Origin of the sequence: Brevundimonas guildfordensis, from assembly GCF_014836405.1 — a bacterium.
Classification (GTDB): domain Bacteria; phylum Pseudomonadota; class Alphaproteobacteria; order Caulobacterales; family Caulobacteraceae; genus Brevundimonas; species Brevundimonas guildfordensis.
In genome coordinates, this window is the sequence record NZ_JACSQU010000002.1 from 218,586 (window position 1) to 331,136 (window position 112,551).

105 protein-coding genes, 1 tRNA gene and 1 pseudogene (2 of these 107 running past the window's edge) are annotated in these 112,551 nt (G+C 68.1%); 52 read left to right on the plus strand and 55 right to left on the minus strand.

The genetic code is table 11. The annotated features are described in order from the left end of the window. Window positions 1-496 carry the final stretch of a multidrug effflux MFS transporter gene (locus H9656_RS09565; protein WP_225212425.1) on the plus strand. Its footprint begins 794 nt before the window's first position, so only the last 496 of its 1,290 coding nucleotides appear in the window; the start codon falls outside the window, past its left edge; its stop codon occupies window positions 494-496. A 51-nt stretch (window positions 497-547) separates the two neighbouring features. After that, window positions 548-2,512, plus strand: coding sequence for a M1 family metallopeptidase (locus H9656_RS09570; RefSeq protein ID WP_191744032.1), 1,965 nt, complete (start codon window positions 548-550; stop codon window positions 2,510-2,512). A 1-nt stretch (window position 2,513) separates the two neighbouring features. Here the strand turns inward: H9656_RS09570 and H9656_RS09575 are convergent, their stop codons facing one another. Continuing rightward, a complete protein-coding gene (locus tag H9656_RS09575) occupies window positions 2,514-2,945 on the minus strand; it encodes a DUF488 domain-containing protein (protein WP_191744033.1) in 432 nt (143 codons plus the stop codon). Window positions 2,946-3,019: 74 nt separating this feature from the next. Here H9656_RS09575 and H9656_RS09580 point away from each other — a divergent pair, with 74 nt between their 5' ends. Continuing rightward, on the plus strand, window positions 3,020-4,687 hold the full coding sequence (locus tag H9656_RS09580) for an amidohydrolase (protein WP_191744034.1): 1,668 nt from the start codon (window positions 3,020-3,022) through the stop codon (window positions 4,685-4,687). A gap of 140 nt (window positions 4,688-4,827) precedes the next feature. Further along, window positions 4,828-5,799 (plus strand): complex I NDUFA9 subunit family protein, encoded by a 972-nt coding sequence (locus tag H9656_RS09585; protein ID WP_191744035.1) that lies wholly within the window; start codon window positions 4,828-4,830, stop codon window positions 5,797-5,799. 131 nt (window positions 5,800-5,930) lie between these two features. On the opposite strand, the gene H9656_RS09590 is transcribed toward H9656_RS09585, so the two are convergent. Continuing rightward, window positions 5,931-6,737 carry an undecaprenyl-diphosphate phosphatase gene (locus tag H9656_RS09590; protein ID WP_191744036.1) on the minus strand — a complete coding sequence of 269 codons (807 nt, stop codon included), beginning with the start codon at window positions 6,735-6,737 and terminating at the stop codon, window positions 5,931-5,933. Window positions 6,738-6,866: 129 nt separating this feature from the next. Between H9656_RS09590 and H9656_RS09595 the strand changes: the two genes are divergently transcribed. The 3 genes from H9656_RS09595 (at window position 6,867) to queG (ending at window position 9,798) form a co-directional block, all read left to right on the plus strand. After that, window positions 6,867-7,907 carry a cation diffusion facilitator family transporter gene (locus H9656_RS09595; protein ID WP_191744037.1) on the plus strand — a complete coding sequence of 347 codons (1,041 nt, stop codon included), beginning with the start codon at window positions 6,867-6,869 and terminating at the stop codon, window positions 7,905-7,907. 63 nt (window positions 7,908-7,970) lie between these two features. Further along, on the plus strand, window positions 7,971-8,657 hold the full coding sequence (gene fzlA / locus H9656_RS09600; RefSeq protein WP_191744038.1) for an FtsZ-binding protein FzlA: 687 nt from the start codon (window positions 7,971-7,973) through the stop codon (window positions 8,655-8,657). Window positions 8,658-8,682: 25 nt separating this feature from the next. Then, window positions 8,683-9,798, plus strand: coding sequence for a tRNA epoxyqueuosine(34) reductase QueG (gene queG / locus H9656_RS09605; RefSeq protein ID WP_191744039.1), 1,116 nt, complete (start codon window positions 8,683-8,685; stop codon window positions 9,796-9,798). A gap of 3 nt (window positions 9,799-9,801) precedes the next feature. On the opposite strand, the gene H9656_RS09610 is transcribed toward queG, so the two are convergent. The 5 genes from H9656_RS09610 to H9656_RS09630 all read right to left on the minus strand — a co-directional run bounded on the left by H9656_RS09610 (window position 9,802) and on the right by H9656_RS09630 (window position 16,814). After that, window positions 9,802-10,782, minus strand: a complete 981-nt coding sequence (locus tag H9656_RS09610; RefSeq protein ID WP_191744040.1) for an esterase-like activity of phytase family protein — start codon at window positions 10,780-10,782, stop codon at window positions 9,802-9,804. After that, complete coding sequence (gene cobT / locus H9656_RS09615; protein WP_191744041.1) at window positions 10,779-12,662, minus strand: cobaltochelatase subunit CobT; 1,884 nt, start codon at window positions 12,660-12,662, stop codon at window positions 10,779-10,781. Before cobT ends, H9656_RS09610 begins: the two co-directional genes overlap by 4 nt. A gap of 47 nt (window positions 12,663-12,709) precedes the next feature. Next, window positions 12,710-13,459, minus strand: coding sequence for an NYN domain-containing protein (locus tag H9656_RS09620; RefSeq protein WP_191744042.1), 750 nt, complete (start codon window positions 13,457-13,459; stop codon window positions 12,710-12,712). Window positions 13,460-13,585: 126 nt separating this feature from the next. Next, window positions 13,586-16,441, minus strand: a complete 2,856-nt coding sequence (locus tag H9656_RS09625; RefSeq protein WP_191744043.1) for a M16 family metallopeptidase — start codon at window positions 16,439-16,441, stop codon at window positions 13,586-13,588. A gap of 112 nt (window positions 16,442-16,553) precedes the next feature. Continuing rightward, entirely contained in the window at window positions 16,554-16,814 is a 261-nt protein-coding gene (locus H9656_RS09630) for an Lrp/AsnC ligand binding domain-containing protein (RefSeq protein ID WP_191744044.1), read from the minus strand. A gap of 50 nt (window positions 16,815-16,864) precedes the next feature. Between H9656_RS09630 and H9656_RS09635 the strand changes: the two genes are divergently transcribed. Together H9656_RS09635 and H9656_RS09640 are read left to right on the plus strand one after the other, a co-directional pair. Next, window positions 16,865-17,704, plus strand: coding sequence for an alpha/beta hydrolase (locus tag H9656_RS09635; protein WP_191744045.1), 840 nt, complete (start codon window positions 16,865-16,867; stop codon window positions 17,702-17,704). 30 nt (window positions 17,705-17,734) lie between these two features. Next, window positions 17,735-18,409: a bifunctional 4-hydroxy-2-oxoglutarate aldolase/2-dehydro-3-deoxy-phosphogluconate aldolase gene (locus H9656_RS09640; protein WP_191744046.1), complete on the plus strand. Its 675-nt coding sequence runs from the start codon at window positions 17,735-17,737 to the stop codon at window positions 18,407-18,409. Window positions 18,410-18,606: 197 nt separating this feature from the next. Here H9656_RS09640 and ppa read toward each other — a convergent pair whose 3' ends face one another. After that, window positions 18,607-19,164, minus strand: coding sequence for an inorganic diphosphatase (gene ppa / locus H9656_RS09645; RefSeq protein WP_191744047.1), 558 nt, complete (start codon window positions 19,162-19,164; stop codon window positions 18,607-18,609). 126 nt (window positions 19,165-19,290) lie between these two features. Between ppa and H9656_RS09650 the strand changes: the two genes are divergently transcribed. Further along, on the plus strand, window positions 19,291-19,977 hold the full coding sequence (locus H9656_RS09650) for a DUF599 domain-containing protein (protein WP_191744048.1): 687 nt from the start codon (window positions 19,291-19,293) through the stop codon (window positions 19,975-19,977). 242 nt (window positions 19,978-20,219) lie between these two features. Here H9656_RS09650 and H9656_RS09655 read toward each other — a convergent pair whose 3' ends face one another. Next, window positions 20,220-21,041, minus strand: coding sequence for an N-formylglutamate amidohydrolase (locus tag H9656_RS09655; RefSeq protein ID WP_191744049.1), 822 nt, complete (start codon window positions 21,039-21,041; stop codon window positions 20,220-20,222). Between the two features lie 122 nt (window positions 21,042-21,163). Here H9656_RS09655 and cpdR point away from each other — a divergent pair, with 122 nt between their 5' ends. From cpdR to hmgA, 5 genes are all read left to right on the plus strand, one after another. Further along, window positions 21,164-21,520: a cell cycle two-component system response regulator CpdR gene (gene cpdR, locus H9656_RS09660; RefSeq protein WP_191744050.1), complete on the plus strand. Its 357-nt coding sequence runs from the start codon at window positions 21,164-21,166 to the stop codon at window positions 21,518-21,520. Between the two features lie 115 nt (window positions 21,521-21,635). Then, window positions 21,636-21,710 (plus strand) — tRNA-Val (locus tag H9656_RS09665). A gap of 245 nt (window positions 21,711-21,955) precedes the next feature. After that, window positions 21,956-23,485: a S10 family peptidase gene (locus H9656_RS09670; protein WP_191744051.1), complete on the plus strand. Its 1,530-nt coding sequence runs from the start codon at window positions 21,956-21,958 to the stop codon at window positions 23,483-23,485. Between the two features lie 151 nt (window positions 23,486-23,636). After that, on the plus strand, window positions 23,637-25,445 hold the full coding sequence (lepA, locus tag H9656_RS09675; protein ID WP_191744052.1) for a translation elongation factor 4: 1,809 nt from the start codon (window positions 23,637-23,639) through the stop codon (window positions 25,443-25,445). A gap of 136 nt (window positions 25,446-25,581) precedes the next feature. Then, window positions 25,582-26,877 (plus strand): homogentisate 1,2-dioxygenase, encoded by a 1,296-nt coding sequence (gene hmgA / locus H9656_RS09680; protein ID WP_191744053.1) that lies wholly within the window; start codon window positions 25,582-25,584, stop codon window positions 26,875-26,877. A gap of 84 nt (window positions 26,878-26,961) precedes the next feature. Here hmgA and H9656_RS09685 read toward each other — a convergent pair whose 3' ends face one another. The 13 genes from H9656_RS09685 to H9656_RS09745 form a co-directional block, all read right to left on the minus strand. Next, on the minus strand, window positions 26,962-27,231 hold the full coding sequence (locus tag H9656_RS09685) for a hypothetical protein (RefSeq protein WP_191744054.1): 270 nt from the start codon (window positions 27,229-27,231) through the stop codon (window positions 26,962-26,964). A gap of 72 nt (window positions 27,232-27,303) precedes the next feature. After that, window positions 27,304-28,272 carry a glucokinase gene (gene glk, locus H9656_RS09690; protein WP_225212426.1) on the minus strand — a complete coding sequence of 323 codons (969 nt, stop codon included), beginning with the start codon at window positions 28,270-28,272 and terminating at the stop codon, window positions 27,304-27,306. An 11-nt stretch (window positions 28,273-28,283) separates the two neighbouring features. Next, entirely contained in the window at window positions 28,284-30,173 is a 1,890-nt protein-coding gene (gene edd, locus H9656_RS09695) for a phosphogluconate dehydratase (RefSeq protein ID WP_191744056.1), read from the minus strand. Next, window positions 30,173-30,874 carry a 6-phosphogluconolactonase gene (gene pgl, locus H9656_RS09700; protein WP_191744057.1) on the minus strand — a complete coding sequence of 234 codons (702 nt, stop codon included), beginning with the start codon at window positions 30,872-30,874 and terminating at the stop codon, window positions 30,173-30,175. The genes edd and pgl overlap by 1 nt, the downstream gene beginning before the upstream one ends. Before the next feature lie 172 nt (window positions 30,875-31,046). Beyond that, window positions 31,047-32,501 (minus strand): glucose-6-phosphate dehydrogenase, encoded by a 1,455-nt coding sequence (gene zwf / locus H9656_RS09705; protein ID WP_191744058.1) that lies wholly within the window; start codon window positions 32,499-32,501, stop codon window positions 31,047-31,049. 40 nt (window positions 32,502-32,541) lie between these two features. Continuing rightward, complete coding sequence (hisIE, locus tag H9656_RS09710; protein WP_191744059.1) at window positions 32,542-33,168, minus strand: bifunctional phosphoribosyl-AMP cyclohydrolase/phosphoribosyl-ATP diphosphatase HisIE; 627 nt, start codon at window positions 33,166-33,168, stop codon at window positions 32,542-32,544. After that, window positions 33,165-33,932 (minus strand): imidazole glycerol phosphate synthase subunit HisF, encoded by a 768-nt coding sequence (gene hisF, locus H9656_RS09715; protein WP_191744060.1) that lies wholly within the window; start codon window positions 33,930-33,932, stop codon window positions 33,165-33,167. Before hisF ends, hisIE begins: the two co-directional genes overlap by 4 nt. 28 nt (window positions 33,933-33,960) lie before the next feature. Next, window positions 33,961-34,695, minus strand: a complete 735-nt coding sequence (gene hisA / locus H9656_RS09720; RefSeq protein WP_191744061.1) for a 1-(5-phosphoribosyl)-5-[(5-phosphoribosylamino)methylideneamino]imidazole-4-carboxamide isomerase — start codon at window positions 34,693-34,695, stop codon at window positions 33,961-33,963. Further along, a complete protein-coding gene (gene hisH, locus H9656_RS09725; RefSeq protein ID WP_191744062.1) occupies window positions 34,692-35,291 on the minus strand; it encodes an imidazole glycerol phosphate synthase subunit HisH in 600 nt (199 codons plus the stop codon). Before hisH ends, hisA begins: the two co-directional genes overlap by 4 nt. Beyond that, the gene (hisB, locus tag H9656_RS09730) at window positions 35,288-36,721 is read right to left on the minus strand and encodes an imidazoleglycerol-phosphate dehydratase HisB (protein ID WP_191744063.1); all 1,434 of its coding nucleotides are present in this window, start codon (window positions 36,719-36,721) and stop codon (window positions 35,288-35,290) included. The genes hisH and hisB overlap by 4 nt, the downstream gene beginning before the upstream one ends. Before the next feature lie 160 nt (window positions 36,722-36,881). Beyond that, window positions 36,882-38,189 carry a histidinol dehydrogenase gene (gene hisD, locus H9656_RS09735; protein ID WP_191744064.1) on the minus strand — a complete coding sequence of 436 codons (1,308 nt, stop codon included), beginning with the start codon at window positions 38,187-38,189 and terminating at the stop codon, window positions 36,882-36,884. Next, the gene (gene hisG / locus H9656_RS09740; RefSeq protein WP_191744065.1) at window positions 38,189-39,070 is read right to left on the minus strand and encodes an ATP phosphoribosyltransferase; all 882 of its coding nucleotides are present in this window, start codon (window positions 39,068-39,070) and stop codon (window positions 38,189-38,191) included. Before hisG ends, hisD begins: the two co-directional genes overlap by 1 nt. A gap of 9 nt (window positions 39,071-39,079) precedes the next feature. Then, complete coding sequence (locus H9656_RS09745) at window positions 39,080-39,376, minus strand: YerC/YecD family TrpR-related protein (protein ID WP_191744066.1); 297 nt, start codon at window positions 39,374-39,376, stop codon at window positions 39,080-39,082. Between the two features lie 96 nt (window positions 39,377-39,472). Between H9656_RS09745 and H9656_RS09750 the strand changes: the two genes are divergently transcribed. The 4 genes from H9656_RS09750 to H9656_RS09765 all read left to right on the plus strand — a co-directional run bounded on the left by H9656_RS09750 (window position 39,473) and on the right by H9656_RS09765 (window position 44,312). Continuing rightward, entirely contained in the window at window positions 39,473-39,826 is a 354-nt protein-coding gene (locus H9656_RS09750) for an endonuclease domain-containing protein (protein WP_318240627.1), read from the plus strand. Between the two features lie 100 nt (window positions 39,827-39,926). Beyond that, the gene (locus H9656_RS09755) at window positions 39,927-41,141 is read left to right on the plus strand and encodes an NAD(P)/FAD-dependent oxidoreductase (protein WP_191744068.1); all 1,215 of its coding nucleotides are present in this window, start codon (window positions 39,927-39,929) and stop codon (window positions 41,139-41,141) included. Window positions 41,142-41,254: 113 nt separating this feature from the next. Further along, window positions 41,255-43,540: a TonB-dependent receptor gene (locus tag H9656_RS09760; protein WP_191744069.1), complete on the plus strand. Its 2,286-nt coding sequence runs from the start codon at window positions 41,255-41,257 to the stop codon at window positions 43,538-43,540. Between the two features lie 82 nt (window positions 43,541-43,622). Next, entirely contained in the window at window positions 43,623-44,312 is a 690-nt protein-coding gene (locus H9656_RS09765) for a Fe2+-dependent dioxygenase (protein ID WP_191744070.1), read from the plus strand. Between the two features lie 13 nt (window positions 44,313-44,325). Here H9656_RS09765 and H9656_RS09770 read toward each other — a convergent pair whose 3' ends face one another. Then, window positions 44,326-45,927 carry an ATP-binding protein gene (locus H9656_RS09770; RefSeq protein ID WP_191744071.1) on the minus strand — a complete coding sequence of 534 codons (1,602 nt, stop codon included), beginning with the start codon at window positions 45,925-45,927 and terminating at the stop codon, window positions 44,326-44,328. A 118-nt stretch (window positions 45,928-46,045) separates the two neighbouring features. Then, complete coding sequence (locus tag H9656_RS09775; protein WP_191744072.1) at window positions 46,046-47,434, minus strand: UDP-N-acetylmuramate--L-alanine ligase; 1,389 nt, start codon at window positions 47,432-47,434, stop codon at window positions 46,046-46,048. A 76-nt stretch (window positions 47,435-47,510) separates the two neighbouring features. Between H9656_RS09775 and H9656_RS09780 the strand changes: the two genes are divergently transcribed. Beyond that, a complete protein-coding gene (locus H9656_RS09780) occupies window positions 47,511-48,350 on the plus strand; it encodes an LD-carboxypeptidase (RefSeq protein WP_191744073.1) in 840 nt (279 codons plus the stop codon). Between the two features lie 21 nt (window positions 48,351-48,371). Here the strand turns inward: H9656_RS09780 and H9656_RS09785 are convergent, their stop codons facing one another. Together H9656_RS09785 and H9656_RS09790 are read right to left on the minus strand one after the other, a co-directional pair. Then, window positions 48,372-48,863, minus strand: coding sequence for a retropepsin-like aspartic protease family protein (locus H9656_RS09785; RefSeq protein ID WP_191744074.1), 492 nt, complete (start codon window positions 48,861-48,863; stop codon window positions 48,372-48,374). Between the two features lie 88 nt (window positions 48,864-48,951). After that, on the minus strand, window positions 48,952-49,173 hold the full coding sequence (locus H9656_RS09790; protein ID WP_191744075.1) for a DUF1289 domain-containing protein: 222 nt from the start codon (window positions 49,171-49,173) through the stop codon (window positions 48,952-48,954). A gap of 166 nt (window positions 49,174-49,339) precedes the next feature. Here H9656_RS09790 and H9656_RS09795 point away from each other — a divergent pair, with 166 nt between their 5' ends. Both H9656_RS09795 and H9656_RS09800 read left to right on the plus strand, forming a co-directional pair. Beyond that, a complete protein-coding gene (locus H9656_RS09795; protein ID WP_167309526.1) occupies window positions 49,340-49,501 on the plus strand; it encodes a hypothetical protein in 162 nt (53 codons plus the stop codon). Between the two features lie 126 nt (window positions 49,502-49,627). After that, window positions 49,628-50,425, plus strand: coding sequence for a crotonase/enoyl-CoA hydratase family protein (locus H9656_RS09800; protein ID WP_191744076.1), 798 nt, complete (start codon window positions 49,628-49,630; stop codon window positions 50,423-50,425). A 111-nt stretch (window positions 50,426-50,536) separates the two neighbouring features. Here H9656_RS09800 and H9656_RS09805 read toward each other — a convergent pair whose 3' ends face one another. The 3 genes from H9656_RS09805 to H9656_RS09815 are packed head-to-tail and all read right to left on the minus strand — an operon-like array spanning window position 50,537 to window position 53,501. Next, window positions 50,537-51,553, minus strand: coding sequence for an HlyD family secretion protein (locus tag H9656_RS09805; RefSeq protein WP_191744077.1), 1,017 nt, complete (start codon window positions 51,551-51,553; stop codon window positions 50,537-50,539). A 23-nt stretch (window positions 51,554-51,576) separates the two neighbouring features. Then, the gene (locus H9656_RS09810) at window positions 51,577-52,332 is read right to left on the minus strand and encodes an ABC transporter ATP-binding protein (protein WP_191744078.1); all 756 of its coding nucleotides are present in this window, start codon (window positions 52,330-52,332) and stop codon (window positions 51,577-51,579) included. Next, window positions 52,329-53,501, minus strand: coding sequence for an ABC transporter permease (locus tag H9656_RS09815; protein WP_191744079.1), 1,173 nt, complete (start codon window positions 53,499-53,501; stop codon window positions 52,329-52,331). Before H9656_RS09815 ends, H9656_RS09810 begins: the two co-directional genes overlap by 4 nt. Before the next feature lie 185 nt (window positions 53,502-53,686). On the opposite strand from H9656_RS09815, the gene H9656_RS09820 reads away from it, so the two are divergent. From H9656_RS09820 to ilvA, 4 genes are all read left to right on the plus strand, one after another. Then, window positions 53,687-55,780 (plus strand): S46 family peptidase, encoded by a 2,094-nt coding sequence (locus tag H9656_RS09820; RefSeq protein WP_191744080.1) that lies wholly within the window; start codon window positions 53,687-53,689, stop codon window positions 55,778-55,780. A 261-nt stretch (window positions 55,781-56,041) separates the two neighbouring features. Beyond that, window positions 56,042-58,126 carry a S46 family peptidase gene (locus H9656_RS09825; RefSeq protein WP_191744081.1) on the plus strand — a complete coding sequence of 695 codons (2,085 nt, stop codon included), beginning with the start codon at window positions 56,042-56,044 and terminating at the stop codon, window positions 58,124-58,126. Then, window positions 58,123-58,650, plus strand: coding sequence for a GNAT family N-acetyltransferase (locus H9656_RS09830; protein ID WP_191744082.1), 528 nt, complete (start codon window positions 58,123-58,125; stop codon window positions 58,648-58,650). The genes H9656_RS09825 and H9656_RS09830 overlap by 4 nt, the downstream gene beginning before the upstream one ends. Before the next feature lie 98 nt (window positions 58,651-58,748). Continuing rightward, window positions 58,749-60,266, plus strand: a complete 1,518-nt coding sequence (gene ilvA / locus H9656_RS09835; protein ID WP_191744083.1) for a threonine ammonia-lyase, biosynthetic — start codon at window positions 58,749-58,751, stop codon at window positions 60,264-60,266. 3 nt (window positions 60,267-60,269) lie between these two features. On the opposite strand, the gene H9656_RS09840 is transcribed toward ilvA, so the two are convergent. The 5 genes from H9656_RS09840 to H9656_RS09860 form a co-directional block, all read right to left on the minus strand. After that, the gene (locus tag H9656_RS09840; protein WP_191744084.1) at window positions 60,270-60,671 is read right to left on the minus strand and encodes a host attachment family protein; all 402 of its coding nucleotides are present in this window, start codon (window positions 60,669-60,671) and stop codon (window positions 60,270-60,272) included. A 39-nt stretch (window positions 60,672-60,710) separates the two neighbouring features. Next, window positions 60,711-61,274, minus strand: a complete 564-nt coding sequence (locus tag H9656_RS09845; protein WP_191744085.1) for a methylated-DNA--[protein]-cysteine S-methyltransferase — start codon at window positions 61,272-61,274, stop codon at window positions 60,711-60,713. Continuing rightward, window positions 61,255-62,361 carry a bifunctional transcriptional activator/DNA repair enzyme AdaA gene (locus tag H9656_RS09850; RefSeq protein WP_191744086.1) on the minus strand — a complete coding sequence of 369 codons (1,107 nt, stop codon included), beginning with the start codon at window positions 62,359-62,361 and terminating at the stop codon, window positions 61,255-61,257. The genes H9656_RS09845 and H9656_RS09850 overlap by 20 nt, the downstream gene beginning before the upstream one ends. A 67-nt stretch (window positions 62,362-62,428) precedes the next feature. Then, a complete protein-coding gene (locus tag H9656_RS09855) occupies window positions 62,429-63,556 on the minus strand; it encodes a hypothetical protein (protein WP_191744087.1) in 1,128 nt (375 codons plus the stop codon). Between the two features lie 21 nt (window positions 63,557-63,577). Beyond that, entirely contained in the window at window positions 63,578-63,877 is a 300-nt protein-coding gene (locus tag H9656_RS09860) for a PadR family transcriptional regulator (protein WP_046652788.1), read from the minus strand. A 375-nt stretch (window positions 63,878-64,252) separates the two neighbouring features. Here H9656_RS09860 and H9656_RS09865 point away from each other — a divergent pair, with 375 nt between their 5' ends. The 4 genes and pseudogenes from H9656_RS09865 (at window position 64,253) to H9656_RS09880 (ending at window position 68,862) form a co-directional block, all read left to right on the plus strand. After that, window positions 64,253-64,642 (plus strand): hypothetical protein, encoded by a 390-nt coding sequence (locus H9656_RS09865; protein WP_191744088.1) that lies wholly within the window; start codon window positions 64,253-64,255, stop codon window positions 64,640-64,642. Between the two features lie 30 nt (window positions 64,643-64,672). Then, complete coding sequence (locus H9656_RS09870; RefSeq protein WP_191744089.1) at window positions 64,673-65,260, plus strand: serine hydrolase domain-containing protein; 588 nt, start codon at window positions 64,673-64,675, stop codon at window positions 65,258-65,260. A gap of 211 nt (window positions 65,261-65,471) precedes the next feature. After that, window positions 65,472-65,844: pseudogene (locus tag H9656_RS09875) on the plus strand (VOC family protein). A 384-nt stretch (window positions 65,845-66,228) separates the two neighbouring features. Then, on the plus strand, window positions 66,229-68,862 hold the full coding sequence (locus tag H9656_RS09880; protein WP_191744090.1) for a M14 family metallopeptidase: 2,634 nt from the start codon (window positions 66,229-66,231) through the stop codon (window positions 68,860-68,862). Between the two features lie 21 nt (window positions 68,863-68,883). Here the strand turns inward: H9656_RS09880 and uvrB are convergent, their stop codons facing one another. Further along, window positions 68,884-71,211 (minus strand): excinuclease ABC subunit UvrB, encoded by a 2,328-nt coding sequence (gene uvrB, locus H9656_RS09885; RefSeq protein WP_191744091.1) that lies wholly within the window; start codon window positions 71,209-71,211, stop codon window positions 68,884-68,886. Between the two features lie 129 nt (window positions 71,212-71,340). On the opposite strand from uvrB, the gene H9656_RS09890 reads away from it, so the two are divergent. Genes H9656_RS09890 through H9656_RS09905 form a run of 4 tightly spaced genes read left to right on the plus strand, consistent with a single transcriptional unit; the run spans window position 71,341 to window position 75,406 of the window. Next, window positions 71,341-72,477, plus strand: coding sequence for a 3-oxoacyl-[acyl-carrier-protein] synthase III C-terminal domain-containing protein (locus H9656_RS09890; protein WP_191744092.1), 1,137 nt, complete (start codon window positions 71,341-71,343; stop codon window positions 72,475-72,477). Continuing rightward, window positions 72,417-73,157: an iron-containing redox enzyme family protein gene (locus H9656_RS09895; RefSeq protein WP_191744093.1), complete on the plus strand. Its 741-nt coding sequence runs from the start codon at window positions 72,417-72,419 to the stop codon at window positions 73,155-73,157. Before H9656_RS09890 ends, H9656_RS09895 begins: the two co-directional genes overlap by 61 nt. Beyond that, window positions 73,154-74,083: a DUF6999 family protein gene (locus tag H9656_RS09900; RefSeq protein WP_191744094.1), complete on the plus strand. Its 930-nt coding sequence runs from the start codon at window positions 73,154-73,156 to the stop codon at window positions 74,081-74,083. The genes H9656_RS09895 and H9656_RS09900 overlap by 4 nt, the downstream gene beginning before the upstream one ends. A 60-nt stretch (window positions 74,084-74,143) precedes the next feature. Beyond that, window positions 74,144-75,406, plus strand: coding sequence for a dicarboxylate/amino acid:cation symporter (locus H9656_RS09905; protein ID WP_191744394.1), 1,263 nt, complete (start codon window positions 74,144-74,146; stop codon window positions 75,404-75,406). Between the two features lie 8 nt (window positions 75,407-75,414). On the opposite strand, the gene H9656_RS09910 is transcribed toward H9656_RS09905, so the two are convergent. Further along, a complete protein-coding gene (locus H9656_RS09910) occupies window positions 75,415-75,633 on the minus strand; it encodes a hypothetical protein (RefSeq protein ID WP_191744095.1) in 219 nt (72 codons plus the stop codon). A 197-nt stretch (window positions 75,634-75,830) separates the two neighbouring features. Between H9656_RS09910 and H9656_RS09915 the strand changes: the two genes are divergently transcribed. Then, window positions 75,831-76,157: a hypothetical protein gene (locus tag H9656_RS09915; RefSeq protein ID WP_191744096.1), complete on the plus strand. Its 327-nt coding sequence runs from the start codon at window positions 75,831-75,833 to the stop codon at window positions 76,155-76,157. 120 nt (window positions 76,158-76,277) lie between these two features. Here H9656_RS09915 and H9656_RS09920 read toward each other — a convergent pair whose 3' ends face one another. From H9656_RS09920 to H9656_RS09945, 6 genes are all read right to left on the minus strand, one after another. Next, window positions 76,278-76,568, minus strand: coding sequence for a GNAT family N-acetyltransferase (locus H9656_RS09920; RefSeq protein ID WP_191744097.1), 291 nt, complete (start codon window positions 76,566-76,568; stop codon window positions 76,278-76,280). A 27-nt stretch (window positions 76,569-76,595) separates the two neighbouring features. Then, a complete protein-coding gene (locus H9656_RS09925) occupies window positions 76,596-76,970 on the minus strand; it encodes a hypothetical protein (RefSeq protein WP_191744098.1) in 375 nt (124 codons plus the stop codon). 14 nt (window positions 76,971-76,984) lie between these two features. Then, the gene (locus H9656_RS09930) at window positions 76,985-77,359 is read right to left on the minus strand and encodes a serine/threonine protein kinase (RefSeq protein WP_191744099.1); all 375 of its coding nucleotides are present in this window, start codon (window positions 77,357-77,359) and stop codon (window positions 76,985-76,987) included. 57 nt (window positions 77,360-77,416) lie between these two features. Continuing rightward, window positions 77,417-77,806 carry a dihydroneopterin aldolase gene (gene folB, locus H9656_RS09935; RefSeq protein WP_191744100.1) on the minus strand — a complete coding sequence of 130 codons (390 nt, stop codon included), beginning with the start codon at window positions 77,804-77,806 and terminating at the stop codon, window positions 77,417-77,419. Next, window positions 77,803-78,339: a 6-pyruvoyl trahydropterin synthase family protein gene (locus tag H9656_RS09940; RefSeq protein ID WP_191744101.1), complete on the minus strand. Its 537-nt coding sequence runs from the start codon at window positions 78,337-78,339 to the stop codon at window positions 77,803-77,805. The genes folB and H9656_RS09940 overlap by 4 nt, the downstream gene beginning before the upstream one ends. 104 nt (window positions 78,340-78,443) lie before the next feature. Continuing rightward, entirely contained in the window at window positions 78,444-79,220 is a 777-nt protein-coding gene (locus H9656_RS09945; RefSeq protein ID WP_191744102.1) for an SDR family oxidoreductase, read from the minus strand. 154 nt (window positions 79,221-79,374) lie between these two features. Here H9656_RS09945 and H9656_RS09950 point away from each other — a divergent pair, with 154 nt between their 5' ends. From H9656_RS09950 to H9656_RS09995, 10 genes are all read left to right on the plus strand, one after another. After that, on the plus strand, window positions 79,375-79,848 hold the full coding sequence (locus H9656_RS09950; RefSeq protein WP_191744103.1) for an NUDIX domain-containing protein: 474 nt from the start codon (window positions 79,375-79,377) through the stop codon (window positions 79,846-79,848). Window positions 79,849-79,856: 8 nt separating this feature from the next. Further along, window positions 79,857-80,303, plus strand: a complete 447-nt coding sequence (locus H9656_RS09955; RefSeq protein WP_191744104.1) for a DMT family transporter — start codon at window positions 79,857-79,859, stop codon at window positions 80,301-80,303. A gap of 16 nt (window positions 80,304-80,319) precedes the next feature. Next, a complete protein-coding gene (gene uvrC / locus H9656_RS09960; protein ID WP_191744105.1) occupies window positions 80,320-82,218 on the plus strand; it encodes an excinuclease ABC subunit UvrC in 1,899 nt (632 codons plus the stop codon). A gap of 54 nt (window positions 82,219-82,272) precedes the next feature. Then, window positions 82,273-82,887, plus strand: a complete 615-nt coding sequence (locus H9656_RS09965) for a carbonic anhydrase (protein WP_191744106.1) — start codon at window positions 82,273-82,275, stop codon at window positions 82,885-82,887. A gap of 78 nt (window positions 82,888-82,965) precedes the next feature. Then, the gene (gene pgsA / locus H9656_RS09970) at window positions 82,966-83,592 is read left to right on the plus strand and encodes a CDP-diacylglycerol--glycerol-3-phosphate 3-phosphatidyltransferase (RefSeq protein WP_191744107.1); all 627 of its coding nucleotides are present in this window, start codon (window positions 82,966-82,968) and stop codon (window positions 83,590-83,592) included. Between the two features lie 167 nt (window positions 83,593-83,759). Then, entirely contained in the window at window positions 83,760-84,839 is a 1,080-nt protein-coding gene (gene nadA / locus H9656_RS09975) for a quinolinate synthase NadA (RefSeq protein ID WP_191744108.1), read from the plus strand. A gap of 58 nt (window positions 84,840-84,897) precedes the next feature. Next, a complete protein-coding gene (locus H9656_RS09980; protein WP_191744109.1) occupies window positions 84,898-85,776 on the plus strand; it encodes a metalloprotease in 879 nt (292 codons plus the stop codon). Window positions 85,777-85,779: 3 nt separating this feature from the next. Beyond that, window positions 85,780-87,348, plus strand: a complete 1,569-nt coding sequence (locus H9656_RS09985; protein ID WP_191744110.1) for an L-aspartate oxidase — start codon at window positions 85,780-85,782, stop codon at window positions 87,346-87,348. Beyond that, complete coding sequence (nadC, locus tag H9656_RS09990) at window positions 87,349-88,224, plus strand: carboxylating nicotinate-nucleotide diphosphorylase (RefSeq protein ID WP_191744111.1); 876 nt, start codon at window positions 87,349-87,351, stop codon at window positions 88,222-88,224. A gap of 89 nt (window positions 88,225-88,313) precedes the next feature. Next, window positions 88,314-88,526: a hypothetical protein gene (locus tag H9656_RS09995; RefSeq protein WP_191744112.1), complete on the plus strand. Its 213-nt coding sequence runs from the start codon at window positions 88,314-88,316 to the stop codon at window positions 88,524-88,526. A gap of 9 nt (window positions 88,527-88,535) precedes the next feature. On the opposite strand, the gene H9656_RS10000 is transcribed toward H9656_RS09995, so the two are convergent. Further along, the gene (locus tag H9656_RS10000; RefSeq protein WP_191744113.1) at window positions 88,536-89,585 is read right to left on the minus strand and encodes a cell wall hydrolase; all 1,050 of its coding nucleotides are present in this window, start codon (window positions 89,583-89,585) and stop codon (window positions 88,536-88,538) included. A gap of 457 nt (window positions 89,586-90,042) precedes the next feature. Between H9656_RS10000 and H9656_RS10005 the strand changes: the two genes are divergently transcribed. From H9656_RS10005 to H9656_RS10020, 4 genes are all read left to right on the plus strand, one after another. Beyond that, window positions 90,043-90,240, plus strand: a complete 198-nt coding sequence (locus tag H9656_RS10005; RefSeq protein ID WP_191744114.1) for a hypothetical protein — start codon at window positions 90,043-90,045, stop codon at window positions 90,238-90,240. 222 nt (window positions 90,241-90,462) lie between these two features. Continuing rightward, on the plus strand, window positions 90,463-90,825 hold the full coding sequence (locus H9656_RS10010; protein ID WP_191744115.1) for a DUF6481 family protein: 363 nt from the start codon (window positions 90,463-90,465) through the stop codon (window positions 90,823-90,825). Window positions 90,826-90,990: 165 nt separating this feature from the next. Beyond that, on the plus strand, window positions 90,991-91,467 hold the full coding sequence (locus H9656_RS10015) for a Dps family protein (RefSeq protein WP_191744116.1): 477 nt from the start codon (window positions 90,991-90,993) through the stop codon (window positions 91,465-91,467). A 125-nt stretch (window positions 91,468-91,592) separates the two neighbouring features. Next, on the plus strand, window positions 91,593-92,759 hold the full coding sequence (locus H9656_RS10020) for a cell wall hydrolase (RefSeq protein ID WP_191744117.1): 1,167 nt from the start codon (window positions 91,593-91,595) through the stop codon (window positions 92,757-92,759). A gap of 88 nt (window positions 92,760-92,847) precedes the next feature. On the opposite strand, the gene H9656_RS10025 is transcribed toward H9656_RS10020, so the two are convergent. The 12 genes from H9656_RS10025 to H9656_RS10080 form a co-directional block, all read right to left on the minus strand. Beyond that, window positions 92,848-93,714, minus strand: coding sequence for a PI-PLC domain-containing protein (locus H9656_RS10025; protein WP_191744118.1), 867 nt, complete (start codon window positions 93,712-93,714; stop codon window positions 92,848-92,850). Between the two features lie 56 nt (window positions 93,715-93,770). Beyond that, window positions 93,771-95,096 (minus strand): hypothetical protein, encoded by a 1,326-nt coding sequence (locus H9656_RS10030; RefSeq protein WP_191744119.1) that lies wholly within the window; start codon window positions 95,094-95,096, stop codon window positions 93,771-93,773. Between the two features lie 335 nt (window positions 95,097-95,431). Then, window positions 95,432-96,439: a thioredoxin-disulfide reductase gene (trxB, locus tag H9656_RS10035; RefSeq protein WP_191744120.1), complete on the minus strand. Its 1,008-nt coding sequence runs from the start codon at window positions 96,437-96,439 to the stop codon at window positions 95,432-95,434. Between the two features lie 76 nt (window positions 96,440-96,515). After that, window positions 96,516-96,857, minus strand: a complete 342-nt coding sequence (locus tag H9656_RS10040) for a hypothetical protein (RefSeq protein ID WP_191744121.1) — start codon at window positions 96,855-96,857, stop codon at window positions 96,516-96,518. A gap of 157 nt (window positions 96,858-97,014) precedes the next feature. Further along, a complete protein-coding gene (locus H9656_RS10045; RefSeq protein WP_318240628.1) occupies window positions 97,015-98,043 on the minus strand; it encodes a mitochondrial fission ELM1 family protein in 1,029 nt (342 codons plus the stop codon). Then, window positions 98,034-98,507: a transcription elongation factor GreA gene (greA, locus tag H9656_RS10050; RefSeq protein WP_003170051.1), complete on the minus strand. Its 474-nt coding sequence runs from the start codon at window positions 98,505-98,507 to the stop codon at window positions 98,034-98,036. The genes H9656_RS10045 and greA overlap by 10 nt, the downstream gene beginning before the upstream one ends. Window positions 98,508-98,682: 175 nt before the next feature. Continuing rightward, window positions 98,683-98,904 (minus strand): hypothetical protein, encoded by a 222-nt coding sequence (locus H9656_RS10055; protein ID WP_191744122.1) that lies wholly within the window; start codon window positions 98,902-98,904, stop codon window positions 98,683-98,685. Between the two features lie 315 nt (window positions 98,905-99,219). Continuing rightward, a complete protein-coding gene (locus H9656_RS10060; RefSeq protein WP_191744123.1) occupies window positions 99,220-100,536 on the minus strand; it encodes an amidohydrolase in 1,317 nt (438 codons plus the stop codon). Between the two features lie 374 nt (window positions 100,537-100,910). Further along, window positions 100,911-104,210 carry a carbamoyl-phosphate synthase large subunit gene (gene carB / locus H9656_RS10065; protein ID WP_191744124.1) on the minus strand — a complete coding sequence of 1,100 codons (3,300 nt, stop codon included), beginning with the start codon at window positions 104,208-104,210 and terminating at the stop codon, window positions 100,911-100,913. Window positions 104,211-104,220: 10 nt separating this feature from the next. After that, entirely contained in the window at window positions 104,221-104,541 is a 321-nt protein-coding gene (locus H9656_RS10070; protein WP_003166071.1) for a ribonuclease E inhibitor RraB, read from the minus strand. Window positions 104,542-104,715: 174 nt separating this feature from the next. Beyond that, window positions 104,716-108,036 (minus strand): TonB-dependent receptor domain-containing protein, encoded by a 3,321-nt coding sequence (locus H9656_RS10075; protein ID WP_191744125.1) that lies wholly within the window; start codon window positions 108,034-108,036, stop codon window positions 104,716-104,718. A gap of 223 nt (window positions 108,037-108,259) precedes the next feature. Then, the gene (locus tag H9656_RS10080) at window positions 108,260-108,958 is read right to left on the minus strand and encodes an HAD family hydrolase (protein WP_191744126.1); all 699 of its coding nucleotides are present in this window, start codon (window positions 108,956-108,958) and stop codon (window positions 108,260-108,262) included. Between the two features lie 120 nt (window positions 108,959-109,078). Here H9656_RS10080 and H9656_RS10085 point away from each other — a divergent pair, with 120 nt between their 5' ends. The 3 genes from H9656_RS10085 to H9656_RS10095 all read left to right on the plus strand — a co-directional run. Further along, window positions 109,079-110,386 carry an amino acid permease gene (locus H9656_RS10085; protein WP_191744127.1) on the plus strand — a complete coding sequence of 436 codons (1,308 nt, stop codon included), beginning with the start codon at window positions 109,079-109,081 and terminating at the stop codon, window positions 110,384-110,386. An 86-nt stretch (window positions 110,387-110,472) separates the two neighbouring features. Further along, window positions 110,473-111,633 (plus strand): glutamine-hydrolyzing carbamoyl-phosphate synthase small subunit, encoded by a 1,161-nt coding sequence (gene carA / locus H9656_RS10090; RefSeq protein ID WP_191744128.1) that lies wholly within the window; start codon window positions 110,473-110,475, stop codon window positions 111,631-111,633. Further along, window positions 111,634-112,551: the 5' portion of a hypothetical protein gene (locus H9656_RS10095; protein WP_191744129.1), read on the plus strand. It continues 51 nt past the right edge of the window; the window shows 918 of its 969 coding nt (coding positions 1-918); its start codon is at window positions 111,634-111,636; its stop codon lies off the right edge, out of view.

The following is a 112,551-nucleotide window of genomic DNA, read 5'->3' on the forward strand; positions in this document are numbered from 1 at the left end:
CAAGGCGCCGAACCTGTTCCCGATTGTCTTCGCCCTGGTGGCGGCGGGCATCGCCGTGGCCTCCATCATCAACGCGCGCCTGGTCGAGAAGCTGGGATCGCGCCTGATCGCCCACGCCGCCCTGTTGGGCTTCATCGGCTTTAGCGTCCTGCACGCCGTGATCGCCTGGCTGGGCTATGAAAGCCTGTGGATGTTCGCCGCCATGCAGGCGTGCAAGATGTTCTGCTTCGGCTTCATCGCCGGCAACTTCGGCGCCATGGCCATGGAGCCGATGGGCCACATCGCCGGCACGGCGTCCTCGGCCCAGGGCTTTATCTCCTCGATCGGCGGGGCCCTGCTGGGCTTCGCCATCGGCCAGCAGTTCGACGGCACCACCGTGCCGATGACCATCGGCTTCGCCCTGCTGGGCGTGGCCGCGCTAGTTCTGGTTCTGGCGGCCGAGCAGGGGCGGCTGTTCAAGGCCCGCCATCTGCCGCCGGTTGCAGCCGAGACTTGATCTTTCGGGCGCAAGGGAGCCTCTTCGGGCGCATCTGATACGGAGCGTTCGATGACTTTGAAGCTGGCCGGGCGGGTTTCCGCCCTCGCTATCGCCGCCGCCCTCGCCACGTCCCTGGGCGCCTGCGCCACGACCGGAGAGGCCGTGCCGATGACGCCTCTGGCTCCCGCCGCCTCCGCCCCCGCGAGCGATTACGTCAACGACGCCCACTCCTACGCCCGGCCGGCCGAGGCGCGGGTGACGCACGTCGATCTGGACCTGACCGCCGACTTCGCAGCCAAGACGTTGGCGGGCAAGGCGACGCTGGACGTCACCGGCCGTGCCGGCGCGACCGAGGTGGTGCTGGACGCCAAGATGCTGGACATCAAGGGCGTGACTGACGCCGCCGGCCGCCCGCTGGACTGGAGCCTGGGCGCCGAAGATCCGATCAAGGGCCAGCCGCTCAGCGTGCGCATCCCGGCTTTCCACGGCGACGAGACGCAGAAGATCGTCGTCGCCTATTCCACCCGTCCGGACGCCTCGGCCCTGCAATGGCTCAGCCCGCAGCAGACGGCGGGCGGCCAGAAGCCCTACCTGTTCAGTCAGGGACAGGCGATCCTCACCCGCACCTGGATCCCGACCCAGGACAGTCCGGGGATCCGGCAGTCCTACAGCGCCCGGATCACCGCCCCGGCCGACCTGACCGTGGTCATGTCCGCCGAGCAACTGACGCCGAACGGCGAGGCGGCCGGCGCCGGGACCAAGGCCTGGCGCTTCAAGCTGGACAACCCCATCCCGCCTTATCTGATCGCCGTCGCGGTCGGCGACCTGGCCTTCGCCCCGTTCGACGCCCGCACCGGCGTCTGGGCCGAGCCCAGCCAGCTTCAGGCCTCGGCGCACGAGCTTCAGCCGACCGCCCAGATGGTCGACGCGGCCGAGGCGCTTTACGGCCCCTATCGTTGGGGCCGCTATGACCTGTTGGTCCTGCCGCCCAGCTTCCCCTTCGGCGGGATGGAGAACCCGCGCCTGACCTTCGCCACGCCGACCATCATCGCCGGCGACCGCTCGCTGGTGTCGTTGGTGGCGCACGAACTGGCCCACTCCTGGTCGGGCAATCTGGTGACCAACGCCACCTGGGACGACTTCTGGCTGAACGAGGGCTTCACCTCCTATTTCGAGAACCGGATCATGGAGGCCGTCTACGGTCGCGACGCCGCCGTGCAGGAACAGGTCCTGGCCTGGGACGGGCTGCAGGATGAGCTGAAGACGCTGGCCCCCGCCGACACCCGCCTCCATCTCGAACTGGCCGGCCGCGATCCCGACGAGGGCATGAACACCATCGCCTATGACAAGGGCGCCGCCTTCCTGCGCACGATCGAGCAGATCGCCGGGCGCGAGCGGTTCGACGCCTGGCTGCGCGGTTATTTCGAGCGCAACGCCTGGCGGCCGATGACGTCGGAGCGGTTCCTTGAGGACATCCGCACGCATCTGATGAAGGGCGACGCCGGCCTGGAACAAAGGCTGCAGCTGAACGCCTGGGTCTATGATCCCGGCCTGCCGTCCAACGTCCAGGCGCCGGTGTCGCAGGCCTTCGCGCCGGTCGATGCGGCGGCTGAGGCCTTCTACGTCGCCAAGGGCCCGGCCTCGGCCGTGCCGTGGAAAGACTGGAACACCCAGCAGCGCCTGCGCTTCCTGTCGTGGCGGCCCGACGGCCTGGCGGCGGGCGCCGACTGGCTGACGCCAGCGCAGCTGGCCGATCTGGAACGCACGCTGAAGCTGGACAGCGAAGGCAACGCCGAGCTGACCTTCGCCTGGCTGCAGGCGGCCTTGGCCAACCGTTACGAGCCGGCGGTAGCTGTGGCCGACCGCTTCCTGACCAGCCAGGGGCGGCGCAAATTCGTCCTGCCGCTGTTCCAGACCCTGTGGGCCGAAGGCGACTGGGGCCGCCCCATCGCCACCCGCATCTACGCCAAGGCCCGCCCGCTGTATCACCCCGTGACCAGCAACTCGGTCGATCAGGTGGTGGGCCGCCCGTAAGCTAAAGGTTCACCACCTCGACGCCGTCTTCGCGGGCCAGCCGGTCGGCGAGGACGGCGCGGTGGCAGCCGCAGGCGTCGGCCTCGAAGCACAGCAGGGCGACGCGCTTTTCGCCCGCCGCATGCCGCAGTTGCTGGAAGGCCGCCTCGGCCGCTGGCTCCTGCATATGGGCGTTGAAGACGGCGTGCATGGTCGCGACGTCGCCTTTGCGCGCCGCGTCGCGCCCGGCCTTGGGCGTGCCCAGCGCCCGCAGCTGAAGATAGTCGACGCCTTCCGCCTTCAGGCTCTCGCCCAGCACCGTCTTGGAGAAGCCGGCGATGCGGGACGAGGCGACGGCGCGCACGTCGGCGACCAGTTCGACGCCCGCCGCCTTCAGCCGGCCGATGACGTCGGCCTGCGTGGCGCCTTCATAGCCGATGGTGAACAGCTTCATGCGCCGATCATGCGCCGGCGGCGGCTTGACGCCAAGCGCGGCTGCGGCTCCCTTGGCCGCGACTGGAGGCGCTGATGACCCGAACCCTGAAGACGACCCTGCCGCTGGCGGCGGCGCTGTTGCTGGCGGCCGCGCCGGCGGCCTTCGCCCAGAACCTGTTGATCCGGGGCGGGACTATCCATACCGGCGTCGAGGCCCAGCCGGCGGCTGAGGTCGTGGTCGTGCGCGACGGGCGCATCGCCTATGTCGGCGCGGCGGCGGGCGCCCCCTCGGCGGACGGGCTGGAACTGGTGGACCTGAAGGGGGCGACGCTGTTCCCCGGCTTCACCGACGGCCACGCCCACCTGGACGGAATCGGCTGGCGCGAGATGACGCTGAACCTGGAAGGCGCGGCCTCGGTCGCCGAGGCCATGTCGCGCCTGACGGCCTGGGCCGAGGCGCACCCCGAAGGCCTCATCGTCGGACGCGGCTGGATCGAGACTCATTGGCCCGAGAAGCGCTTCCTGACCGCCGCCGACCTCGACGCCGCCGCGCCGGGGCGGGTGGTGGTGCTGAGCCGGGCCGACGGCCATGCGCGGGCGGTCTCCAGCGCGGCCCTGGCGGCGGCGGGGATCGATGCGACGACGCCGACGCCCTCCGGCGGCGAGATCCTCAAGGATGCGAACGGACAGCCGACCGGCTTGCTGGTCGACGGCGCCATGGCTCTGCTCGAAGGCCTGGCCCCCGAGGCGGACCCGGCGGCGACGCGCGAGGCCTATCGCGCCGGGTTCGGCGTCTACGCCCGCTACGGCTGGACGGGCCTTCACTTCATGAGCGCGCCGTGGAAGGACGTGCCTCTGATGGAGCAGATGGCGCGCGAGGGCGAAGCGCCCTTGCGGGTCTACAACGCCATCGACATGGGCGACGCCCGCGCCCTGATGGCGGGCGGGCCGCGCGACGCGGGCGACGGGCGCGTCATCACCCGCGCGATCAAATTCTACGCCGACGGCGCCCTGGGCTCGCGCGGGGCCAAGCTGTTCGAGCCCTATGCCGACCGCCCGGAGACGTCCGGCCTGATGCTGGCTTCGCGCGAAGAGGTCATGCCGCTGTATCAGGAGGCGCTGCGGACCGGCATCCAGATCGCCACCCACGCCATCGGCGATCAGGGCAATCACGACGTCGCCGCCTGGTATGAGGAAGCCCTGCGCTCCACGCCAAAGTCCGAGTGGAAGCTGGCCGATCCGCGCTGGCGCATCGAGCACGCCCAGATCATCCGGCCGCGCGACTATCACTATTTCAACGACCTGCCGATCATCGCCTCCATGCAGCCCAGCCACGCGATCGGCGACCTGCATTTCGCCGCTGACCGTCTGGGCGACGCGCGGCTGGACGGGGCCTACGCCTGGCATACGCTGGTGGAACGCGGGGTGATCGTGGTCGGCGGCTCGGACGCCCCGGTCGAGCGCGGCGACCCGCTGATCGAGTTCTACGCCGCCGTGGCGCGCCGCGACCTGAACGGCTTCCAGGGACCGGACTGGCGCCCGGACGAGGCGGTGGACCGGGCGACGGCGCTGAAGATGTTCACCTTGTGGCCCGCCTACGCCAGCTTCCGCGAGAATGAGCTGGGCACGATCGAGGTCGGCAAGCGCGGCGACTTCACCGCCTTCGATATCGACCTGATGACCGTCCCCGCCGCCGACATTCCCAAGGGCCGGGCGGTGCTGACGGTCGTGGACGGGCGCATCGTCCACCGCGCGGACTGAAGGCTCCCCAAGAGGGGGAATGATCGCTGGGAATCCCGCCCTTCTCGTTGCGGGGCGGGGCCGCTTCGGTTAAGCCCCGCGCATAGGATTTTATCTCCGGCCGGGTATGCGGCCGGGGCTTGGCGTTTGGAGCGTCTGAGATGGCTGATTTCGCCCCCGGTCTGGTCACTGTATTCGGAGGCTCGGGCTTCATCGGAACCCAGGTCGTGCGCGCCCTGGCCCGTCGCGGCTGGCGCGTGCGCGTCGTGGCGCGCAACGCCAAGAGCGCGCCCGTGCTGCACATGGCCGGCGACGTCGGCCAGGTTCAGGTCGTGCGCTGCAACATCACCGACAAGGCCGCAGTAGCCGAGGCCGTGCGCGGCGCCGACGCTGTGATCAACCTGGTCGGCATCCTGTTCGAGACTGGCGGCCGCAAGTTCCAGACCCTGCACGTAGACGGCGCGACCAACGTCGCCGAGGCCGCCAGGGCCGCGGGCGTGAAGCGCCTGACCCACATCTCGGCCCTGGGCGCCGATGCGAACGGCAAGGCCGACTACGCCCGCACCAAGGGCGAGGCCGAGGCCGCCGTGCGCGCCGCCTTCCCCGGCGCGGTGATCGTGCGCCCGTCGATCGTGTTCGGCTCGGGCGACCAGTTCCTGAACCGCTTCGCCGCCATGGCGACGTGGTCGCCGGTCCTGCCGCTGATCGGCGGCGGCCAGACGAAGTTCCAGCCGGTCTATGTCGCCGACGCCGCCGAGGCGATCGCCCGCGCCACCGTCGTCTCTGACGCTGAGGGCGAGACCTATGAGCTGGGCGGTCCATCGGTCTGGACCTTCGAGGACATCCTGAAGTTCATCCTGCGCGAGACCAACCGCAAGAACCTCCTGCTGCCGTTGCCCTTCCCGGTGGCGCGCATGATCGGCTCGCTGGCCCAGATCCCGGCCATGATCGGCCTGGCCCCGGCGCTGACCAAGGATCAGATCGTGCTGCTTGAGAGCGACAACGTCGTGGCGCCGGGCGCCAAGGGCCTGGCCGATCTGGGCGTCGAGGCCTCGGGTCTGGAGGCCATCGCTCCGGCCTATCTGTGGCGCTATCGCGCCGGCGGCCAATACGCTGAAAGCCCGGCCGCCTGATTTTCCTCCCCATGCAATGGGGAGGTGGATCGGCGCTGCAAGCGACGAGACGGAGGGCGGCTTGGTTCCGCCGCCTCTTAGCCCCTCCACCACTTCGTGGTCCCCCTTCCCACTGCGTGGGGAGGAAATGCCTACAGCGCCCCCGTCGCCGCCAGGCCGATGATGCCGAGGACGCCGACCGCGATCCGCCACCAGGCGAACGGGCCGAAGCCGCGCTTGGACACGAAGTCGAGCAGGAAGCGCACGACGGCCAGGGCCGAGACGAAGGCGGCGATGAAGCCGATGGCGATCAGGCCGAAATCGCTGAAGTCCAGCACGTCGCGGTTCTTGAACAGATCGTAGAAGACCGCCGCCCCCATCGTTGGCAGGGCCAGGAAGAAGCTGAACTCGGCCGCCGACCGCTTGTCCGTCCCCAGCAGCAGCCCCCCCGCGATGGTGGCGCCCGAGCGCGACACGCCGGGGATCATGGCCAGACACTGGAACAGGCCGATCAGGAAATAGACCCGAAATGGATAGCGGTCCGCGTCCAGATAGGCCGGGATCTTGTTCAACCGGTCCAGCCACAGCAACAGCACCCCGCCGATGATCAGGGCCACGCAGATCACCAGCGGCGTCTCGAACAGCACGGTCTTGATGAAGCCATAGGCCAGAAAGCCGATCACCACGGCGGGGGCGAAGGCGACCAACAGGCCGATCAGGAAGCGTCGCGCTTCGGGGTCGAAAGGCCAGCGCGTCGCCAACGCCCACAGCCGCTTGAAATAGACGCTGATGATGGCCAGCAGGGCGCCCAGCTGGATGACGATCTCGAACGTCTTGCCGGTGCTCTCGAAGCCGAGGAAATGCCCCAGCAACAGCAGGTGGCCGGTGGACGACACCGGAATGAATTCGGTCAATCCCTCGACCAGACCCAGAAGGATCGCCATCAGCCAGTCCGCCATGAATTCTCCGTCTTTTCGCCAGGTCCGGGGGTCGGGTCGCGCCGCGCGGCGTCGCGTCCGCCTTCCTTAGCGTCCCGGACATCGCGCCGCCATTGGCGCGGGCGCGGTTTTAGGCGACAAGGGCGGGAAATGACCGTCTCTCCCCTCGACGCCGCCCACGAGACCACACGCCGGATCACCACCCTGTCGGTGGCGACGGCGGTCCTGCTGATCGTCATGAAGGCCTTCGCCCTGGGGGCGTCCGGCTCGGTCTCCATCCTGGCCAGCCTGGCGGATTCGACGCTGGATCTGATCGCGTCCCTGGCGACCTTCGTCGCCGTGCGCTGGGCAGCCCAGCCGCCGGACGATTCGCATCGCTACGGCCACGGCAAGGCCGAGGGTCTGGCCTCGCTGGTGCAGGCGGGGATGGTGCTGGCCTCCAGCGTCTTCATCGGCTGGGAGGCGGTGCAGCGCATCTTTGATCCGCGCCCGGTGACCTCGGGCGGATGGGCGATCGGCGTGGTCGTCCTGTCCATCGCCATCACCGCGGGCCTGGTGTGGATGCAGACGCAGGCGGTGAAGAAGACCGGCTCCCTGGCGGTGGCGGGCGACCGCGCCCACTACGCCGCCGACCTGGCCGCCAACGTCGTGGTGCTGATCGGCGTCGTCTCCGGCGCCCTGCTGCAGGCGCCCGGGTTGGACGCGGCGGCGGGCCTGGTGGTCGCAGTCTGGCTGGCCTGGGGGGCGGTGAACCTCTTGAAGGGCGCGGCCGATCACCTGCTGGACCGAGCCGCTTCGGACGAGGAGCGCGCCGCCATCGTCGCTGCGGTGACTAAGGACGCCCGTATCGCCAACGTCCACCAGCTGCGCACCCGCATGGCCGGACATGCGCTGATGGTGCAGATGCACGTCGACCTGGAACCCGATCTCAGCCTGAAGGCCGCGCACGACATCACCCTGGACGCCGAAAAGCGGGTGCTCGAGGCCTTTCCCCACGCCGACATTCTGATCCACGCCGACCCGCGAGGGGCCGCCGAGCCGCACGGCGGCGCCTTCGCCTCGCCGCGGCCTTCGGCACCGGACCAGCAAACGCCGCCATCGCCCTCGTCCGAAGCGCCCCCGTCTGAAGCGCGCCCATCCGAAGCGCCGTCGTCTGGCGCCCCCTCGGCCCGGGTCGGTCCCTGGTCCTGAGGCCTGCGACAAACGCGCGCGGTAAACGAAGGCTTAACGGGCGAGGGCGCATGAATGCGGACGATGTCCACGCCCGCCGTCCTGTATCATTTCGCCTTTCACCCGGCTTCGCGCACGGCGCGGCTGGCGCTGGGCGAGGCCAAGGTCGATTACGGCGAGGAGTTGGTCCGGCCGTGGGAGGACGACTGCCCCCTGTTCGAGCTGAACCCCTCGGGGATGCCGCCGGTGCTGAGCGTGACCGAGAAGGGCAAGGGCCTGACCCTGTGCGAGCAGGACGCCATCCTGGGCTGGCTGGAAGACCGCTCGAAGGGGGATTTCCTGCTGCCGTCCGACCCGGCCGAGCGCGCCGAGGCGCGCCGTCTCGCGACCTGGTTCAGCCGCCGTTTCACCGATGAGGTCGACGCCGTCCTGCTGCACGAGCGGATGGAGAAGCCGTTGCTGCGCATGGGGCCCCCCGACGCCCGGATGCTGCGCGAGGGGCGCGAATTTCTGAAGGGCCACCTGACGGTTCTGGAGCCGCTGGCGGCCAGCCGCGAATGGCTGGCGGGACGCCGGCTCAGCCAGGCCGACCTGATCGCGGCGGGCCATCTTTCGGTGCTCGACTATTTCGGCGAGATCGCGTGGGCGTCCTGGCCCTCGCTGAAGCTGTGGTATTCCAAGCTGAAGTCGCGCCCCTGTTTCCGCCCGCTGCTGGGCGACCGCTTCCCCGGCGTCCACCCCGCGCCCTGGTACGCCGACCTCGACTTCTGAGGGCCGGGAGGGCTAAAGCGCCCTCATGGCGGCCGATCCCCGCATCTTCATCCGACAGCGCGCCGCCGAACTGGGCTTCGGCGTGTGCCGCTTCGCCTCGGCCAGCGAGCCGTGGAGCGCGGGCGAACGTCTGGCCCACTTCGTCGACGCGGGCCGCCACGGCGACATGGGCTGGATGGAGACGACGCTGGAGCGCCGCGCCCATCCCACCGCCATGTGGGAGGGGGCCCGAACCGCCATCGTCCTGGGCATGAACTACGGCCCCGACGAAGACCCCCGACCTGAGCTGGAGGCGGCGTCGGCGGGCTACATCTCCGTCTACGCGCGCGGCGACGACTATCACGAGGTCATCAAGGGGCGGCTGAAGATCCTGGCCGGTCAGATCGCTGCGCGGCTCAAGCAGGAGGTCAAGGTCTTCGTCGACACCGCCCCCCTGATGGAGAAGCCGCTGGCCCAACGCGCGGGGCTGGGCTGGCAGGGCAAGCACACCAATCTGCTCAGCCGCACGCACGGCAACTGGCTGTTCCTGGGGACCATCCTGACCGCCGCCGAGATCGAGCCGGACGAGGCCGAGAGCGAGCACTGCGGCCGCTGCAGCGCCTGTCTGGACGCCTGTCCGACGAAGGCCTTTCCGGCGCCGTTCCAGATCGACGCCCGGCGCTGCCTCTCCTATCTGACCATAGAATATGCGGGCGCCTGGCCGCGCGAGTTCCGCCTCGCCACGGGCAACCGCATCTATGGCTGCGACGACTGCCTCGCCGCCTGCCCGTGGAACAAGTTCGCGCAGGAAGCCTCGGAGACGCGGCTGCAGGCGCGCGATGTGCTGAAGTCGCCGCCGCTGACGGATCTGCTGGCGCTGGACGATCCCGCCTTCCGCGCCCTGTTCACCAAGAGCCCGGTCAAGCGCATCGGCCGCGACCGCTTCCTCCGCAACGCCCTCTATGCGGCGGGCAATTCGAGCGACGCCGCCCTGGTCGCGCCGGTCGAGGCCTTGCTGGACGACCCTGCGCCCGTGGTGCGCGGCGCGGCGATCTGGGCGCTGTCGCAACTCGCGCCCGAGCGGTTCGCGATCGAGCGGGCGGCGCGTCTGGCGAGCGAACCGGACGATGACGTCAGAAGCGAATGGATCTCCGACGCTTGAGTTTCAGTCGACGTCGAAGGCCAGCAGCAGCGTCTTCTGCGCCGGGTTGGCGTTGTCGTCGGACAGGATGTAGAGGCGCACGCCCCCGCTCTCGGCCTGGCCCATCGCTTCGGCCGCGATTCCCTCGAAATTGTCGGTCAGCCCCGGCAGCTTCAGCTCGATCAGCGCCGGCCCCAGCGCGCCTTCCGCATCCATGCGGCGCACGCGGGCGCGCACGTCGAAGGGCGGACGCCATGAGCGTTCTACGGCGAACCAGCCGTCGCCGCGCGGATCGCGCTCAAGGGCCGTCAGGCGCCAGCTGTCGCCGGGCGCGCTCGGCCGGGTCACGACGCGGCAGCCTTGCGTCGAACAGTCCCACACGCCGCCGCCTTCGCCGCCGACGCGCCAGCCGCCGGGCGCGGCCGCCAACGCCTCCATGCCCTCGTTCAGGGGAAAGTCCGCCGTCGGGTGCGGCCGCGGCTGCGGCCGGGCGCGAAGGGCGTCCAGCCGGCCATAGCTCCAGATGCGGTGTTCGCGCTCGAAGCTGACCAGCACCTCGCCGTCCTCGGTCAGGGCCAGCCCTTCGGCGTCGCCCATGCGTTTCTCGGCGATCGGTTCGCCGTCGGTCAGAGTCAGTCGCCGCACCCGCAGGTCGTGCAATCCGACCAGCCGCCCCTCTGCGTCCAACTCCAGCCGCCCGCGAACCAGATCGCCGGCGTCGGACACGGCGACGAAGCCGCCGTCGCCCGTCAGCTTCAGGTCCGACAGGCCGTGCAGGCTGGAGACGGGCGCGGCGACCAATTGCACCCCGCCGGCATAGCGCACGCCCTTGGCCAGCCTGGCGCCGCCCGGCCAGCCCAGGCTCACCTGCCGCGTCGAACCGCCTGCGGGCGACCAGCCGTCGGCCGTCGCCTCCGGAGTCCAGGGATGAGAGGTCGCCGCCGCCCCGGCGCAGGCGGCCAGGGCGAGGGAGATCAGGGCGGCGACATAGAGGCGCCGGTTCACGCCGCGCGCTTGTGCGAGGGCCGTCCCGCCCTGGCGCTGACGGCCTTGGGCTCGGCCTCGAACAGTTCGGCCAGCTTTTCGGTCATCGCGCCCGCCAACTGCTCCACATCGACGATGGTCAGGGCGCGGCGGTACCAGCGGGTCACGTCGTGGCCGATGCCGATGGCCAGAAGTTCGACCGAGCTGCGCGTCTCGATCTTCTCGATCACCTGGCGCAGGTGCTTGTCCAGATAGAGGGCGGCGTTGGCCGACTGCGTCGAATCATCGACCGGCGAACCGTCCGAGATGACCATCATGATCCGCCGCGCCTCGGGCCGGGCCAGCAGGCGGTCGTGGGCCCATTCCAGCGCCTCGCCGTCGATGTTTTCCTTCAGCAGGCCCTCGCGCATCATCAGGCCCAGGTTCTTCTTGGACCGGCGCCAGGGCGCGTCGGCGCTCTTGTAGATGATGTGGCGCAGGTCGTTCAGGCGGCCGGGGTTGGCGGGCTTGCCCGCGCTGATCCAGGCCTCGCGGCTCTGGCCGCCCTTCCAGGCGCGAGTGGTGAAGCCCAGGATCTCGACCTTGACCCCGCACCGCTCCAGCGTCCGGGCCAGGATGTCGGCGCAGACCGCCGCCACCATGATCGGCCGCCCGCGCATCGAGCCCGAGTTGTCCAGCACCAGCGTCACCACCGTGTCGCGGAACGGGCTTTCGCTCTCCATCTTGAACGACAGGGGGCTGGTCGGGTCGGTGATCACGCGGGTCAGGCGCGCCGTGTCCAGCATCCCTTCCTCAAGGTCGAACATCCAGCTGCGGTTCTGCTGCGCCAGCAGGCGCCTTTGCAGCTTGTTGGCCAGCCGCGACACGACGCTGCCCAGGGTCGACAATTGAGCGTCCAGCAGGGCGCGCAGCCGGTCCAGCTCCATCGGATCGCACAGTTCGGCGGCGTCGATGACCTCGTCGAAGGCGGTGGTGAAGGCGTGATAGACCTCGACCGCCCGGCCGTCGTCCTGGGTCTGTTGATGGTTGGGGCGCTCGCCCTCGCTCAGTTCGGGGGCCTCTTCCTGTCCTTCGCCGTCCGGTTCGCCCGGCGTGCCGTCGGGGCGGGCCTGGCGATCGTCGTCGGCGGACTGATCGTCGGCTGAGCCGTCCAGCGACTCGCCGCCGTCGCCGCCGTCCTGTTCTTCCTGTTCGTCCGGTTCAGCCTCGTCCTGGTCAGGCTTTTCGGCGTCGTCCTCGCCCTCTTCCTCGGTCGAATCGCCGCCGTCGGCGTCGCCGGGGTCCAGCTCCAGCGCGCGCAGTAGGTCTTTCAGCCGCGCGCCGAAGGCCGCCTGATCGTCGCCGGACGCCGCCAGAGCGTCCAGTTCCGCGCCCGCCTTGGCCTCCAGCCCGGCGCGCACGCGGTCCAGCATCGTCTTGGCGCCGTCGGGGGAGGGCTCGCCCGTCATCCGCTCGCGCAGCAGAAGGGCGGCGGCCTCGGCCACTGGCACCTGCTCCGCCTCGGCGCGCAGGGCGCCCGACTTTTCCAGCCGGGTCAGCAGCGCCGACTCCAGATTGCGTCGCACGCCCTTCAGTTCGCGCGCGCCGACGGCCTCGACACGGGCCTGTTCGACGGCGTCGAACACCTCGGCGGCGTTGATGTCGGTCGGACGCAGTCGCGCATCCAGGCCTGCGTCGTGATTGGCCAGGCGCAGCGCCAGCCGGTCGGCCTGACCGCGCAGGGCCGCGCTTTCGGGGCCGCGCGGATCGCGCGGCGGGTGCGGCAGGGTCAGGACGCCGCCGGACAGCCTCGGTCCGTCCGAGCCGAAACGCACCTCCAGCTCGGCCTGTTCGGCCAAGGCTCGCGCCGCGTGCGACAGGGCGCGTTTAAAGGTCTCGACGGGGGTCTCTGCGGCGGCCATGCGCCACACATAGACCATGCCGCGCCGGGGGGAAGGGGCGAGACGCCCTACTTGGCCTTCACCCTGACGTTCATCGCTCCGTTCGGCCCGGCCTTGACCTCGAAACGGCCGGTGGCGCGGATCAGGTCCGACAGCTTCACATGGCCGTAGGTGCGCTGGTCGAAGTCGGGATAGGCGTTCCGCAGCCGACTGCCGATGCCGCCCATCGCCACCCAGCCGTCGCCGTCTTCGTCCATGTCGGCGATGGCCTTGGCGATCAGCCGCCCGGCTTCGGACGGCTTGCGGCGCGCGGGGGCGGGGGGTGTCGCTGCGGCCTCGTCATTGATCTCGGGCGACGGGGCCGTCAGGTTTTCGGTATAGATGAAACGGGTGCAGGCCTGACGGAAGCTCTCGGGCGTCTTCTGCTCGCCGAAGCCGTAGACCGGGACGCCCTGTTCGCGGATGCGCGCGGCCAGGCGGGTGAAGTCGCTGTCCGACGACACCAGGCAGAAACCGTCGAACCGCCCCGAATGCAGCAGATCCATCGCGTCGATGACCAGGGCGATGTCGCCCGAGTTCTTGCCCTTGGTGTTCTGGAAGTTCTGCTGCCACTGGATCGCCCAGCGCGGCAGGACGTCGATCCAGCCCTTCAGCGATGGGTTGGCCGCATCGCCGTAGATGCGCCGCGCCGAGGCCTCGCCCAGGGTGGCGATTTCGCTAAAAAGCGCCTCTGCGATCCGGGCCGAGGCGTTCTCGCCGTCGATCAGCACGGCCAGGCGCGGGGCGCGGGCGGAAGGGATCAGGGCGTCGGTCGGCATGCAGGCTCCAGCGAGGGACGGCGACGGCTGAAGGCTCGCCCTCCCGGCCCTTGGGGTCAACCACAAAGCAAAACGGCCGACGGGTCGCCCCGCCGGCCGTCTCGTTCAGGTCTGGATCGAAGCGGCTTACTGGGCCGGCTTGGGCGCCTCGGCGGCGCGCACCTCGACCGGCAGGCCCAGGGCGTCCAGCTGCGGCTTGACCACCGAGGCGTCGCCGACCACCACCCAGACGAAGCTGTCGGGCGTGATCGCGGCGCGGGCGGCGGCGTCCATCTGCTCGGCCGTCAGGGCGTTGATGCGGCCCGCCAGCGTCTCCTGATAGTCGTCCGGGCGGCCGTACAGGGCGTTCGAACGCAGGGCGTTCAGCACCTGGAACGACGTCTCATAGCTGCCCGACAGGCCGCGCGTGTCGCCCAGGACGGTGCGCTCGCGCTCGGCCGCCGTCACGCCGTCGGCGGCCAGGAAACGCTCGTACTGACCGATCAGGGCGGCGATCGACTCGCCGGTGCGGTTGGCCTGGACCGGGGCGTTGACGATGTAGGGCGAGCGGTTCTGCAGGGTGCTGACGTTGCCGCGCACCCCGTAGGACCAGCCCTTGGTCTCGCGCAGGTCGGCGTTGATCCGCGACAGGAAGTCGGCGCCCAGGACCGTATTGGCCGTGGTCAGGGTCAGCAGGTCGTCCGTGCCCGACACCGGCAGCACCTGGCCGCCATAGATCAGCGACTGCGGCGACTGCGGACGGTCGATCAGGACGATCCGGGCCGAGGTCTGCGGCAGGGCGGCGTCGAACGCCTTGGTCCCCTTGGCCGCCGACGGCGCGCGCCAGTCGCCAAAGGCGGCTTCAAGCTGAGGCTTCAGCTCGGCCAGCGGCAGGTCGGACACCACGAACAGTTTGGCGTTGTCCGGACGGATCCAGCGGGCGTGTTCGGCCATCAGGTCGTCGCGCGACAGGCTGCGGATCACCGCCTCGTCGCCCGTGCCGCTGAACGAACGGCCATAGGGGTGATTCTCGCCATAGATCAGCGGCGGCAGGGCGCGGCCGGCGAGGGCGGCCGGCTGCGTCTTCTCATTGGCCAGGCCCGCCAGGCGGGTGGCGCGCAGGCGCTCGATCTCGGCCGGGGCGAAGGCCGGGTTGCGCACCACGTCCGACAGCAGGGCCAGCGACGGCTGCAGGTTGGTGGTCACCGCCGACAGATTGGCCACCGTACGGTCCATCGAGGAGCCGACGGAGACGCTGGCGCCCAGACGCTCCTGCGCCTCGGCCAGGGCCTTGGAATCGCGCGTCGTCGTGCCTTCCTGCATGACGTTCAGCATCAGGGTGTGGGCGCCCAGACGGTCCGCGCGGTCGGCGGCGACGCCGGCGTCGAACTCCAGCGCCACGCGGGTCACCGGCACGGTGGTCGAGCGGGCGTAGACGATCTGGACGCCGTTCGACAGGGCGGCGCGCTCCACCGCCGGGAAGACGACGTTGGACACCTGGCCGATGGCGGGGGCGGCGTCGCGGGCGACGCGCTGGATCGGCTCGGCCGGGGTTGGGGTCGCGCCCGACGGGGCGGCGGCGGCCTCGACATAGGCCTCACGCTCGCCCGGCATGACGATCTGGCTGTAGACGGGGCGGCTCAGCCACTTGCGCATGGCCGCCTGGACCTGGGCGGGAGTCACCGCCGCATAGGCCGCCAGCTCCTTCTTGTAGAAGTCCGGATCGTTGGAATACAGCTGACCCTCGGCCAGGACCGAGGCCTTGCCGTTGGCCATTTCCAGCCCCTGGATGCGCTGCGAGGCGTAGCGCGTCACCACCCGGTCGATCTCGTCCTGGGTCGGGCCGTTGGCGATCAGGTCGGCCAGCACCTCGTCCATGCGCTTGGCCACGGCGTCGGCGTCGGCGCCCGGCTTGACCATGGCGGAATAGCTGAACATGCCGAGGCGCTGGAACGTCTGGTTATTGGCCGAGACGCCCGATGCCGTCTGCTCGTCGCGCACCAGGACGTTGTCCAGACGCGAGCTGGCCAGGCCTCCCAGCACCGAGGCGCCGACGCTCAGCGGCACGGAGTCCGGATCGCCCAGGCCCGGCACGGCCCAGGTGCGGCTGATGCGGGTCTGGGCCACGCGGTCGTGCAGCACCTGCTCGACCGGCGCCGCCAGGGTCGGCACGGGGGCCGCCGCCGGGGTGTTGACGGGGCCGCGCGCGATGGAGCCGAAGTATTTCTCGGTCAGCTCGCGAGCCTTGGCTTCATTGATGTCGCCGGACAGGACCAGCACGGCGTTGTTCGGGCCGTAGTTCTGGCGGAACCAGTCGCGCACCGTCTCCATGCTGGCGGAGTCCAGATCGTCCATTGAGCCGATGGTCGAGTGGCGATAGGGGTGACCCTCGGGGAACAGGGCTTCCAGCGTGGCGTAATAGGTCATGCCATAGGGCTGGTTGTCGCCCTGGCGCTTCTCGTTCTGGACGACGCCGCGCTGCAGATCCAGCACCTCCTGGCTGACCTGACCCAGCAGATAGCCCATGCGGTCGGATTCCAGATAAAGCGTGTACTCCAGCGCCGGGGTCGGCACCGTCTGGAAGTAGTTGGTGCGGTCGAACCAGGTCGTGCCGTTCAGGCCCGTGGCGCCCGCCGCGTTCATCGTCTGGATGTGGCTGGAGGGCGAGTTCTCCGACCCGCCGAACATCAGGTGCTCGAACAGGTGGGCGAAGCCGGTCGACCCCTTGGGTTCATCCTTGGATCCGACGTTGTACCAGACCGACACCGCCACGACGGGCGCCTTGCGGTCCTCGTGCACCAGCACGGTCAGGCCATTGTCCAGCTGGAAGCGCTGCCACGGAATGTCGACGCGGGCGATCAGCTCGGACACCGGGGCGCCGCGCAGGGGTTGGGCCTGGGTTGCTGTAATCGCGGAGGCGGCGGTCGCGACGGGCGCGGCCAGAACAGGCGTGCTCACGGCCAGAAGGGCGGCGAGGGCTACGGAAGAGGCGGCAAGGCGCATGGTGTTTGGTCCCCAACGGATCATGTCGGGGCGGACCTTAGCCGCGTAAACGCGTCCCGCAACGCGGCACATGGCTCCATGAACGATTGTTCATGTTCGGAGCGAGCGCGCCTCAGGCGCTCTTGCTGGGCAGGAAGGGCGAGAAGGTGATGACGGTGAAGGTGTCGCGGATGTGCGGACGCGTCTGCACCTGCTTGGTCACGAACGTCCCGATGTCGGCGTCCTTGGGCAGTTGGAACTTGGCCAGCAGATCGTGCTGGCCCGAGGTCGAATAGACCTCGCTCACATTCTCGACATTGTCGACCAGATCGGCCGCAACATCGTTGGCGTAGCCCAACTCGCATTTGATGAAGACGAAAATGGCGGTCATCATGGCCTTCAAGCCTCCCGTTCAAGCGGAGGTCTCTAGCGGATGGAGACGACATGGGTAAGGCTTTGTCGCCCGAGGCGACGCATAACGAACGGGCCGCGGCCTATGAGGCGGCCTATAACAACCGCGCCCGCGTGCCGGGCCACCCCGCCATTCTGGATCGCTGGCGCAAGGATTCGCTGCGGGTGATCGACGCCCGCCGCCCCGAAACCCTCGAATACGGCCCGTCCGAGCGCCAGAAGATGGAGTGGTTCGACGCCGGGCCCGGCGCCCCGGTCGCCGTCTTCATGCACGGCGGCTACTGGCAGGCGCTGGACCGGGGCTGGTTCGCCTGGGTGGCGCCCGCCCTGCTGGAGCATGGGATCAGCGTCGCCGTGCCGGGCTATGATCTGGCGCCGGGCGTCTCGGTCGGAAAGATCATCAGCCAGATGCGCAGCGCGACGGAGTTTGTTCGCGCCCGCAGCGGCAAGCGGCCGCTGGTGTTCGGCCATTCGGTCGGCGGCCATATGGCGGCGGGCATGCTGTCGGAGGGCCGGGCGCGGGCGGCGCTGGCGATCTCGGGCGTGTTCGATCTGGAGCCGCTGGTCCACACCTCGCTGAACGAGGCGCTGAAGCTGGACGCGCCGGTCGCGCGCGCCCTGTCGCCGATCCACTGGCCCGCGCCGAACGGGGCGACGCCAGGCGGCACGACGCTGGACTGCTGGGTCGGCGGAGCGGAGAGCAATGAGTTCGTCCGCCAGAGCCGAGAGATGGCCGCCGCCTGGGGCGGCAAGGGCGCCGACACCCATGTCGAGATCGTCGACGGCGCCGACCACTTCACCGTTCTGGATCCTCTGGCCGATCCGAACAGCCCGATGGTCAAGCGTCTGGTGGAACTGGCGACCGCCGAATAGGCTTCGGTCTCAGGGCCGTAAGGAGTTTTCATGCGTCACGACCGCCTCGCCGTGCTGACCGCCATCGAGACGCAAGGGGTGGTGCCCGTCTTCTACCACCCCGACGCCGAGGTCTGCGCCGAAGTCATCCGCGCCTGCGCGCGCGGCGGCGCGCGAGCGGTGGAGTTCACCAATCGCGGCGATTTCGCCTGGGAGACGTTCACCGCCTTGTCGAGGGAGTTCGCCCGCGCGGACCCTGACATCGTCCTGGGCGTCGGCTCGATCCTGGATGCGGCGACGGCGGCCCTCTATCTGGCGTCGGGCGCGCGGTTCGTGGTCAGCCCGTGTCTGGTTCCCGAGGTGGCCCAGGTCTGCAATCGCCGCATGATCGCCTATGCCCCCGGCTGCGGCTCGGTGCGCGACATCTCCGAGGCGCAAGGCCTGGGCTGCGAGATCGTCAAACTGTTCCCCGGCGCCGCGGTCGGCGGGGCGGACTTCGTCAAGGCGGTGCTGGGGCCGATGCCGTGGACCAAGATCATGCCGACAGGCGGGGTCGACCCGGACGAAGCCTCCATCCGGCACTGGTTCGGCGCGGGCATCGTCGCGGCGGGCATGGGGTCCAAGCTGATCACCAAGGCCGCCATCGAGGCCAAGGACTGGGCGGGGATAGAGGCCCAGGTGCGCCGGACGGTCGAGACGATCGCCGCGTTTCGAAAAAACGGCTGACCTTCTTTCCTCCCCATTCCATGGGGAGGGGGACCGCGGAGCGGTGGAGGGGCCAAGGACGGCGGAACCAAGCAGCCCCTCCGTCACGGCGCTTTGCGCCGCGCCACCTCCCCATCGCGAAGCGATAGGGAGGAGAAACAAAAAAGGCCCCGCCGGTTCGACCGGCGGGGCCTCTTCTAGTCAGACGCCTAAGCCGATCAGGCGGCGGCTTCGCTCTTGGCGGCCAGCTTGGCCTGGTGAGCGGCCATGCCGGCGGCGATCAGCTCGGCGGCTTCGCCCGCATCGCCCCAGCCGTTGACCTTGACCGACTTGCCCTTCTCCAGATCCTTGTAGCGGGTGAAGAAGTGCTCGATCTGCTCGATCAGGATGGCGGGCAGCTGACGGTAGCTGGAGACCTCGGTGTAATACGGGTTCAGCTTGTCGACCGGCACGGCCAGGATTTTTTCGTCGCCGCCGGCTTCATCGACCATCTTCAGCACGCCAATCGGGCGCGAACGGATGACGCAGCCCGGCACCACCGGCGTCGGATTCAGCACGATCACGTCGCAGGGGTCGCCGTCGTCCGACAGGGTGTGCGGCACGAAGCCGTAGTTGCCCGGATAGTACATGGCGGTGTGCAGGAAGCGGTCGACGAACAGGGCACCGGAGTCCTTGTCCATCTCATACTTCACCGGCAGGCCGCCCTGCGGGATTTCGATGATGACGTTGATGTCCCACGGCGCGTTGGGGCCGACCGGGATGGCGTCGATGTTCATGGTACGCTCTTATTGCAGGTGCGAACGGGGAGAATTGACGCGCGTGATAAGCTTTGCGCGCCTTAACGGCAAGCGTCGCGGCGATCACGCTTGCCTTGCGCGGGCCGACGTGGCGTCAATCCAGGCATGAGTCTGTTTGATTGGATCGCCCTGTTCGTCTTTGTCATGGCCTGGCTGGGCTATGGCCCGCTGATGCGCCTGGTGGCGCGGCGCAGCGGCTCGCTCAATCTGGACATGTTGTCGGTCCGCGACGCCTGGATGCGCGCCATGACTCACCGCGAGATGCGGCTGATCGACAGCCAGCTGCTGGGCCATTCGATCAACTCGGGATCCTTCTTCGCCTCGACCAACCTGCTGTTGATCGCCGCGGTGGCGGGCGTGCTGTTCGGGGGGGAGGCGGCCCAGCGCGGTTTCGCCGCCGTCGGCGCCGAGGCCGTCCCGCCGCGCCTGATGGAGGCCAAGCTGGCCCTCGTGCTGCTGTGCCTGGCGCGCGGCTTTCTCGACTTCATCTGGGCGCTGCGCCAGCTGAACTACACCGTCGCCCTGATCGGCGCCGCGCCGGAGGTCCACGAAGAGGCCGACCGCGTCGCCTATGGCAAGGCCGTGGGGCGGGTGCTGAATCCCGCGTTGGCCAACTTCAATCAGGGCGCGCGAGGCTATTATTTCGCCCTCGCCGCCGCCGCCTGGCTGTTCGGTCCCCTGTGGTTGCTGCTGGGCGCGGTGCTGGTGCTCGCCCTGTTGGCCTGGCGCCAACTGGCCTCTCCCGCCGCCTTCGCCATACGCCAGGCCCGGCGTCTTCTGGAGCAGGGCTAGCCATCTCGCAGGTGCGAGATAAGCGCCGCTCCCGACCCATCCGGCGCTCCGCGCTGACCGTGAAGTCCGTAACATCCCGTGATTGTATAAGGCCGAAACGGCCCTTGTTTTTTTGTGCGCTGCAAACTAACTTCTTTTTCGACGCTTTCGAGCGTCTTGCCCTTCCTGGGCGTTTCCTCCCTATAGACTTTCAAAGCCGCGCCGTTTGGCGCGGCTCTTTTTTTTGGTCCTGGGGCCTGCGGTCAGACGCGCCAGTCTGCGCACAGTCCGGCGATCACCCGCCGCAGCGCCGACCGGCAGCGGTTCCAGCCGGGGGAGGGGCCCCAGGCGGCCTCATCCCAGTACAGCCCCCGGCTCAGCTCCACCTGAATGGCCTCAAAGCCCTCGTCCGGCCGACCCCAGCGCTGGGTGGCATAGCCGCCGGCATAGGGCCGGTTCAGCCCCACCGTCAGCCCCTGCGCCTCGAACAGCCGCCGCAGCCGCCGCGTCAACGCCACGTCGCAACTGGTTCCGTGCCGATCGCCCAGCACCACGTCCACCGCGCCGCCGGTCGCCCTGGCGGGCATCGAGTGCCAGTCCACCAGCACCGCCCGCCCAGCGCGCGCCCGCGTCGCCTCCATCATCTGCGTTAAAGCCGCGTGATAGGGCGCATGGACCCGCGCCACCCGCGCCTCGGCCTCGCGCTTCGTCAGGGGCCGGTCGTACAGAGGCGTCCCGTCTCCCGCCAGCCGCGCCACCACGCCGTATCCGGCCTGAGCCTTGGCGCTTGCGGCGGTCTCGCCGGCGTCGATGATCAGGGCGGGGTCCCATTCGTCCGGCGCCCGGTTCAGGTCGACGTAGGCCCGGCCGAACCGTGCGGCGATCACGGCGGCGCCTTCCTCGGGCCCGCAGTCGATCAGCTGGTCCACCGCCGCGTCTTCGGCGCTGCGGACGGCGCGGACCGAGGCGGATGCCTCCATGTCCGCCGGATAGACGTCGCCCGAATGCGGCGAGGCGAACACCAGCGGCGTCGCGCGCCCGGCGGCGGCCGGCACGATCCAGAAGGGCGACTGAGGCGCGTCCATGCTTCGCCCATAGCCTGCTTCGCTCGCAAAGGCGCGCCCGGCGAGCCCGCGCCTCGTCTTCATCGCCGGTTTACCCGGCCCGCCTAGTCTGGCGGCTGAATTCCAACGGTTTAGACTCGATCATGGCGCGCATTCTTCTGGCCGAAGACGACAACTCCCTTCGCGGCTTCCTGACCCGCGCGCTTGAGCGCGCCGATCATGACGTCGTGGCCTGCGAGAACGGCGATGACGCCATCGACGCCCTGGACCAGGGACCGTACGACCTGCTGCTGACCGACATCGTCATGCCGGGCGCCGACGGCATCGAGGTCGCCCGCGTCGCCGCCGCCCGCCAGCCGGGCCTGCGCATCATGTTCATCACCGGCTTCGCCGCCGTCGCCCTCAGCGCCGCCCAGGCCTCGCCCCAGGCCAAGGTCCTGTCCAAACCCGTCCACCTGCGCGACCTGGTGAACGAGGTCGAGCGCATGATCGCGGCCTAAGCGAAAGAAAAGTCGAAGAAAGGCGTCGAACCCTCTTGCAGCCTGCGCAAACTGCGGGTTATAGACGCCGCCTTCCCGCCCACCGGCCCAACCGCCGAGGGGCCGCAGAACAGGCGGACGCGTAGCTCAGCGGGAGAGCACTACGTTGACATCGTAGGGGTCACAGGTTCAATCCCTGTCGCGTCCACCATTCTTTTCAAGCTCTTATCCGAGATGACGTGGCGCGAGGCCGGCTTGGCTTGCGGCTGACTTGGCCTCTGCCGCTTGAGGCGCGTTTTCTTCGGCAAACGCTCGTCATTCTGTCGATCTGTCCGGGATCGACGCGTTGTCCCTTGGTTTACATTCGGCGCAGTTTGCCACCCAATCCAGGCTTGGGCGACGCTACGGCGCGCCTGGCTCTCAAGGGGAGCCGTGGAGCTTATTGGGGGACTTATGATGAAGAAACTGCTTGTCGCCGCAGTGTCGGCGCTGGCTCTGGCCGGGCCGGTCATGGCTCAGGACGGGGCGTCCGCCGGGGCGCGTTCGGATGCGGCGCGTGAGCGCGGCGAGGCGGCCATTCCGCCGCCGGTCATGTCCGAGACCCGTCACACCGGCGTCTTCGGCGGTCAGCGCATCGCCTACCGCGCCCTCGCCGGCGAGACCTATCTGAAGGACAAGGACGGCAAGCCGCTAGCGGCCATGGTCTCCTACAGCTACATCAAGGAAGGTCCGACGGACCCGAACCGTCCCGTCACCTTCCTGTGGAACGGCGGTCCTGGCTCGGGCTCGCTGTGGCTGCACATGGGCGCCTTCGGGCCCAAGCGCGTGGTCGTGCCGTCGGACGCCAAGGATGACGGCGCCGCGCCGTTCCCGATCATCGACAACGTCGATTCCCTGCTGGACGTCACCGATATCGTCTTCATTGACCCGATCGGCACCGGCTTCAGCCGCGCCCTCGGCAAGACCGATCCGGCCGACTACTGGGGCGTGACCAAGGACGCCAAGTCGATCGCCGAGTTCATCCGTCTGTGGCTGAACCAGCATGGCCGCTGGAACGCGCCGAAATTCATCGGCGGCGAAAGCTACGGGACGACCCGCTCGGCGGCGGTGATCCATGAACTGGAGGGCAGCTACACCGACGTGTCGATCAACGGCATCCTGCTGATCTCCTCGATCCTGGACTTCAGCCTGGCCGCCGATGCGCAAGGCAATGAACTGGGTTTCGTCACCAACCTGCCGTCGATGGCCGCCACCGCCTGGTATCATGACAAGGTCGCGAACAAGCCCGCCACGGTGGAGGAGTTCGTCGCCGAGGCCCGCGCCTTCGCCATCGGCCCCTACGCCTCGGCCCTGCTGAAGGGCAACGATCTGACGGCGCAGGAGCGGGCGGCCATCCTGCCGCAACTGTCGCGCTTCACCGGCGTGTCGCAGACCTATCTGAGCAACGCCAACCTGCGCCTGTCGCCCAGCCGCTTCTACAAGGAGCTGCTGCGGGATCGGGGCCTGACCATCGGCCGCCTGGACACCCGCTACACCGGCGTCGACTACGATAACGCCGGCGATCGTCCGGACAACGACCCCAGCTTCTACGGCATCGACGGCGCCTATACCGCCGCCATGAACGCCTGGTCGCGCGAGGGTCTGAAATATTCGCCGGACGTGGTCTATTCCTCGATCGGCGGCACCCGCAACTGGGACTGGAATCTGCCGACCGCCGGGCGCGGCGGCGCCGAGTATCTGAACGTGGCGCCCTACATCGGCCGCGCCCTGCGCGAGAACAGCGGCCTGCGCGTCTGGGTGGGGCAGGGCTACTACGACTTCGCCACGCCCTTCTTCGGCGCCGAATACTCGCTGAACCGTCCGGGCTTCCCGACCGACGGCCGTATCGAGTGGCACTACTACCACTCGGGTCACATGATGTACGTGCGCGAGGACGACCTGAAGAAGCTGTCCGGCGACATCCGCGGCTTCATCCGCGCGCGGTAAATTCGCGCTGGCCAAGGCTGCAGACGCCGCCCGCTCCTGACGCAGGGGCGGGCGGCGTGTTTTTCGTGGCCGCCCCGAAAGCCTGATCTTCGCGCCCGTGCGCTTCAGCGTCGTGGCGCAAAGCCGCGCGCCGTGCTACGCGCGCCGGACCATGACGACGCCCCCTATCGAACGCATCCGCAACTTCTCGGTGGTCGCCCACATCGACCACGGCAAGTCGACCCTGTCCGACCGTCTGATTCAGTTCACGGGCGGCCTGACCGCGCGCGAAATGTCCGAGCAGGTTCTCGATAACATGGACATCGAGAAGGAGCGCGGCATCACCATCAAGGCGCAGACCGTGCGCCTGAACTACAAGGCCAAGGACGGGCTAGACTACGTCCTGAACCTGATGGACACGCCAGGGCACGTCGACTTCGCCTATGAGGTGTCGCGTTCGCTGGCCGCCTGTGAAGGCTCGATCCTGGTGGTGGACGCCTCTCAAGGGGTCGAGGCCCAGACCCTGGCCAACGTCTATCAGGCCATCGACAACAATCATGAGATCGTCCCGGTCCTGAACAAGATCGACCTCCCCGCCGCCGAGCCGGAGCGGGTCAAGGCCCAGATCGAGGACGTCATCGGTCTGGACGCCTCGGACGCCATCGAATGCTCGGCCAAGTCGGGTCTGGGCATCGAGGACGTGCTGGAAGGCATCGTCGCGCGCCTGCCGGCGCCCAAGGGCGACATCAACGCCCCGCTGAAGGCCATGCTGGTCGACGCCTGGTACGACCCCTACCTGGGCGTGGTGCTGCTGGTGCGGGTGTTCGACGGCGTGCTGAAGGCCGGGATGCGCGTCAAGATGATGCAGACCGGCTCGACCCATCTGGTCGACCGCGTCGGCGTCTTCCTGCCCAAGAACACCCCGGTCGAGCAGCTTGGCCCCGGCGAGGTCGGCTTCATCACCGCCCAGATCAAGGAAGTCGCCCACGCCGCCGTCGGCGACACCATCACCGACGAGAAGAAGCCCACGGCCGAACCGCTGAAGGGCTTTAAGGAAGTCCAGTCGGTGGTCTTCTGCGGCCTGTTCCCGGTCGACGCCGCCGACTTCGAGGACCTGCGCGCCGCCATCGGCAAGCTGCGCCTGAACGACGCCAGCTTCACCTATGAGATGGAGAGCTCGGCCGCCCTGGGCTTCGGCTTCCGCTGCGGCTTCCTGGGCCTGCTGCACCTGGAGATCATCCAGGAGCGCCTGAGTCGCGAGTTCAACCTGGATCTGATCGCGACGGCGCCTTCGGTCGTCTACAAGATCGGCCTGCGCGACGGGACCGAGATCGACCTGCACAACCCGGCCGACCTGCCGGACGTCATGCAGATCGAGACGATCAGCGAGCCGTGGATCAAGGCCACCATCCTGACCCCCGACGAATACCTCGGCGGGGTGATCAAGCTGTGCCAGGATCGGCGCGGCAGCCAGATCGAACTGTCCTACGTCGGGTCCCGCGCCCTGGTGGTCTATGAGTTGCCGCTGAACGAGGTGGTGTTCGACTTCTACGACCGGCTGAAGTCGATCTCGAAGGGCTACGCCTCGTTCGACTATGAGATCACCGACTACAAGGTCGGCGACCTGGTGAAGATGTCGATCCTGGTCAACGCCGAGCCGGTGGACGCCCTGTCGATGCTGGTCCACCGCGCCCGCGCCGAGACGCGCGGCCGCGGCATGGTCGAGAAGATGAAGGAGCTGATCCCTCCGCACATGTTCACCATCCCGATCCAGGCGGCCATCGGCGGCAAGATCATCGCCCGCGAGACGGTGCGCGCCCTGCGCAAGGACGTGACGAGCAAGTGCTACGGCGGCGACGCCACCCGTAAGAAGAAGCTGCTGGAGAAGCAGAAGGCGGGCAAGAAGCGCATGCGCCAGTTCGGCAAGGTCGAGATCCCGCAGGAAGCCTTCATCGCCGCGCTCAAGATGGACGAGGACTGACGGCCGAGCCCGCCCGTCTTCATCCCTGTTCGCACACGGATGATGCCGGGCCGGGTTTGATCCAAGGCAAAGTCATCCCCCTCGGGGTGACGCTGCGATGCGGATCGCTTACATCTCTCGCCAAGGGAGAAACGATATGACGCGATCCAACGCGCCCGCCTATCAGAGCGGCTTCGCCAACCACTTCGCCACCGAGGCGGTGGACGGCGCCCTGCCGGTCGGCCGCAACTCGCCGCAGCGCCCGGCGCTGGGCCTCTATGCCGAACAGCTGTCGGGCACCGCCTTCACCGCCCCGCGCGACCACAATCTGCGCAGCTGGCTGTATCGCCTGCGGCCCTCGGCCCAGCACGGGCCGTATCAGCCGTTCGCGCAGGGCCGGGTGCGGTCCGGCCCCTTCACCGAGACGCCGCCCAATCCCAACCGGATGCGCTGGGACCCGCTGCCCATGCCGGACCAGCCGACCGACTGGGTCGAGGGGCTGACCACCTACGGCGGCAACGGCGACGCCGATTCCGGGACGGGGGTTGGAATTCACCTCTATGTCGCCAACCGCTCGATGGTCGACCGCGTCTTCTATTCGGCCGACGGCGAGTTGCTGATCGTGCCGCAGCAGGGGACGCAGCGTTTCGTCACCGAGATGGGCGTGATCGAGGCGGCGCCGGGCCACATCGTCGTCATCCCGCGCGGCGTCCGCTTCCGCGTCGAGGTGGACGGTGAGGCGCGGGGCTATGTCTGCGAAAACTACGGCTCGCCCTTCCGCCTGCCGGACCTCGGCCCCATCGGCTCCAACGGCCTGGCCAATCCGCGCGATTTCGAGACGCCCGTCGCCTGGTTCGAGGACGTGGATCGTCCGACTGAGTGCGTGCAGAAATACGGCGGCCAGCTGTGGGCCACGACGTTCGACCACAGCCCGCTGGACGTGGTCGCCTGGCACGGCAATTACGCCCCCTGCCGCTATGACACGGCGCGGTTCAACACCATCGGCACGGTCAGCTTTGACCATCCGGATCCGTCGATCTTCACCGTCCTGACCTCGCCCAGCGACACGCCCGGCACGGCCAACTGCGACTTCGTCATCTTCCCGCCGCGCTGGATGGTGGCCGAGGACACCTTCCGTCCGCCGTGGTTCCACCGCAACGTCATGAGCGAGTTCATGGGGCTGATCTTCGGCGAATACGACGCCAAGGCCGGCGGCTTCGCGCCCGGCGGCGCCAGCCTGCACAATCGCATGAGCGGCCACGGTCCCGATCAGGCCAGTTGGGACGGGGCGACCAAGGCTGAGCTGAAGCCGCACAAGATCGAGAACACACTGGCCTTCATGTTCGAGACCCGGATGCCGATCCGCACCACCCAGTGGGCTGAACAGACTCCGCTGATGCAGCTCGATTACGACGACTGCTGGACCGGGTTTCAGAAAGGCGCGGCCGGTTGAGGCCTGGCGGTCCTGCCTGAACTTTAGGCGCGAAAAAGCCCCCATCGCCAGCGCGGTGGGGGCTTGATCATTCTGGACCGTCTTTTAGTGCGACGGGGCCGGCGGATTGGTGCTCGGCGAGGTGTTCGGCGTATTCTCGGTGGTCATGCCGCCGTCGGCGTTGCCCGCTTGTTGCTCGATGCGGTCGGCCTCGGCGTTCAGGGCGCGCTCTTCGGCTTCATTCGGCGTGGCGGCGGCCTGAGCTTCCAGGGCGTCGGCCTTCTGTTCCGCAGCCCGGTCGGCGGCGCTTTCGCCACAGGCGGCCAGGCCGGCGAAGGCGGCGATGGAGACGGCGGTCAGAACGAGTTTACGCATGGTGTTCCTCCAAAGGTTGAGGCCGGAGTAACGCCTCGTCCTCACATTCGGTTCACGCTCCTGTGATGTTTTTCATCGGGCCGGAGACAGGGCCACGCGCGCGGCCCCTAGCAAGGCGGCGTGTTCGTGCAGGATCACCTTCGTTGGGATGGCGGCCATATAGTCCTGGAACCGCCCCTTGCGCTCGAACCGGCGACGGAACGGGCTGGCCTGAATGAAGGGCAGGATGCGCGGGACAATGCCCCCGGCGATATAGACCCCGCCGCGCGCCCCAGTGGTCAGGGCGATGTCCCCCGCCACGGCGCCCAGCATGGCGCAGAAGCGGGCCAGGGTGGCGCCGCATGGGCTGTTCGGATCGTCCAGCGCCTCGGCCGTGATCTGGGCGGGGTCGTCGATATGGGTCTCGCGGCCGTCGATCTCGGCCAGGGCGCGATGCAGGTTCAGCAGACCGGGCCCGCAGATCAGCCGCTCGATCGACACCCGTTCATAGCGGCGACGCAGGATGCGCAGCACCTCGTCCTCGACCTCGTCGCCGGGGGCGAAACAGGCGTGCCCGCCTTCACTGGCCAGGGCGGTCTCGCGCCCCTGTGCGTCGCGCGCCAGGGCCGATACGCCAAAGCCCGTCCCGGGCCCAACCACGGCGAGGGTCGCGTGCGGATCGCCTTCGTCCGGCCCGCCCAGGGGCGCCAGCTGATCCGGCGGCACGACCGGCGCGCCCCAGGCCTGGGCCTCGAAATCGTTGATCAGCCGCACCGGATCGAGGCCCAGCGTCCGCAGCTCCTGCTCCGACACCCGCCAGGGCGAGTTGGTCATGTCGATGGCGCCGTGCGTGACCGGCCCCGCCACGGCGATCACCCCGCCGCTGGGCCGAACCGCGCACCCGTCCAGATAGGCGGCCACCCCCTCCAGAAAGGTCGGATAGGTCCGGGCGGGAAAGCTGTCGAAATGCTCCAGCAGCGTGCGGCCTTCGACGGTGCGGGCCAGGGCGAAGCGGGCGTTAGTGCCGCCGACGTCGCCGACCAGAAGCGGGGCCGAAGTCATGTTTTCCTGCGTCATGCGTCGACCGCGCGATCGACCAGGTTCGGATCGGGCGGGCCGTCGTCGTGGCCGTCGGCGCCGATGGGGGCGGTGAAACAGACGCTGGCGCCTTCCTCGGCCGTCGACACCGCCTGGCGGAAGGCGCCGAACAGCTCGCGTCCATAACCCCAGGACGAACCCTCGGCGTGAGCGCGTGAGCGCGTCGCCGCCGGACGCACCGCCAGGTCTCCGACGCCGACCGTAGTCAGCACCCCCGCCTCGGGGTCCAGCCGGATCAGGTCGCCGTCGCGCACATGGGCCAGCGGCCCGCCCGCCAGCGCCTCGGGGCTGACGTGGATGGCGGCGGGCGTCTTGCCGCTGGCGCCCGACATGCGGCCGTCGGTGACGAAGGCGACCTTGAAGCCCTTGTCCTGCAGCACGCCCAGCGCCGGAGACAGGCTGTGCAGTTCCGGCATCCCATTGGCGCGCGGCCCCTGAAAGCGCAGCACCACCACCACGTCGCGGTCCAGCTTGCCATCCTTGAACGCCTGCAGCGCGTCCTCCTGCGTCTCGAACACGGCGGCGGGGGCCTCGACGATGCGGTTCTCAGGCTTGACCGCCGAGATCTTGATCACCGCCCGGCCGAGGTCGCCCTGCACCAGCCGCAGCCCCCCCTCGCGGTCGAACGGGTCTGAAGCGGGGCGCAGGATGGTCAGGTCCAGACTTTCCTTCACCGTGTCACGCCAGACCAGTTCGCCGTCCTCCAGCCGGGGCTCCTTGAAATAGGCCTCCAGCCCCTGGCCCATGATGGTCGTCACATCGGGATGCAGGTTTCCCGCCTCGACCAGTTCGCGGGTGACGAAGGCGACCCCCCCCGCTGCCTGAAAGGCGTTCACATCGGCCGACCCGTTCGGATAGACCCGCGCCAGCAGAGGCGTGACCGAGGACAGTTGATCCATGTCGGTCCAGTCGATCAGCACCCCCGCCGCCCGCGCCATAGCCACCAGATGGATGGCGTGATTGGTCGATCCGCCGGTGGCCAGCAGGGCGACAATCATGTTGACGATGGTCTTTTCCGACACCACGTCGGCCATGCGACCTTTGCCTTCGCGCGCCAGTTCGATCGCCCGCTGGGCCGCCGCCGCCGTCAGGGCGTCGCGCAGGCCGGTGTCCGGGTGAACGAAGGCCGTCGAGGGCATATGCAGCCCTGCGATCTCCATCATCATCTGATTGGAGTTGGCCGTGCCGTAGAAGGTGCAGGTGCCGGGTGAATGATAAGAGGCGATCTCGCTCTTCAGCAGTTCAGCGCGGTCGATCAGCCCTTGGGCGTATTCCGCCCGGACGCGGGCCTTTTCGGCGTTGGGGATGCCGCTGGGCATCGGCCCGGCCGGGGCGAAGACGACGGGCAGATGGCCGAACGCCAGCGCCCCCATGAACAGCCCCGGCACGATCTTGTCGCACACCCCCAGCATCAGGGCGGCGTCGAAGGCGTCGTGGGTCAGCGCCACCCCCGTCGACATGGCGATGACGTCGCGACTGAACAGGCTCAGCTCCATGCCGGGGCGCCCCTGGGTGACGCCGTCGCACATGGCCGGGGTGCCGCCCGCCACCTGGGCCGTGGCGCCCGCCTCGCGCGCGGCCTGTCGGATGATCTCGGGGAAGCGCTCGAACGGATGATGCGCCGACAGCATGTCATTATAGGCGGTGACGACGCCGAGGTTCGGCTGGGCGCCGGTCATGGCCGTCAGCTTGTCGGCCACGGTCTGCCCAGCGAAGGCGTGCGCCCAGTTGGCGCAGGACAGCTTGGCCCGTCCCGGCCCTGAGGTGGAGGCCGCGTCCATGCGGCGCAGATAGTCGGCGCGGGTCTGTCGGCTGCGTGCGACGATGCGGGCGGTGACCTCGGCCACCACAGGATTGAGCGCCATCACTCGGCCTCCGTCCAGAGCACTTCAAGGGGAGCGTTCGCCGCGATCAGGGCGGCGATGGGGGTGACGGCCGGATCGCCCGCCGCCTCGCGCTCGAACACGGCGCGCTTCTTGGCCCCGGTCAGGGCCAGCACCACGCATCGAGCCCTGGCCAGCCAGGGCAGGTTGAGCGTCAGCCGCTCCTGCGGCGGCGCCGCGCCATCGCGCCCGGCCGGCACGCCATAGACGGCCGGCTTCAGTCCCGGCGTCAGCAGGGTGGTCAGCGTCGGACTGCCGGGGAACATCGAACAGATATGCCCGTCGTCGCCCATGCCCAGCAGGACGGCGTCCAGGGCTCTACCCTCGGCGGCCAGAGCCTGAGAGGCGAGGGCGGCCGCCCGATCCACCGTCACGGCGGGGCTATAGAGCGGGACGAACCGGGTGCCCGCGGCCGGGCCGGTCAGCAGGGCGCGCTTCAGCAGGGCTGCGTTCGACTCCGGCGACGTCTCCGGCACGTATCGCTCGTCCACCAGCGTCGCCGTGACGCTGGCCCAGTCGAGATCAGCCTGCGCCAACCGGGCATAGATGGGCGAGGGCGTCGATCCGCCCGATCCGGCGAACAGGGCGCGCCCGTCGGCGGCCAGCGCCTCCGCCAGCGCCGCGGCCAGCCGATCCGCGGCGGCCTCGGCCCATGCCTCGCGGGTGGGAAAGTTCTCGATCATGTCGACACGCTCCTTCTCCCCTCGGGGGAGAAGGTGGGCCGCAGCGCGGCTCGGATGAGGGGGAGGTTAACCCCACCCTCCGCCGTCTTGCGTGATGACACCGCCCCCTCATCCGTCCTGCTTCGCAGGCCACCTTCTCCCTCGAGGGGAGAAGGAAGAGCGTTGGCGTTTCTCATCTCGCGTTCCACTTCCTGCCCGTGCGCGACAGCAGCAGGTCCGCCGCCTCCGGCCCCCAGCTCCCCGCCGCATACTCCAGCGGCCGACACTCGCGGCACGACCAGGCGTCCGCCACCTCATCCACCCATTTCCACGCCTGCTCGGCCTCGTCGCGCCGCACGAACAGGGTGGAGTCGCCATGCAGGGCGTCCAGCAGCAGCCGCTCATAGGCGATGCGTCGGCGCGGAGCCGCGCCGTCCTTCCCGTCTTGCCCCCACGACAGGCTCATCTGGATCGGCTGAAGCTGCATCCGCTGCTCCAGCCCCGGCTTCTTGTTCATCACCGACAGGGAGATGTCCTCGTCCGGCTGAAGCTCGATCACCAGCCGGTTGTCATAGATGTCGCCCCGCTCGCCATGGCCGAAGATGGAGTGGGGCACCGGCTTGAACTGGATGACGATCTCGGTGCGCTTTTCGGCCAGCCGCTTGCCGGTCCGCATGAAGAAGGGCACGCCCGCCCAGCGCCAGTTGTCGATATCGGCGCGCAAGGCGACGAAGGTCTCGGTATCCGACGGCTGGCCGCGCTCGGCTTCATAGCTTTCGACCGCTCTGCTCTCGACTTCTCCGCTCGAATACTGGCCGCGCACGGTCACGCGCTCGGCGTCCTCGGCCATGATGGGGCGTAGCGAGCGCAGCACCTTCACCTTCTCATTGCGCACCGAGTCGGGGTCCAGGTCGCTGGGCGGCTCCATCGCCACCAGACACAAAAGCTGCAGCATATGGTTCTGCACCATGTCGCGCAGGGCGCCGTATTCGTCGTAATAGGGCCAGCGGTCGCCGACGCCGACCGTCTCTCCGACTGTGATCTGCACGTGGTCGATGGTCAGATTGTTCCACAGCGGCTCGAAGATGGCGTTGCCGAAGCGCAGGGCGATCAGGTTCTGCACCGTCTCCTTGCCCAGGTAGTGGTCGATGCGGAACACCTGCCGCTCGTCAAAGGCGTGGGCCACGGCGTCGTCGATTTCGCGGAAGCTCTCCAGATCGCGCCCGACCGGCTTTTCCAGCACGATGCGGTCGTCGGGCCCGGCCAGACCGGCCGTTTTCATCGCCGTAACGATGCGGCCGTACAGCGACGGCGACACCGCCAGAAAGGCCGTGACCGCGCCCTCGCCAGCGCGCGCCTTCAGCGGCTTCAGGCTGTCGGCGTCGGTAGCGTCTACCGCCATGTATTCCAGCCGCTCAGTCAATCGCCGCCAGCTGTCTTCGCCCCAGGCGTTGTCGGCCTCGGCGCGGGGCTGCACCGACTCGCGCACCTTCTCCAGATAGGCCTCGGTCGTCTCTTCGCTGCGGGCGGCGGCGATGATCTTCAGCCCGTCCGGCAGCAGGCCGTCGTGATCGAGGAAATACAGCGACGGCAGCAGCATCCGCTTGGCGAGGTCGCCCCCGCCTCCGAACAGTATCAGCGTCGCCATTCAGGTCTCCTTCGTCGAGGCCGACCCGCACAGCGGGGCGTCAGCCTTGATCTTCAGCCGGTTCCGCCCGCCGGGCCAGAACGTCCAGCACGTCCTGGAACACCATGTCACGCGCGTGCAGAAGCACCAGCAGGTGATAGATCAAATCCGCCGCCTCGCTGGCGAGTTCCGCATTATCTCCCGCCGCGCCGGCCAGAGCCGTCTCGACGCCCTCTTCGCCGACCTTCTGGGCAGCCCGTTTGGGACCTTGTGCGATCAGCCGCGCCGTCCAGCTGTCGTTGGGATCGGCCTGGGCGCGGACATGGATGGTGCGCTCCAGCCGTCCGATGCGGCCCAGCCCCGGCGCATCGTCCTCGCCGAAGCAGCTGATGCGGTTCAGGTGGCAGGCGTTGCCGACCGGGCGCACCTTCACCACCACGGCGTCGCCGTCGCAGTCGGGCGTCACCGAGACGACGTTGAGGAAATCGCCCGACGTCTCGCCCTTCCTCCACCGCCCGCCGCGCGAGCGCGAGAAGAAGGTCGCCTGGCCGCTGTCCAGCGTCTCGCGTAGCGCCGCCTCGTCCATATAGGCCAGCGTCAGCACCTGAAGCGTGTCGGCGTCCTGCACCACGGCCGGGATCAGACCATTTCCTTTGGCGAAGTCGATCTGGGTGATGTCGAGGGTCATATCCTTACCTCCACCCCGGCCTGATCGAGGTAACGCTTGAGATCGGGAATCGCGATCGCGCCCGAGTGAAACACGCTGGCCGCCAGCGCGCCCGAAACATCCGCCTCCACGAACACGTCCCTGAAATGCTCCACCGCGCCCGCCCCGCCGGACGCCACCAGCGGGATGGTCAATCGCCGCCTGGCCTCGGCCAGTTGAGCTACGTCATACCCTTTGCGCACCCCGTCCTGATCGATGCAGTTCAGCACGATCTCGCCCGCGCCCAGCCCTTGCGCCTCGACGATCCAGTCCATCGTCAGCCGCCCGGCGCCGCGCCGCGCATTCGGGTCGCCGGTGTATTGATGCACCCGCCATTCGCCGTCCTGAAAGGCGCTGTCGACGCCGACGACGACGCACTGGCGCCCCAGCCGCGCAGCCATCTCGCCGATCAGTTCGGGCCGCTCCAGCGCAGGGGAGTTGATCGACACCTTGTCCGCCCCGTGGTCGAGGCAGCGCGCCGCCTGCTCGACGGTGCGGATGCCGCCCGCCACGCAGAAGGGAATGTCCAGCAGCCGGGCGATGGCCTGCACCCAGCCGTAATCCAGCGTCCGCCCCTCGGGGCTGGCGGTGATGTCGTAGAAGACCAATTCGTCGGCGCCTTGATCGCGATAGCGCGCGGCCAGTTCGGCGGCGTCGCCCATGTCGACGTGGCCCTCGAACCGCACGCCCTTGACCACGCGGCCGTCCTTGACGTCGAGGCAGGGGATGATGCGCCGGGCGGTCATCGGACCGCCCCTATGCGGGAATGGGCGGTCATGCGGCGACCGCCTTCAAGGCTTCGGCCACGGTGAAGCGGCCTTCATAGATGGCCCGCCCGACAATGGCGCCGTCGCAGCCAATGGCCCGCGCGGCGGTCAGGTCGTCCAGCGTCGCCACCCCGCCCGAGGCCTGGATCTTCAGCTCGGGCCGCCGCGCCCGCGCTTCGCCCAGCAGTTCGAGGTTCGGCCCGGTCAGGGCGCCGTCGCGGCCCACATCGGTCATCAGCACATGGGTCAGCAGGTCGGACGGATAGCGGTCCAGCACGCTCCACAGATCGACCCCGGCCGACTGGGTCCAGCCCTTCAGCGCCGGGACCGGAACCCCATCCTCATATTTCACGTCCAGCGCCAGGGTGATGCGCTCGGACCCGAAACGATCCAGCCAGGCCAGCACCTCGTCCGACTTCGTCACGGCCAGGGAGCCGACCACGACGCGGCTGACGCCCGCCTCCAGCAGGCGTTCGACATCACCTTCAGACCGCACCCCGCCGCCCGACTGGATGTTTACGGCGACCGAGGCCGCCATCTCCCCGATCAAGCCGTGCTGCATGGCGCGCCCGGCCTCGGCGCCGTCCAGATCGACGACATGGACCCACTGCGCCCCTTCGGCGGCGAAGGCGGCCAGCCGCGCGGGCGGCGCGTCGTCATAGCGGGTCACCTGATCGAACCGCCCGTGCATCAGCCGCACGCAGACGCCGTCCTTCAGGTCGATGGCGGGATAGACGATCACGCGGGAAGCTCCAGGAAGTTCTTCAGAATACGCGCGCCGGCGGCAGCCGAACGTTCCGGGTGGAACTGGCAGCCCCAGCGGTTGGCGCTGTTGACCACGGCGGGCACGGGAACGCCGTAGTCGGCGGCCGCCAGCGTCGCCGGGCCGTCGGGACAGACGAAGCCGTGGACGAAATAGGCCCAGTCGCCGTCTTTCACGCCCTCCAACAGCGGGTCGTCGCGCCGGATCGTCAGGCGGCTCCAGCCCATGTGCGGCGAGGGGCGCGACGGCGCCGGTTCAATCGCCTCGACCCGGCCGGGGATCAGGTTCAGCAGCTCGGTCTCGCCGTCTTCCGCACTGGTCTCGAACAGCAGCTGCTGGCCCAGACAGACGCCCAGCAGGGGACGAGGAAAGGCGCGCAAGGCCTCGACCAGACCCAGCGCCTTCAGCCGCTGCATCGCATAGCCCGCCGCGCCGACGCCCGGCAGGATCACGCGCTCGGCCTCGGCCACATCGGTCGGGTCGTCGGTGATCCGCACCCGGGCGCCCAGCCGCTCCAGCGCGAACCGCACCGAGGCGACATTGCCCGCCCCGTAGCCGATCAGGGTGACGTTCACAGCACCCCCTTGGTGCTCGGCACCGCATCGCCCTCGACCCGGATCGCCTGCCGCAGGGCGCGCCCCAGGGCCTTGAACACGGCTTCGGTCTTGTGGTGGTCGTCGTCGCCGATGACGCGGACGTGCACCGCCGCGCCCAGATTCTCGGCCAGCGACCGCACCACGTGCGCCGTCAGATCGGTGCGGTAATCGCCCAGCATCGGCGTCGCGAATGTTCCCTCGAACACCGGATAGGGCCGTCCCGACAGGTCGATGGAGACGGACGCCTCCGCCTCGTCCATCGGCAGGACGAAGCCGTAGCGGCCGATGCCGCGCCGCTCGCCCAGCGCCTGTTTCAGCGCCTGACCTAGAGCAATGGCGCAGTCCTCGATGGTGTGATGCGGGTCGATGTGCAGGTCGCCCTCGCACGCCAGACGGATGGAGAAGCCGCCGTGCGCCGCCACCTGTTCGATCATGTGGTCGAAGAAGCCGACGCCGGTTTCGATCTTCACCGGCCCGGCGCTGTCCAGATCGACGGCGCAGACGATGCGCGTTTCCCTGGTGTCGCGGATGGCCTGTCCGGTGCGATGGCGGCGCGCGCCGGGGCTGGCGGCGCCCAGGGCGGCCAAGAGGCGATCGTTGGCCTCGGGCTTCAGCGACACGGGCAGGCGCACTCGTTCGCCCGCAAGATCGGCGCTCAATCCATAGCGGCGCAGAGCCTCCGCCGCGCCCGGCGGGTCGGACGGCTTGGCGATGATCACCGGCCCGGCACCGGCCTCCAGCGCCATGATCCGCGACAGGGCGTCAGTCACTCGGACGCGCTCGCGGCGCACGGCGCTGATGCGTTCGGCCGTCTCCATCATCCGCGACGGGTCCAGCGCCTGCATCGCCAGCCGCACCGAGACCTCGGGCAGGGCGTAGGGCTCCAGCACTGCCGCCAGCCGCGCCAGAGTCTGCGCCTGCGCGAGCGCCGCCCCGACCCGCGCCCCGGCCAGCCCATAGGCCAGCGACAGGCTGCGCAGGACGATCAGATTGGCGTGGTCCTTCACTACGGCGGCGGCGGACGGCGCCTCGGCGAACTCGGCCATGCCCTCATCGACGACCAGTAGGGCGGGAGCGACGCGCTCGGCCATCTCGGCCACGGCCTCGGGCGAGCCGAGGGCGCGGATGATCACGGCGGCGGTCTCGGCGTCTGAGGCCGGGCAGGCGTAGAGGGCGGCCAGTTGCTGATAGGGTTCGGCGTCCGGCGCCTGCACCTTCAGCCCGTCGCGCGCGGCCAGTCGCCAGACCAGCTCCAGCCCGTGCGTCAGCCCGCGCGTCGACAGCACCTGATCGGCGTCGACGCCGTAGAGGACGGCCATGCGGGTCGCCAGCGCGGCAGGCTCGGCCGGATAGCGCTCCAAACCATCGCCGCCTGGCACGAGCGGAGAATAGGGGGCGGGCAGGCTCATGAGCCTTCTCCCCGCGGGGGAGAAGGTGGCTCGCGTAGCGAGACGGATGAGGGGGCTGTGTCCGCGCATGAGAAGGAGGAGTGCGAAGCCGGCACACCCCTCATCCGAGCGCCTCCGGCGCCCACCTTCTCCCTCAAGGGGAGAAGGAAGAGATTCTGGGTCATCCCGCGCTCCTCAGATCGGCGGCGCGCGCGTGGGCCTCCAGCCCCTCCAGCCGCGCCAGGGCGGCGGCGACGGGGGCCAGGGCGGCGGCGCCCTGTTCGCTGACGGTCTGCACCGACATGGTGGTCATGAAGCTGGCGGTGGTGACCCCGCCCAGCGTCCGCGCCGCGCCGTCCGTCGGCAGGACATGGCTCGGTCCGGCGGCGTAGTCGCCCAGCGTCTCGGCCGCCCAGCGCCCGACGAAGACCGCGCCGGCGGCGCTGATCCGCTCGACCAAGCGCTCGGCTTCTTCCGTCTGGATCGACAGGTGCTCGGGACCGTAGAGGTTCGCCACCTCGCACGCTTCGGCCCTGTCGCGCACGCGGATGGCGCGGGCCTCGGCCAGAGACGCGCGGGCGATGTCGGCGCGGGGCAGGCTTTCGACCTGGCGCTCCACCTCGGCGATGATTTCGCTCAGCGCCGTGCCGCTGTCGGACACCAGGATCACCTGCGCGTCCGCGTCATGCTCGGCCTGGCTCAGCAGGTCGGCCGCGACGATCTCGAAATCGGCGTCGCGGTCGGCGATGACCAGCAGCTCCGACGGCCCCGCCGGCAGGTCCTGCGCCGGGCCGCCGGGCAGGGACGCGGCGTAGCGCTTGGCCTCGGCGACATAGGCGTTGCCGGGACCGAACAGCTTGTCGACCGGTTCGATCACGCCGTCTTCCAGTTCGGCGCCGAAGGTCAGGGCGGCGATGGCCTGCGCCCCGCCCAGCAGCCACAGCTCGTCCAGCCCCGCCTCGGCGGCGGCGGCGATCATGGCCGGGTGGACCGAGCCGTCCTTCGACGGCGGCGTCACGGCGACGCGCCGCCCGACCCCGGCCACGCCCGCCGGAATGGCCAGCATCAACAGCGACGAGAACAGCGGCGCCGTCCCGCCCGGAACATAGAGGCCCGCCGAGCCGATGGGCCGCCAGACCAGCTGGGACTTCACGCCGGGCGTCGTCTCGATGAAGGGCGTGTCCTCGGGCTTCGTCGCCTGATGAAAGACGCGCACATTGTCGGCGGCGACACGGAGCGCGCGGGCGGCGGCGGGCGGCAGGTCGCGGCGCGCCGTGGCGGCGGCCGCCTCGGTGATTTCTATGCGGCGCGGCGGGGCGCCGTCCAGACGGGTCGCACAGTCGCTCACGGCCTCGCCGCCGCGCGCCTGCACGTCGTCGAAGATCTCGCGCACCACGCTTGAGACGAAGCTCTCGGTGCGGCGCTGCGGGCGGGCCAGGGCGGCCTTGCGCCCGGCGGCGTCCAGTTGGTTCCAGTCGATACGCTTCATCACATCATCTTCTCGATGGGCAGGACCAGGATGGCCGACGCCCCTTCGGCCTTGAGCTTCTCCAGCGTCTCCCAGAAGACCGCCTCCTGACAGACGGCGTGGACGGCCACGGCGTCCTCGCGGCCCGACAGGGGCATGACCGTCGGCGACCCTGCGCCGGGCAGCAGGGCGGTGATCCGGTCCAGCGCCGCGCGCGGCGCGTTCAGCATCACGTATTTGGCGCCCTGCGAGGACACCACGCCGGCCATCCGCTCGACGATGGAGTCCAGCAGGTGCTGAAGCCCCGCCTCCGGCGCGCTCGGCGCCTTGATCAGCACCGCCTGACTGTCCAGCACGGTGTCGCGCGCGCTCAGGCCGTTGGCCTCCAGCGTCGCCCCGGTCGAGACGAGATCGCAGATGGCGGCGGCCAGCTTCAGACGCGGGGCCACCTCGACCGCCCCGCGCATGGTGACGATGTCGGCGGTCACGCCATTCTCGTCCAGAAACCGGCGCAGGATCTTGGGATAGGAGGTGGCGATCCTCAGCCCCTGCAACGACGACGGCCCGGCGTAGTCCAGCCCCGGCGGCGTGGCGATCTTCAGCGTGCAGCGGCCGAAGCCCAGCGGCATGACGACCTCGGCGTTCGGCCCGCCGTTCCTGACCTCTTCCAGCACGTTCTCGCCGACGATGCCCAGATCGCAGACCCCATCCGCCACGAAGGTCGGAATGTCGTCGTCCCGCACCCGCAGCAGATCGATCGGATAGTTCTCGATCCGATACAGCAGGTCGTTGTTGCCCTTCACCACGCGCAGGCCCGCATCGCGGACCAGGTCGAGGCTGCGTTCGGCCAGACGGCCGGATTTCTGGACGGCGATGCGAAGCCGCCCCTGAACCGTGCTCATGATGTCAACTCAGGCTTTCAGTCTGTCCAGCACCAGCCGATAGCCCTGGTGCGGCATGTCCTTCAGGGAGCGGGCGACGCGCACGACCGTGGTCGGGCTGGCCGGCGCCTCGGCGGCGATCTCGCGATAGGTCTTGTCCCCGACGTCCAGCATCCGCGCCACCTGCCACCGCTCGGCCATGGCGCGCAGCTCGGCCGGGGTGCACAGGTCGGCCAGAAAGGCGTCCGCCTCCTCCCGCGTTTTCAGCGAGAGCAGGGCGTCCAGCAGGGCGGTTTTGGCGGCGTCGGTGCTCATGGCGCGTTCCATTATGCTGTAACAATGGAACGGTCAAGGGCCGAGTTGACTTCACCACTTTTTCCTCCCCACCTGTGGGGAGGGGGACCACGCAGTGGTGGAGGGGCCGTGCCGCCGACCGTTGAAGCCTACCGACGCGCGTCCAGAATGCGTCGCGCCCTGACGCCGCCCGAAGCCCGCCTCTGGGCCCAGCTCAAAGGCGGCGGCCTCGAAGGCCTGAAGTTTCGCCGCCAACATCCGGTGGGCCCGTACATCCTCGACTTCTACTGTCATGCGGCCTGTTTGGCGGTTGAAGTTGATGGTGTCGCACATGACGAACCGGATCAAATTGCTCACGACGCGCGACGAACCGCATGGTTGAAGCTCCAAGGGACCGAAGTGCTGCGTGTCCGAGCCACTGATGTTCGGGATCATCTTGATGGCGTCCTGGCGGTGATTCTGCTTCACGCGACGGGGCGTTAGGGAGCCCCTCCACCACTTCGTGGTCCCCCTCCCCATTTCATGGGGAGGAAAAGCCTGACCGCCACTCGCCACTCGCTGCGCGCCGCTCTATCTGTCCCCTATGACCAAGGTTCTGATCATCGGCGCGGGACACGCGGGGGGCTCGGCGGCGGCGCTGCTGAGGCAGTATGGGTTCGAGGGCGAGATCGTCCTGGCGGGGCAGGAGACCGCGCCGCCCTATCAGCGCCCGCCGCTGTCGAAAGCCTGGCTGAAAGGCGAGGCGGGTTTGGAAGACCTGCTGCTGCGCCCGGAGAGCTTCTACGCCGAGCAGGACATCGCCTTGCGCACCGGGGTCACGGCGACCGCCATCGACGCGGGCGCCCGGACCGTGACCTTCGCCGACGGGACGATCGAGGCTTACGACGTGCTGATCCTGGCCACCGGCTCGACGGCGCGCAAGCTGGCCATCCCCGGCGCCGACCGGCCGGACCTGCTGGAGCTGCGCACCCTCGATGACGCCGAGCGGCTGAAGGCGGTTGTGGCTCCCGGCAAGCGGCTGGCGGTGGTCGGCGGCGGCTATGTCGGGCTGGAGGCGGCGGCGTCGGCCCGCGCCCTGGGCGCCGAGGCGGTGGTGATCGAGCGCATGGATCGAGTGCTGGCCCGCGTGGCGTCGCAGCCCTTGTCGGCCTTCTTTACCGACCTGCACAAAAAGCACGGCGTCGAGATTCTAACCGGCGCCGAGGTCGCGGGGTTCGAGGAGGCGGGCGTGCGTCTGGCGGACGGGACGCTGATCGCGGCGGACGCGGTGCTGGTCGGCGTCGGCGCCGTGGCTTGCGACGACCTGGCGCGCACGGCGGGGCTCGTCTGCGGCGACGGCGTGGTGGTCGACGCGGCGGCCCGCACCAGCAATCCGCACATCTACGCCATCGGCGATGTGACGCGCCGGCCGATCCCGGTCCACGGCGGCGTCATGCATCGGCTGGAGAGCGTGCCCAACGCCCTGGAGCAGGCCAAGCAGGCGGCCAGCGCCATCGTCGGCCGCGCGGCCCCGGCGCCGGAAGTGCCCTGGTTCTGGTCCGACCAGTACGACGTCAAGCTGCAGATCGCCGGCGTGCCCTTCGACGCCGACCGCCAGCTGGTGCGCGGCGATCCGGCCGGCGGCGCCTTCTCGGTCTTCCACCTCAGCGGCGAGCGCATCGTGGCGGTGGAGGCGGTCAACGCCCCGGCCGACTTCATGGGCGGACGGCTGCTGATCGGTAAGGCGACGCCGGTCGACGACGCCTTGCTGGCCGACCCGGCGGTGTCCATCAAGGCGGTGGTCAAGCCTCAGGTGTGACCTGCGTGTGACACTCGCGCCGCGATTGAGATTTAGTCGCAAGAGTCAGATTGTCGCACCCGGAAAAGGTGCTAATGCGAGCCGGTCTCAATCATAGATCGGTTCCTTCCCCCATGTCCGACGCCCGTCCCGACACCCGCTCCGCCGCTCTCAAGGCGCTTCTCTTCGCGTCCAGCGCCGCCGGCATGCTGTGCGCCGCCCCCGCGATGGCCGCAGTCGCCGATGAGACCGCGCCCTCGGACGGCGTGATTAGCCAGGACGCCACCAACCTGGGCACGGTGGACGTGCACGGCCATCGCGTGAAGCGCGAGCCGAAGGACCCGCAGTTCGTCGCCCCCCTGGTCGACACGCCGCGCACAGTGACGGTGATCCCGCAGCAGATCATCGAACAGACGGCCGCCACCTCGCTTCAAGATATTCTGCGCACCTCGCCGGGCATCACCTTCGGCGCGGGCGAGGGCGGCCAGCCCCTGGCCGACCGGCCGTTCATCCGGGGCCAGGCCTCGGGCAACAACATCTTCGTCGACGGCATCCGCGACACCGGCGGCCAGCAGCGCGAGGTCTTCAACCTGGAGCAGGTCGAGGTCATCAAGGGCGCCGATTCCGTCTACTCGGGCCGGGGCTCGGGCGGCGGCAGCATCAACCTGTCGTCCAAGGCGCCGCGCCTGACCAACTTCGTCCACGGCTCGGCCGGGGCGGGCACGGACGACTACCTGCGCGGCACGGCGGACGCCAACTGGCAGGTCGGCCCCACCGCCGCCATGCGCCTGAACGTCATGGCTTCGCAAGGCGACGTGCCGGGCCGCAACGGCGCCGATTTCGACAAATGGGGCGTCGGCGCCGCTATCGCTGCGGGTTTGGGCACGCCGACGACGCTGACGGCCAGCTACTACCACCTCGACAGCAACCAGCTGCCTGACTACGGCGTCCCGCTCTACACCAAGCTGGGCGGGGCGACTGCGCCGCGCCCGGACGCCTCGGGCGTGCTGGACGTGCCCTACGACAGCTTCTACGGCCTGAAGGCGCGCGACTATCTGAACAATACGGTCGACAGCCTGACGCTGGAGATCGAGCACCGCTTCAGCGACACCCTGGCCCTGCGCAACGTCACCCGCTATTCGCAGACGCTGAACGATTACGTCGTCACCAACCCCGGCGACGGGGGCGCAGCCCAGCTGATCGATGGCGTCTGGTGGATGAAGCGGGGCCTGAAGTCGCGCTGGAATCCGGCCGAGACCCTGGCCAACGTCACCGACCTGCACGGGTCCTTCCTGACCGGGTCGATCAAGCATGATTTCGACGTCGGCGTGGAGGTGTCGCGCGAGAAGAACCAGAACGCCTCCTACACGGTCACGACCCTGACCGGCACGGCCTGCCCGGCGCCGCTGACAGGGCTGGACTGCACCCAGGTCTATGCGCCCAATCCGAACGATCCGTGGACGGGCACGAAGACGCGCGGTCTGGTCAGCCGGACCGACACCGATTCCGTGGGGGTGTACGCGTTTGACGCCATACATCTGAGCGACAAGCTGATCCTGAACCTGGGTCTGCGCTGGGACGACTATTCGGTGGATGGCGTCAATGCCTCCGGCACGGTGGCGGCGCCGGTCTATGCCGCCACGCGCGGCGACTGGGACTTCGTCAACTATCAGCTCGGCCTGGTCTACAAGCCGACAACGAACAGCAGCGTGTACGCTTCCTGGTCGACCGCCTCGACGCCGCCGACCATCTCGGCCGGGGATCAGAACACGGGCGCGACCAACGGCAGCGGCAACTTCGTCGCCACCGTTCTCGACCCTGAGGAAACCGAGAGCTTCGAGATCGGCGCCAAGGCCAATCTGTTCGGCGACCGCCTGGCGCTCAGCGGCGCCCTGTTCCATCTGACCCGCAAGAACGTCGCCATTCTGGTGGCGCCGGACCGCTATGAGCAGGCGGGCGAGGCCAGGGTGCAGGGTCTGGAACTGGGCGTGTCGGGCAACGTCACCGACAGGTGGCAGGTGTTCGGCGGCTACACCTGGATGGACTCCGAGTTGGTGCGCGGCGCCTACAACAGCATCAACCTCGGCGATCCCCTCGCCAATACGCCCGAGCACAGCGCCAGCCTGTTCACCACCTATCGCGTCCTGCCGAAACTGAGCCTGGGCGGCGGCGTCTACTACGTGTCCAAATCCTGGGGCGGCAACCAGGGCGGGGCCGGCGGCGGGGCCAACCGCGTCTATGCGCCGGACTACACGCGCATCGACCTGTTCGCCTCCTACGCCATCAGCGACCGCGCTTCCCTTCAGCTGAACGTCCAGAACGCCGGGGATGAGGAATACATCATCCGCACCAACGGCGTGCACCACGCCGACGTCGCCCCGGCGCGTCAGGCGATCCTGACGCTGAACGTCCGCTACTAAGAGGCCGCGTTTCACGCCATCATGTCGGCCCCGCGCTTTCGCCAGCAGCGGGGCCGATGCGGTTCCATACGGTGAGAGAGCCATGCTGCTGCACATCCCCGACGTCTTCACCAAGGCCGAGGTGAAGGCCCTGCGCCAGACCCTGGACGCCGGTCCCTGGGCCGACGGCAACATGACCTCGGGCCATCAGTCGGCGACCGCCAAGCAGAACCTTCAGCTGCCTGAAGACAGCCCACAGGCGCGCGAGGTCTCGGCCCTGGTCGTTCAGGCGCTGAACGCCAATCCGATGTTCGTCTCGGCCGCCCTGCCGCACACGATCTTTCCGCCCCTGTTCAACCGATACGAAGGCGGCGGCGAATTCGGTCTGCACGTCGACAACGCCATCCGACAAAGATCAGGAGCGGGCGGCGACCACCGCATCCGCAGCGACCTGTCGGCCACCCTCTTCCTGTCCGAGCCCGAGGACTATGACGGCGGCGAGCTGATCATCGAGGAGATGTACGGCGCCCAGTCGATCAAGCTGCCGGCGGGCGACCTGGTCCTGTATCCGTCCAAGAGCCTGCACCGGGTGACGCCCGTCACGCGCGGCGCCCGCGTCTCCAGCTTCATGTGGCTGCAGAGCCTGATCCGCGACGACGCCGACCGCGAAAGCCTGTTCCGCCTCGATGTGGCGATCCAGCGCGTGAACCTGGACAAGGGGCCCAAGGATGCGGCGGTAATCGAACTGACCGGCGTCTATCACAACCTGTTGCGGCGCTGGTCCGAGGTGTGACGCCTCGGCGCGCTCAGGCGGCCTGCGCCGCCTCGCCGTTCGACAGCGCCAGCCGGATCGCGTTCAGCAGGGCGTCGGGCTGGATCGGCTTTTGCGCCACCCCGTCCATCCCCGCCGCCAGATAGGCGGCCTCGTCGCGCGGATCGGCGTTGGCCGTCAGGGCCAGGATCGGCAGGGCGGCGGCGGGGCCGGGCAGGGCGCGGATCGCCCGCGTCGCCGCCACCCCATCCATCACCGGCATCTTCACATCCATCAGGATCAGGTCGAACGGCGCGGCCGCCGCGCGCTCGACCGCCTGGCGCCCGTTCTCGGCGGTTTCGTGGGTGCAGCCGAACAGCTCCAGCACCTTGCCCGCGACGAAGCGGTTGGCGGCATGGTCGTCCACCACCAGCACATGCAGGGTCTCATGCAACGTCGGCGACGCCTGACGGTCCTCGGTGCGGCGGGCGTCGCGCTCCGCCAGCGGCAGATGCAGTTCGAAGCTGAAGCGCGCCCCGCCCTGAGGCGAACGCTCCACGGTCAGCGCGCCCTCCATCCGCTCCACGATCTGACGGCAGATGGCCAGGCCCAGCCCGGCGCCTGCGCCCTGTCGCCCCGCCTCGCCGGTGTTGAACGGCTCGAAGATGGCGCGCGCCGCCTCGTCGCTGACGCCCGGGCCGCTGTCGTCCACGGTCGCCGACAGCCGCACTCGCCCCTCGTCCAGCGCCGTCGCCAGCCGCACCGCGACGGATCCGGCCTCGGTGAACTTCAGGGCGTTGCCGATCACATTGTTCAGCAACTGCTTGAGCCGCATCTCGTCGCCGACGATCCAGCGGGCGGCGTCAAGATCCGCCTCGACCTGCAGCTCCAGCGCCTTCTCCTCGGCGCGCGGGCTCCACAGGGCCGACAGGTCTGCGGCCACCGACTGGAGGTCCAGCGGCGCGGGCTCCAGCGTCAGCATCCCCGCCTCGGCCCGCGACATGTCCAGTGCGTCGGTCAGCAGCCGCAGCAGGCTGGCGCCCGAATCCAGAATAGTGCGGACGTGAGGCCGCAGGTCGTCCTGCGTCAGCTGCCGCTCCATCAGGGCGGCCACCCCCAGAACTCCGTTCAGGGGCGTGCGGATCTCGTGGCTCATCACGGCCAGGAATTCGGACTTGGCCCGGCTGGAGGCGCGGGCCTCGGCCTCGGCCCGCACCAGGTTCTGGGCCAGGTCGGCCATGGCCTCGGCGCGGCGTTTGTGGATGGCCACCCCGGCCTGAAGCACGTGCAGGCCCGCCCCCACCCCGACATAGCGGCCGCGCGAGACGATGATGAAGCCTTTCAGCAGCGCGCCCAGCCCCGCCGCATCCATCGACTGGAACAGAACGTCGGCCGAGGCGTCGGCCTCCACCACCATCGGCGCCGGGTCCATCAGCGCCGAGACCGGCCGCCGGACATAGAGGGCGCGCCCGAACTCGGCCGCCAGCTTCAGAGTGAAGGCGTTGCGTTCGATCAGGCCGACAGGCCGCTCCTCGGCGTCGGCCACGGCGATGACCAGGGTCTCTGGCTCGGCCTCGAACCGGGCCAGGGCCTCTGCGCCCAACGCGTCGGGCGCCATCGGCGCCGAGGCGTCCACGAAATCTCCTATCCGGGCCATTTCCCAGCCTTCTCTTGCTTCTTGCCGGAGCAGGGTTAGGCGAGGCGGCTTAACAGCCGCTTTGCCGGAAATGAATGTTTTGCAAGGCTAATTTTACGGATGGTCCGAGGACGGACAGTCAGAGCCGCGCCAGCAGCTCCGCCGCGAAGGTCGACAGGCTGTCGTCGCGCGCGCCCATCACCACCACCCGGTCGCCGGGCTTGGCGATCTCGATGATGCGGTCGCCGCAGTCGGCGCGGGTGGCCAGGGCCTGCGCCTGACGTCCCGCCGCTCGCACGCCCGCTGCGATGTCCTCGCTGCCGACGCTGCGGTCGGTTGTGCCGCCGTAATACACCGGCTCTGGCATCAGCAGCACGTCGTCATGCCGCATCAGCCCGGCGAAGCCCTCGACGAATTCCTGCTTCATCAGCTTCAGCGGGCCGAAGCCGTGCGGCTGGAACAGGATCAGCAACCGCCCGTCAAAGGCGTGCAGGGTCTTCAGGGTCGCGGCGATCTTGTCCGGGTTGTGGGCGAAGTCATCGATGACGGTGACGCCGCCCTGTGTTCCCACCACCTCCAGCCGCCGCCGGATGCCGCTGAAGGTCTCCAGCGCCGCGACCGCCTGATCCATGTCGACGCCCAGCGCCCGAACCGCCCCCAGCGCTGCCAGCGCATTGGCGACATTGTGCGCGCCCGGCACGGGCAGCGTCGCCGCCCGCGCCGCCTCGCCGCGCACGCGCAGCTCGAAGGTCATGCCGGTCGGCAGTGGCGCCAGATCATGAGCCGACAGCTCGGCCTCTTCTTCGCCCAGCGCGAAGGTGATCGCCTTGCCAGGCGCCAGAGTCTGGGCCAGCGCCGCCGTCTCTGGATTGTCCAGGTTCAGCACCGCCGTCGTGGCCCGGCCGACGAAGCCGCCGAACAGTTCGCGCAGCTCCTCCATCGACTTGTGGTCCAGCGAGATGTTGGAGACCACGGCGACCGTCGGATCATAGCGGGCGATGGAGCCGTCGCTCTCGTCCACCTCGGCCACGAATAGATCGGGTCCGCCGACCAGGGCGCTGGCGAACGGCTGGTCGGGCGAGGCGAAGTTCTTCATCACCGCCCCGTTGACCACGGTCGGCGCGCGTCCCGCCTGATCGAGGATCCAGGCGACCATGCCGGTGATGGTCGACTTGCCGCTGGTGCCCGCCACGCCGATCGAGGTCGGGGCGGCGTTGAACAGTTCGCTGAGCAGCTGGGGCCGCGTCTTGATGACGGCGCCGACGCGCCTGGCCGCGCCGATGTCGGGCACGGTGTCCTCGACCGCGCCGGTGGCGACGACCACCTGATCGGCGCTGACCACGCCCGACCCGTCCTGCGGGTGAAGGGCGACGCCATGGGCCCGCAGCCAGTCGAACTTCTCGGGCGAGCGCCCCTGGTCGAGGGCGCGGTCGGAGCCGGAAATTCGGCCGCCCTGCGCCTGAACGATCATGGCCAGCGGCATCATGCCCGAGCCGCCGACGCCGCAGAAGAAGTAGTCTTTGTTCATCGGCTTGATTTCAATGCGGGAAACCGGGGAAGGTCCGGCCTGACTAGCACGCAAGACGCTCAAGGCCATCCTGTCCATGCAGACCAGACCGTTCCGAATCGGCGTCGTCAACGCCAGCTCCCGTCTCGAACCGGCGCGCGGCGAGGCGATCCGGGCCTGGGCGGCGGCGACCTGGCGGGGCGGGGAGGTCGAGCTGGTGCTGCACCCGGCCCTCTATGACGTGCACGGCCATTTCGGCGGCGACGACGCCACCCGCGCCCGGGCCCTGGTCGAGACGGCCAACGACCCCGACATCGACGCCGTCTGGTTCGCGCGCGGCGGTTACGGCGCCTGCCGCATCGCCGAGGCGGTGATCCCCGAGCTGACCGCCGACGCCTACGCCAAGCGCTACCTCGGCTATTCCGACGCCGGCAGCCTGCTGGCGGCGCTGTATCGGGCGGGCTTTCCCCACGTGGCGCACGGACCGATGGCCTCGGACGGGTCGCGCCATGACGCCACGGGGCTGCGCGCCGTGAACTGGATGAGGCATGGCGACCCGGCGTCGCTGGAGCCGTCCCTGCTGAGCGACCCGCGACCCGCCGTCGGCTTCAACCTGACCATCCTCAACGAACTGGTCGGCACGGCGATCGAGCCGGATCTGACCGGCCACGTCGTCATGCTGGAAGAGGTGTCCGAGGCGCTCTATCGCGTCGACCGGATGATGTTCCACCTGACCGGCCAGGCCTCGATCCGCCGCGTCGCCGGCATCCGCCTGGGCCGGGTGTCGGACGTGACGGCCAATGATCCGGAGTTCGGCCTGACGGCGGAAGAGATCGTGCGCCACTGGTGCGTGCGCTCCGGCATCCCCTATCTAGGCTCGGCCGATATCGGCCATGACCGGGACAATAAGGTCGTGCCGTTCGGCCCGCGCGGCTGAGGCCCAGGCCGCCTTTCAGGGTCAGCCTTTCAGGATCAACCCGTCGGGCCGCGCCTCGAAGGCCGACAAACGACCCAGGAAGCTCATCCCCAGCAGGGCTGCGGGCATGTCGCGATCGATCACCAGGGCCTCGACCGAGGTCAGCTCGACCCCCGCCACCGACACGGAGGTCAGCAGCACCCGCGCGGCCGGCGTCTGGCCCGAGGCGGTGTTCAGCGTCTGGTTGAAGTCGTGCGCCTTCAATCGCACGCCCAGCCGTTCGGCGTCGGCGCGGCTCAGCGTCACCGCGCTGGCGCCGGTATCGACCAGCATCCGCATCGGCCGTCCTTCGACCGTCGCCTCGGCCCAATAGTGGCCGTCGGCCGCGCGCGTCACCGACGGCGCCTCCTTCAGCGCGACGGCGGCGTAGGCCTCGGCCGGGCCGTCCCACCACATCAGGGCGCCGGCGCAGGCGCAGGCCGACGCCAGGGCGGCGGCGAAAACGACAGCGGAGCGCGGGTCAAAGCGGATCATGAAGGCGACTATGCCGCTGGGGTCTTCCCATGCGGTGAAGCGACGTGGCGAACGAAAGGTTGACGCCGGACCGTTGATCGCCACCGGCTCACTCGCCCAGCAGCCTGGGGTCGATCCGGCTCTTGCGGCCCGGCAGGTCGGCCATGACGGCGGCGCGGCCCTCGTCGGTCATCCGGCTCCAGGTCGCGATTTCCTGAAGGGTGCGCAGGCAGCCCAGGCACAGGCCCGACGCGCCGTCGACGGTGCAGACCATGACGCAGGGGCTGGCGATGGCGCGGGGCGGGGAGGAGGGGGCGGGCGTGTCGGGCATGGTTCGTGACGGTATCGCAACAACGAGTCCGGGAACGGACTATAATTTCTTGACTTTTCGCGCCAGGCGGCTATATTCATCCTCGACGCGAAACGACTGACAGGGTGAGAGTCCCAAAAAGCACGACGTGTCTTCTTTCATCGTTCAACGAAAGGAGACGCCAAAAATGAACGAAAACAAAGAGCGCAATCTCCAGCACGCCATGATGTCCTTCGCCCTGTTCGGCGGGATGCTGGTGAATACGAAGCAGATGAACGGCGCCGGCGACCGCGTGGTCAGCCACCCGTCCAACTTCGTGCCCATAACGATCAAACGGCCGCGCGCGTAGTCGCGAGACTGAATGATCCAGCCAGAAGCCCCGGTCAGAACGACCGGGGTTTTTCAATTCCGCCCTTGCCATCGCCGCGCGCCCTGGCCGAAACCGGCGGCTTCACCGGCAAGGAGGAAGCCCGCCATGAGTCTGATCGTCGAAGAGCGCAAAGGCGCGGTCATGGTCTGGACGCTGGACCGGCCCGACCGTCTCAACGCCCTGCCGGACCTGGAAGACGGCGAGGCCTTCGCCGCCGCCTGCGACGCCGTCAACGCCGACCCCTCGATCCGCTGCGTGGTGATGACCGGGGCCGGACGCGCCTTCTCGGCGGGCGGCGACCTGAAGGCGATGAAGGACCGCCGCGACCTGTTCGAGGGCTCCGGCGCCGCCATCCGCGAGCGCTATCGCCGCGTCGTCCACCGCATCGTGCGCGCCCTCTATGGGCTGGAGGTTCCGCTGATCAGCGCCGTTAACGGCCCGGCGATGGGGCTGGGCTGCGACATCGCCGGACTGGGCGACATCCGCATCGCCTCCGAGCGCGCCAGCTTCGGCGTGCCCTTCATGAAGTTGGGCATCATCCCCGGCGACGGCGGCTCGTGGCTGCTGCCGCGCAACATCGGCTACAATCGCGCCGCGGAGCTGCTGTTCACCGCCCGCTCGATCGACGCGGCGACGGCCGAGCAGTGGGGTCTGGTCAACCGCGTCGTCCCGCACGAAGCGCTGATGGACGAGGCGATGCAGACGGCGGACCAGATCGCCGCCCAGCCGCCCCAGGCCCTGCGCATGGCCAAGAGCCTGCTGCGTCAGGGCCGCGACATGAACTTCGACCAGATGCTGGAGCTGTCCGCCGCCATGCAGGCCCTGGCCCATCTGACCGACGACCACATCGAGGGCGTGAGCGCGGTGCTGGAAAAGCGGGCGGGGGATTTCACAGGGAACTAGGTTTCACAACCCGCTCACCCCGGCGGACGCCGGGATGAGCGGAAGAGTAGGCGCAAACCAAAAAAGGGGCCCCTCGCGAGGCCCCCTTTCCGTTTTCATCCCGATCCCGAGTTACGCCCGGGCGGGGGCCTTCATGGCGCGCGTGGCGGGCACGCCGGTCGTGGCGTTGTCGCGCTTGGCGCCCGCCGTCTCGCCCGGCTTCATGAACTTGACCAGGACGCGCTGGCCGATCAGCAGCGGCGCCTCGTCGACGGCGACCACCACCTCGACAACGCGCTCGTCGGTGCGTTGCGACGGATCGTCCGAGGCCAGTTTGCGGGCGCCGAAGACGGCGGCGCGGCGCAGCACCTTGCCGACATAGACCTTGGTCGGATCGCCTTCAGGGGTGATCTCGACGGCCTGGTCGACCGAGACGTTGGGGATGTCGGCCTCGACGATTTCGGCGCGGGCGATGCGCGGCGCGGCGGGCTCCAGGTCGAACATGTTCGACACGTTCAGGGTCGAGGCGCCGGCGCCGGGGTTGGCGTAGCGGCGCACGATGCGGCCGTCGGCCGGCGAGCGGATCACCGTCAGCTCGACGTTGTAGGCGGCCTGATCGCGGCGGGCGCGAGCCGTCTGCACAGCGGCCTGCTGCGAGCCGAGGCGGGCCTGGGCCTGGGCGATGGCGTCGCGGGCCTGGTCCATGCGCTGGGCGGCGACGAAGTTGGTGGCGACCAGCTTCGCCAGGCGGTCGTATTCGCGCTGGGCCGTAGCGATGTCGACGTTGATCAAGCGCAGCTGGCTTTCGGCCTGGGCTAGATCGGCGGCCGCCGTCTGCAGCGACAGGCGCGGCTCGTCGTCTTCCTGGCGGGCCAGGATCTGACCGGCCGTCACCAGGTCGCCTTCCTGCACCAGGACGTCGCGCACCACGCCGCCGCGGCGCGCCGCGATCTGGATGATGCCGCCTTCGATGTCGATCTTGCCGTTGGCGATGGCCGAGTAGGGGCTTTCGACCTTCTTCTCGGCGGCCTGCGCCAGTTCGGCCTTCTTGGCGGCGCCGGCCTTCTGCATCATGCCGAAGCCGACGATCAGCACGACCAGCAGCGCCAGGCCGATCCAGAGCCATTTGTTTTTCAGGAATGCGGGCATGGGGGTCCTCAAGGGGATCGGGGTCAGTGCGACGCCAGGATGGCTTCGGGATTGGGGGTGCGGCGCTGATCGTCGATGATCACGCCGTCTTCGATGTGGATCACGCGGTCGGCCCAGGCTTCCAGGCGCGGGTCGTGGGTCACGCAGATGACCGCCGCGCCGTGTTCGGTGGCCGCCCGGCGCAGCAGGCGGATCACCACCTGCCCGTTCTCGCCGTCCAGCGCCGAGGTCGGTTCATCGGCGAACAGGATCTGCGGGTCCTTGGCCAGGGCGCGGGCGATGGCGACGCGCTGCTTCTCGCCGCCGGACAGGGCCGCCGGGCGCTGGTGCAGGCGATGGCCCAGGCCGACCTCTTCCAGCGCCAGGGCGGCGCGCTTCTTGGCCTTCTCCGGCGACAGGCCCTGATACTTCAGCACCGTCGTCACCTGCTGCAGCGCGCTGAGCGCCGGGAACAGGTTGAAGCCCTGGAAGATGAAGCCGCAGTGATCCAGGCGGAACTTGTCGATCTTGCCGCCCGACAGCTTCCACAGGTCGTCCACGTCCAGGGCGTCGACGCGCCCTTCCTCGGGCCGCAGCAGGCCGGACAGGGCGGCGATCAGCGTCGACTTGCCCGAGCCCGACGGGCCCATGACCATGGTCAGGTCGCCGTGACGAGCGTCGAAATCCACGCCCTTCAGCACCTCGACATAGGACCGGCCGGACTTGAACCGCTTGACCAGTCCCTTGGCTTCCAGGGCGAACTCGCCGTGCCTGCCTTGAACTTTCGTATGTTTGTTCATCGCAGCAGGTCCGCAGGTTGGCTCTTCTTCAGGATGCCCATCGACAGGAAGCCCGACAGCATGGAGATGGCGATCAGGCCCCCGCCGACCACGATCAGCAGTATGGGCGGCAGGGAGATGATGACGGCGTTGGACAGGGCCAGCAGCGACAGCAGCCAGGTCAGCAGGATGGCCGCGCCGACCCCCACCATGCCGACCCAGAAGCTCAGCTCCATGACGATGCGGCGCAAGGATCCCATGCCGACGCCCAGGGCGCGCAGCGAGGCGAACTCCTTGATGTTGGCCATGATGGCGCCGCGCAGGGTCTGCCAGGTGATGGCCACGCCGATGATGATCCCCAGCACGACGCAGCCGCCGATGATGATGACCAGAATGCCTTCCTCGAACATGGCGCCGGCGTTGGCGTCGGCCAGCTGCTGACGGGTCCAGGCCTTCCACTGGCCGTTGCCCATGGCGTTCAGCTGGGCCACCACGTGCTCGGCGCGGGCCGGGTCCTTGATGCGGATCATGAGCGGGCCGACGCGCGGCCCCTCGAAGGCCTGGCCCAGCATCCGCAAGCTGTCGCGTGACATGACGATGGTCGGCTGCATCATGTTGGGATAGCCGCGCAGCACGCCCACCACGGTCACGGTCTGGCCGTTGAACAGGGCCTTGTCGCCCAGCTTGACGCCCAGCGGCGTCAGCGCCGTCTCGTCCACCGCCACGGTGAAGGGCTGGCGCAGGGCCTCGACCAGTTCGTCGGAATAGTCGCGCGGGATGGTGACCGAGCCGGGCGCGGTGTCGATGATGTTGACCAGGACGCTCTTCTGGCGCGGCGCGCCCTGCTTGGCGCGATCGGCGGCCGTGGCGGTCGGGTCGACGTTCTTGATGTTCTGGAAATTGCCGCCCGACATGTCGAGCGTCTTCACCTCGACCACCTCAGGATGGTTGTAGGCCAGCGGCACGAAGCGGCGCGGCATGCCCATCGGCCCGCTGAACAGGGCCTTGGCGCCGGGCTGCATGATGAAGATGTCAGCGCTGGAGCGCTCGATGGCGGCGGTGAAACCCTTGCCGATGCCGATGAAGACCCCGGTCATGGCCAGCACCAGCAGCCCCGACAGGGCGAGCGCCATGACGGCGGCCATATAGCGGCGCCACTCGAAGAGCAGCGTGGATAGCGCGAGCGACATGACGCGTATTCATTCCCCTGACTTGCACTGTTATCTGACGCTCTGGCAGCGCTTGGCCAAGTTAAATCGGGGTAAGGCTGGCTCGGCCGGATTTGTTACGGGGCTTGAGGGGGCGCCCCTCGCGGGTTTAGTGACGATTTCAACAGCAAGGCGTGGGCGTGGTGTCCCGCCTCTCGGAGACGCCCATGTCGCTTCGCCGCACCCTTTCCTTCACCGCCTCGCTGGCCGCCCTCGGCATGGCCGCCGTGGTGGTCAACGCTCCCGCCTCGGCCGCGCGCGCCGACGAGGGGATGTGGACCTTCGACACCTTCCCGATCCAGACGGTCAATCAGAAGTACGGCACGCGCATCGACCAGGCCTGGCTGGACCGCGTTCGCAACGCCGCCGTGCGCCTGCAGGGCTGCTCGGCCTCGTTCGTGTCGGGTGAAGGCCTGATCCTGACCAACCACCACTGCGTCATCTCCTGCGTCCAGGACCTGTCGACGGCCCAGAACGACTACGTCAAGAACGGCTGGATGCCCGCCACGCGCGAGGAAGAGAAGACCTGCCCCGGCCAGACGGCCGAGGTCCTGACCGACATCACCGACGTCACCGACCGCGTCCTGGGCGCCGGCTCGGGCCTGGAAGGCGCCGCCTTCGTCGCCGCCCGCTCGGCCGAGATCGACAAGATCCAGAAGGAAGCCTGCGGCGACGACCGCAAGCTGACGTGTCAGGTCATCAGCTTCTATCGCGGCGGCAAATACGCCCTGTACAAGTTCCGCAAGTATGAGGACGTGCGCCTGGCCTTCGCGCCGGAGTTCCAGGCGGCCTTCTTCGGCGGCGATCCGGACAACTTCAACTTCCCGCGCTACGCCCTCGATGCGGCCTTCCTGCGCGCCTATGAGGACGGCAAGCCGGTCGCCTCGCCCAACCACCTGAAGTGGAACCCCAACGCCCCGACCGACGGCGAGGCCACCTTCGTGGCGGGCAACCCCGGCTCGACCTCGCGCCTGCTGACCATGAGCCAGCTGGAGCGCCTGCGCGACCAGCAGATCCCCATCACCCTGATCCAGAGCGCCGAACTGCGCGGCCGTCTGGTCGAATATTCGACCCTGGGCGAGGAAGAGAAGCGGGTCGCGCTGGACCCCATCTTCGGTCTGGAGAACAGCTTCAAGGTCTACTACGGCCAGCAGGGCGCCCTGACGGACCCCGCCTTCATGGCCAAGAAGCGCCAGGAAGAGGCCGAGCTGCGCCAGCGCGTCGCCGCCGACCCGGCCGTGGCCGAGCGCATCGGCGACCCCTGGGCCGATCTGGAAAAGGTGCAGGCGACGGCCCGCGACCTGTATCTGCCCTATCGCCAGCTTGAGGCGAACGCCGGCGGCGGCTCGACCCTATATTCCTACGCCCGCGCCATCGTCCGCGCGTCGAAGGAGCGCGCCAAGCCGGTCGCCGAACGCCGCGCCGGCTACGCCGACAGCGACATCGCCGCCCTGGGCCGCCGCCTGGCCTCGGACGCCCCGATCCCGGTCGGCGTCGAGGAAATCCAGCTGTCGCACTGGATGCTGAAGACCCGCGAATACCTGACGGTCGACAGCGCCGATGTGAAGGCCATGCTGGGCGCTGAAAGCCCCGAAACCATCGCCGACCGTCTGGTGCAGAGCCGCCTGATCGACCCGGCCTTCCGCGCCGAGGCCCTGGCCATGACGCCGGAACAGCTGGCCGCCTCGGGCGATCCGATGATCGCCTTCGTCCTGGCCAATGACGACGCGGCCCAGGCCGTCCGCACCCAGTGGGACGCCGGGGTCAACGCCCCGACCGCCCGCGCCGCCGAAAAGGTCGCCCAGGCCCGCTTCGCCGTCTACGGTGACAACCTGTATCCGGACGCCACCTTCTCCTTGCGCCTGTCCTACGGCCAGGTGAAGGGCTGGACCTATCGCGGCGTCACCGTGCCGTCCTTCACCTACATGGGCGGCCTGTATGAGCGCGCGACCGGCGCCGAGCCGTTCAACGCGTCCGAGCGTTTCCTGGCCGCCAAGGACCGGATCAACAAGGACGTGGTCTACGACTTCGTCTCGACCAACGACATCATCGGCGGCAACTCCGGCTCGCCGGTGATCAACGCCAAGGGTGAAGTGATCGGCGCCGCCTTCGACGGCAACATCCACTCGCTGGGCGGCTCGTTCGGCTACGACGGCGAGCTGAACCGAACGGTGTCGGTCTCGACCGCCGCCGTCACCGAGGCCCTACGCAACGTCTACAACCAGCCGCGCCTGCTGCGCGAACTGGGCGTGCGTCGCTAAATAAAGGCGACTTTCTCCTCCCCACATCGTGGGGAGGGGGACCACGAAGTGGTGGAGGGTCCTGCGACAGCAGAACCAAGCAGCCCCTCCGTCTCGTCGGCTTCGCCGCCGATCCACCTCCCCATCGCCATGCGATAGGGAGGAAAAGTTACGCCCCCGTCTGACGCATCGGCCTGCTAGCTTTCTTCCCGCCGATTTCAGACTATTCAGACGAATTAGACTCTGTTTTTTCCTCGCCGGAGTCTGAATCAGGAGCTTCTCATGCGTCACATGCTGTTCGCCTCGGCCGCCGTCCTGGCCTTCGCCGCCGCCTCTTCGGCCAAGGCGGAGGAGGGCATGTGGACCTATGACAACTTCCCCATCGCCCGCGCCAATCAGACGCTGGGCACGAACATCGACCAGGCCTGGCTGGACCGCGTGCGCCTGTCGTCGGTGAAGTTCGGCGGCTGTTCGGCGGGGGTCATCTCGGCCGAGGGGCTGGTGATGACCAACAACCACTGCGTCTCGTCCTGCGTCGCCAATCTGTCGACGCCCCAGCTGCAGTACAATGAGACCGGCTTCACGCCCAAGAGCCGCGAGGAAGAGCTGCAATGCCCCGGCGCCTCGGCGGAAATCCTGACCGACATCACCGACGTCACCGAACGGGTCCAGAAGGCGGGCGCCGGTCTGGACGGCCAGGCCTACACCCAGGCGCGCGAGGCCGAGGCCGGCCGCATCGAGACCGAGGCCTGTGGCGATGACGCCAAGATCCGCTGTCAGGTCGTCAGCCTGTATCGCGGCGGCCAGTTCAAGCTCTACAAGTTCCGCAAATACTCCGACGTGCGCCTGGCCTGGGCGCCGGAAGACCGCGCTGCGACCTTCGGCGGCGATCTGGACAACTTCTCCTTCCCGCGCTTCGCCATCGATGCCGCCTTCATCCGTCTGTATGAAGACGGCAAGCCCGCCGCGACGCCGACCCACTTCACCTGGAACCCGAACAAGCCGACCGAGGGCGAGCCCGTCTTCGTCACCGGCAACCCCGGCTCGACCCAGCGTCTGCTGACGCAGGCCCAGCTGATGACCATCCGCGACGTGGTCCTGCCGCTGGACCAGCTGATCGCGTCGGAGCTGCGCGGCCGTCTGATCCGCTATTCGGAAGAGGGCGAGGATCAGGCCTTCATCGCCATGGACCCGCTGTCGGGCGTCGAGAACACCTATAAGCGCGGGCGCGGCCGGATGGCCGCCCTGATCGACCCGGCCTTCATGGACCAGCTGGCCGGTCAGGAAACCGTCTTCCGTCGCGGCGTGGCCGAGAATGAGGCCCTGTCGGCCGAGGTCGGCGATCCCTGGGCCGTTCTGGCTGGCGTCCAGCCGATCGCGCGCGAGCTCTATGCCCCGATGGCCCTGCTGGAAGGCGGCACCGGCATGGGCACGACCTCGGTGGCGGGCGGCTCGCCCCTGTTCAGCTGGGCGCGGGCCATCGTGCGCGGCGCTCAGGAACGCGCCAAGCCATCCGACCAGCGCCTGCCCGAGTTCGCCGACAGCCGCCTGCCGGGCGTGCAGTCCAGCCTCTTCGCCGCCCGCCCGACCTATCCGGAGCTGGAGCAGGTCCGTCTGGAATGGTGGCTGTCCAAGACGCGCGAATGGCTGACCGTCGACAGCCCCTACGTCCGCACCCTGCTGGGCAAGGAGAGCCCCGAAGGCCTGTCCGCCCGGCTGGTCGAAGGCACCAAGCTGGCCGATCCGGCCGTGCGCCGCGCCCTGTGGGAAGGCGGCCTGCCCGCCGTCCAGGCCTCGACCGATCCGCTGATCCAGTACGTCCTGGCTATCGACGCCGACGCCCGCGCCGTCCGCACCCAGTGGGACAACACGGTCAAGGCGCCGACCGACCGCGCCTCGGAACAACTGTCATCCGCCCGCTTCGCTGTCTTCGGCGACGCCGTCTACCCCGACGCTACCGGCACCCTGCGCCTGACCTACGGCCGGGTCGAAGGGACCGACGTGCCGGGCCAGCGCATTCCCGCCTTCACCACCTTCGCCGGCCTGTGGGACCGGGCGACCGGCGCCGAGCCGTTCAACGTCGCGCCCAAGCTGCTGGCCGCCAAGGACCGCATCGACCCCAACGCGGTGATGAACATGGCCGTCTCGTCCGACACCATCGGCGGCTCGTCGGGCTCGCCCGCCGTCAACGCCAAGGGCGAGATCATCGGCGCCAACTTCGACTCCACCGTCCTGACCCAGCGCAACGCCTATGGCTATGACCGCAACGTCAACCGCAGCGTCATCGTCACCACCCAGGCCGTGACCACGGCCCTGCGCGACGTCTACGGCATGGATCACCTGATCACGGAGTTGGGCGTCCAGTGAGCGACCCGGTCTTTCGACCTGCGGCGTCGGCCGATGTTCCGGCGCTGCGGGCCCTGATCGAAGGCGCCTATCGCGGCGACAGCGCCGAGGCTGGCTGGACCCATGAGGCCGACCTGCTGGAGGGCCAGCGCACCGACGAGGCGGAGCTGCGCGACATCCTGGCCGACGCCTCGCGGCTTCTGCTGCTGGCCGAGATCGACGGCGCCCTGATCGGCTGCGTTCAGGTCGCAGATCAGGGGCAGGGCCTGGCTTATCTGGGCCTGCTGACCGTCGATCCGGCGCGTCAGGCGGGCGGTCTGGGGCGTCTGTTGATCGACGCCGCCGAGGCCGAAGCCGCCGCCCGCTTCGCCGCCACGCGCATGGAGATGACCGTCATCCGCCAGCGCGCCGAGCTGATCGCCTGGTACGAACGGCGCGGCTATCGCCTGACCGGCGAAACCCGCCCCTTCCCGCTGGACGACCCCCGCTTCGGCCTGCCCCGCACGCGCGACCTGGCCTTCGTGGTTCTGGAGAAGACGCTTTAGAGCAGGAGAGGGGGCGCAATTTTCGTTCTCATAAGGATCGGTCTGGCCTAGACGAGGGCACGCTTCGTTCCTCCCGTCGCAGCCTGACCGAGATCATCGTGCAAGACACCGTCCGCCGCATCCTGACCGCTCGCGTCTATGACGTGGCCGAGGAGACCCCGCTCGATCCGCTGAAGCGGCTGTCGGCGCGGATCGGGCGGCCCGCCCTGTTGAAGCGCGAGGATCTGCAACCGGTCTTCTCGTTCAAGATCCGCGGGGCCTACAACCGGATCGCCGCCCTGAGCCAGGCGGAGTTGGCGCGCGGCGTGATCTGCGCCTCGGCGGGCAATCACGCGCAAGGGGTGGCGCTGGCGGCGGCCAGGCGCGGCGCGGCGGCCACCATCGTCATGCCGACCACCACGCCCGGCATCAAGGTGGCGGCGGTCCAGGGGCTGGGCGGCCAGGTCGTGCTGCATGGCGAGAGCTTTGACGACGCCTACGCCCACGCCCGCGAGTTGGAGAAGCAGACCGGCGCGACCGTCGTCCACCCGTTCGACGACCCCGACGTCATCGCGGGGCAGGGCACGGTGGGGCTGGAGATCCTGCGCCAGCACGCCGATCCGATCGACGCCGTCTTCATCCCCATCGGCGGCGGGGGGCTGGCGGCGGGGGTGGCGGCCATCGTCCGCTTCCTGCGGCCCGAGACGCGCCTCATCGGCGTCGAACCGGCCGAGGCCCCGACGATGAAAAGCGCCATCGAGGCCGGGCGCGTCGTCGATCTGGATCAGGTCGGCCTGTTCGCCGACGGGGTGGCCGTGCGCCGCGCGGGCGACGAGACCTTCCGCCTGTGCCGCGACCTGCTGGACGAGATCGTGCTGGTCGACACCGACGCCATCTGCGCCGCCGTGAAGGACATCTTCGACGACGTGCGCGCGGTGGCCGAGCCGTCAGGCGCCGTGGCGCTTGCCGGGCTCAAGGCCTGGGCCGCGCGCAATCCGGGATCGGGGGCGCTGGTGGCGATCAACTCGGGCGCCAACGTCAACTTCGACCGTCTGCGCCACGTCGCCGAACGGGCCGAGATCGGCGAGGGCGCGGAAGGGCTGTTCGCCGTCGCCATGCCGGACCGGCGCGAGGACTATCACCGTTTCCTGCAGAGCCTGGACGGCCGCTCGATCACGGAATTCAACTACCGCTGGTCCGGCGACGGCACCGCCCAGATCTTTGTCGGCGTGGCCCTGCGGAACGGCGCCGCCGAGCGCGAGAGCTTGCTCAAACGCCTGATGGCCGACGGCTATTCCGTCGTCGATATGAGCGACAATGAAACCGCCAAGCTCCATGTTCGCTACATGGTCGGAGGACGCACCATCGGCCTGCCGCATGAGCGTCTGCTGCGTTTCGAGTTCCCCGAGCGGCCGGGCGCCTTTCTGCGCTTCCTCAACAGCCTGCAGCCCGCCTGGGCCCTGACGCTGTTCCACTATCGCAACCACGGCGACGACGCGGGCCGGGTGCTGGCGGGCGTCAGCGTCCCGCCGGACCAGGCGGCGGCCCTCAGCGCCGCCTTGGACGACCTGGGCTATCCGTACGTCGACGAGACGGACAACCCGGCCTGCCGCCTGTTCCTGGATGGCTCCGCTTGATAGTCAGGCCCGGCTGATGGCTTCGGCGATCTCTTCGGCCGGACGGCCAGCCAGGGCCTTGGGGATCTCGCCGACCAGACGCTCTTCCAGCGTCTTGTGCCAATGCTTGCGCAGCTGGCCCAGGGTCTTGGGCGCGGCGACCACGGCCAGGGCCTCGAACTTGTTGGTCAGGGCCATGTGGTTCAGCGCCTCGGCTACACCCATGGCGAAGCCGTCCTCGGCCTGAGTGTCGTTGTCCGGGTTGGCGTCGCTGGAGCGGCGGCCCGGCGCGCCGGACAGGCGTTCGGGAATCTCGGGCGTCGCCATCGCCTTAAGCTGGATGTCGAGGTTGTGGCCGGTGTTGCGGAACAGGCTCAGCTTCTCGCCGTCAGCGACGGCGACCAGGGCCCCGTTGGGCAGGTTCATATCAGACTCCAGAAATGAGCGCCGAAAGGGAGGGCGCTGTCAGTCCAGCGCAAACGCCCCCTGTCCCGTTCCATCATCAGGGCCAACCTGCGACGCTTCGTGCGCCAGCAGCCAGCGTTTGCGCTCCAGCCCCCCCGCATAGCCGGTCAGGGTTCCGTTGGCTCCGACGACGCGGTGGCAGGGCACGATGACGCCGATCGGGTTGGCCCCGTTGGCCAGACCCACGGCCCGCACGGCGGCAGGCTTGCCGATGGCCTGCGCCAGCTGACCGTAGCTCCAGGTCCGCCCGGCGGGAATGGTCCGCAGCGCCGCCCAGACGGCGCGCTGGAAGTCCGTGCCGCCGGTCTTCACGGCGAGGCCGTCCAGCGCCGTCAGCTCGCCGCCGAAATAGGCGGCGATGGCGTTCCGCACCGCTTCCGGCGCCCGCCCCGGCGTCAGCTGAACCCTGCCGTAGTGGCGGGCCAGCAGCGTCATCATCCGCGCCTCATAGTCGGTGAAATCGAAGGCGCGCACCGCGCCGTCCGCGTCCGTCACCAGCAGCACCTCGCCCACGGGCGTCACGATGCGGTCGAGCGTAAAGGCTTCAGGCTGCGTCTTTTTCATCGTCGCTCTCCATGATCGTCATGCTGTCGATCCCCGCTTCGCGCAGGTGCAGCACGCCATAGGCCCGCCAGGGTCGCCATTGCTCGGCTCGCCCCGCCAGCCGTTCGTCTTCGAGCCGGTCGCTGGCCATGTCGGTCGATTCATCGCTCCAGACCCCCGGCAAGCGCAAACCGGGCCGCGCCTCGACCAGCGGCCCCAGCACAGGGTCAGCAGCCAGATCACGCCGGATCGCCTCGGGATCGGCCGAAAGATCGAACAGCCGCCGCACCCGCGCCAGCACGCCCGGCAAGGCCTTCAGATCGTCCAGCGCCGCCGTCACCGCCAGCCGGTCGCCCGCCTCGAACCGGGCCGATACCTCGCCCGTCGCGCCGTCGATCGCGGGCGTCAGGGCGCGGCGCCAGACCCCGCCCCCGACCGTCTCGCCGTTCGCGCTCAAGGCGGCCAGCAGGGCCTCGGCCTCATAGGGCGGGCGGTAAGGCAGGCTGAGCCTGACGCCCCCGTCCCACGGCCGCTCCGCCCGCGCCCGCAGCGCCGACGGCGGCCGCCCGTAGAGGGCCTGAAACGTCTCGTTGAATCGCCGCACGCTGCCGAAGCCGGACGCCATGGCCACCTCGGCCATCGGCAGGTCGGTCTGGTGGATCAGGGCCTTGGCCAGTAGGACACGGCGGGTCTGGGCCACGCTGACCGGGGCGGCGCCCAGATGCTGGCGAAACAGGCGGCGCAGGTGACGCTCGCCCACGCCCAGGCGGGCGGCCAGGGCCTCCACGTCGCCGTCGTCGAGCGCGCCCGCCTCGATCAGGCTCAGCGCCCGGCTGACGGTGTTGGAGGTGCCGCGCCAGGCGCCCATATCGGGCGCCGTCTCGGGTCGACAGCGCAGGCAGGCGCGGAAACCCGCCTCCTCGGCCGCCGCCGCGCTGGCGACGAAGCGCATGTTCTCGCGCCGGGGCGTGCGCGCCGGACAGACTGGGCGGCAATAGATGCCCGTCGTCTTCACGCAGGTGAAAAAGCGCCCGTCGAAGCGCGGGTCGCGCGTCAGGACCGCCCGGTAGCAGGCCTCCTGATCCAGACTGTCGCGAGTGATCTCCATGACGTCAGAATGCGCCCGCCACGCCGCTGTGTCTCGCGGTTTTCGGACATGGCGGCGCCCTGCCGCCTCAGCAGGCCTTCGCCGTCGCGATGCGCCACATATAGCCCACGATGTTGACCGCGAAGCTGATGGCCATGATGGCGAAGACCCAGGTCAGCACCGTGCCCAACGTCAAGGCCGTTCCGCCCAGATCGCGGCCCGCCTCGTTGATGGCCCGCAGCGCCTGCAGGCTGATCTGCGCCGCGCCGCCCTCCACGCGCGCCGTGGCGTCGCCCTGGGTCAGGGTGAACCACCAGCCGGCCTCGAACAGGCGCCACAGCACCCACAGGGCCGCGCCGGCCAGCGGAATCTTCAGGAACCATCCCAGCCGTCCTTCGCGGCCGCGGATCAGGGTGATGGCATCCACGGCCATGCCGCCGACGGCCAGGGCCAGGATGGGGCCGTAGAGGGCCGCCCACACAGGCGCTGGTTCCATGCCCACCGCGCCGCCTCTCAAGTGGACTGCGCCCAGTCCCGGAAAGCTGATCACGCCGATCCACCACATCACGAACACACCGGCGACGATCAGGGAAACCAGCGCCTCCACGCCGGGCTTGTCGTTGACGGCGACGCCCCAGACGCGCGCGCCCTTTGGCAGCCACTCAGCCTTCGCCTTCTCGGATCCTGCCAGAGACGCGCCCCACTTCGCCGGGTCGGCCAGGCCGAAGGCCGACAGGTCGCGCACCCGCCATTTCGTCAGCCAGGTCGGCTTGATGTTGAAGTGCTCCATGACCGCCCCGGCCAGAGTTAGCGCCCCCAGCAGAGTCAGCGCCCCGGAGAAGAAGCCGTGGAAGGCCTGGCCGATCGCCCGGCCGACATCAGCTGGCGCTCCCAGCACATGGATCAACAGCCCCAGCGCCTGCACCGCCGCGATGAGGGTCAGGCCCGCCTTGGCCCCGAACAGCCAATAGGGGAAAAGCTCAGGCCCGATCAGGCTGTCAGGTCCCTTGCGATAGCGGGCGGCGACGATCAGCGGATGGCCGATCTCATGCAGGATCGCCTCCTTCTCCTCGTCGGTCAGAGCCCGGCCCAGCTCTTCCTCGCGCGCCTCGACGCGGCTCAGGATCAGGTCGCGCAGCTCGGCGACGATGTCCTCGCGGTCATCGGTCGGCAGTTGCGCCGCCACAGCCTCCAGATAGCGTTCGATGATGTCCATCGCGCCCTCTCCCATCCCTCGTTAGAGAATTCGTTCCAGCGAGGCGTTGATGCCGCGCCATTCCTCAGTCAGGGCCGCCAGCATGGCCTCGCCCCCCGGCGACAGGACGTAGAACCGCTTCTTGCGTTTCTCCTCCTCGCGCCACTCGCTGGTCAGCAGCCCTTGCCCCTCCAACCGCCGCAGCAGGGGGTAGAGGGTGGATTCCTCCATCTCCAGCCCATCCGCCGCCAGCGCCTGACGCAGGGTGTAGCCGTACCGTTCGGTGCGCAGGCAGGCGAGCACCGCCAGGACCAGCGTCCCGCGCCGCAGCTCCAGCCGCATCGTCTCGAACAGGGCCTGATCCACCGCCGTGCCTCACTCGCTGTCACATAGTGTGTGATGTACAGTGTATGCGACATACTGTGCGGCGATGTCAAAGAGTTTTGTTATTCGGACCCGCGAGGCGCCCAGGTGAGAAGGCCCAAGGTGCGCCGAGGTCCGCTTTCGACCCATCGGGGAGGCTTCATAAGATTGGCTTTGGGGGCAGGGGCGCCCGGATTGGCTTCTGGGCTAGCCAACTTAAGGCGACGCGTGTTGCGTCCTGGGGCACGGTGCTGCATCTGATACGCAACCCTTTCGCGAGACCGCATTATTCGCTTCCCACAACACAGAACCCTGGCCGTCGCCTATGAGATCGCGGCGAGCGGGACAGCCTTGGTGGCCTATGTCATCGCCGCCCTGTGCGTGGGCTGGCTTGTTTCAATCCTGCTTCAGCCCATGGGTTACGTCTGGCTTCGCTTTGCAGCCGAGGCCGCGATTTCCACCGGCATCGGCATGATCGCCAGCTGGCGACTGACCAACGCCCTGTTCCCGAACCGATCAGGCAAATGGGTCGTCGCCGCGTTCGTCGCAGCGGTCGCGCTTGTCTCCCTGGCGGCCCCGGGGGGCTCGCCAGACTGGCTGCAAACGGGTCAGGCGCTGCTTCTGGTCGGTCTCGCCTTCGGTCTGTTCTGGCCGCGTCGGAGACTGGCGGACCGACCAGGCACGTCTGTTAGCTCGCAACGCCAGGAGCGGTCGATTCTGGGGCGTAAGAAACAAGACATCTAGACCGGCCGCGCAGATTGTTTGGCGCCATCGGTGATCGAGAAGGTCTCTGGCCAGCCCTATGCGCAGTTCATGAAGGCTACGATCTTCGACCGTCTGGGCATGGCGGATACGGCCGTCGACGACAATGGCGCGATCGCGCCGCGACGCGCTTCCGGCTACCGCCTCGCGGGGGGACAGCCAGGCGCCTTCCGTCACGCGGGCCACCTGGAGATGAGTGTGCCCTACGCCGCCGGCGCCATACGGTCGACGGTCGAGGATCTCGCGCGTTGGAACGTCGCGCTTCATGGCGGACGGCTGCTGTCGGCCGCGTCGCTGGCGCAAATGACCGGTCCCGGCCTGTTGCGTAACGGGGCGGAGACCCAGACGGCGGTCTACTGGCCGGGCGAGCCCGGCGTTCCGCCGGAAGGCCTGATTCCGGGGCCCTATGCCTTCGGGCTCGAACACTACTCGATCGATGGTCACCGTGTGGTGGGACACAATGGCTCTCTGCCCGGTTTCGACGCCGTGATGAACGTCTACCCTGACGACGACATAACCATCATCGTTCTGACCAACACGGGCGGCGCCGCCGGTCTATTGGAGTCACAGTTGTCGCGAATTGTGCTCGAGGACCGCTGACGGTTGAAACGCCTCGGCCGCCACCCACGCAGCGTTTTTGCCGGCTGCTCGGCGCCAGAACCGAACATTGGCGCCGGGCCTGAAGCTGGACGTTTAGCCGGTCGACCTGCAAAGGTCCGCAATCGATACATCTGCGGACATTGAAAAAAAGTCGCAGTAGCGGTGGCGGAGAGGGGAGAAAACCCCTTCAAGGCAAAGCTAAGGAAACGCAATGGCTGCGCTCGTTTACGCTACTGTCGGATCAAACCGGTTGGACGACGCCAAAGCGTTTTATGACGCCCTGCTCGGTTCGGCCGGGATCAAACCCGTTTTCGCATCCCTCTGGTGGGCGAGTGTACGGCGCGAACCGCACGCCTAATTTCGCCGTGCTCGGTCCGCACGATGGCCGGCCAGCGTCGGTTGGCAACGGTTCGATGTTCGCCTTCAGCTTTGATACGCGCCAAGAAGTCGATGCGTTCTACACAAAGGCTCGGGAGCTAGGCGGCTCCTGTGCAGGCGCTCCCGGCCTTCGGGGGCCGGGATTGTGGTTCAGTTACTTCCGTGACCTCGACGGGAATAAGCTCTGCGCCTTCTGCATGGGGTGATCGAAGGACCGCTTCCCGCCCTTCTCTGACATTCCGCAGGCCCGCTTTCGGTTAGAAAACCGGCCAGGCCGGGCGTCCGGCTGCGCTCGGATCGCCATCGCGGACGCAGGCTGCGCAGCGGCCCGCCACGGTATCGGCCAAGGCAGGCTCCGCGTCCGTCCAGGGCCACCGCTCGTGATCCAAATGGGGGAACATGCACCAAAGCTCGACGAAGTGGCCGGCGCCGCAGCCGCGCGGGATCGACCCTTCGGAAACGGGGAGGGCGGTCATGCTTACGGGCGCCGACCCCTAGGTCCCGGAGGCCGCGTGAAGCGGTTTTGGCGCCCCGCCTTCCCATCCGCCTGAAACGGCGCCTAAGCTCGCATTTCTCAGGGGGAAGTTCTCATGTCTCGTCGTCTCGCCGCGCGGCCTCTGTTCGCGCTCAGCCTGGCTCTGGCCGCCGCTGCAACGCCCGTTCTGGCGCAGCAGACTCCGCCGACCCAGGAGGCGGTTCTGGGCCATGCGTCGGGCGATCGCATCACCCGCTCGGCCGACGTGCGCCGCTATTTCGAGGCGCTGCGCGCCGCCAATCCCGACCGCGTGGTCATCGGCGACTACGCCCAGTCGTGGGAAGGCCGCCCGCTGTTCTGGGCCGCCGTCGGCTCGCCGCGCAACATCGCCCGTCTGGACGCGATCAAGGCCGCGACCAACGCCTTGGCCGACCCGCGCAAGACTTCGCCCGAGCAGGCCCGCGCCCTGATCAACGACACCCCGGCCATCGTCTGGATGGCCTATTCCGTCCACGGCAATGAGATCAGCCCCGCCGACGCCGCCCTGGCCGCCGCGCGCCGCCTGACCGACAGCCTCGACGCCGAGGCGCAAGGCTGGCTCGAGAACGTCGTGGTCGTCTTCGTCCCGACCCAGAACCCCGACGGGCGTGAGCGCTTCATCAACAGCTTCGAGGCGGGCCTGGGCGCCCAGCCCAACGGCGACCCCCTGTCGGCCGAGCGGGCCGAGCCGTGGCCGTCCGGCCGCTTCAACCACAATCTGTTCGACCTGAACCGCGACTGGTTCATCCAGTCCCAGCCGGAGACGCAAGGGCACTCGGCTCTCATCCGCGAATGGCGCCCGCAGGTGGTGGTCGATTCCCACGAGATGGGCACCGACTCCAGCTTCTTCTTCCCGCCCGAAGCCCAGCCGCTGAACCCCTGGATCTATCCGCCGATCCTGGACGCCCGCGAGCGCTTCGGCCGCAACACCGCCGGGCGCTTCGATCAGGCCGGGCTGGACTATTTCACGCGCGAGACCTTCGACGCCTTCTATCCCGGCTATGGCGACGGCTGGCCCGCCTATTTCGGCGCCGTCTCCATGACCTATGAGCAGGGCTCGTCGCGCGGTCTGCTGGCGCGCCGGTCGTCGGGCGAGATGCTGACCTACGCCGACACGGTCAAGGGCCACCTGACCGCCACCCTGTCGACCATCGAGACCGCCGCCCGCGACCGCGAGAAGCTGCTCAGCGACTTCTACGCCTTCCACCGCGACGGGATTTCGGGCGGACGCGGCGCCTATGTCCTGTCGCGCTCCGCCGCCGCTGACCCGGCCGCCGCCGACAAGCTGGCCGGACTGCTGGTCCGTTCGGGGCTGGAGGTCGGACGCGCCAACGCCGCCTTCTCCGCCTGCGGCCAGACCTATCAGGCGGGCGACTACGTCGTGAACCTGTCCCAGCCCCAGCGCCGCATGGCCGAGACCCTGCTGGCCAAGGACGTGCCGCTGGACCCCAAATTCCTCGCCGAGCAGGAAGCCCGCCGCGCGCGCGGTCTGGGCGATGAGATCTATGATCTGACCGGCTGGTCCCTGCCGCTGCTGTTCAACGTGCCGAGCCAGCGCTGCACCGGCGCTCCGTCGGTCCAGACGGCCGCCGTCGGCCCGGAACTGATCCGCCCGGCCGCCGTGGCCTCGGGCGACGCGACCTATGGCTACGCCATCCATCCGGGCACGGCGGGTATGCGCTTCCTGACCGCCGCCCTGACCGACAAGCTGCCGGTCCGCTCGGTCGAGGAGCCCTTCACCCTGGACGGCCGCGCCTATCCGGGCGGGACCTTCATCGTGCCCCGCGCCGGTTCGCCCGACGACCTGGACGAGCGTGTCCGCCGTCTGGCCGCAGGCAGCGGCGCCCAGGTGACGCCCCTGGCCACCTCCTGGGTCTCCAGCGGTCCCAGCGTCGGCTCGGACAAGGCCGCCGTCATCGCCGCCCCGCGCGTCGCCATGGCCTGGGACGACCCGACCGAGCCGGAGTCCGCCGGTTCCATCCGCCATGTGCTGGAGCGCGAATACGGCTGGCCCGTCACGGCGGTGCGCACCCGCCGCCTGGCGAACGCCGACCTGTCCCGCTACCAGGTGCTGATTCTGCCGTCGGGCGGGGACTATAAGCAGGCCCTAGGCGAGAGCGGCGTCGCCAACCTGCGCGCCTGGGTTCAGGCGGGCGGCGTCCTGATCGGCGTCGGCTCGGCCAGCCGCCTGCTGACGGACGCCGATTCCAAGCTGCTGGAGAGCCGCCGCGAGAGCGCCGTCTCCGGCGACGGCGACAAGGACAAGAAGGACGGTGGCAGCGAGATCGCCACCGACGCCGAATACCTGGCCCTGACCGGCCATCACGGCGGCGCGCCCGATCCGGTCGCGGGCGTCCTGGCCAGCGCCGTGGTCGACAACGAACACTGGCTGGGCGCGGGCGTCGCCCCGACCCTCAGCGTCATGGTGCGCGGCTCGGACATCTATGCGCCGCTGGCCCGCGACCAGGGAACCAACGTCGTGCGTCTGGCCGGCCCGGATCAGGTGCTGGCGTCCGGCCAGCTGTGGGCCGAGAACCGCCGCCAGCTGGCCTACAAGCCGGTCGCCATGGCCTCAGAGGTTGGTCGCGGCCAGGTGGTCGCCTTCACCCAGGACGTGACCATGCGCGCCTTTCTGGAAGGGCTGAAGCCGCTGTTCCTCAACGCCGTCTTCCGCGGTCCGGCCCACACCTCGGGGACCAAGGGGAACTGAAGCGGATGAAGGGGAGGGGCGTCAGCGCCCCTTCCTGAACGCCTCGGCCTTTTCGGCGGCCGCCTCCTTGCGCCAGCGTTTGGGGGCGGCTTTGTCGACCTCCTCGCCCGCGCCGGTCAGCGCCTCGTTGGCGAATTCGAGGTCGAGGAGCTTCATCTTCTTGATCTCGTCGCGCAGGCGGGCGGCTTCCTCGAACTCGAGGTTGGCGGCGGCCTCGCGCATGCGGCCTTCCAGATCCTTGAGGGCGGCCTGGAAGTTGGAGCCGACGAAGGGCTTGGCCTCCTCGGCGACGCCGGGGCGGGTCAGGCGGTCTAGGTCGCGGGACTCATAGGGACTGTCGAGAATCTCCTTGATGTCGCGCTTGACCGTCTCGGGCGTGATGCCGTGTTCGAGGTTGTAGGCCTGCTGCTTCTCGCGGCGACGGTCGGTCTCGGCGATGGCGCGCTCCATCGAGCCGGTCATGCGGTCGGCGTAGAGGATGACGCGGCCGTCGACGTTGCGCGCGGCGCGGCCGATGGTCTGGATCAGGGAGGTTTCGGAGCGCAGGAAGCCCTCCTTGTCCGCGTCGAGGATGGCGACCAGGCCGCACTCGGGGATGTCGAGGCCCTCGCGCAGCAGGTTGATGCCGATCAGGCAGTCGAACGACCCCAGCCGCAGGTCGCGCAGGATCTCGATCCGTTCCAGGGTGTCGACGTCGGAGTGCATGTAGCGGACGCGCACCCCCTGTTCGTGCATGTATTCGGTCAGGTCCTCGGCCATCTTCTTGGTCAGGGTGGTGACGAGGCTGCGGTAGCCGGCGCGGCTGGTCGCCTTCACCTCGTCGATGACGTCGTCGACCTGGTTGCGGGTGGCGCCGGAGACGGGGCGGATCTCGACCGGGGGGTCGATCAGGCCGGTGGGGCGGATGACCTGTTCGGTGAAGACGCCGCCGGTCTTGTCCAGCTCCCAGGCGCCGGGGGTGGCCGAGACGAAGACCGTCTGGGGCCGCATGGCGTCCCATTCCTCGAACTTCAGCGGGCGGTTGTCGATGGCCGACGGCAGGCGGAAGCCGTACTCGGCCAGGGTCGATTTGCGGCGGTAGTCGCCGCGATACATGGCGCCGATCTGGCCGACGGTGACGTGGCTCTCGTCCACGAACAGCAGGGCGTTGTCAGGGATGTATTCGAAGAAGGTGGGCGGCGGCTCGCCCGGCGCGCGGCCGGTCAGCCAGCGGCTGTAGTTCTCGATGCCGGCGCAGGAGCCGGTGGCCTCCATCATCTCCAGATCGAAGCGGGTGCGTTGTTCGAGGCGCTGAGCCTCCAGCAGCTTGCCGTTCTCGACCATCCAGTCGAGCGTCTCCTTCAGCTCGGCCTTGATGCCGGTGATCGCCTGGTTGAGCGTCGGGCGCGGGGTGACGTAGTGGCTGGCGGCGTAGACGGTGACTTCGTCCAGCGCATTGGTCTTCTTGCCGGTCAGGGGGTCGAACTCGTCGATGGCCTCGATCTCGTCGCCGAACAGGCTGATGCGCCAGGCGCGGTCCTCGAGGTGGACGGGGAAGATCTCCAGCGTGTCGCCGCGCTTGCGGAACATGCCGCGCTCGAAATGCAGGTCGTTGCGCTTGTACTGCAGGGCGATGAGGTCGGCGCGCAGCTTGGCCTCGTCGATCTGGTCGCCGACCTTCAGGCCGAAGGTCATGGCGGTGTAGGTCTCGACCGAGCCGATACCGTAGATGCAGCTGACCGAGGCGACGACGATCACGTCGTCCCGCTCCAGGATCGCGCGGGTGGCGGCGTGGCGCATCCGGTCGATCTGTTCGTTGATCGAGCTGTCTTTTTCTATGTAGGTGTCGGTGCGCGGGACGTAGGCCTCGGGCTGGTAGTAGTCGTAGTAGCTGACGAAATACTCGACCGCATTGTCGGGGAAGAAGGCCTTGAACTCGGAATAGAGCTGGGCCGCCAGCGTCTTGTTGTGGGCCAGGATCAGGGCCGGGCGCTGGGTCTGTTCGATCACCTTGGCCATGGTGAAGGTCTTGCCCGAGCCGGTGACGCCCAGCAGCACCTGCTCGCGGTCGCCCTCATCGGCCTGGGCGACGAGCTCGGCGATGGCGGCGGGCTGGTCGCCGGCCGGCTGGTATTTGGTCTCCAGCCGGAAGGGGATGCGCTTCTTGCCGGTCGGTCGCTCGGGGCGGTGGGGCACCCAGTCGGTCGGGGCGGCGGGCGCCTCTTCGGGCGTCAGGCGCGGACCGCTCACCGGCGCGAACATCGGCGCGCGGCCGTGATCGAAGGCGACGGGGGCCTCTTTCAGACCGGGATTAGGCGTGTGGACGGGCTTGGTCAGCTTCTGGGGCGGTGTCGCGGGAGAACGGGCCATGAACATCAAGGTAATGCGCGCGCCTGCGCGACGCTAGGGCGAGACGCGCCGCGATTTCGATAAACGCTGGCGTGTGAAACGACGATTTCCCACTTGTGCCGCACAGGGCCCGTCGCCAAGGTCCGCGCCATGAGTGAGCTTCGCGACGTCTTCATCACCGGGACCGGCGCCGTCCTGCCCGGCGAGCGGATCGGCAACGATCGGATGGAGGACTTCATCGGCCGGATCGGCGGGCGGCCGTCCGCCGTGGGACGCCGCGCGCTGCGCTGGAACGGGATCGAGGGGCGGCACTACGCCCTGGACGCCGATGGGGCGCCGCTGCACTCCAACGCCTCCATGTGCGCCGAAGCGGTGCGGGCGGCGCTGGACGAAGCGGGGCTGAGCCTAGGCGATTTGCAGCATCTGGGGGCGGCGGCGACGCAGGGCGACTACCTGGTGCCCGGCCACGCCAGCGCCGTTCAGGCCGAACTGGGCGCGGGGCCGCTGGAGGCGTTTAGCTATCAGTCCGTCTGCGCCAGCGCCCTGATGGCGGCCAAGGGGGCGTGGCTGAGCGTGCGCGCGGCCGAGGCGGACGTCGCCGCCGCCTGTGCAGGCGAGTTTTCCTCACGCTGGTTCCGGCCGCATTTCTATGAGGGCACGGCGCTGGTGGACGACAAGGGGCGAGCGCGGATCGAGGCGGACTTCTTGCGCTTCACCCTGTCGGACGGGGCGGGCGCCGTGGTGATGGAGCCGAAGCCGAAGCCCGAGGGGCTGAGCCTCAAGGTCGAGTGGATCGACATGACTTCCCTGGCGGGGCGTTTCGATCCCTGCATGTGGGCCGGGTCGACGCCGGAAGCGCGCGCCGACATGACCAGCGCCTGGAGTCACGCCGGGCCGGCGGCGGCCCATGCGGCGGGGGCGGTGGCGCTGTTGCAGGACTTCGACCTGCTGAAGATCGTCATTCGCGCCTGGATCGGCGTCTGGCTGGAGAAGGTGGACGCGGGACGGATCGTGCCGGATCAGGTCGATCACCTGCTCTGTCATTATTCGGCGCGGTCGCTGCGTCAGGAGATTGTCGGCCTGCTGGAAAGCACGGCCGCCATGATCCCGGAGGAGAAGTGGTTCACGACCCTGGCCGACAGCGGCAATGTCGGCTCGGCCTCGATCTGGATCATGCTGGACGCCTTCCTGAAATCGGGACGCGGAAAGCGCGGAGACAAGGTGCTGTGCATCGTGCCCGAGAGCGGGCGGGCGATGATCGGCTTCATGATGCTGGAGATTGTGTGATGGCGGAACGCGAAGCCGAGGCGGCGGTGGCCGAGACCCAACGGAAGCTGGCGGTGGTCTTCGCCGATTTCGAGCAGCGGCTGGAGGCGACGCCCCTGATCCGCAAGCTGACGCGCGGACGGTTCGAGCTCGCCGACTACCACGCCTTCCTGATCAACCTGCGCCAGCAGGTAAAGGACGGGGCGCTGTGGATGAGCCGAGCGGCGTCGAACATCGGCGAGGACCATCTGGAGCTGCGCTCGACCCTGATGCGCCATGCGGTGACGGAGCATCGGGACTTCCGCCTGCTGGAGGCCGACTTCACAGCCTCGGGCGGGGCGCTGGATGACATTCAGTCGGCGCCGAAGAATGTGGGCTCTGAGGCCCTGTCGGCGTGGATGTTCCATGAGGCGTCGAAGCCCGATCCGTTCGGCCTGCTGGGGGCCATGTTCATCATCGAGGGACTGGGCTCGATCAAGGCGCGGCCGTGGGGGCTGAAGGTGCAGGAGCGGCTGGCGCTGCCCGACGAGGCGGTGCGCTTCCTGCTGTATCACGGCGACAACGACGCCGAGCACATGAAGGAGTTCGAGGAGATGTTGGGCATGGTCCTGCCCGATCCCTTCATCGCCGAACGCATTGTCGTCACCGCCAAAGTCACGGCCCGCCTCTACGCCCTGCAGATCGAGGAGATCGCGGCGTGAGATACTACAAGCCGGGGGAGGATCCGTTCGACCCCGCGCGGTTCGATCCCAAGGATCCCGATCCGTGGATGGCGCTGTATCTGGACCACAGCCTGCCGATCGATGACGGGGCCAAGCGCGATCTGTTGCTGGGGGCGCGGTCGCGGTCGCGGCGCTGGCTGTTCCCGGTGGCGCGGCCGCTGGTGTTCCTGTTCTTCTGTCTGGTGAAGGTGCTGCGGGTCATTTCGCCGAAATACCCGAACCTGAACGGTCTGCTGCACAAAACCATCCACTGGGGACTGCGGACCTTCGCCACGCCCGAGGCCAACCGGGTGATCCTGCGGCACTTCCACGTCGGGTCCGAACTGACCGCCTTCGTGCGCGAGAACGCGGGCGTGGGCGACAAGGTGACCAAATGGCCGCTGACGCCGACGCGGCTGAAGGACATCGAGCCGGACCTGTTCCTTCAGCACGACCTGAACATCTTCAACTTTGTCATCGAGATGAACGCGGCCCTGCGCGCTGAGGGGCGTGAGCTGACGCCGCCCGAACGCATCGATTTCTCCATGATCTCGCACGAGTTTCCGCCGTTCGAGGAGTTTCCGCGCAAATGGCACAACTTCGTCGACGTGCAGACGGCGGTGGAGTTCTACACCCCCATCTACGCCCTGATGCTGCCGAGGGACGACTTCGTGCGGGCGTCCAGTTCGCTGCAGCTGGATGAGGTGATGGCCATCTATATCGCCCGCATCCTGGGCACGAGCTACCACATGGCCTTCGTCAAGAACGGTCATCCGCTGGTGGCGCTGTCGACGCTGCAGGCGGGCTATCGGCTGATGATGCATGGGCTGGATTCGGAGGCCATGCACGGCTGGCTGCGGGTGATGAAGGCGCGTCAGGCGGCGGGCTTGCCGCTCGACCCGGCCAACTCGGGCGCACCGAAGTAGGGCGAGCAGCTGCTGTCTTTTCCGCTGGCGCGCAGCGCGGCGGCTGCTAGCGTGGCTGTCATGAAATCGGCGCGCTCCTTCCTGACCTCTCTCAGCACGCTTGTGCTGTTGTCGCTGGTGCTCGGCCTGCTGGCCGGGGCGGCGGCGCAGCGGTGGGGGCTGCCGGGCGGCCATGTCACGGCGGACTTCATCCAGGCGCTGGGCCAGCTGTGGCTCAATGCGCTGCGGATGACGATCATTCCTTTGGTGTTCAGCCTGCTGGTGACGGGCATCGCCTCCATCGCCGATGCGGCGCGGACCGGGCGTCTGGCGCTGAAGGCGGTGGCCTGGTTCGGGGGGCTGATCGTTTTTGCGACGATCTACGCCGTTGCCGCAGCCTATGGGCTGCACGCCGTCTGGCCGATTGATCCCGAAGGCGCGCGACTGCTGCTGGCGATCAAGCCGGAGGGCGCCGAAGGCCTGGGAGCCGGCGCGCCGTTCAGTGAGTTCGTCAAGACCATCGCCCCGTCCAACCCGATCCGCGCGGCGGCCGAGGACGCCATTCTCGGCATGGTGGTGTTCGCCGTCTTCTTCGGGTTTGCGGCGTCCGGCCTGCCGGAACGACTGCGCGCGCCGCTGATCACCTTCTTCGAGGCGGTCGGCGAGACGATGATCGTCATCGTCCGCTGGGTGCTGAAGGCGGCGCCGCTGGGCGTCTTCGCCCTGTCGATCGGGGTGGGGCTGACGGCGGGGGCCAGCGCCGCGGGCGTGCTGCTGCACTATGTGGCGCTGATCTCGATCGCCTGCATCGGCATCGGCCTGATCTTCTACCCGCTGGCCGTGATCTTTGGCCGGGTTTCGCTGGGGCGCTTTGCGCGGGCGGCGGCGCCGGCGCAGGTGGTGGCCTTCTCGACGCAGTCGTCGCTAGCGAGCCTGCCGGTCATGGTCGAGCGGGCGGTCGACATGCTGGGCGTCAAGCGGGCGACGGCGGGTCTGGTCCTGCCGCTGGCGGTGGCGGTGTTCCGCATCACCAGCCCGGTCGCCAACCTGGGCGTCGCCATCTATTGCGCCCATCTGTTCGGACTGGATCCGTCGGCCGGGCAACTGCTGGCCGCCATGCTCACGGCGGTGCTGATCTCGATCGGCACCGTGGGCCTGCCGGGCCAGGCAAGCTTCTTCGCCTCCATCGCCCCCATCTGCATCGCCATGGGGGTGCCGCTAGAGCTGCTGCCGCTGCTGCTGGCCGTCGAGGTCGTCCCCGACATCTTCCGCACCCTGGGCAACGTCACCGCCGATCTGGCCGTGGTTCGCATCGTTCAGGGCGGGGAGGCGGCGCCGGACTGAGGCTTTTCTCAGTCCTCCATCGCCTCAAACATCGCCTCGGCCTCATCGAAGGTGTCGTAATCGAGACGATCGGGCGGGCGCACGATGACGAAGCGGGTAAGGACGGGGGCGGCGGGTTCGGGACGCCGGTCCCACTGCCAGAAGGTGCGGTCGAGCCGGCTTTGCAGAAGGGTCCACTCGCCTGCTTCTCCCTGAGGCGGCTTCGGCGGCGGAACGGTCTGTCTCATCAGCGTCTCCCTGTGCGGGGTCAGCAAAGCGCGGCTGGAGCGGTGTGTCAAAGCGCGTCAAACAAGCGGAACCGTTGGCTGCGGTCGGGATTGATGCGGCCTTGGCGCAACATGCGGCGCCGTCCTTGCAGCTTGGCTGCAGATGGGATGCGACCCTAAGGCGAAAATGAGGCATGCTGTCGTCAGGAGAATATGCGATGACCAAGTCCAGCAATGAATCCGACGCCCGCGCCGCCCTGCGCGTGGTCTCCTCGCCGGAAGCCGAGGTCTATGACCTGATGCGCGCGCCCGAAACCACCGCCGAACGGGTCAAGCGCCTGCAGGCCGAAGCCCGCGCCCTCGCCCTTGAACAGGTCGAGGCGCTTGAAGCCGCCCTGTGCAAGGCCGCCGATATGGCCAAGGAGATCGCCGACGGCGGCGACGCCTATCCGGTCGGCGCCCGCGAACTGGCCGCCCGTCTGGTCTCTGATCTGCCCGCCAAGGCCGAGACGATGAAGGCCATCGTGGCCAAGAGCCATCCTTAGTCGGCCTCGGTCAGAAGGCTCAGCCTTCTCGACCCGACGCGGCCTGGGGGCTGCGCGCCTGCGCCTCCCTTGAGCGCCGTCATCCTCGGGCTTGACCTGAGGATCCAGCAAGCGCGGGGGCTACGACCCCACCACATCCTCGTACTCGGGATGGCGTTTCAGCCAGGCGACGGCATAGCTGCAGTGGGGGATCAGGGTCAGCTTTTCGGCGCGTGCGTGGTCGGCCATGGCTTGCATGAAACGGCCTGCCGCCCCGGCGCCGCGCAAGGCCGGGTGCGCCTCGACGTGCAGGATGATGCGGGCGTGACCGCGTACGGCGTATTCAGCCCAGACCGGGTGCTCGGTTCCGTCGGCGTCGGCGAACATCTGCTGGAAGCGGTGGTCGGCGGCGTGGTCTTTGAAGGCGGACACGAAAGGCTCCTCCTGAATGCGGTGGGGTCAGGCCGGCCGGTCGTTCAGCAGGGCCAGCAGACCCAGAACGCTTTTCACCGTGAACCAGATCGACACCAGCAGCAAAAGAAGTCCGAACAGCAGAAGGAACGGAATGCCGATCAGGAAGGCCGAGGCCACGGCGCTGACGGCCACCAGCACCCACAGGATGGCGCTGATCCAGAACACCGACCAGAACAGCTTGATCTGCGCCTCGACGTGCTGGGCCGCGACACCCGTCGCCGAGCCGCGATTCACATAGGCCAGGACCAGGCCGACGAGCACCAGCACGTTCGCGCTGGGGATCGACAGGATGTAGAGGATCCACGCCACGATGGCGCCGTCGCGGCCCGCAACCGGGAGGGCGGAGTTCTGCTCGCTCATGAAGGGCGGTCCTTTCAGTAGAAGAGGCGACGGGGCTCAGCGATAGGGCGTCCGTTCAGCAGGTCCTTCAGCCCCAGAGCGCCGCGCAGGATGGTCCACACCGCCATGATGAAGAGCACGAAGACGCCGACGTTGACCAGGATCAACACTGCGCCGGCGATGATGGCGCAGACGGCGGCTAGAAGGGTGCGCTGCTGAAAGATGAAATGGCTGCGCAGAATCGGATCGACCGGCGCGGAACGGCGCCAGACCCGCAGCAGCCCGACCGCGGCCGCTACGCCGAAGGTGGGCGCCGCCAGAAGGATGAGCGCATAGCCGACATAGAGCCCGGACAGGTCAGCCGAGACCTCGCCGCCGCTGTTGCTGCTGTAATCGCCGGACTGGACCATCGGAACCTCTTGTCAGCGAGAGATGATGGCGGGACGCCGCGTCCGGCGCAACCAGCCTCAACGCGAATAGGCGACTTCGCAGGCGGCGGCCGCGGCATCGGGAATGGCGCCCGGCTTTTCTACCCGAACCACGACACTCAGGACGCGCGGATCGGCCAGGCAGGCGATGGCCGTGCGTTCGGCGAAGGTCTCGATCAGGGCGATGTGCGGCCCCGCCGCCAGTTCGCGCACGATGCGGGCCACGCCGTCATAATCCAGGGTGTCGGTCAGCCGCTCCACCGGCGCGTCGCCCAGGTCCAGTTCGACGTCCACAACCAGAGGCTGGAGCCGTCCATGCTCGTGGTCATAGAAGCCGATGGAGGCGTCGACCTTCAGGGCGCGCACCATGACCTTCAGGCCCAGCCGGCGCGGTTCGGCGGAGGGCAGGGGGGTGACGACGGCGCTCAAGACCAGGTCTCCGGCGGCAGAAGATCATTGATGCTGAAATCGGCCCGGTCGCACCAGGCGCCGAGCTCCCAGGTGCGCTCCGCCGCGGTCAGACCGCGCGTCAGAACGGTGTTGGTCGGCGTCTCCTCGATGGCCAGCTCGGCCAGGCGGAAGGGCAGGCCCTCGGCCGACAGGATGGCCTCCAGCTTGCGCCACAGGGCGATGACCAGGGCCTCGGTCGTCGGATCGCCGTCCACGGTCAGCACCTGGTTGAGCCGGTGCGGCTCATGCTGCTGGAACCAGGCGAGCAGGGGGTCGGCGCGGTTCAGTTGGAAGGCGTGGTCCAGGCTGCGGTCAACGAAGCCGTGCCAGCGCGCCTTCAGCCGCTCGAACGAAGCCGTATAGTTGGCGCCGCCGAAGTCGATCTCGGCCGTCGGCTCCAGGGTCACAGTCACGAATTCATTGTGCCCATGCGGCACGGCGCATTTCGACCCCGCATCGGCGATCAGCCGGTGCGCCATCGAGAAGCGGCGAGTGAAACGGACAGCGGGCATGAGGGTCTCAGGATGAACGGCGGCAGCTAAGGCGCCAACCTATCGGCAAATAAAGGTCATGTGGCGGCGAACGACGCCGCCGCTGACGGCTCAGGCTTGATGGTTCAGGCGAACTCAAGATCGCGGTCGCGGCGGGTCAGGGACGCCCCGGCGTCGACTACCAGATTTTGTCCGGTCAGGCTGCGCGCGGTCAGGATGAAGGTCAGGGCGGCGGCCAGATCCTCGACCGCCACGGGCCGTTTCAGCGGCGTGGCCTCGGCCCCGGCCTGATAGTCGGCTTCAGGCCAGCCGGCCGAGGGCAGGGTCAGGCCCGGCGCAATGCCGCAGACGCGGATGCGGGGCGCCAGGGCCAGCGCCAGGGCGCCGGTCATGTGGGCGATGCCGACGCGGCTGACGGTGTAGGAGAAGAAGTCGGGGTTCGGAGCCGTGACCTTATAGTCCAGCATATTGACCACCACGCCTTCGTCCGCCTCAGGCAGGCGCGCGGCGAAGTCGCGGATCAGGGCCAGCGGCGCCAGGACGTTGACCTCGTGATGAAGGCGCAGATCCGCCTCCTGAAAGGTCTGCAACTGGTCATAGACGAACAGGGAGGCGTTGTTGACCAGCGCCCGCAACGGCCCGAAGGCGAAGGCCTGATCCATCAGGGCGGCGCGCGCGTCTGGGTCGGTCAGCTCGGCCTGAACGGCGATGGCGCGCCGTCCCATGCCCTCGATGGTCTGAACGACAGACTGTGCGCCGACCGCGTCGGAACGATAGTGGACGACGACGTCATAGCCCGCCTGGGCGGCCGCCTTCGCCAGCACCGCCCCGATCCGACCCGAGGCGGCGGTGACCAGCGCTGCGCCCCGCGAAGGAGCGTCGGCGCGCCCGGACTCAGTCAACCCGGCCGAACTCGTAGTAGTTGACGGCGGCGAGGACGGCGATGAAAACGAAGATGGTGGCGATGGCCAGCATGGTGCAGCTCCTGATTTTGTCTCCGAATAGGGGCAAGCGCTCCCCTGTTCAAGCCGCCCGACCGCAGCCTATCGTTCGCGCATGGCGAACTGGCGCACCCGCATCGAACCCTTCACCCGGCCTTTGTTCTTCGCCTGGTCGCGGATGAGCCGGGGCATGACGCTTGGCGTGCGCGGCGCGGCGGTCGATGGCGAGGGCCGGGTGCTGCTGGTCAAGCACACCTATCTGGAGGGCTGGTGGCTGCCCGGCGGCGGCGTGGACAGGGGCGAGACGACCCAGGCCGCCGTTATCCGCGAACTGCGGGAGGAAGCCGGGCTGATCGTCAGGGGCGAGCCGCGTCTGCTGTCGGTCCACTCCAATGAACGCTTCTTTCCGGGGGATCACGTGCTGGTTTTCCGTATCGACGCCTTCGACGTGACCGAGCGGACCAGCCACGGCGAAATCGCCGAGATCGGCTGGTTCCACCCCCACGCCCTGCCCGAGGACGCGACCCGCGCCACCCGCGCCCGCCTGGCCGAGATCTTCGGCGGCGCCGCGCCCGATCCGAATTGGTGAGACAGCCGATGCAGTTACCCGTCCTCGCCCTGCTGGCCATGATCATCGGCGGCGCCGCCACCGCCCTGCAGGGGCCGACCAATGCGCGGCTGGCCAGCGCGGTGGGCTCGCCGGTCAATGCGGCCTTCGTCTCCTTCTTCGTCGGTACGGTGGCGCTGGGGCTGCTGGCGACGGCGTTGCAGACGCGGCCGGACGTGCAGGCGGTGAGGGCTCTGCCGGCCTGGGCCTGGCTGGGCGGTCTGTACGGCTGCGTCTTCGTGGTGGCGGCCGCTTGGGGCGTGCCCAAGATCGGTGTGGCGCTGACCATCACCCTGATGGTGGCGGGCCAACTTGCATTAAGCCTGATCCTCGACCACTTCGGCGTCATGGGCGTGCCGCAGCAGCCGATCAGCCTGACCCGCATCGCCGGGATGCTGCTGGTGATCGGCGGGGTGCTTCTGGTCCGGCGCGGCTGAGCCTATATCCCGCCCGATGACCGATCCGACGCCCGACATTCCGGAGACGCCAGCCTCGCAGGCGACCGCCCTTCCGCTTCAGGCCGCCGAGCTGATCGCGGACGAGGCCCGGCGCGCGCCCGACAAGCCCGGCGTCTATCGCATGTACGGCGAGGACGGCGCCTGCCTCTATGTCGGCAAGGCCAAGTCGCTGAAGAAGCGGGTGGTTCAATATGCGCAAGGGCGATTTCACACCCAACGCATCGGCCTGATGGTGTCGCTGACCCGTTCGATGGAACTTGTGGTCACCGCCTCCGAGACCGAGGCCCTGCTGCTCGAATCCAACTTCATCAAGAAACTGAAGCCGCGCTTCAACGTGGTGCTGAGGGACGACAAATCCTTCGCCGAACTGATGATCCGCCGCGACCACCGCGCGCCCCAGGTCCGCAAGCATCGCGGCGCCCATACGATTCCCGGCGACTATTTCGGCCCCTTCGCCTCGACCTGGGCGGTCAACCACACGCTGAACACGCTGCAGAAGGCCTTCCTGCTGCGGTCGTGTTCGGACAGCGTCTACGAGACGCGCACCCGCCCCTGCATGCTGCACCAGATCAAGCGCTGCTCGGCGCCCTGCACCGGCCTGATCAGCCTTGAGGACTACGGCGATCTGGTCACTGAGGCCGAACAGTTCCTGCGCGGCAAGTCGCGCGCGGTCATCGGCCGCCTGTCGCAGGAGATGCAGGCGGCGTCGGACGACCTCGACTTCGAGACCGCCGCCCGCGTGCGCGACCGTATCCGCGCCCTGTCGGCCATCGCCATGGAGAGCAGCGTCAACGCCGACGGCGTGGCCGAGGCCGACGTCTTCGCCCTGCATTCCGAGGGCGGTCAGGCCTGCGTCCAGGTCTTCTTCTACCGCGCGGGCCAGAACTGGGGCGGGCGCGCCTATTTCCCGCGCGTGGACAGGAGCGACAGCGACCCGGAAATCCTCGCCGCCTTCCTGGGGCAGTTCTATGAGGACAAGCCGATCCCGCGCCTGATCCTGTCCAACGTCCGCCCCCACGAACTGGAGCTGCTGGAGGAAGCCTTCAGCATGAAGGCCGAGCGGCGCGTCGAGATCGCCCGGCCGTTGCGCGGCGGCAAGGCCAGTCTGGTCGATCACGCCCTGACCAACGCCCGCGAGGCGCTGGGCCGCAAGCTGGCCGAGAACTCGGCCCAATCCAAGATTCTGGACGAGGTGTGCGAGGCCTTTGGTCTGGACGCCCGGCCCGAGCGGATCGAGGTCTATGACAACGCCCATATTCAGGGAACCAACGCCGTCGGCGGCATGATCGTCGCGGGGCCTGAGGGCTTCCGCAAGAACCAGTACCGCAAGTTCAACATCAAGAGCGAAGACCTGGCGCCCGGCGACGACTACGGCATGATGCGCGAGGTCATGCGCCGCCGTTTCGGACGGCTGGTGAAGGACGAGGAGGCCGGTGAGGCGGTCGAGCGCCCCGACCTGCTGCTGATCGACGGCGGGGCGGGCCAGTTGGCCGAGGTGCTGGCCGTCATGGCCGACCTGGGCGTCGATGACATCGCCGTGGTCGGGGTGGCCAAGGGACCGGACCGCGACGCAGGGCTGGAGAAGTTCTTCATGCCGGGCAAACCGCCCTTCATGCTGCCGCTGAAGTCGCCGGCCCTCTACTACCTGCAGCGTCTGCGGGACGAGGCGCACCGCTTCGCCAACGGCGCCCACGCCAAGCGCCGCTCGATGGATATCAAGAAAAATCCGCTGGACGAGATCGAGGGCGTCGGGCCGGGCCGCAAGAAGGCCTTGCTGCACGCCTTCGGTTCGGCCAAGGGGGTCAGCCGAGCGTCCGTCGCCGACCTGGTCAAGGTGGACGGGGTCAGCCAGGCGCTGGCCGAACGCATCCACGGCTTTTTTCACAAGTCCTGAGCAGCGTCGATTTCGGGTTGAGCGACCAAGCGTCGCGGGTCTAGGAACGATCTCATGATCGCCGAACTGACCAAGGGCTACCATCGCTTCCGCGCGAACAGGTGGCCGTCCGAACACGCTGAATACGAGGCCCTGGCCGCCAACGGCCAGAAGCCGCACACCCTGGTCGTGGCCTGCTCCGACAGCCGCGCCGATCCGGCCCTGATCTTCGACACGGCGCCGGGCGAGCTGTTTGTCGTGCGCAACGTCGCCAATCTGGTCCCGCCTTATGAGCCGGACGGCAAGCTGCACGGCGTCTCGGCGGCGCTGGAGTTCGGCGTCAATGTGCTGAAAGTCCGGCACATCGTCGTCATGGGCCACGCCTCGTGCGGCGGAGTGAACGCCATGCTGAACGGCGCGCCCGCCAACTGTCAGGACTTCGTCGCGCCCTGGGTCGAGCAGGCCGCCCCCAGCGTGCGCCGCGCGGTCGAGGCCCTGCCCGCCGAACAGGTCGAGTGCGCGGCCGAGGAGGCCGTTGTGCGCCTGTCGCTGGACAACCTGCGCACCTTCCCCTGGATCGCGCAGAAGGAGGCGGCGGGCGAATTGCGTCTCAGCGGCCTGCACTTCGGCATCGCCTTGGGCATCCTGTCCAAGCTGACCGGACCGGGGCGGTTCGAGCGGCTGGACTGACGCCGGCCCGCCTCTGACGCCGCACTCGCCTCTGGTCGCGAACCGTGGCACACCCGGCGTGTTGCAACGGAAGACGTCATGGCCCCTGCCTACAAAGCCATCCCCAACATCCTGACCGGCCTGCGCCTGGCGGCGGGGATCCTCATGTTTCTGCTGCTGGCGGGCGCGACCAGCGGCTTCCCGTTCGTCTCGGCCTGGCTGAGCCCTGACGACCAGTTCGCCATGTACCGGACGGGGTTCTGGATCTTCGTCATCGCCGCCTCGACAGACTGGATCGACGGCTACCTGGCTCGCCGCTGGAAGGCCGAGACGCGCTGGGGCGCCATCCTGGACCCGATCGCCGACAAGATCCTGGTCACCGGCGCCGTGCTGGGCGTGCTGACCTCGGGCTCGGTGCAGCAGATCATCATTCCCTGCGGCCTGATCCTGTTCCGCGAGTTCGCCGTCTCGGCCCTGCGCGAAACCATGGCCGGGCGGATCAAGTTGCCCGTCACCCTTGCCGCCAAGTGGAAGACGACGCTGCAGATGGTGGCGCTGGGGTGCCAGCTGTTCGCCCGGAACTGGGACGGCTGGGGCTTGCCGTTCGACTATCTGCCCCACTTCCAGCTGTTCTCGGACGCCCTGATCTGGCTGGCCGCCATCGTCACCTTGTGGACCGGCTGGCAGTATTTCAGCGCCGCCCAGAAGCAGATGCGCGACCTCTAAGCCGTTCGGCCTGTCCATCTAAGGCGAGCCGAGCGCTCGTTCGCGACCGTCCGGCGGCGGCGTCCTTTTCCCTTGCGCCCTGTGCGGAAGAGCCTACATTGTTCCTGCTTATGCTAAGTTTGAGCATAAGTCGGGGCCGCGCAGATGGCCGTTAGGGAGTAAGGACGATGGCGGACGGCGCTTTCGGTCTGTCGAAGGAACTGGCGGAAGAGACCGCCCCGGTGTGGGACAAGGTCAAGGATTTCGTCACCCCACTGGAGTGGCCCGAGCAGGCGCGGCTGATCAGCGAGATCAACCAGCTGAAGCGCGAGCGCGACGCGGTCATCCTGGCCCACAACTACATGACGCCGGAGATCTTCCACGGGGTCGGCGACTATGTCGGCGACAGCCTGGGCCTGGCCAAGGAGGCGGCGCGCTCGGACGCCAAGGTGATCGTTCAGGCGGGCGTCCACTTCATGGCCGAGACGTCCAAGATCCTGTCGCCGGACAAGACGGTGCTGATCCCCGACCTGCGCGCGGGCTGTTCGCTGGCGTCCTCGATCACGGGGGCGGACGTGCGGCTGATCAAGCAGCGGCATCCGGGCCTGCCGGTCGTCACCTATGTGAACACCACGGCCGATGTGAAGGCCGAGACCGACATCTGCTGCACCAGCGCCAACGCCGTTCAGGTCGTCGAGTGGGCGGCCAAGGAGTGGGGCGTCGACAAGGTCATCCTGATCCCCGACGAATATCTGGCGCGCAACGTGGCGGCGCAGACGACGGTGGGCATCATCGCCTGGGCGGGTCGCTGCGAGGTGCATGAGCGCTTCACCGCCGACGACATCAAGGAGATGCGCGCCGCCTATCCGGGCGCCGAGATACTGGCCCACCCGGAATGCCCCGAAGAGGTGCTGGCGGCGTCGGACTTCGCCGGGTCGACGGCGGCGATGATCGACTATGTCGCGGCGCGCAAGCCGAAGCAGGTGGTGATGATCACCGAGTGCTCCATGGCCTCGAACGTCAAGGGCGACGTGCCCGGCGTCGACTTCATCGGCCCGTGCAACCTGTGTCCGCACATGAAGCGCATCACCCTGGAGAACATCCGCGACTGCCTGCGCGACATGAAGTTTGAGGTGACGGTGGCGCCCGAGATGGCCGAGCGGGCCGCCCTGGCGGTGCAGCGGATGATCGACCTGCCGCCGCCGTCGAAGCCTGCGCGCTATGACCTGGTCAAGGCGCGGCACCATGTCGACGTGGAGCTGATCTGACGGCCCCGCGGCGCCGCGGCCCGGTGGCGGGCCCGCGCCCCGCGCCCAGTTCGAATCCATGAGCGATACAGACAACAGACTTTCCCCCGACGGCCGCAGGCCCGGACCCTGGGACCCGCGCCCGGAAGAGACGGCGCCTGCGCCCGCGCGCGAGGCCGCCCGCTACAGCGCGCGTCATGACACGCCGCGCGAGGACAAGGGCCAGCACCCCGTCTGGGCGGTGGTCTCGACCCTGTTGATGGCGGGTTTCCTGTGGTTCCTGACCGGCAGCTGGGTCGTGGCGGGGGCGGTGCTGTTCGGCCTGTTGGTGCACGAATACGGCCATGTGCTGGCGATGAACCGCGTCGGCATGGGCCCGGCGCGCATCTACATCATCCCCTTCCTGGGCGGGCTGGCGAAGGGCCAGCGCGCGCCGAAGAGCGAATGGCACGGGGTGCTGGTGTCGCTGGCGGGGCCGGCGTTCGGCCTGCTGGCCATGATCCCCTTTGTGGTCGTGGGCGTGGCGATGAAGTCGCCGGAATGGCTGATGGGCGCCTTCTTCATCGCCATGATCAATCTGTTGAACCTGCTGCCTGCGCCGCCGCTGGACGGGTCAAAGGCGCTGGGGCCGGTGCTGACGCGGGTGCATCCGCGACTGGAGCAGGTCGCCCTGCTGGCCGTCGGCGGCCTGGCCGTGTGGTGGGGGCTGTCGACGGGGCGGCTGATCCTGGCCGTCTTCCTGGGGCTGGCGGTGATCGGCCACCTGAAGCGCGGCGTCTGGCGCGCGGCGTGGGGACAGCTGACTTGGCCCGAGGCGGGGCGCAGCCTGGCGCTTTACCTGCTGACGGCGGTTGTCTGCGCGGCCGCGGCGATCGGCGCCCTGCTGCCGCTGACAGGCGGGGCGGTCGAGCCGGCGTTCGAGATGGGCTTGCGCTTCTTCGGGGTGGGAGGCCGCTAGGCCATGGCGCGCATCCGGCATGACGGGGCCCTGATCATCGGCGGCGGACTGGCCGGCCTGTCGGCGGCGCTGGAGGCCGCCGAGTCGCTCGGCCCGAACGGCAAGGTGCTGGTGGTGACGCCCGAGCCCCTGCTGCACGCCTGTTCGTCGGCCTGGGCGCAGGGCGGGATGGCGGCGGCCCTGTCGCCGCAGGACAGCGCGGCCCTGCACGCCAAAGACACCGAAGGCGCGGGCGCGGGTCTGGTCGAGGCCGAGGCCGCGCGCGCCCTGACGGAGCGCGGGCGTGAGACAGTCGAGTGGCTGGCGGGGCTGGGCGCGCCCTTCGACCGCGACGTCGACGGCGGCTTCTCGGTCAGTCTGGAGGCGGCGCACAGCCTGCCGCGCGTGGCGCGGGTGGGGGGCGACGGCGCGGGCCGGGCCATCCTGTCGGCCGTGGTCGCCGCCGCGCGGGCGGTGAAGGGCATCGAGATCTGGGAGGACGGGCGGCTGCGCGGGCTGATCCGCGACGTCGACGGCCGGGTGCGCGGCGCGGTGATCGAGCGGCGCGGGGGCCGGTTGGACAAGGTGTTCGCCCCCGCCGTGGTCCTGGCGACCGGCGGAATCGGCGGCCTGTTCGAGGTGACGACCAACCCCTCCGCCCTGCGCGGCGAGGGGCTGGCCCTGGCCTATCAGGCGGGGGCCGAGATTCTGGACCCCGAGTTCGTGCAGTTCCACCCGACGGCGATCGATGTGGGGCTCGACCCGGCGCCGCTGGCGACCGAGGCCCTGCGCGGCGAGGGCGCGCGGTTGGTCGACGGGACCGGCGCCTTCCTGCTGGGCGATCATCCCGAGGCCGATCTGGCGCCGAGGGACATCGTGGCGCGGACGGTTCATGCTGCGCGGGTCGGAGGGCGCGGCGCCTTCCTCGACGCGACCAGGGCGGTGGGCGAGGCCTTCCCGCATGAGTTTCCGGCCGTCTTCGCCGCCTGCATGCGGGCCGGGCTGGACCCGCGCGTCAGCCCTATCCCCGTAGCGGCGGCGGCCCACTATCACATGGGCGGGATCGTCGCCGACGACGAGGGGCGCACCACCGTCCCGGGCCTGTTCGCCATCGGCGAGTGCGCGGCGACGGGGGTGCACGGGGCCAACCGGCTAGCGTCCAACTCCCTGCTGGAGGCGGGCGCCTTTGGACGGCGCGCGGGCAGGGCGGCGGCGGCGGAGGTCCAGCCCGAGCGGCGGCCGCTGGCGGCGGTGCAGGCGATGACGGATTTGCCGCCCGAGGCGCTATCGACGCTGCGCGCGGCTATGACGCGCCATGCGGGCGTGGTGCGGGACGAGGCGGGGCTGACGGCGCTGCTGGTCCTGATCGACGACCTGGCGAAGGCGTATCCCGCGGCGGCGTGCCTGACGGCGGCGCGGCTGGTCGCCGAGGGGGCGCTGAACCGGCGCGAGAGCCGGGGCGGCCACTATCGCCTCGACTTCCCCGACAGTCTGCCGACGGCTGAGCACACGCGGATGCGCGCGGCGACGACGCCCACGCGCGACGAAGAGTCTGAGGCGGCGACGCTCGCCGCATTGGCGGCCGTGATCTGAATGATGAAGGACGTTTCCGTGACCCGAACCCTGCCGGACCTGCTGATCGAGCCTGTGGTGCGCCTGGCCCTGGCCGAGGACCTGGGACGCACCGGCGATGTGACGGCCCAGGCCTGCATCCCCGAGGACGCCCGCTTCAGCGCCGTGTTTTCAGCGCGGCAGGCCGGGGTGATGGCGGGCGGGGCGGTGGTGCGGATCGCGGTCCATGCGCTGGATCCCCAGGCGATGGTGACGGTGAAGGTCGCCGACGGCGAGGCGTTCGAGGCCGGAGCCGTGCTGATCGCGGTCGAGGCCAACGCCCGCGCCCTGCTGTCGGCCGAACGGACGGCGCTGAACCTGCTGGGTCGGATGTGCGGCATCGCCACCCTGACGCGGACCTATGTGCAGGCGGTCGCGGGGACCAAGGCGCGCATCGCCGACACGCGCAAGACCACGCCGGGCCTGCGCGCGCTGGAGAAGCACGCGGTCGCCTGCGGCGGCGGGCTGAACCATCGCTTCGGCCTGGATGACGCCATCCTGATCAAGGACAACCACGTCGCGGTCTGCGGCGGCGCGGGCGAGGCCGTGCGCCGCGCCAGGGCCTTCGCCCCTCATTTGATGAAGGTCGAGGTCGAGGTCGACAGTCTCGATCAGCTGGACGAGGTCCTGCCCGAGCGGCCGGACGTCATCATGCTGGACAACTTCAGCCTGGACGACATGGCCGAGGCGGTGTGCCGGGTGCAGGACAGCGCCTTCGGTCCGGTGGTGCTGGAGGCGTCGGGCGGGGTCAATCTGACGACGGTGGCGGGCATCGCCGCCACAGGGGTGGACGTTATCTCCGTGGGCGCCCTGACCCACTCGGTCTTGCAGTTAGACATCGGCCTGGACGCAGGCTGAGCGGACGCGGACCGGGGTTTTTCGGGGAACGGGCCCGGCAAGGGGTCGTTTTCATGGGGCGGGAGGGCGATATTTCGAAGGAGAACGCCATGACCAGGGCCCCACAGCCGCCCAGGGAGCAACGAAGCTTCGCCGACCGCGGCGCTCAGCTGATGGGCGAGGCTGCGGCTGCAGACCGGCGCGATCGGGCGGACGGCGTCCAGGCCGGCCACCCCGGCGACGCAGACGTCAACCTGAACCAGCAAGGACGCTACGGCAACTTGCAGCAGAATCTGACGACCCACCGCAAGACCCATCCCTGAAGCGCTGACTTAGGCTTCGGCGTTGACCGTGGTCGCCGGCGCGGCGGGCTTCGGCGACGTCGGGGGCGACGAAACCGGAGCGGCGGGCGGCGCGGAGGCTCGCGCGGGAGTCGGGCGTTCATCCGCCTTGCCGGGCGTCAGGGCCTCACGCGCCAGCACTGCGGTATAGGCCACGGCGCCCGAAGCGCTACGGGCCGCTTCGACCGGGTCGAGGCTGGCCTGAACCAAGCGCGGCGCGCTGGGGGCGGGAACTGAAGCGCGGGAGCCCGAGCGGCCGCCGAGGCGATAAAACAGGTGGTCGCCAACCTGATTGACCCGCACCAGTCTGTTGCGCCAGGACGGAGACACCGCGGTGGTGTGGAAGTGGGTGGCGTTGCCGACGGCGGCGAAGACCTGGCCCGACAAAGCCTTGCCGGCCACGTCACGAGCGCGGTTCCAGGCGGCTCGATTGACCGCGCCGCGCATGGCGCCATTGCAGGTGAAGCTGAACTGGCAACCTGTCTTGCGATTGGCGCCCTGATAGACGACGCCGCAGATGCTGTCGGGATAGGCCGAGTGGCGCACCCGGTTGAGAACCACCTGAACCACGGCGCTCATCCCATCGCGGCCCTCGCCTCGGGCCTCGTAATAGGCGGCCTGGGTCAGGCATTCGAGGTCGCGTGACTGGTCAAGGGCGCCGTCGAGGCGGAAGGGACGGGCGGCGGTCACCTTGGTCACGCCGTCCCGGCGCAGGCCGCCCTGGCCCTGAACCTGGTCGAGGCGGGCGGTCAGGAGCTCCGCCTGTCGGTCGCGCTGCGCGGAACCGGCGACGGAATAGGGGTCGTGGCGGTGGGCGATAGCCAGGGCGCTGGCGTCCAGTCCGCCGGCCGCCTCGGCCAGGGCTTCCTGAGTATAGCCGCCGGCGCCGGCGCCCTGAAAACGCTCAGCTTGAGCACGCACGGTCGAGGCCTGGGCGGCCAGGCCGCCCAGATAGGCCCCTCCGACTGCGAGGCCAACGATGCCGCCGAACGCCGCTGCCGCCGTCGTGGGGCGCAGGCGAAATGAACGGGCGGCATGCATCAGCGCACGCGTCTGCGAGGAGAAAGACAAAGGCGTAGTCCTGTACAACAGGGCGAGAATGCCGCCCCCGTAGGTCCCGAGCCCTGGCGACAATGACGCGTCGCGCTTCAAGCAGGTCGGGCGAACGCCGACTGAACGCCGGCCTTCGAAGGCGGGCCTTTATCCATCGGTTTATGGCCTCAATGTGACTGATTCGCTAGAATTGAAATTTCTGTAGCATAGGAAATTTGCTGAAAAGTCTTTATTCTCTCTGTTTTAAATCATGACGAAATTGGGCCTTAGACATTCTTGGGAATACCGTATTGCGATGTTGACGGAAGATTGTCCGGCGCGCGGGTAGGTCGCGAATAAACTATTGGAGCGAGTCCGACTACTTGGTTGCCAGAGTCATGCCTCAGATGGGAACCAGTCGGTAATTTTCGCGTTCCAAGCTGAGCTATTTCAAGGAGTTGACCCCATGACCCGCATCGCTTCCCGCCTGCTCGTTCTGACGCTGGCCGGCGCCGGAGCCCTGGCTGTGTCGGCCTGCGGCCACACCGTGGAACAGAAGGCGGCGACCGGCGCCGTCGCAGGCGCTGTCGTCGCCGGCCCCGTCGGGGCGGCCGTGGGCGGAGCCGCCGGGGCTGCGGTAGGGCACGCCAAAAAGCCCCAGTGAGGCGGTGCGGCTCTGACGGCAAAAGACGCCGGCAGCCGTTAGACGGCCTTAAATACCACGAAGTCAGGCTGTAGAGCTTGATTTCGGCGCGAAATTCGGCTTTGCCCTCGCGCCGGGCCGAGCGTGCCGAAACGCGCCTTCCGCCCCGTCTTGCGGCCGTCGCCTCGGCGATCGGCCCTTTTCGCCGTTTCCATTCCCTATCAAGGACACCCGCCTCTCAGCATGCGCGACCTCAAGAACACCGGCTTCAACGACCGCCTGTCCGCCCAGAAAGACGCCAAACAAGCCCTCCTGGCCCGGTTCAAGCCGAAGCCGACGGTTCAGGATCCCGAGTTCGAGAAACTCGCCGCCAAGCGCGCCGCCGAGAAGGAGGCCATTCGTCAGCAGCACGAGCTGGCCAAGGCTGAACTGCGCCGCGAGAAGGCCGAGAAGGACGCCGCCCGCCTGGCCGCCGAGATGGCCGCCCAGGACGAGGTTGACGCCGCCAAGCGCGCCGCCCGTAAGGAGCGCAAGCAGCTGACCAAGGAAGAGCAGAAGGCCGCTCGCGACGCGCGCTACGCCGCCCGCAAGGCGCGCCAGCGTTAATCACGCCTATCCAGCCCCTTCCTGATCAGGAAGGGGCAATGCTCATGCCGCTCCGAAGTTGCGGGACGAAGATTCCTGCGACGTGGAGCCGCGCGCCTCTTGGAACGCGCGCCAGGCGACCTAACTGCAAGGCTGATCTTCCCCAGCAACGCAGCAGGAGCCGTCATGAAAGCCATCGACACCGGTCTAAAGCCCAAGGAACGCGCCGATGTCGCGCGCGAGCTGTCGAAGGCTCTGGCCGACAGCTACGCCCTGTATCTGAAGACGCACGGTTACCACTGGAACGTGCGCGGGCCCGAGTTCTTCAGCCTGCACAATCTGTTGGAACAGCAGTATCGCGAGATCTGGGCGGCGCTCGACGAGATCGCCGAACGCATCCGCGCGCTGGGCGAACTGGCCCCGCAAAGCGCCTCGGCCTTCGCCAACCTGACCTCGATCAAGGACGGCGATCCCGAGAAGGACTCGTCTGAGATGCTCAAGGAGCTGATCAAGGACCATGGCGTCGTGATCGCCACCGCCCGCGCGGCTCTGGACGCAGCTGACGAGGTCGGCGACGAAGCCTCGGTCGACCTGATGACCGTGCGTCTGGCCGCGCATGAAAAGGCGGCCTGGATGCTGCGCTCCAGCCTTGGCGAACGCTAGGCGAGGGGCGGGCCGCCGATTGCGTCTCACGCATCGGTAATCTCCGCGTCTGAAAAGCGCCGGATTAGTCGGTCATGCAGATCGCTGGTTTCCGGCGCCCTCAGGCGTCGCTATACGGACGTCGCATGAACCTCGGCCGCCTCACGCCGCTGACGAAGACCGGACGCCGCGCCTTGGCTGCAGCGCCTGCCGCCATGGCTGTGACCCTGGCGGCGATGGGGGTGGCCATGTCGGCCAGCTCAACGCCCCGTCCTGACATTGACCGCACGGCCGAGGCCTTGGCGCGCGCCACCGGCGGCGATCTGGGCCCGAACGGTCTGGCGGCGGTGTTGGCGCGGATGGATGCCGGGCAGCTGGCCGTGGCGCGTCGCCACGACCCGGCCCTGGACCTGCCTGCGCTTTACGGTCTGACGCCCGGCTGGGAAAGCCTGACGCTCGGCGGCAAACCCAGCCTGGATCAGGGCGTGGCCGGCGTCGCCGCCCAGCAGTTGAACGCCGCCATGCCCAACGCCTTCGGCGCGCTTCAGCCGGCGCGGCCCTTCGTGTTCCGTCCCGCTGATGAGGCGTCGCGCCAGCGCGCCCTGCGCTGCCTGACCCAGGCCGTCTATTACGAGGCGGCGCTGGAGCCGGCCCAGGGGCAGGAAGGAGTGGCCCAGGTGGTGCTGAACCGGGTGCGCGACCCCAACTATCCTTCCAGCGTCTGCGGCGTGGTCTATCAGGGCGCTGAGCGGACTACGGGCTGCCAGTTCAGCTTCACCTGCGACGGATCCCTGGCGCGCGGACCGGTGCGCTGGGCCTGGGACCGGGCCGAGCGGGTCGCGGCCCGCGCCCTGAACGGTCATGTGGCCGAGCGCGTGGGTACGGCGACCCATTACCACGCCGACTACGTCCACCCCTGGTGGTCGCCGAGCCTAGCCAAGATCACCCAGGTCGGGGCGCATATCTTCTATCGTTGGAAGGGCGCGGCGGGAGAGACGGCCGCCTTCGTCAATGCATACGCGGGCCGCGAGCCGACGATCGACGAGGCCCGCTTCGCCAAACCGCGCGTTCTGCTGGCCACAGCGGCCGACAGCGTTGAGGCGGCGCTGGACGGCGCCAGGTCGGGCGAACTGCGCACGGTCGAGATCGATGGTCAGACCCGCGTGGTCGGCATCGCCAGCCTCGGCGGCCGCCGTCAGGCCAGCAAGGACGAGATCGCCGCCATAAATGAGCGGATGAAGGCGTTCGAGAGCGGCGCCGTTCAGCCCATATTAAGCGGGCAAGACACACACGCTCCCTCTCCCTCTCTTTAAGGTTGCAGATCACGCGCCTCGGAGCCTCTGGCCGGGTATTTCAGGGCCACCACAAGTCCTGAAGTGACTTCTGACCTCGCCTGGCCCTCTATTGAATTTCCCGAGGAGGTTTGGCTCCGCTCTTCAGATCACCATATTCGACCGAGTTCGTAATCTCGATGGAAATGTCGTTCATGGTGGCTTTGCCGTCGATTAGGCGCTTGACCTTGTTTTCTACGCCGGCGGGGTCGCCAGCGCGTCTGAGATAGAGGCGGTAGAGGGTGTCAACCTGACGTTTCAGGTTCTCGACATCCACATCGCTGGTATACTCACTGATATAGCTGCAGTCGTTCATCACATGCAGACCACGACGCAGCATTTCACGACTGCGCACATTGTTCATGCCAGCATGCAGGCCGATCTGCTCAACCCCAGTGTCGCGTACTTTGGCTTCGAAGTCCGGGCTCCACCAGTCGCTTCTCATCCAGACTATTGACGGTTTGTGGATTTCACAGAACTCGACCTTCTTCTCCGGAGGGCGTCCACCGATTCCCCAGAAAGTCATCAGCCAGTTCGGAAATCCAAGATTGCGGACACTTGCGACGGTAGCCTCATTATAGGCCTGAGGGATCACAAGATGGAGAAGGCCTCGGGCTTCCGCGAGATTGTAGATCTTAGTGTAGACATCTTTGTGTCTGTTTTTTATATCCAAAATCATGTAAATATTGAGACGTTTTACAATATCCAGTAGGCGCTCCGCGGTCATGATCGTGTAACCAGCGGGGCTTTTCAATCGGACTTCATCGAAATTCACCTCGCCGAAGGTCCGGTTATCTTCGATTCCAAACTGTTTTTCCGACCCATCATGTGCCGTAATGATCGATCCGTCCGCCAAGCCGACTAAATCAATCTCGAAGTGTCGAAAGCCATCCAGGTAATTTTTGTAAATTGCTTCGATGGAGTTGGTGTAGAGCATGCCTTTCCAGAGTCCACAACAATGAGCGACTTGGGTGGGGGCGGGAAATATTGTGCTCATAAGCTCAAAACTCTCTTCATCCAGTCGTTGGGCACTACAGGCCAACTTGTCTGGTTTTGTTGCATGTATTCTATAGCCGAAGGGGATTTCATTAGGCTAGCGAGGATGCGCGTGGCGAGGACAGGTGCTGGTGAGTCAGAAAACTCCACTGCCGCGAAGTGTTTTTCTAAGGCGTGTTTGTCGTAACGACGCCCAAGGACGGCTTGATAGGCCGATCCCAGAAAGCGCATGAACGCTAATCGGTCCTGCCATCCGGATTCGCGGACTGCGTTTGCAGCCATCCTGTCATAGTTCTGGCAGACGAAGTCAAATATGGCGTTGGCGCAAAGTTCGCGGTTATCCTGCGCGATTGGCGGCAGCAACTCTAAATCCAGTCTGCTTGATGGTGGAGCCAGATCGGTATCAATATCGGCCGCCAGACTTTCGGACAGCTCCGTGGCAGTCATAATTTGGTCTAGGTCGAGTTTTCGCCTTGTGTGCGGAACTCGGCCAAAAGCCTCGTGGTCGCGATTGAAAAAGCCTTCTCCCAGATCGCAGCTGTTCGCGTAAAGACTGCGGTCAATAAAGATGTGGACTGGCATGCCCAAGGCGAGAGCCTCTAAGCTCATGGAGGAAAAGTCTCCATAGACACGATCAGTTGTAGCGAGCAAATCAGATGTCAGATTAGGTTCCGACAGGAGGCAGGAAGCGCGCTCGAATTTGACTTCATCTGAAAGTTTAAGCGAGGCCGGATGGAGCAGATAGACGATCCCTTCCTTGTCGGGAAGGGCTTCAAGGGCCTCCTTTTTCACGCCCCAAGAGAAGATCACCAACTTTCGTTGGCCAGGGTGGGAGTGACGCCAGTGATAGGGTAGGGAGTTATTGTACTGTGAAGACTTGGCGCGCAGATCGCGGAGGTGTTCTAGTCGCGGATATCCGCCTAAAAGGAAGCGATCCTTGTTTTCGGGGTACAGCCGTTTCAGCCGATCAAGCCAAATCTTGGTGGGTGCCATATATGCATCGTGCTTCTGAAAATGCGCGCCATACGTATACATCTTGAAAGGAGCTATACCGTGCTCGATCCCAATCGACATATAGCTGGACCGATTACGAAAGAGCGCTATATGATCTAAAATACTGACTGACGAAGAAACTGTAACCGGAAACTTGTCTTGAGCAAGCCGTCCTACAAGGCCAAATTCTGGCTCTTGAATTTCGCTTACTAAGTCCTTTATAAGAAAAACCCCCCTAAACCTGGACTTTAGGGCTTCATGTAAGGGTGATAAACAGTATGTATCTTTCTCTTCTAGACCCAATAAGTAAATGTTATGTTCTTTAATCATGGGGTGCCTGCGTATCTTTGTATAAAGGAAAGATTCGGTCTGTCGGATAGGTTGAATAGACTACTTTCTTCCCCTTTTTATTCGAAAAACTTTCATTGAGGCTAAGTAAACTGTTTCCAAGTTGGCGCAAGGTATGTGTCCTTCAGGAAGATGTGCCCACTTATGAATGCAGAAGCTGATATCCAGATTATTAGTGGTATCGATGTTTCTCAAATGGCCATATCAAAATATGGATCAGGGCTCCGCTGCATCAATTTCGCGCTGGAATCGATCGAGCCGCAAGCCGTTTTGAGAGGGATAGGTTGGAGGGCACCGCTCTGAAGCGACGGGCCTATTCACCAGGCGCCGATCTTCTCGGCTTCCTTGTGGCTGATAGGATTGTGGGCGGCCTTGTGGTCTTCCTCGGCCAGGAAGCGGGCGGCCTCGAGCGCGGCCATACAGCCCATGCCCGCCGCCGTCACCGCCTGACGGTAGACGTCGTCGGTGACGTCGCCGGCGGCCCAGACGCCCTCGATGGCGGTCGCCGCCGTGCCCGGCTTGACCACTAGATAGCCGCCAGCCTTGGTTTCGAGCTGACCGTTAAACAGTTCGGACGAGGGGGCGTGGCCGATGGCGATGAAGACGCCGTCGGCGGGGATCTCGCTCAGATCGCCGGTCTTGACGTTCTTGAGGCGCACGCCCGTGACGTTGCGCGCCACGCCATCGACGACGCCGACGATCTCTTCGACAGCCGAGTCCCAGACGACCTTGATCTTGGGGTGGGCGAACAGGCGGTCCTGCAGGATCTTCTCGGCGCGGAACTCGTCGCGGCGGTGCACGACGGTCACGGTCTCGGCGAAGTTGGTGAGGAACAGAGCCTCTTCCACGGCGGTGTTCCCGCCGCCGACGACCACCACCTGCTTGCCCCGATAGAAGAAGCCATCGCAGGTGGCGCAGGCCGAGACGCCGAAGCCTTGGTATTTCTGCTCGCTGTCCAGCCCCAGCCACTTGGCCTGGGCGCCGGTGGAGATGATGACCGTCTCGGCCAGGACTTCCGCGCCCGAGTCCAGAGTCAGGCGGAAGGGCCGCTGGGACAGGTCAGCCTGGGTCACGATGTCATGCAGCACTTCCGTGCCGACATGCTCGGCCTGGGCCTGCATCTGCTGCATCAGCCACGGGCCCTGGATGGTCTCGGCGAAGCCGGGATAGTTCTCGACGTCCGTGGTGATGGTCAGCTGGCCGCCAGGCTGAAGCCCGGCGATCATCACCGGGTTCAGCGAGGCGCGGGCGGCGTAGATGGCGGCGGTCCAGCCGGCGGGGCCGGAACCGATGATGGCGACACGGACGGTACGAGCTTGGGTCATGGCGCCTATTTAGGCGCTGATTCCCGGAAGCGCGATGGCGGTGCGACATTTCACGGGCCTGTTCCGCCGATTGGCGTCAGGCGAGCGCCTGCTGGCCTTCCGATGTGCGGGCGGCGCGCAGCTTTTCCAGGGTGTCGGCGACCTCAGAGAGAAAAGCCTGACGTCGAGCTGCGGCCTCGGCGGGGTCGGCGCCGTTGCGCATGACGCGGCCATTGAACACGGAGGCTTCTTCGCGGATGCGGGCGACCAGGGCGGTCAGGTGCCCCTTGCCCTTGCGCTGGTCCATGACCTGGGCGTGGGTGTCGGCGTCCCGCAGCCGCCGAGCCAGAGCATCATCGACATCCTGTCCCATCTCGGCGCGGCCAGCCATCTGGCTGAAGTCGTGGGCGTAGAGGCGGATGAAGTTTTCAACGATCAATTCGGAGCGTCCTTTCGGTGAAAAAAGAGCGTCAAAGTTCAAGGCGCAGCCGTCCGCCCAGCGTTTCCGCCGTCGGATTGGGGTCGTGTTTTGCCTTGATGTCTCCATATGGGGACGGCGAGGCCGTTTCGCCACCGTCGCCGGCAGGCTCCGGAGATCAGCGAAGCTTCAGGGCCGCAAGGATGGCGCGGGCGGCGCGGTCGGTCTCATCCAGCGGCGCATAGGTCCACGGCGTCAGCGCGCCGTCGAACGGGCGGGCCGCGCCGCGCGCCTGGAGGTCGGCGTGCAGGCGGGTGAACTTGCCCGGCGCCTTCTTCGCGACCATGGGGAGGATGTGGACCGGCTTGCCGGTCGAGGCGGCCTCGGTGGCCATGTTGGCGCTGTCCTCGGTGACGAGGATGTGGTCGGCGGCGTCCAGCATGGCGAACAGGGGATTGTCGCCCGTCCCGTCCCAGATCCAGCCGGGCAGACGCGACAGGCGCTCGGCCATCGCCGCCTTCGCCGCCGCGGGCGTCCGACGCGAATAGGTCAGCAGCAGGGAGCCGTTTGCAGCCTCTACGGCCTGGGCGATGCGCTCGGCCAGGTCGGCGGCGTGGGCGGGCGGCAGGTCGAAGGCGGCTGACGCGCCGCCTACCATCACCGCCACGCGCGGGTGTGGCAGGGGGGCGATGCGGGATGCGAAGGCTGGCGCGGCCCCACTCAGACGCTGCGGCGTGATGCGATGCGGACTGCCGGAGATCGACAGGACGTTGGCGCCGGCGAGCCCGTCGTGGGCGGGGGCGACGATCAGATCGTAGCGGTCATTACGCCAGCGCGGGTCCTGGGTCTGGACGACGAAGGTGCGGCCGCCGCTCCAGTCGCGCACGCGCGCTGACAGCGGCAGGCTGGCGCGGCCGGTGGCGATCCACAGGTCAGGCCACTCAGCGACGCTGCGCGGATCGAACGAGCCCGGGGCCAGCATGGCGAGGGTCTTCCAGGCCGAGGGGAGCCGGTCGAAGGCGGGGCGCCAGCGGACCTGCTTGATCTCGATCTGGGCGGGGGTCAGGCGGGCCACCGCCTCGGCCAGGCCTAACGCCTGGTTCTGGATGCCGGTGCGGCCGTCGGAGACGACCCAGATGGCAAGAGGGCGCGCAGCCATGCCGCGCGCCCTGCCTTCAGCCTCGATGTCGGCGGAGGTTACTTCCACTCGACCTTGAGAATCTCATAGGCCTTCACGCCGCCGGGCGTGTTGACCTCGACCACGTCTCCGACCTCTTTCGAGATCAGGGCGCGGGCGATCGGCGAGGCGATGGAGATCTTGCCCAGCTTCACGTCGGCCTCGTGCTCGCCGACGATCTGATAGACGCCTTCTTCCTCGGTGTCCTCGTCCACGAAGGTGACGGTGGCGCCGAATTTGACCTGGTCGCCGGACAGTTTGGACACGTCGATCACCTGGGCGCGGGACAGCTTGTCCTCGATCTCGGCGATCGAGCCCTCGATCCAGCCCTGACGCTCCTTGGCGGCGTGATACTCGGCGTTTTCAGACAGATCGCCATGCTCGCGGGCTTCCGCGATGGCGGCGATCACACTGGGTCGCTCCACCGACTTCAATTGCTTGAGTTGGTCGTCGAGGGCGCGGTAACCCTCGGCCGTCATCGGCACTTTTTCCATTGTGTCGTGAGTTTCTTGCTACGCCCGAAGACAGATGAGAGACGGTTCGGTGCACCTCGGCCACGAGGGCGTCACGTGACCGGCCAAAGAAGGTAGGGCGCCCGGCGTCTAAACTCAAGATGGCAGCGCAATTCGCCAGCCGTTGTTCGTTACAACAACGGCGCTGCCGCAGCCGTCAGTCGCCGGCGGGGCGCGGGGGCGCTGGGGGGCGGCGCTGTGTCAAACGGTCTCTGCCGAAGGCGCGGCGCAGGGCCGAAAAGGCGATAAAGCCCAGCGCCGCCAGCGCCAACAACATGAAGGCGCCGGACACGACCGCTACGCCGGCGGCGATGAAGGCGATGACGAAACAAACAGCCGAAAACAGGGCGGCGATGACTTGGACGACGGAGAGGCGCATGGAGCTGTTAACGCCTTTCCGACCGCTGAGTTGCCGCTGACGCTCAGCGAGCTCTCCGGCGGGTGCGGCGGCGCGCGGTCGGCGCCGCCTCCGCAACCGGCGCATGGGCGGAGGCTTTGCGACTGTGCTTCCACAACTTCCAGGCGAGGCCTGCCAGGGCGATCTTGCCCGCGTGCCGACCAGCCATGGAGCGGCCGCGCCGCGACAGCAACAGGCCGCTCAAGAGCGTAGGCAAACTGGGCAGGAACATGGGCGGCGTCTCCGGAGATCCAGGTCCACTGGTCAACGGCCGGGACGCCGCCCGGTTCAACAGTCTTAGCGTTTCGGCATGAGCGCCTCGGCCGCCAGCACCGAACCTTCGACGCCCAGGGTGACGGCCGGCTCGGGCGTGATGCGGAACAGGCCGGAGTGGTGACCAGCCGCGCCCTTGACCTGATCGGGCGGCGTGCCGCCGACGCGGAAGTAGACGCCCTTAACGCCCAGCTCGGGAGTGACGAACTCGGCGAAGTCCTCGGCGCCCATGCCGGTGCGCGGATTGTTGATCAGCACGCCCTCGCCCAGGCCCGCGGTCAGGGCCTCGCGGACGCGCGTCGCGGTCTCGGCGTCGTTGCTCGTGGGCGGGGTGTTCTCCAGCGGCGAGCGCACTACGGTCGGCAGCCTGTCCTCCGGCACGCCCAGAGCACGGGCGGTGTTCGCCGAGATGCGGTCGATGCCGTCCAGCAGCTTGGCGCGGACCTCGGGGCTGTCCGAGCGCACGGTCAACTGCATGTCCACGCGGTCGGAGATGATGTTGTGCTTGATGCCGCCCTTGATGGCGCCGACCGTGACCACGGCGCCTTCCAGCGGGCTGGTCTCGCGGCTGCGCAGAGACTGCAGTCCCACCACGATGTGCGAGGCGACCAGGATGGGATCGACCCCCAGATGCGGCGAGGCGCCGTGGGTGGCGACGCCGTGGACGGCGATGTCCACGCTGTCCGAGCTGGACGAGGTGATGCCCAGCGGCACGCCTATGCGGCCGGTCGGGGTGTCCGCCGAGACGTGGAAGGCCAGGGCGTAGTCCGGCTTGGGGAAGCGGGAGTAGAGGCCGTCCTGCACCATGGCGCGGGCGCCGAAGATGCGCTCCTCGGCCGGTTGGGCGACCAGGACCAGGGTGCCGGACCAGTTGGCCTTGCGCGCCTGCATTTGACGCGCCGTGCCGACCAGGGCGGCGATGTGCACGTCGTGGCCGCAGGCGTGCATGACGGGCTTCTCCACGCCGTCGGTGTCGACCTGGCGGGCGGTGGAAGCGTTGGCCAGGCCCGAGGTCTCCTCGACCGGCAGGCCGTCCATGTCCGCGCGGATCATGACCGTGGGGCCGGGGCCGTTTCGCAACACGGCGACCACGCCCGTGCCGCCGACGCCGGTGGTGACGTCATAGCCCAGCGCGCGCAGTTCCTGCGCCATGCGGGCCGCGGTCTGGACCTCCAGCCCGGACAGTTCCGGGTTGCGGTGAAAATGATCGAACAGAGCGCCGAGGTTGGCGTCGTAGTCCGCCTTGACCGCCGCTTTGAGGCCCGCGTCCTGGGCGATGGCGGGCGCGGCTCCGGCTGCCAGGACGGCGGCCAGGATGGCGGTGAGCGTGGTCTTTTTCATGATGTGTCCCCTTGTCCCGGCGCCGACCTTATCGCGGGGCGAGGGGACGGCAACCTTTTCCGAGAGCGTGGGGCGGGCCGAGCGCGCCAAGCAGGCGCCTTTCTCTCAATCGCCGTCATCCTCGGGCTTGACCCGAGGATCCAGCCGTCCGCCCGCGCGACGGGACCAGGCTTCTCGCGCCGCGCCACTAGATCCTCGGGTCAAGCCCGAGGATGACGGCGGGGAGGGGCAGAGGGAAGCGAACGGAGGCTGGGTCGAAGCGCGCCAAGCAGCCTCTCCACCGCTTCGCGGTCCCCCTCCCCATGAAATGGGGAGGATAAGAAAAAGCCCCCGACGATCGCTCGCCGGGGGCCGTTTCAGGACTGGGCCGAGGCTCAGTTGTAGCTCTGGATCGGGCGCACATCCATTTCGCCGTGGCGGACGGCGGCGATGCCCTGGGCCGCGGCCAGCGAACCGGCGGCGGTGGTGTAGTAGGGGATCTTCATCATCAGGGCCGTGCGACGGATCGAGAAGCTGTCGGCCAGGGCCTGCTTGCCGTCCGTGGTGTTGAAGACCAGCTGGACCTCGCCGTTCTTCATGGCGTCGACGATGTTCGGGCGGCCTTCCAGCACCTTCTTGACCAGGCCGACCTCAAGGCCCTGCTCGGTCAGATAGGCGTGGGTGCCGCCGGTGGCGATGACGGCGAAGCCCTGGGCCAGCAGCGTCTTCACCGCCTCGACGATGAAGGGCTTGTCGGCGTCCTTGACCGAGACGAAGGCCGTGCCCTCGGTCGGCAGGATGGTGCCGCCGCCGGTCTGGGACTTGGCGAAGGCGCGGGCGAAGGCGGGGGCCAGGTCGGCCTCGCCCTCACGTTTCCAGTCCAGGCCCATGACCTCGCCGGTCGAACGCATTTCCGGGCCCAGGATGGTGTCGACCCCGGCGAAGCGGGCGAAGGGGAAGACGGCTTCCTTGACCGCGATGTGGTCCAGTTCCTTGTCGACCAGGCCGAAGGAGGCCAGCGGCACCCCGGCCATGACCTTGGCGGCGATAGCGGCGACGGGCTGGCCGATGGTCTTGGCGACGAAGGGCGCCGTGCGGCTGGCGCGCGGGTTCACTTCCAGCACGAAAATGCGCGGGTTCTCGCTGTGCGGCTCCTCGATGGCGAACTGCACGTTCATCAGGCCGCGCACCTTCAGGGCCTTGGCCATGGCGGTGGTCTGCCGCTTCAGCTCGGTCACGGTGGCGGGCGAGAGCGAGTAGGGCGGCATGGAGCAGGCGCTGTCGCCCGAGTGGACGCCGGCTTCCTCGATATGCTCCAGCACCCCGGCGACGAAGACGGTCTCGTCGTCGCACAGGGCGTCGACGTCCACCTCGGTGGCGCGGTTCAGATAGTGGTCGATCAGCACGGGATCGTCGCCCGAGACGCGCATGGCCTCATGGACGTAGCGGTCCAGCTGCTCGCGGTCGTGGACGATCATCATGCCGCGGCCGCCCAGGACGTAGGACGGGCGCAGCACGACCGGATAGCCGACTTCCTCGGCCTTCTGGGCGGCTTCCTCGGCCGAGCGGGCCAGGCCGTTCGGCGGCTGGATCAGGCCGATCTCGTTCAGCATCTGCTGGAAGCGCTCGCGGTCCTCGGCCAGGTCGATGCTGTCGACGCTGGTGCCCAGGATCGGCACGCCGTCTTCCTGAAGCGCGTGGGCCAGCTTCAGCGGGGTCTGGCCGCCGAACTGGACGACCACGCCGATCAGCTCGCCCTTGGAGCGTTCGACGTCGATCAGCTCCAGCACGTCCTCGGCCGTCAGCGGCTCGAAATACAGGCGGTCGGAGGTGTCGTAGTCGGTCGAGACCGTCTCGGGGTTGCAGTTGACCATGATGCTCTCGACGTCGATGTCGGCGAAAGCGAAGGCGGCGTGGACGCAGCAGTAGTCGAACTCGATGCCCTGGCCGATGCGGTTCGGACCGCCGCCGAGGATGACGGCCTTCTTGCGGTCCGACACCTCGGCCTCGCAGGCCGGGATCTGGCCCAGGGCGCCGGTCTCATAGGTCGAATACATATAGGCGGTGGCGGATGCGAACTCGGCGGCGCAGGTGTCGATGCGCTTGAACACCGGGCGCACGTCCAGGGCGCGGCGGGCCTTGCGGACCTCGCTCTCGGTCTTGCCGGTCAGGGCGCCCAGACGGGCGTCGGAGAAGCCCTTTGACTTGAGCTTGCGGAAGTCGGTCGCCTCGGTCGGCAGGCCCTGGACGCGGACGTGGCCCTCGGTGCGGATCAGATCGGCGATCTGGCGCAGGAACCACGGCTCATACGAACAAGCGGCGTGGACCTCTTCGACCGTCAGGCCGTGACGGAAAGCTTGGGCGATGACGCGGATGCGGTCCGGCGTCGGCAGGCCCAGGGCGCGGATGACCGCGGCCTTGACCGAGGCGTCGTCCTCGGCCCCGGCGACGCCGTCGATCTCGATGTCGTCGAAGCCGTTCAGACCGGTCTCCAGGCCGCGCAGGGCCTTCTGCATGGATTCCTGGAAGGTGCGGCCGATGGCCATGACTTCGCCGACCGACTTCATCGCCGTGGTCAGCGACGGCTCGGAGCCCGGATACTTCTCGAAGGCGAAGCGCGGGATCTTGGTGACGACGTAGTCGATGGCCGGCTCGAAGCTGGCCGGGGTGACCATGGTGATGTCGTTCTTCAGCTCGTCCAGCGTGTAGCCGACGGCCAGCTTGGCGGCGATCTTGGCGATGGGGAAGCCGGTGGCCTTGGACGCCAGCGCCGAGGAACGCGACACGCGCGGGTTCATCTCGATGACGACCAGGCGGCCGTCCTTGGGGTTGACCGCGAACTGGACGTTCGAGCCGCCCGTCTCGACCCCGATCTCGCGCAGCACGGCGATCGAGGCCGCGCGCATCATCTGATATTCCTTGTCCGTCAGGGTCATGGCCGGGGCGACCGTGATGCTGTCGCCGGTGTGGACGCCCATCGGATCGATGTTCTCGATCGAGCAGATGATGATGCAGTTGTCCGCATGATCGCGGACCACCTCCATCTCGTATTCCTTCCAGCCCAGCACCGATTCTTCGATCAGCACTTCGGTGGTCGGCGACAGGTCCAGGCCGCGTTCCACGATCTCGTGGAACTCCTCGACGTTATAGGCGATGCCGCCGCCGGTGCCCGCGAGCGTGAAGGACGGGCGGATGATGGCCGGCAGGCCGACGAAGGCCAGGGCGTCGTCGGCTTCCTCGATGTGGTGGATGGCGCGCGAGCGGGGCGATTCCAGGCCCAGCTTGTCCATGGCGTCGCGGAACTTCTGACGGTCCTCGGCCTTGTCGATGACCTCGGCCTTGGCGCCGATCATCTCGACGCCGTGACGGGCGAGGGCGCCCGAGGCGTTCAGGGCCAGAGCCGTGTTCAGCGCCGTCTGACCGCCCATGGTGGGCAGCAGGGCGTCCGGCTTCTCCTTGGCGATGATCTTCTCGACCATCTCGGGCGTGATCGGCTCGATATAGGTGGCGTCGGCCACCTCCGGGTCGGTCATGATGGTGGCGGGGTTCGAGTTGACCAGGATGACCCGGTAGCCCTCGGCCTTCAGCGCCTTACAGGCCTGAACGCCGGAATAGTCGAACTCACACGCCTGGCCGATGACGATCGGACCGGCGCCGATGATCAGGATGGACTTGATGTCTGTGCGCTTGGGCATCGGCGTCTACTCAGTTCGTCACGACCGCGCACTCCCAGCCGTCGTAGTCGAGCTGGAAGGCCGCGGCCCAGGTTTGCATCATGGCCGACACAGGCGAAAACGACGCCTCGTCGACCGGCATGGTGGTCTCCAGGACGGTCATGTCGCCCTGGCCCCGCGTCAGGAAGCCCGCACGGCGGGCCACCTCGCACAGGTCGCCGTGCGCCTCTTCCTCGCCGTAGAAGTAGAACAGCGTATGGCGCGGGGTGATCCCGCTGTCGCCTTGCTCTGCGAGCGCGGCGCGCACCATGGCGTCCTTTTCTTCGTGGCTGGTCAGGGCGGCGGTCTCCACGCGCGCAGACGGCCGGGCGCGAGCGCTGTCGCGGCCGATCCGTTCAGGTTGTCGGTTAAGCGGCCCGTTTAGAGAGGAGGGGGCCGGGGGGCAAGGGCTTATCCCCCCTGAGCGCACAAGAAAAAGGGGCGGCCCGTAAGGACCGCCCCCTGAGTTTCAAACCTCGTCCGTCCTTTAGAAGGGACGGAAGTTCAGGCCGACGAAGAAGCGACGGCCGTACGGGTCGAAGTTGGAGTAGATGGTGGTGCCCAGGATGTCGCGCTGTTCGGCGTCAAACAGGTTCACCACGCCGGCGCGCAGCGTCAGGTCGTCACGCACGTTGTAACGCACGGTCAGATCGTGACGGACGAAGTTGCCGGTGTCCATCTGGTCGGCCAGACGCGAGTCCGCGTTGTTCACGAAGTCGCGGGCGCGGACGATGTTGGAGGCGGACTGCCAGTCGGCGGTCCAGTTCACGTTCCAGATGTCGTTCGGGCGCCAGGACAGCGAGGAGGCCATGCGGACACGCGGGTAGGCGTTGGTGCCGCTCAGGCCGATGCTGGCCGCCAGTTCGTTGTAGTCCGACGGATCCGCCTCGTTCAGATACTGCTTCTGCTCGATCAGCCACGAGCCTTGCAGACGCCAGTCGAAGGAGCCCCAGTTCTTGCCCCAATCCGCGGTGTCCCACGAATAGTTGGCGCCGAAGTCGAGGCCGCGGGTTTCCAGGGCCGCGTAGTTGAACGAGCGCTGGATGAAGCCGCCGATTGCGTCACCCGACGGCGCGCCGACGCCGAACGGGATGTCCGGGTTGGTGCGGAAGATCGAGTCACAGGCGTCCATGTTCAGCTCGGAGCCGCTGACGCAGTTGGCGGCGATACCGGCGGCCGAGACGGAGGCGATGACCTTGTCGATGCGGATTTCATAGTAATCCAGCGACAGGGTCAGGCCCGGGACGTAGCTCGGCTGATAGACGGTCGAGAAGGTGAAGGATTCCGACTCTTCCGGCGTCAGGTTGGGGTTGCCGCCCGAAACGCCGGCGATGCCCGAGGTGTAGTTCGGGTTGAAGTCGTCGGTGTTGGTCGCGGTCTCGCCAGCGAAGTCGAAGACCAGGCCCTGCTGGGCGGCCAGCGCCGTACAGTTCTTCACGCGGTTGGCCTTGATCTGTTGATCATCCAGGGCCGCGATGTTGGCCGTGGAGCACGGATCGCTGAAGTTGTTGGCGAAGGTCTGGCCGTACGGCGAGAAGTTCTCACCCAGGTCCGGCACGCGAACCGAGGTGTTGAAGCTGGTCTTGAAGGTCAGATCGCGGATCGGACGGTAGACCAGGTTCACGCCGTAAACGTCGACGTTGCCCACGGTCGAATAGTCGGCCCAGCGGTACGAGCCGCTCAGCTCGGCGTATTCGCCCAGGAAGGAGTCGCGGAACAGCGGCACGGAGACTTCCGCGAACAGTTCCTTGGACTCATAGCTGACTTCCGGGAAGTCGGCGCCGGTGTTCAGGAACAGCAGGCGGTCGCCGGCCGTGGTGCTGCGGCCGACGGCCGAGGTGCTTTCCTTGCGCCATTCGCCGCCGACGGCGAAGCCCAGGTTGCCGGCGCCCCAGAAGTCCCACAGTTCGGTCGAGACCGAGCCGAGGAGCTGGTGCTGCTCGTTCATTTCCTCGACGCGGACGAAGGCGTCGACGTACTCCAGAGCTTCGGCCGACTGGTTGCCAGCGCCGAAGATGTTCAGCGGGGTGCACTGAGCGATGGAGTTGCGGCCATACTCGGTGTCGCGCAGGTCGCCGCCGCGCACGCGGTCAGCGATCACGGCGTCGCCGCGGGCGTCCATCAAGGTCGAGCGACACACGATGGCGCCCGGAGCACCCAGGATGCCCGTGGTGTCGACCACGGCGTCAGCGGCCAGGGCCATGCGCTGCACGTCGACGCCGCGCTCGATGTTCTCGATCTCGGCCTTGCCGTAGGTGTAGCCCAGATCCCAGGCCAGGGACTTGGCGAAGCCGACCTGGCCGTGGTCGCCGTCGAAGCCGACGACGTAACGCTGCAGGTCGCGGGTGTTGGCTTGCGAACGCTGCGGGCCGAAGAAGCTGTGACGCGCGATCGGCAGGCTTTCCGTGCGGAGCAGTTCACCCGCGTTTTGGGCCGTCGGCGGCGCGTAGACGTCGATGCGGTTGTTGGCGATCGCATCCTTCATCGACTGCGGCAGGAAGGCGTTGTCAGCCCAGCGCAGATCGAAGGCCGAGGTGGCCCAGATCGAGTTGGTCTGGTTGGCGCCGTAGGAGTCGTTGTCCAGATCGACGTCGAAGAACGTCGGCTGGCCGCGCATGAAGGTTTCCTCGGTGATGTACTTGGCCGAGGCGCGGAAGTTGATCGAGTCGGTGACCTTGAAGTTGGTCCCGACCTGGTAGCGCTGCGATTCCGAGGCCGGAACGCGGCTGAAGCCCGCGACTTCGCCCAGCGGCATGCCGTCGCCGCCGATGTTGTACGGACGGTTGATGCCGACGTTGCCGACGCGCTGGCCGAAGTTGGCGTCGCGCGCCACGCCGCCCTCATAGACGAAGGTCTTGCCCGGCGTGATGCCGAAGCAGTTGGCCGCGTAAGAGAACCCGCCGCCCGGGAAGCAGTTCTGGTAAGGAATGTTCGGGTTGGTCAGGTCGCTGGGACGCTGCAGGTTGGCCAGGGTGGTCTGGCCCCAGGGCAGGATGTCCAGGCGGTTCAGGCCGTAGAAGACCTGGGCGTCCAGACGGCCGTCATACGGATTGTTGGTCGGGTCGGCGTCGACGGCCAGACGGGCCGGGCCGCGACGGATCCAGTCGATGTCCATCGAGTCGACATTGTCGATCTTCTCGTACTCGGCGTGAGCATAGACGTTCAGACGGTCGTCGAAGAAGTTCTTGCCGATCAGGCCCGAGATGCGGCGGGTGGCTTCGCCGTTGTCGTTGATCTGACCGTAGTTGGCGTCGATCTCCAGGCCCTCGAAGTCCTTCTTGAGGATGAAGTTCAGCACGCCCGAGACGGCGTCGGCGCCGTAAACCGACGAGGCGCCGCCGGTGATGATTTCGACGTTCTGGATCAGCAGGCGCGGAATGGCGTCGACGTCCACCGACAGTTCGCCGCCGGCCGAGCCGATGTGGCGACGGCCGTCGACCAGCGTCAGGGTGCGGTTGGCGCCCAGCGAGCGCAGGTTGGCCAGCGACAGGCCGCCCGCGTTCAGGCTGGAACCGGTGGTGTCGGACGGCACCGTCGAGTTCTGCAGGGCCGGGATGGTGGCCAGGTAGTCGATCAGGCTGGTCTGACCGGTCGACAGGATCTCTTCCTGGGTGACCTGGATGATCGGGGTCGGGGCGTTGGCGGCGCTACGGCGGATACGCGAGCCGGTGACGACGATCTCGCCGACTTCGGTGGCTTGGGCGTCCGACGCGGGCTGTTCAGCGACCTGGGCCGAAGCAACGCCGGCGGCGGCGATGGCGCTGATCAGAACAGTGCTGCCTAGCAAACGGGAGCGGGTAATACGCATACAGTTAAGCCTCAAATGACGACACGGTAGGAACCATGATCCGCCACAGGATTGCCTCAACCTGAGGAGGTCAAGGCGCTTCGCGCGTGCAAGGCCTGAAGTGCGACGGTAATGTTGCCGTGTTGCAAATTTGGGACGAATTTTGTCCAATAATGACGATAAAGAGGCGTATTATTGTACCAAACAAGGCCAATAGTGTTCGAAAGTGGGCGATATTGCCTTGTTACGTTTGGGCGGCGTTCAGCCATGCCGGTACTTCGTCGAAACGGCTCAGGCTGACGAAGCGAGGATGGCCTTCGGGCGCTTCCGCCAGCTCGTGCGCCCAGGTGATCGGGTATGGGATATGGATTCCCCATGCGCCGGCCTCAATGGCGGGCAGGACGTCCGACCGCATCGAATTGCCGACCATGGCCGCGCTTGCCGGCACTACGCCGTGGCGGGAGAAGATCGTGCTGTAGGTGGCGCGGTCCTTTTCCGACACAATTTCGACGCCAGAGAAGTAGTCGCCCAGTCGTGAGGCCGCCAGCTTGCGTTCCTGGTCCATCAGGTCGCCCTTCGTGATCAGAATGAGGCGATAGCGCGTCGATAGCTCGGCCACGGTGTCGGCCACGCCGGGGAGGGTTTCGACGGGGTGAACCAGCATTTCGCGCCCCGCGGCGAGGATTTCGCGCACGATGTGGGGCGGCGCCGAGCCGTCGCACAACTCCATCGCCGTTTCCAGCATCGATAGGGTGAAGCCCTTCACGCCATAGCCGTAGAGCCGCAGGTTGCGCCGTTCGACCTGCGCCAGGCGGTCCATCATCACCGGCTCTTCGGCATGGTCGGCCAGCAGTTCGGCGAACCGCTTCTGGCTGAGGCGGAAGAGGGTCTCATTGTGCCAGAGGGTGTCGTCGGCATCGAGGCCGACCGTTGTGACGGGCATGGGCGTACTCCAGAACTTCCGGTGAGGCCTTACCACGCCAGCCTCGACCGCTCATCCCGGCGAGGGCGGGGAACGAATCTTGATGGCGACGACTGCGACATTTCGGTCTATGCGGCGGGCATGAGCCAAGTCGACATCCTGCCTGAACCCTCGCGCCGCATCGGCTGGGGCCTGGCCGCCCTGGTGGTGGCGGGGAACATGATCGGATCGGGCGTCTATCTGCTGCCCGCCACCCTGGCTCCGACCGGCAGCAGCAGCCTGATCGGCTGGATTGTCTGCGGCGTCGGGGCGGTGACCCTGGCGCTGGTGTTCGGCGGTCTGGGGCGGATGCAGCCGGAGGCCGACGGCCTGTCGGACTTCGCCCGGCGGGGGCTGGGGCGGTTTCTGGGCTATCAGACGGGACTGGCCTATTGGGCCGCCTGCCTGACCGGCAACGTCGCCGTGGCGGTGGCGGGGACCGGCTATCTGGCCTTCTTCTTCCCGGCGCTGAAGGAGCCGATGTGGGGCGCGCTCAGCAATCTGGCGCTGATCTGGCTGACGACCGCGGCCTATGCGGCGGGATCGAAGACGGCGGCGCGGTTCGGAGCGATCACCCTGGTGCTGGGTCTGATCCCCATCGGCCTGGCCATCGTCGCCGGAGCCATCGCCTTCAGCGGCGACACTTTCGCCGCCTCGTGGAGCCCGGCGGGCGAGCCGTTGATGAAGACGGTTCCGGCGTCGCTGGCGGTAATCTTCTGGGCCTTCCTGGGCGTGGAGAGCGCGGCGGCCCTGTCCAGTCAGGTCAAGAACCCGGCGACCGACGTGGGCCGCGCCTCGCTGGGCGGGGTGCTGCTGGCCTTCGTCGTCTATGTGGCGGCCAGCGTGGCGGTGTTCGGCGTCATCCCGGCCGATATCCTGGCCCATTCGACCAGCCCCTATGCCGATCTGGTGGCGCGCGTGATGGGGGCCTCGGTGGCCGGTCTGGTGGCGGCCTGCGCCGTCATCAAGGCGACCGGCACCATCGCGGGCTGGACCATGATGGGCGGCGAGACGGCGCGCGCCTCGGCGGAGGCCGGCTGGCTTCCCCGCTGGTTCGGCGGAGCGCAGAAGGGCAAGACGCCCCTGTCCAACCCCCTGATCAACGGCGCTATCATGAGCGCCATGGTGATCGCCAGCGCCCAGCCGACCTTGGGCCAGCAGTTCGGCGTGCTGATCGGCGTGACCTCGGTGCTGACGCTCTGCCTGTACGCCCTGTGCTCGGTGACGCTGTGGAAGTTGACGAAGAAGCCCGGCTGGCGCCTGCTGGCCGTCGGCGGGGCGGTGTTCTCGGCCTTTGCGGTCGCGGCGGCGGCGGGGGGCTATATCTGGCCCAGCGTCGGCTTCTTCGCCGTGACCAGCCTGGCCTGGTTGTGGGTTCGCAAGCGCCAGGGGCGCTTCCAGACGGCATAATCGCAGGCCGTGTTGACAGGACCCCATCATCTCTTTAGCGACCCCGCCGTTTGTCCGCCCGTATTCACTGCTAGGAGCCCTGCGCCATGACGACTCAAATTCTGTCCGGCGCCACCGGCGTCCTCGTGCTCGCAGATGGAACGGTGCTGTCGGGAATTGGCGTCGGGGCGACCGGATCGGCCGTCGGCGAGGTGGTCTTCAACACCGCCATGTCGGGCTATCAGGAGATCCTGACGGACCCGTCGTACATGAGCCAGATCCTGGCCTTCACCTTTCCGCACATCGGCAACGTCGGGGTGAACCTGGAAGACGTCGAACAGATCGGCGAGGCGCCTGAGCGCGCCGCCCGCGGCGTCATCCTGCGCGACGTGCCGACGGAGCCGGCCAACTGGCGCGCCACGGGAAGCCTGGATGGCTGGATGGCCTCGCGCGGCGTCATCGGCCTGGCCGGCGTGGACACTCGCGCCCTGACCCAGCTGATCCGCGACAAGGGCGCGCCCCACGCCGTCATCGCCCATGATCCTGAAGGCAAGTTCGACCTGGAGGCCCTGACGGCCCAGGCGCGCGACTGGAAGGGCCTGGTCGGCCTGGACCTGGCCAAGGACGCCTCGACCACGCAGGCCTTCGAATGGACCGAGGGCGCGTGGGACTGGCCGACCGGCTACGCCAAGCCTGAGGCCGGCGACAAGTCGGTGGTCGTCGTCGACTATGGCGTGAAGCGCAACATCCTGCGCGCCCTGGCGTCGACAGGCGTGAAGATCACCGTGGTGCCCGCCTCGACCACGGCCGAGGACATCCTGGCGCGCAATCCCGACGGCGTGGTGCTGTCGAACGGTCCGGGCGATCCGGCCGCGACCGGCGAATACGCGGTGCCCGAGATCAAGAAGCTGCTGGACAGCGGCAAGCCCCTGATGGGCATCTGCCTGGGCCACCAGATGCTGGCCATCGCGCTCGGCGCCAGGACGCTGAAGATGGATCAGGGCCACCATGGCGCCAACCACCCGGTCAAGGACCTGACCACGGGCAAGGTCGAGATCGTGTCGATGAACCACGAGTTCTCGGTCGACGGCGCCAGCCTGCCCGAGACGGTGGTCGAAACACATGTGTCGCTTTTCGATGGTACCAACTGCGGCATCGCGCTGAAGGACCGCCCGGTGTTCAGCGTGCAGCATCACCCCGAGGCCTCGTCGGGTCCGACCGACAGCCTCTATCTGTTCAAGCGTTTTGTGGATTCCATGAGGGCGTAAATGGCTTCACCGGCGGCGAAGTCAGCCTATCTAGGCTGGGTCGCCGCCGCGATCGCGGGCGAGAGGGGGGCCTCTCCGACCTTTGCGGCGGCCGAGCATGATCTGATCCTTGGCTACGCCACCGGCTATGAAGCGGCCGATGTGGCGGTCTTCGTGCGTTCCCTGCGCGCCGTCTACGCCGGGCCGGTGGTCCTGGTGACGGACCAGGAGCCAGCGCTTCTCGATTTTCTGGCGCAGCATGACGTGGAATCTGTGTCGCCGCCTTTCGCCTGCAGCGGGGTCTGGCGTCCGCATCCCGTAATGCAGCGCTTCGCCGCCTTCGACGCCCTGATGAGCGAACGGACCTGGGCGCGACATGTGTTGCTGACGGACGTCCGCGACGTGGTCTTCCAGGCGCCGCCGTTCGACCCGCCGCCCCAGAAGCTTGAGTTCTTCGTCGAGTATGACGGCGGGCTGAAGGGGCATGCCTTCAACATGAAATATCTGCGCGGCGTCGGCGGCGAGGACGTGGCGCGCGCCTTGGCGGACAAGCCGTGCGTCTGCGTCGGCACCGTCGTGGGCCCGCGCGAGAGCATGATCCGCTTCTGCCGCACCCTGCTGATGCTGGCGGCCATTCCGCGGTCCGAGATCGGCGGCGCCTTCGGAGCGGATCAGGCGGCGTGCAACATCGCCCTGCACCTGGGCCTGGTCGAGGGAGAGACGCGGCCCAACTACGGCCGGATCGCCACCGTGGGTCTGACGCCCGGCGACGTGTTGTCGCTGGACGGGACCGGCCAGATCGTGAACCCGGATGGCGGGGTCAGTCCGGTGGTGCACCAGTATGATCGCCACCCGGCGCTCATGGCCACCATGCACGAGCGCTGGGGTCAGGGTTTCGAGGCTCGCGAGCGGCGCCGAGGCAAGAGCCTGTCAGAGCGA

Excerpts from the sequence above, each read along its gene's own strand:
- H9656_RS09570 (WP_191744032.1), top strand. The coding sequence starts at position 548 with ATGACTTTGAAGCTGGCCGGGCGGGTTTCCGCCCTCGCTATCGCCGCC.
- H9656_RS09575 (WP_191744033.1), bottom strand. The coding sequence starts at position 2,945 with ATGAAGCTGTTCACCATCGGCTATGAAGGCGCCACGCAGGCCGACGTC.
- H9656_RS09580 (WP_191744034.1), top strand. The coding sequence starts at position 3,020 with ATGACCCGAACCCTGAAGACGACCCTGCCGCTGGCGGCGGCGCTGTTG.
- H9656_RS09585 (WP_191744035.1), top strand. The coding sequence starts at position 4,828 with ATGGCTGATTTCGCCCCCGGTCTGGTCACTGTATTCGGAGGCTCGGGC.
- H9656_RS09590 (WP_191744036.1), bottom strand. The coding sequence starts at position 6,737 with ATGGCGGACTGGCTGATGGCGATCCTTCTGGGTCTGGTCGAGGGATTG.
- H9656_RS09595 (WP_191744037.1), top strand. The coding sequence starts at position 6,867 with ATGACCGTCTCTCCCCTCGACGCCGCCCACGAGACCACACGCCGGATC.
- fzlA (WP_191744038.1), top strand. The coding sequence starts at position 7,971 with ATGTCCACGCCCGCCGTCCTGTATCATTTCGCCTTTCACCCGGCTTCG.
- queG (WP_191744039.1), top strand. The coding sequence starts at position 8,683 with ATGGCGGCCGATCCCCGCATCTTCATCCGACAGCGCGCCGCCGAACTG.
- cobT (WP_191744041.1), bottom strand. The coding sequence starts at position 12,662 with ATGGCCGCCGCAGAGACCCCCGTCGAGACCTTTAAACGCGCCCTGTCG.
- H9656_RS09620 (WP_191744042.1), bottom strand. The coding sequence starts at position 13,459 with ATGCCGACCGACGCCCTGATCCCTTCCGCCCGCGCCCCGCGCCTGGCC.
- H9656_RS09625 (WP_191744043.1), bottom strand. The coding sequence starts at position 16,441 with ATGCGCCTTGCCGCCTCTTCCGTAGCCCTCGCCGCCCTTCTGGCCGTG.
- H9656_RS09630 (WP_191744044.1), bottom strand. The coding sequence starts at position 16,814 with ATGATGACCGCCATTTTCGTCTTCATCAAATGCGAGTTGGGCTACGCC.
- H9656_RS09635 (WP_191744045.1), top strand. The coding sequence starts at position 16,865 with ATGGGTAAGGCTTTGTCGCCCGAGGCGACGCATAACGAACGGGCCGCG.
- H9656_RS09640 (WP_191744046.1), top strand. The coding sequence starts at position 17,735 with ATGCGTCACGACCGCCTCGCCGTGCTGACCGCCATCGAGACGCAAGGG.
- ppa (WP_191744047.1), bottom strand. The coding sequence starts at position 19,164 with ATGAACATCGACGCCATCCCGGTCGGCCCCAACGCGCCGTGGGACATC.
- H9656_RS09650 (WP_191744048.1), top strand. The coding sequence starts at position 19,291 with ATGAGTCTGTTTGATTGGATCGCCCTGTTCGTCTTTGTCATGGCCTGG.
- H9656_RS09655 (WP_191744049.1), bottom strand. The coding sequence starts at position 21,041 with ATGGACGCGCCTCAGTCGCCCTTCTGGATCGTGCCGGCCGCCGCCGGG.
- cpdR (WP_191744050.1), top strand. The coding sequence starts at position 21,164 with ATGGCGCGCATTCTTCTGGCCGAAGACGACAACTCCCTTCGCGGCTTC.
- H9656_RS09670 (WP_191744051.1), top strand. The coding sequence starts at position 21,956 with ATGAAGAAACTGCTTGTCGCCGCAGTGTCGGCGCTGGCTCTGGCCGGG.
- lepA (WP_191744052.1), top strand. The coding sequence starts at position 23,637 with ATGACGACGCCCCCTATCGAACGCATCCGCAACTTCTCGGTGGTCGCC.
- hmgA (WP_191744053.1), top strand. The coding sequence starts at position 25,582 with ATGACGCGATCCAACGCGCCCGCCTATCAGAGCGGCTTCGCCAACCAC.
- H9656_RS09685 (WP_191744054.1), bottom strand. The coding sequence starts at position 27,231 with ATGCGTAAACTCGTTCTGACCGCCGTCTCCATCGCCGCCTTCGCCGGC.
- glk (WP_225212426.1), bottom strand. The coding sequence starts at position 28,272 with ATGACTTCGGCCCCGCTTCTGGTCGGCGACGTCGGCGGCACTAACGCC.
- edd (WP_191744056.1), bottom strand. The coding sequence starts at position 30,173 with ATGGCGCTCAATCCTGTGGTGGCCGAGGTCACCGCCCGCATCGTCGCA.
- pgl (WP_191744057.1), bottom strand. The coding sequence starts at position 30,874 with ATGATCGAGAACTTTCCCACCCGCGAGGCATGGGCCGAGGCCGCCGCG.
- zwf (WP_191744058.1), bottom strand. The coding sequence starts at position 32,501 with ATGGCGACGCTGATACTGTTCGGAGGCGGGGGCGACCTCGCCAAGCGG.
- hisIE (WP_191744059.1), bottom strand. The coding sequence starts at position 33,168 with ATGACCCTCGACATCACCCAGATCGACTTCGCCAAAGGAAATGGTCTG.
- hisF (WP_191744060.1), bottom strand. The coding sequence starts at position 33,932 with ATGACCGCCCGGCGCATCATCCCCTGCCTCGACGTCAAGGACGGCCGC.
- hisB (WP_191744063.1), bottom strand. The coding sequence starts at position 36,721 with ATGAGCCTGCCCGCCCCCTATTCTCCGCTCGTGCCAGGCGGCGATGGT.
- hisD (WP_191744064.1), bottom strand. The coding sequence starts at position 38,189 with ATGAAGCGTATCGACTGGAACCAACTGGACGCCGCCGGGCGCAAGGCC.
- hisG (WP_191744065.1), bottom strand. The coding sequence starts at position 39,070 with ATGAGCACGGTTCAGGGGCGGCTTCGCATCGCCGTCCAGAAATCCGGC.
- H9656_RS09745 (WP_191744066.1), bottom strand. The coding sequence starts at position 39,376 with ATGGAACGCGCCATGAGCACCGACGCCGCCAAAACCGCCCTGCTGGAC.
- H9656_RS09755 (WP_191744068.1), top strand. The coding sequence starts at position 39,927 with ATGACCAAGGTTCTGATCATCGGCGCGGGACACGCGGGGGGCTCGGCG.
- H9656_RS09760 (WP_191744069.1), top strand. The coding sequence starts at position 41,255 with ATGTCCGACGCCCGTCCCGACACCCGCTCCGCCGCTCTCAAGGCGCTT.
- H9656_RS09765 (WP_191744070.1), top strand. The coding sequence starts at position 43,623 with ATGCTGCTGCACATCCCCGACGTCTTCACCAAGGCCGAGGTGAAGGCC.
- H9656_RS09770 (WP_191744071.1), bottom strand. The coding sequence starts at position 45,927 with ATGGCCCGGATAGGAGATTTCGTGGACGCCTCGGCGCCGATGGCGCCC.
- H9656_RS09775 (WP_191744072.1), bottom strand. The coding sequence starts at position 47,434 with ATGAACAAAGACTACTTCTTCTGCGGCGTCGGCGGCTCGGGCATGATG.
- H9656_RS09780 (WP_191744073.1), top strand. The coding sequence starts at position 47,511 with ATGCAGACCAGACCGTTCCGAATCGGCGTCGTCAACGCCAGCTCCCGT.
- H9656_RS09785 (WP_191744074.1), bottom strand. The coding sequence starts at position 48,863 with ATGATCCGCTTTGACCCGCGCTCCGCTGTCGTTTTCGCCGCCGCCCTG.
- H9656_RS09790 (WP_191744075.1), bottom strand. The coding sequence starts at position 49,173 with ATGCCCGACACGCCCGCCCCCTCCTCCCCGCCCCGCGCCATCGCCAGC.
- H9656_RS09795 (WP_167309526.1), top strand. The coding sequence starts at position 49,340 with ATGAACGAAAACAAAGAGCGCAATCTCCAGCACGCCATGATGTCCTTC.
- H9656_RS09800 (WP_191744076.1), top strand. The coding sequence starts at position 49,628 with ATGAGTCTGATCGTCGAAGAGCGCAAAGGCGCGGTCATGGTCTGGACG.
- H9656_RS09805 (WP_191744077.1), bottom strand. The coding sequence starts at position 51,553 with ATGCCCGCATTCCTGAAAAACAAATGGCTCTGGATCGGCCTGGCGCTG.
- H9656_RS09810 (WP_191744078.1), bottom strand. The coding sequence starts at position 52,332 with ATGAACAAACATACGAAAGTTCAAGGCAGGCACGGCGAGTTCGCCCTG.
- H9656_RS09815 (WP_191744079.1), bottom strand. The coding sequence starts at position 53,501 with ATGTCGCTCGCGCTATCCACGCTGCTCTTCGAGTGGCGCCGCTATATG.
- H9656_RS09820 (WP_191744080.1), top strand. The coding sequence starts at position 53,687 with ATGTCGCTTCGCCGCACCCTTTCCTTCACCGCCTCGCTGGCCGCCCTC.
- H9656_RS09825 (WP_191744081.1), top strand. The coding sequence starts at position 56,042 with ATGCGTCACATGCTGTTCGCCTCGGCCGCCGTCCTGGCCTTCGCCGCC.
- H9656_RS09840 (WP_191744084.1), bottom strand. The coding sequence starts at position 60,671 with ATGAACCTGCCCAACGGGGCCCTGGTCGCCGTCGCTGACGGCGAGAAG.
- H9656_RS09845 (WP_191744085.1), bottom strand. The coding sequence starts at position 61,274 with ATGAAAAAGACGCAGCCTGAAGCCTTTACGCTCGACCGCATCGTGACG.
- H9656_RS09850 (WP_191744086.1), bottom strand. The coding sequence starts at position 62,361 with ATGGAGATCACTCGCGACAGTCTGGATCAGGAGGCCTGCTACCGGGCG.
- H9656_RS09855 (WP_191744087.1), bottom strand. The coding sequence starts at position 63,556 with ATGGACATCATCGAACGCTATCTGGAGGCTGTGGCGGCGCAACTGCCG.
- H9656_RS09860 (WP_046652788.1), bottom strand. The coding sequence starts at position 63,877 with ATGCGGCTGGAGCTGCGGCGCGGGACGCTGGTCCTGGCGGTGCTCGCC.
- H9656_RS09880 (WP_191744090.1), top strand. The coding sequence starts at position 66,229 with ATGTCTCGTCGTCTCGCCGCGCGGCCTCTGTTCGCGCTCAGCCTGGCT.
- uvrB (WP_191744091.1), bottom strand. The coding sequence starts at position 71,211 with ATGGCCCGTTCTCCCGCGACACCGCCCCAGAAGCTGACCAAGCCCGTC.
- H9656_RS09890 (WP_191744092.1), top strand. The coding sequence starts at position 71,341 with ATGAGTGAGCTTCGCGACGTCTTCATCACCGGGACCGGCGCCGTCCTG.
- H9656_RS09905 (WP_191744394.1), top strand. The coding sequence starts at position 74,144 with ATGAAATCGGCGCGCTCCTTCCTGACCTCTCTCAGCACGCTTGTGCTG.
- H9656_RS09910 (WP_191744095.1), bottom strand. The coding sequence starts at position 75,633 with ATGAGACAGACCGTTCCGCCGCCGAAGCCGCCTCAGGGAGAAGCAGGC.
- H9656_RS09915 (WP_191744096.1), top strand. The coding sequence starts at position 75,831 with ATGACCAAGTCCAGCAATGAATCCGACGCCCGCGCCGCCCTGCGCGTG.
- H9656_RS09925 (WP_191744098.1), bottom strand. The coding sequence starts at position 76,970 with ATGAGCGAGCAGAACTCCGCCCTCCCGGTTGCGGGCCGCGACGGCGCC.
- H9656_RS09930 (WP_191744099.1), bottom strand. The coding sequence starts at position 77,359 with ATGGTCCAGTCCGGCGATTACAGCAGCAACAGCGGCGGCGAGGTCTCG.
- H9656_RS09940 (WP_191744101.1), bottom strand. The coding sequence starts at position 78,339 with ATGCCCGCTGTCCGTTTCACTCGCCGCTTCTCGATGGCGCACCGGCTG.
- H9656_RS09950 (WP_191744103.1), top strand. The coding sequence starts at position 79,375 with ATGGCGAACTGGCGCACCCGCATCGAACCCTTCACCCGGCCTTTGTTC.
- H9656_RS09955 (WP_191744104.1), top strand. The coding sequence starts at position 79,857 with ATGCAGTTACCCGTCCTCGCCCTGCTGGCCATGATCATCGGCGGCGCC.
- uvrC (WP_191744105.1), top strand. The coding sequence starts at position 80,320 with ATGACCGATCCGACGCCCGACATTCCGGAGACGCCAGCCTCGCAGGCG.
- H9656_RS09965 (WP_191744106.1), top strand. The coding sequence starts at position 82,273 with ATGATCGCCGAACTGACCAAGGGCTACCATCGCTTCCGCGCGAACAGG.
- pgsA (WP_191744107.1), top strand. The coding sequence starts at position 82,966 with ATGGCCCCTGCCTACAAAGCCATCCCCAACATCCTGACCGGCCTGCGC.
- nadA (WP_191744108.1), top strand. The coding sequence starts at position 83,760 with ATGGCGGACGGCGCTTTCGGTCTGTCGAAGGAACTGGCGGAAGAGACC.
- H9656_RS09980 (WP_191744109.1), top strand. The coding sequence starts at position 84,898 with ATGAGCGATACAGACAACAGACTTTCCCCCGACGGCCGCAGGCCCGGA.
- H9656_RS09985 (WP_191744110.1), top strand. The coding sequence starts at position 85,780 with ATGGCGCGCATCCGGCATGACGGGGCCCTGATCATCGGCGGCGGACTG.
- nadC (WP_191744111.1), top strand. The coding sequence starts at position 87,349 with ATGATGAAGGACGTTTCCGTGACCCGAACCCTGCCGGACCTGCTGATC.
- H9656_RS09995 (WP_191744112.1), top strand. The coding sequence starts at position 88,314 with ATGACCAGGGCCCCACAGCCGCCCAGGGAGCAACGAAGCTTCGCCGAC.
- H9656_RS10000 (WP_191744113.1), bottom strand. The coding sequence starts at position 89,585 with ATGCATGCCGCCCGTTCATTTCGCCTGCGCCCCACGACGGCGGCAGCG.
- H9656_RS10005 (WP_191744114.1), top strand. The coding sequence starts at position 90,043 with ATGACCCGCATCGCTTCCCGCCTGCTCGTTCTGACGCTGGCCGGCGCC.
- H9656_RS10010 (WP_191744115.1), top strand. The coding sequence starts at position 90,463 with ATGCGCGACCTCAAGAACACCGGCTTCAACGACCGCCTGTCCGCCCAG.
- H9656_RS10015 (WP_191744116.1), top strand. The coding sequence starts at position 90,991 with ATGAAAGCCATCGACACCGGTCTAAAGCCCAAGGAACGCGCCGATGTC.
- H9656_RS10020 (WP_191744117.1), top strand. The coding sequence starts at position 91,593 with ATGAACCTCGGCCGCCTCACGCCGCTGACGAAGACCGGACGCCGCGCC.
- H9656_RS10025 (WP_191744118.1), bottom strand. The coding sequence starts at position 93,714 with ATGCTCTACACCAACTCCATCGAAGCAATTTACAAAAATTACCTGGAT.
- H9656_RS10030 (WP_191744119.1), bottom strand. The coding sequence starts at position 95,096 with ATGATTAAAGAACATAACATTTACTTATTGGGTCTAGAAGAGAAAGAT.
- trxB (WP_191744120.1), bottom strand. The coding sequence starts at position 96,439 with ATGACCCAAGCTCGTACCGTCCGTGTCGCCATCATCGGTTCCGGCCCC.
- greA (WP_003170051.1), bottom strand. The coding sequence starts at position 98,507 with ATGGAAAAAGTGCCGATGACGGCCGAGGGTTACCGCGCCCTCGACGAC.
- H9656_RS10055 (WP_191744122.1), bottom strand. The coding sequence starts at position 98,904 with ATGCGCCTCTCCGTCGTCCAAGTCATCGCCGCCCTGTTTTCGGCTGTT.
- H9656_RS10060 (WP_191744123.1), bottom strand. The coding sequence starts at position 100,536 with ATGAAAAAGACCACGCTCACCGCCATCCTGGCCGCCGTCCTGGCAGCC.
- carB (WP_191744124.1), bottom strand. The coding sequence starts at position 104,210 with ATGCCCAAGCGCACAGACATCAAGTCCATCCTGATCATCGGCGCCGGT.
- H9656_RS10075 (WP_191744125.1), bottom strand. The coding sequence starts at position 108,036 with ATGCGTATTACCCGCTCCCGTTTGCTAGGCAGCACTGTTCTGATCAGC.
- H9656_RS10080 (WP_191744126.1), bottom strand. The coding sequence starts at position 108,958 with ATGCCCGTCACAACGGTCGGCCTCGATGCCGACGACACCCTCTGGCAC.
- H9656_RS10085 (WP_191744127.1), top strand. The coding sequence starts at position 109,079 with ATGAGCCAAGTCGACATCCTGCCTGAACCCTCGCGCCGCATCGGCTGG.
- carA (WP_191744128.1), top strand. The coding sequence starts at position 110,473 with ATGACGACTCAAATTCTGTCCGGCGCCACCGGCGTCCTCGTGCTCGCA.